We start from the raw sequence: 114256 nt of genomic DNA, 5'->3' as shown, positions 1-114256 counted from the left end.
CATAATTTTCGTCCCAGGCGACACCCGAGCGCATCGTCATCAACTGCTCGACGGTCACGCCGTCATAGGCGGAGCCGGAAAGCTCGGGGATGAAGTCGGTGACCGGCGCCTCCAGCGATGGAATGGCGCCATCCTTGAGGGCAGCGCCTGCCAAAACCGCAGTCAGGCTCTTGGCTACCGAAAAACTGACCCAGCGATCCGTCGCCGTCAGGCCTTCGCCATATCCCTCGAATCGCACCTCTCCGTCCTGCAGCACCATCAGGCCGACAAGATCATTGTCGATCATCGCTTCAGCGATCTGATCCGCGCCCGGGATCGGCGTTCCAGCCGGCAATTCTCGTGGCGATACCGGAGCCGCCGTGCGCCCCGGAAACTGCGTTTCCATCACGCGAAACCGCTCGGCCCGCAGCGGCTGCGGCCAGAACAGGACCTGTGCGCCCTTGGAAAGAAGCGCACCGCGCTCTTCCTCGCTCAGCATGCCGATAGGATCGACTTCGACGACGGGCGCTGGCGCAGTCGCGACGGGCTCGGTGGCTTGGCAGGCACCGAGCATCAGGGCGAAGGGGATCAGGAAACGCATGGGACCATCCTTGGCAGGGGCATCAAGACGCGACCCTGCCGCCAATTTTTGCAAACTACTAGCCCTTCATCGCGCGATAGGCCTCCAGCGCCCGTTCGCGCGCGGCCTTATGCTCGATGATCTTCTCCGGATAGTCGTCCGGGCGCTTGTCCGCCGGCGGGTCGTGAATGTCCGCGTCCGACAGGTCGGCAAGTTCGGGCACCCATTGCCGTATATAGTCCGCCGCATCGAACTTTTCCGACTGCGAGAGGGGCGCCATGATGCGGACGAACATGTTGCTGTCCACGCCCGTCCCGGCGACCCATTGCCAGTTGGTCCCGTTCGACCCGTAATCGGCATCGACCAACGTGTCCCAAAACCATTGCTCGCCCTCGCGCCAGTCGATCAACAAATGCTTGATGAGGAAACTGGCGACGATCATGCGTACGCGATTGTGGACCCACCCGATCGCCCAAAGCTGGCGCATACCCGCATCGACTATGGGATAGCCCGTCTTGCCCTTCTTCCATGCGTCAAACTCGTCGCGTACGGTCGATGAGCGGAAGTCGCGCCATTCGAACTTGTCCCAGCCGTCGCGATAGGGCTTGTCGGCATAATCGGGGAATTGGTCGATGACGTTCTGGCCATAGTCGCGCCAGCCCAGTTCCGACAGGAAAGTCCCAACGCTACCACCCGAATCCTTGACGCGGTTGTAGACGCGCGCCGGCGAAATCTCGCCCCAATGAAGGTGCGGGCTGAGCTTCGATGTGCCTTCGACCGACGGGCAATTGCGCTGGCCTTCATAATGCGAGGCATCGTCCTGGAAGGCTTCGAGCCGTTTGACCGCGCCCGCCTCTCCTGGCTCCCACTCCTCTTCCATCGCGCCAGCCCAATTAGGGTTGGTCGGCAGCAAATCCCACTCGTCCAGCTTCTCGCTTTCGGGCCAGTTGTCCGGCGCATCGAGCGATGAGGGTCGCGGCGAAATCTCGCTCGGCGGCATGCGCTCCTTGAGGGCTTTCCAGAAGGGCGTGAAGATCTTGTAGGGATCGCCCGATCCCGTCGTCACCGCGCCGGGCGGTTCCAAATAGTTGCCGTCATGTAGGCAAATCTCGACCTGGTCGGCGATGCGGTCCTCGGCCTCTTTCCACCACGGCTCGTAATGATGCACGCCATGCACCCGCGTGGCGCCCAATTCCTCGCACAATTGCGGAATGACATGGTCGACACGCCCCTGCCGCAGGATCAGCTTAGATCCCTTCTCCTCAAGGTCGGCGGCCAGGCTTTCGAGGCTACGATGCAGCCACCAGCGCGACGCGCCGCCAAGCTTGCGGTCCCCAGGCGTTTCATCGTCGAGGACGAACACGGGCACGACCGTCCCCTCGCGCGCGGCCGCACGAAAGGCCGGCTGGTCGGTCAGCCTGAGATCACGCCGCAACCAGACGATGCTCGTCGCATCACCGCTCATTCGGCAGGCCCCAGATCGACGGTGAAGGCGTTCGAAACGCCCTCGTCCATGAAGCGCTGGTCCTTGAGCAAGACGCGCCCGTCTTTCTCGACCACCACCGGCATGCGCGACCAGAAGAGATAGGCCTCGACATCATCGCGATCGCGCGCTGCCGCCAGCGCAGGATGGTCGAAGCTGATCGGCTCCGGCCGCCCGGTCAGCAGTGCGCCGTCGGGGAAGCCATATTCGCCCGACCCGTAGAGATAGCCGCCCCGCCAATAGATTTCGCGGCGCCAGAATTCGAAGGGCACAGGCGCGGCCACCACGCGCTCGGGAATGATCCGATACTGCTTGCCGACAATCTCGCGGCTCTGCGTTTCCGCCTGCCCGGTCAGCCAGCCATTGCCGACGATGTAAGCGGAAATGAGGATGAAGGAGAGCGCCGCGGGAAAGCCGAAACGCCGCCCGCCCCTTTTCTCGATCCCGCGCGAGAAATGGATCCCGCCGAGCAAAGCCAGCCACACCCAGATATCGATGATGAACAGGGTATCGCCCGCATACCATTCGTCGCTGAACGGCTCGAGGAAACGGATGCCGTAAACATTGAGCCAGTCTAGCGCGGGATGCGACAGGCAGCCGATGAAGGCGCAGGCCAGAATCCAGCCTGGCTTCACCGTCTCCTTGGCAGGTCGCCATTTGTCGTAGAGCAGCACCAGCCCGGTCAGGATGATCGGCAATACGACCATTGCGATCGGGCCATGGGTGATCCCGCGGCGATGGGCGAGATGCTCGTTCCCCCCGAGGATCAGAGTCAGCGCATCGATATCGGGCAGGTTGGCGGCGATGATCAGCGTCGGCATCGCGCGCGCCGTCAGCCGCTTCAATCCCATCTGTCCGAGAAGTGCCCCCGCAAGGCTGTGCGTGATATTATCCATTGCGGGGACGAACCATCCTATTCGACCCGCGGTTCCTTGGTGACCTGCCAGGTCTGCCCCTGTTCGAGCAGCGCCTGCAGGTCCGGGGTCTTGCCTTCAGACACAATACGGTTCTGTTCGATCACCGCCGTCTCGAAGGTCGGGGCCGGGTCTTCGTAGAGCACGCCAAGCGCCACCGGCATGATGTCGGCAGGCATTTCGGCGAGCAGCAGGGCGATCGCACGATTCTTCGGATCGTGCACCAGCACCTCGTCGCTATCCCCCGCGACGACCTTCAGCGTCTTGCTGTCGGTATCGAACGCGACGCCCTTCTCGCCCTTGGCGAAGAGCATTTTCTCGCCGGCTTCGAGCCAAAGCTGCTTCTCGTCGGCAACCGTGCGGTCGGTGAACGGGGCAAAGACGTCATCGTTATAAACGATGCAATTCTGGTAGATCTCGACGAACGCCGCGCCCTTGTGGCCGTGGGCGGCCTTGAGGACTTCGGGCAGCTTTTTGTTCACATCGATGCCGCGCGCCACGAAGCGCGCACCGGCGCCCAGCGCAAAGCTGGCTGGCAAGGCGGGCCGGTCGACCGACCCGAAGGGCGTCGATGGGCTGCGCGTGCCGACGCGGCTGGTCGGCGAATATTGGCCTTTGGTGAGGCCATAGATCTCGTTGTTGAACAGCATGATCTGGCAATCGAGGTTGCGGCGCAGCAGGTGCATCGTGTGATTGCCGCCGATGGAGAGCGCATCGCCATCGCCTGTGATGATCCAGACGTCGAGTTCGGGATTGGCCAGCTTCACGCCCGTCGCCACCGCGCAGGCGCGGCCATGGATCGTGTGGAAGCCGTAGCTCGCCATATAATAGGGAAAGCGGCTCGAGCAGCCGATGCCCGAAATGAACACCGTATTCTCGAGCCGGTCGGCGAGGTCCGGCATGGTCCGCTGCACGGCCTTGAGGACGGCATAATCGCCACAACCCGGGCACCAGCGCACTTCCTGGTCGCTGGCCCAATCCTTGGCGGTGAGTTTGACTTGTTCGTTCATGTGCCTGTCCTAAAACCAGCCATTCAATTTGCCGACGAGATAAATGACCACCGCCGAAATGAGCAGCAGCGGCCAAGGGTTCATCGGCTTGGGTTGTTGATCGTCGCTCATGCCAGCGCCTCCGCGATCGCCGCTTCGATCTCCGCAATCTTGAAGGGCTGGCCGGCAATCTTGTTGAGCGGCTTCGCATCGACAAGGAACTGGTCGCGCAGCATCGTCTTCAACTGGCCTGCATTCATCTCCGGCACGATGATCTTTTCATAGCCCTTGAGCAGCTCGCCGAGATTTCTCGGGAAAGGCGCGATGTGGCGCAGGTGGATATGGGCAACATCCATGCCCTTGGCCCGCGAACGACGTACCGCCTGGTGGATCGGCCCGAAGGTCGAGCCCCAGCCGACCATTGCCAGCCTGCCCGACGTCTCGCCGAGGCAGACGTCCTGGTCGGGAATGGTGTCGGCGACATTGCGCACCTTGGCGAAACGCTCTTCGGTCATCTGCGCATGGGCCTGCGGCGTATAGCTGATGTCACCCGTTTCCGGCGCCTTCTCGATCCCGCCGATGCGATGTTCGAGGCCCGGCGTGCCCGGCTTGATCCAGGGGCGGCCGCCCTTGTCGTTGCGTTCATAAGGCTTCACGTCCGACCCGGCTTCGGCAAACTTGACCGGGAACGGATCGAAGCTGCCCATATCCGGCACCTTCCAAGGCTCAGCCGCATTGGCGATATAGCCGTCGGTCAGCAGCATGACCGGGGTCATATATTCGACCGCGATCCGCACCGCCTCGATCGCGCATTCGAACGCGTCGGCAGGCGAGCGCGCGGCGATGACGGGCAGCGGCGTGTCGCCATTGCGACCATAGACAGCCTGGTAGAGATCCGACTGCTCGGTCTTGGTCGGCAGGCCCGTCGAGGGGCCGCCACGCTGCGAATTGACGATAACCAGCGGCAGCTCGGTCATCACCGCAAGGCCGATCGCCTCGGTCTTGAGGGCGATGCCCGGACCCGAGGAAGAGGTAACCCCGAGGCTGCCGGCATAGCTCGCCCCGATCGCGGCGCAGATGGCAGCAATCTCGTCTTCCGCCTGGAAGGTCGTAATGCCGTAATGCTTGAGACGCGACAAATGGTGGAGGATCGCGCTCGCCGGCGTAATCGGATAGCCACCGAAGAACATCGGCAGACCGGCCAGCTGCGCGCCTGCGACCAGCCCGGTCGACAGGCTCTCGGCACCAGTCACGGTGCGATAGAGGCCCGGTTCAGCAACAGCCTTGTCGACATGGCGCTGACGCACCTGCCCGCCAATCTCCGCCGTCTCGCCATAGGCATGGCCGGCATTCAGCGCCGCGATATTGGCCTCGGCAATTTCGGGCTTCTTGGCGAACTTGGTGTTGAGCCAGTCGACCACCGGCTTGCGGGGACGATCGAACATCCACAGCGCAAGGCCGAGCGTCCACATATTCTTGGAGCGCAGCGCTTCCTTGTTCGACAGGCCGAATTCCTTGACGGCTTCCAGCGTCAGCGCGCTGATATCGAACGCCATCACGCGATATTTGGCGAGACTGTCATTCTCCAGCGGGTTTTCCTCATACCCGGCCTTGTCGAGGTTACGCTTGCTAAAGGCCCCGGTGTCGGCGATCACCAGCCCGCCTTCCTGCAGATCGCCGACATTGGTCATCAGCGCCGCCGGGTTCATCGCGACGAGGACATCGGGCGCATCGCCCGCCGTCTCGATCGCGGCCGAACCGAAATTGATCTGGAAGGCGCTCACGCCGAACGTCGTGCCTTGCGGCGCACGAATCTCGGCCGGGAAATCCGGGAAGGTGGCAAGGTCGTTGCCGGCCAAGGCCGTGGCCAGCGTGAACTGACCCCCGGTCAGCTGCATCCCGTCACCGGAATCCCCGGCAAACCGCACCACGATGGCATCGGCACCGGCGTTCAATTTGGGATCGTCTTCGGCCAACTTCCTGGTCCTTACCTTCATTGTCTTTGCGACGTCATTGACTGTAGGGCGTCGCCTTAATTCGCGAAAGGGCGCTTATCCAGCCCCTTTACGCGCGCCGACTATGCCTGCACAAAACCCTCGAACGGGGGCACCATGATCTACAAGCGATTTGTCGCCAATCTGAGGGCGCAGAACTGGTTCGCGATTTCGGTCGAACTGGTGATCGTTGTCGTAGGTGTTTTCCTCGGCACGATGGTCGCGAACTGGAACGAGGAACAGGGAAAGAAGAGGGAGACCGCGCGGCTCTTGCAGCAGCTTCGCCCCGAACTCGAAGACCTCCTGGTCGGCTACCAGTCGATCATCGACTATTACGCCATCACACGTGCCTATGGCGATACTGCATTCGCCGCTTGGCGTGGCGAAGGCGACTATAACGATACCGAATTTGTCATCGCGGCCTTCATGGCCAGCCAGCACACCTATGTAGGCTATGACGCGAACGCGTGGTCGACGATTTTCGGCAACGAGCAGCTTCGCCGCGTCGAAAATCCGGAGCTGCGCGCATACCTGATCGTTATCATGTCCACCAAGAATGTGTCGGAGCAGGAGCTTTTCACCGACTACCGACAGAATGTTCGGCGGATCATTCCCGAAGACTTGCAAGACATGATTACCCAAGAATGCGGCGACCGGCGGATGGATAGTGCGCAAGGCTGGGTCACGATAAGCGAAGAATGCACACTAGACCTTCCCGATGACAAAACGAGGCGGGCCGCCCGGAGACTAAAGGAAAATCCGGTTCTGGCAGACGAAATGCGTTGGCACTTCGCCGCCATTGCTGCCTATCAATCGGATCTGGTCCTTTATCAACGTAACGCTCGCCGCGTGGTAGATCTGTTGAAAACGGAACTCGAATAATCGGTTTCGTCCTTTCGGGCAGCGCCCTATCAAGAGTTCATGAACGACGACAAATATCGCTTTGGCGCAGGCATCATGCTCCTCAATCAGGCGGGCCATGCCTGGGCGGGACGCCGCCTCGATAATCGCGCCGAGGCCTGGCAGATGCCGCAGGGCGGCGTCGATCCGGGCGAGGATAGCTGGCAGGGCGCGCTGCGCGAGCTGGAGGAGGAAACCGGCATCGTCCCCGACCTCGTCGAACGCGTCGGCGGCAGCCCGCGTCTAGATCTGCGCTACGAGCTACCGGACGATCTGCGCGGCAAGCTCTGGGGCGGCCGCTGGATCGGCCAGCGCCAGCATTGGTATCTGCTACGCTTCCACGGCTCGGACAGCGACGTGAACATCGAGACCGAGCATCCCGAATTCTCGCACTGGCAATGGACCGATCCCTTGCGCCTTCCCGAGCTCATCGTCCCGTTCAAGCGCGACATGTACCGATCGATCCTCGACGGGTTTGCCGACTGGCTCGGACCACGCTAGGAGGCCATCCCATGGGGGAGCTGACCACAGAAGAATCCGCACTCGTCGAGGCCGCCAAAGCGGGCCACGACCAGGCATTCGCGCGCACCCAAGATTGGGCCGCGATCAATTCTGGCAGTCGCAATCTCGACGGGCTGGCGTCGGTCGCTGGCAAGCTGGCCGACGCCTTTTCCGCGCTCCCCGGCGAGCTGGCGCTTGCCGAACCCGCGCCGGTCACCGCGATCGACGATGGCGGCAAGGAAGTGGAAGTGCCGCATGGCGAGCATCTCCATCTCACCGTCCGTCCCGATGCACCGCTGCAGCTGCTCTTCACCGGCCACATGGATACGGTCTTCGGCATCGACCACCCGTTCCAAGATCTGAAATGGCTCGATGATGGCAAGGTCCTGAATGGCCCCGGCATTACCGACATGAAAGGCGGCATCGCCGTCATGCTCGCCGCATTGGAAGCCATCGAGGCCAGCCCGCTGCGCGACAAGCTCGGCTATGAAGTCGTGATCAATTCGGACGAGGAGATCGGCTCGCCTTCATCCCAGCCGCTTCTAGTAAAATCGGCCGCAGGCAAGCGGGCCGCCTTCACCTACGAGCCCTCGGCCCTTCCCGACGGGACGCTCGCCGGCGCACGTTCGGGCAGCGGCAATTATTCGATCACGCTCCACGGAAAGTCGGCCCATGCCGGCCGCAATCCGCGCGACGGGCGCAACGCCCTCGTTGCGGCCGCCGACCTGGCGCTCCGTCTCAAGGCCGAGATGGACGACACGATGAGCGTCAATCCCGCCAAGATTGACGGCGGCGGCCCCAACAATGTCGTCCCCGACCTTGCGATCTTGCGCATCAACTTCCGCGTCGTCACGACCGAGGACCAGTCCCGCGCCGAACGGCTCGTCGCCGACACTGTCGCATCGGTCTGCGCCAAGCATGACGTCCACGCCCACGTCCATGGCGGCTTCGCCCGCCCGCCCAAGCCGATGACGCCGAAGATGCAGACCCTGTTCGAGCTGGTGCAGGCCGCCGGCCGCGACCTCGGGCAGGAAATCGGTTGGAAGGCCACAGGCGGCGTGTGCGACGGCAACAATATCGCTGCCACCGGCGTGCCCGTCGTCGACACGATGGGCGTACGCGGCGGTGCCATCCATTCCTCCGACGAATTTCTGATCGTCGACTCGATCGGCGAACGCGCCGCACTGTCGGCGCTCACCATCAAGAGACTGATCGACCAATGACCTATGTATTGCGTGCCGCCAGCATCGACGATCTCGATGCCCTTTACGACCTGTCGAAACTGACCGGCGGCGGCTTCACCAACCTGCCCGCCGACCGCAAGGTGCTCGGCGAACGGCTCGAACGATCCGATGCCAGCTTCGCCCGCGAAGGCGAAGTGCCCGACGATGATCTCTACATCTTCATGCTCGAAGATACCGAGACCGGCGCCATTCGCGGCACCTGCCAGATTTTCGGCCGCGTCGGTTCGACCCAGCCCTTCTACAGCTACCGCCTGTCCACGACGACGCAGCATAGCGCCGAGCTCGACCAGACCTTCCGCAACCAGCTGCTGTCGCTCTGCAACGACCTCGAAGGCTCGAGCGAGGTGGGCGGTCTGTTCCTCCATCCCGCGGCCCGCGCCGGCGGCCTTGGCCTCCTCTTGGCCCGCGCTCGCTATCTCTTCATCAAGCAGCATCGCCCCCGCTTCGGGGACAAGCTGCTCGCCGAGCTGCGCGGCGTGATCGACGAGGGCGGTCATTCGCATTTCTGGGACGCCATTGCCGGCCGTTTCTTCGGCATGACCTTCCCCGAAGCCGACGCCTTCAACGCCGTCCACGGCACGCAGTTCATCGCCGACCTGATGCCCAAGACGCCGATCTACGTCAGCCTGCTCCCCGAGGCCGCGCGCGCCGTCATCGGCCAGCCTCACCCTTCGGGCCGCGCCGCCATGCGCATGCTCGAAAATGAGGGGCTCAAATACGACCATTATCTCGACATTTTCGATGGCGGGCCCACAGTCGTCGGCGACACGGACGATGTGCGTACGGTCAAGGAAAGCGACTGGTACCAGCTTGACGGCACTCTCGGCGATGCCAAAGGCGAAAAAATGATTGTCGCCACCGGTCGTCTCAAGGATTTCCGCGCCTGCCACGCCATGGCCGAGATCGACGGCGACCAAATCTACATGGACGAGGCCAGCATCGCCGCGCTCGATGTCGAAAATGGCGACCGCGTACTCGCCATCGGACGCCGCCTGTGAGCGGGGGCGCGATCCGCGAGATCAATTTCGACGGCCTGATCGGGCCGAGCCACAATTATGCGGGCCTCAGTCTCGGCAACCTGGCCTCGACCCGCAATGCCGGCGACGTCTCGCAGCCGCGCGCCGCAGCGTTGCAGGGCATCGAGAAGATGCGCGCCAACCTGCGGCTGGGACTGGTGCAAGGCGTCTTCATGCCGCTCCCCCGCCCCAATCATGGATGGCTTGCACGCCTCGGTGCCGACATTAGCGAGACCAGCCATGCGCTCGCCGCCAATGCGATGAGCGCCAGCGCGATGTGGGCCGCCAATGCAGCGACGGTCAGCCCTGCGCCCGACACGGCGGACGGGCGCTGCCACCTCACCGTCGCCAATCTCAAGACCATGCCGCATCGCAGCCATGAATGGCCCGACACGCTCAAGCAATTGCGCGTCGCTTTCGGCAACGAGGCCGCCTTTGCCGTCCACGATCCCGTCCCGCCCGCCTTCGGCGACGAAGGCGCCGCCAACTTCATGCGCCTCTCGACCGGTCATGGCGACCCCGGCCTCGAGCTCTTCGTCTACGGCATCTCGGGCGGCCCCTTCCCGGCCCGCCAGCATATCGAGGCCAGCCAGGCCATCGCCCGCCTCCACCGGCTCGATGCCGACCGCACCCTTTTCATCCAGCAGTCCGAAGAAGCGATCGCTGCCGGCGCCTTCCACAATGACGTCGTCGCCGTCGCCAACGAGCGCGTCCTCTTCGCCCACGAACTCGCTTTTGCTGACCAAGCTGCGACGGTCGAACGGATCGGCGAGAAGTTCGACGATCTCCAATATGTCGAAGTCGGCGCCGACGAAGTCCCGCTGGCCGATGCCATCTCCAGCTATCTCTTCAACGCGCAGCTAGTCACGCTCCCCGACGGCAAACAGACCCTCATCGTTCCCGGCGAGTGCCGCGAGACGCCGACCGTCTGGGCCTGGCTCGAACGTCACCTTGCCGGCAACGGCCCGATCCAGCGCGTCGAAGTGGTCGATGTGCGCCAGTCCATGGCCAATGGCGGCGGCCCGGCCTGCCTGCGTCTGCGTGTCGCCTGCGATCCCGCCGACGTCGATCCGCGCTTCCTCGCCAACGAGGACAAGCTCGACGCCATGGCCGCCTGCGTCGAACGCACCTGGCCCGAGACCATCGATGCGCGCGAGCTGACCAGCGCCACCTTGCTCAAGGTGGTCGCCGATGCACGTGATGCGATGCTCGATGTCATGGATCTCGCCGAATTGCGCGAGCCCGCAAAAGTGTCGGATTAATAAACAGGTAACCATCCCGCTTAAGACCTTTTTGGCGGAACTTGGCGAATGGCACGCCGTTTGCTTAACTGTTCATGATGCTAAAACGAGTCGTCCGCCTATTCACTATCAAGACGCGCTTCGAAGCGTATCTGGTGATTTTTGCCATCGCCATGGGGGCAGTGACGCGGGGCATCGCCTATCTCGGCCAATATCCCGGCACGCTCGGCGTCGCGCTCTGCGCGGGCTGCCTCGGCGTCGTCTTCGTGGCCGGTGCCAAGTTGCTCGATGCGGTCCGTCCCGCTGAGCCGGCCATCGTCCAGGGACCCTACCAGGCCCCGACACGGCATCTGCGCAGCGCCTCGTTGCGCCGCCGCCATCGTCGCCGTTCGAGCGACCGTCGCCGCGTTGCGACCTTGAATGAGCACAGCGCCCGTCGCGGCTGATTTCATTCGATTTTCATGACAGCCGCGTGAAATGTCGGACAAACGACATAACCTATGTTGGCATCCCAGATTCCTGCCTTGCAATTTACCGTCACTTTACCATTCTCCTGCATCGTCAGGTTAGGAACCGAATCGGAGCAGGATCACAGACACGCTAATTTCCGGGGGATGGAATGCAGATTGAATCGAACGTTCGCTTTTACCAACGCCGCGCTGCTCAGGAGCGCATGCTTGCCATTAGGTCGGTGACCAAGGCAGCCCGCGAACGTCACGAGATGCTTGCCGATACCTTCGCCCAGCGTGCCGCTCAGTTCGAGACCGTGACCGCCTAAGCGACCAACCCGACATTCGAGACAAAGAAAAAGGCCGCGCGCTCCGTTGGGAGCATCGCGGCCTTCTCTTTAAGATGGCGCGCCCGGAAGGATTCGAACCTCCGACCACCTGATTCGTAGTCAGGTACTCTATCCAGCTGAGCTACGGGCGCTTGGGTTGAGGGGGTCACTAGGGGGGTTGGCGCACCCTTTCAAGACGTTTTTTTGAAAAACCTCTGGCCGATTGCCCTTCCCCCTTGCGCTGGCTAGGGACAGAGCATGCGCAGCCTCGCCATTCTCGGCCTTTTCGTCCTCGCCTCGTGCGGCACCAACGCCAACGGCCCCTCGCTGGCCGAGCGTCCTGCCGAAGCGATCGACCCGCGCCTCCCCGTCGGCAGCGCCGAACCAGATCTTGGGCAGCTGACGATCGAGGCGCAGCTGGCCGACATCAGGGCCCGCGCCAATTCCGCCATCTCGGCCTATGAGGCGCTGCTGCTCGAAACCTTCGAGCTGGTATCGGTAGCCGGCCCCCCTGGGAGCGAAAGCTGGGTCACCGCCCAAGAGGCCGTGAGCCTGCTCGAAGTGGCACGCGCGCCCCTTCCGATTGCCTTGGGCGACCTCGATCAGCTGATCACGGTACCCATCGGCGCAGAGGGCTGGTCCTCACCCGCCGACCGTGAGGCAGCGCGACGGGTCATGCAGGCCTTGCTCATGATCGATGCGCAGCAGGCCAGCACCATCGAAGAGATGAGCATTCGCCTCGCCAACTAGGCGCTGAGCGCGTCCCACTCTTCTTTAGTCATCACCCATTGCCGCGCCGGACCATATTTCGGGCTATATTCGCGGTCCTTATAGGCAAGATCGGGCCGCTCCCGCATGCCGAGCCGCAGCATCAGCCCCCAGCTCGCTTCATTCCCGCTGACGGTGACCGCCGTGACCTCGTCATAGCCGAACCGGTCGAAGGCGAGATCGAGGCAGGCCGTTGCCGCCTCGCGCGCAAAGCCCTGCCCCCAGGCGCTTTCGCGAAACCGCCACCCGATCTCGCACATGCCCTGGTTGGGCGCGTCCTCGTAATTGATCCGCTTGAGCCCGCAAAAGCCCAGCAATTCGCCGTCCGATCTGCGCTCAACCAGCCAGAACGTATGCCCGAAATCACGCGCATAACGCTGCAGGCGCTCGAACGCCGCATGCCATTTGTCGGGCGTTTCCATCACGCCGCCGAGCCAGCGCATCACGGCGGGCGTGTTCATGATCTGGTGAAAGCGGTCGCGATCCTCATCGCGCCAGTCGCGCAGGATCAGGCGCTCGGTCTCAAGCCGAAACGTCTTGGACATCGTCAGGCGTCCGGCGGGCGATGAAGTAGAGGATCGTCCCGACAGCCGCGAAGCCGCCGAGCGTGAGCCAATGCGTCTGGTTGGTCTGCATCGTCGCCCAGATGCTGAGTACGAGCCCGATCGGCGCCGCGATCATGATCGTCGGATTGAGCGCCGGTCGGCCTGCCGCCTGCCGCAGGCGCGGCAGCGCCGCGATGGACGCGATATAGGCGACGAGGCGCGCCAGCGTCGAAATGGCGGCAAGCACCACGAACGTCCCCGACAATGCGAAAGCGATGGCCCCGACCCCGAAAAAGGCGATCGAATTGGCCGGCGTGCCCCAGCGCGACACCTTGCCGAACCAGGCCGGCAGCAGCCCGTCATCAGCCAGCGCAGGCGTCATCCTGCTGGCCGAGGTGTGACCCGCGGTCATGTTCGCGAGCACGCTCATCACGATGGTCGCGGCGATCAGGATCGCGCCCGTATCGCCGCCGAACAGGCGCGCCAGCTCGACGACTGGCGCATCAGGCCCGGTGCCTGCAATCGGCGACAGGCTGTAGGCCCATTGCAACGCAAAATAGATCAGGGTGACGAGCGCCAGGCTGAGCGTCAGCGCACGCGGCATGGCGCGGCGTGGATCGCGTGTTTCGCCCGCCGGAATGGTCGCATTTTCGAAGCCGACGAACGCATAGAGCGCGGCCAGCGCGATACCCTCGATCGCGCTGAACTGCGGCAGGACCACCGGTCCCGGTGCCGCGGCGCCCGCAAGCCCGACGATAATCAGGATGACCAATGGCGCGAGCTTCAGGAAGGTCATCGTGCCGAGCACCGCCACGACCCGCTTGAGGCCCACGATGTTGAGGATGGTCATCGCACCCAATGTGACAATGATCGCTGCACTATATGCCCAGCCATCGCCGATGGCCGGCCAGATCGCCGCTGCATAGGCGATCATCACGGTGACGTTGGCCGCCTGGCTCAACATGCGCGCAGAATAGAAAGTCCAGCCGATCTGGAAGCCCGGAAAACGTCCGAATGCGTCCGCGACGAAGCGCTGCGGTCCGCCCGAGCGGTCGGTCAGCTTGGTCAGTTCGGCAAAACAGATGACGATGCTCATCACCAACGCCCCGCCAATGAGCAGCAGCCAAGGCGCGAACGAGCCGACGGCGTCATGGAGGATTTCGGGCAAGCCGAAAATCCCCGCGCCGATCAGCCCGTTGATGGTCAGGAAGGCGACGCCCAGCGTCCCCATATCGCGCTTATACTTGCCCCCGGTCATGCGCGAAGCTTACGCGCGACCTCCAGCGCATGATAGCTCAAAATGCCCGTCGCGCCGGCGCGTTTGAAGGCCGTCAGCGCTTCCATCAGCATTGTGTCGCGGTCCCCTGCCCCGGCAGCCGCGCATTCTTCGATCATCGCGAATTCCCCGCTGGTCATATAGGCAAAGACGGGCGTTTCGAACGTGTCGGCAACCCGCGCGACGATATCGAGATAGAGCATCCCCGGCTTCACCATCACGAAATCCGCGCCCTCGGATATGTCGAGCTCGACTTCCTGCAGCGCTTCCATCCCGTTGGCGGGGTCCATCTGATAACCGCGCTTGTCACCCTTGAGGCGATCGCCGGAGCCGACTGCATCGCGGAACGGGCCATAGAGCGCAGAGGCATATTTGGCCGAATAGGCCATGATCGCGGTATTCGAATGGCCGCCATCTTCCAGCGTGTCGCGGATCGCGGCGATGCGGCCGTCCATCATGTCGGAGGGCGCGACAATGTCTGCACCCGCTGCCGCCTGCACCAGCGCTTGCGCGGCGAGGATGTCGACCGTTGCGTCATTGTCGACGCTACCGTCCTCGGCGAGCAGGCCGTCGTGGCCGTGGCTGGTATAGGGATCCAACGCCACATCGGTCATCACGCCGATCTCGATACCCGCATCCTTGATGCCGCGTACGGCGCGGCAGACGAGATTGTCTGGATTGAGCGCCTCGCGCGCATCCTCGCTGCGATCCTTGTCCGCCGTATTGGGGAAGAGCGCGACAGCCGGAATACCCGCATCGGCCGCTTCCTTGGCGCGCTCGACGATGCCGTCGATCGACCAGCGCGACACGCCGCGCAGCGACGCGATCGGCTGTTCCTCGCCCTCACCTTCACAGATGAAGAGCGGCCAGATGAAGTCGCTGGGGTGGAGCCGATGCTCGCGCACCATCTCGCGCATCCACGGGGCCTGCCGGCGGCGGCGCATCCGGGTGGCGGGAAAGCTCAACCCAGCCGCTCCAGCGCTGCGCGCAGCCGCGTCGCTTCTTCCGAGCGGGCTTGATGGTCGGCCTTGGCCTTTTCAACCGCTTCGGGCTTGGCGCGTTCGACGAAATTGGGATTGTTCAATCGACCCTCGAGGCTTTTCACCTCCTTTTCGGCTGCTTCTGCCGCCTTGGCAAGCCGCGCGCGTTCGGCGTCGAGATCAATGGCATCGGCCAGCGGCACCGCATAGCTCTTGCCAGCGACCACGATCTGCGCAGAACCTGATGGCGCAGTCTTCATCTCCGCGCCCCATTCGGCCTTGCCCATGCGGTCGAGTGCCTCGGCCCCGTCGGTCGCGCCGCCATCCAGCGGATGCAGCGTCAGGCGCGAACTCCACGGAATGTTGAGTTCGGCACGCAGCGCACGCACTTCACTGATCAGCGCGATGGTCCAGTCGATGCCGGCTTTAGCCTCGGCATCCACATCAGCCTTTGGCTCCGGCCATTTGGCGACGATGAGGTCATAGTCGCGCTCACCCATCGCGCTCCACAGCTCTTCGGTGATGAAGGGCATGAAGGGATGGAGCATGACGAGGATCTGGTCGAACGCCCACGCCGCGACCGCCTTGGTCTCGTCATCGATGTCGCCCTTTATGAGTTCGAGATACCAGTCGCAGAAGGTGCCCCAGGCGAAGCGGTAGATGGCATCGGCCATCCCGTCGAAGCGCAATTCCTCGAACGCTTTTTCCAGGCGGGCCAGCGTCTCGACGACTTCGCCGATGATCCAGCGATTGACCGGCTTTGTCGCGCTCGGCGCGCTGATCGTATCGCTGCCACCGATGCCATTGGCCTGGAGGAAACGCGCGGCGTTCCAGATCTTGGTGCCGAAATTGCGATAGCCCTCGACCCGCTTGTCATCCATCTTGATGTCACGGCCCTGGCTTTCCATCGCAGCCATGAAGAAGCGCAGCGCATCGGCGCCATATTGGTCGATGAGGCCCAATGGATCGACCACATTGCCCTTCGACTTGGACATTTTCTGCCCGTCGGCGGCGCGCACGAGGCCGTGCAGATAGAGCTTCGGCCACGGATTCTCACCCGTCAGCTGGCGCCCCATCATCATCATCCGCGCGTCCCAGAAGAACAGGATGTCGAAGCCTGAGACGAGCAGGTCGTTGGGATAATGCTTTGCCAAGAGGTCGGTCTGGTTGGGCCAGCCCAATGTCGCGAAAGGCCAAAGCCCGGACGAGAACCATGTGTCGAGCACATCCTCGTCGCGCTTCAGCGCCACGCCCTCGCCCGCCTGGGCCTGCGCCTCTTCCTCGCTCATCGCGACATAGGCCTTGCCGTCGGCATCATACCAGGCCGGGATCTGGTGACCCCACCAAAGCTGCCGGCTCACGCACCAGGGCTGGATATTTTCCATCCAGTTGAAGAAGGTCTTTTCCCAGCTCTTGGGCACGATCTCGACGTCGCCATTCTTCACCGCCTCGATCGGCTGTACCGCGAGCTTTTCGGCATCCACATACCATTGATCAGTCAACCAAGGCTCAATCACAACACCACCACGATCGCCGAACGGCGTTTGGATGGTGCGCGGCTCGGCATCATGTTCCTCGCCGTCCTTGTCGACATGCGGGATGAGGAGGCCGAGCTCCTTCATCCGCGTCACAACCAATTCGCGTGCGCCGTCGACGCCATTCTTCTTGAAACGATGCAGCCCGATAAATTCATCGGGCACCAGTCCGTCCTCGGTCTGGCAGACATCGCCATTGCCATCGAGCATGTTGAGCATCTTCGCAGGCTCCATACCCGCGCGCTTGCCCACGTCGAAATCGTTGAAGTCGTGGCCCGGCGTGATCTTCACGCAGCCCGAGCCCAGTTCGGGATCGGCATGCTCGTCCGCCACGACCGGGATTTTCCGCCCCGTAATCGGGTGATCGATCATCTTGCCCACGACCGACGCAAAGCGCTCGTCTTCGGGATGCACCGCGACCGCCATGTCCGCGAGCATCGTTTCCGGACGCGTCGTCGCGACTTCCAGATAGTCCTTGCCCTCGCTGGTCTTCACCCCGTCGGCGAGCGGATATTTGAAGTGCCAGAAACCGCCCTTCATCTCGATCGTCTCGACTTCGAGGTCGGAGATGGCGGTCTTCAATTTGACGTCCCAGTTCACCAGTCGCTTGTCGCGATAGATGAGGCCGTCATTGTATAGGTCGACGAAGACCTTGAGCACGGCCTTGGAAAAATGCGGGTCCATCGTGAACTGCTCGCGGCTCCAGTCCATCGAGCAGCCGAGGCGCCGCAGCTGGCCGGTAATCGTACCGCCGCTCTCTTCCTTCCACTCCCAGACCTTCTTGATGAAGTCCTCGCGCGAATAGTTGGTGCGCTTGTCCTGTTTGGCTTCCATCTGCCGCTCGACCACCATCTGGGTGGCGATGCCGGCATGGTCGACGCCCACGACCCACAGCGCGTCCTTGCCGCGCAACCGCTCGTAGCGGATCATGATGTCTTGCAGCGTATTGTCGAGCGCGTGCCCGATATGCAGGCTGCCCGTCACGTTGGGCGGCGGGTTGACGATCGTATAGGCCTGCGCGTCGGGGCGCTCGGGGCGAAACAGGCCGCCCTTTTCCCAATGCTGGTACCATTTTGCCTCGATCGGGCCGGGTTCGAAAGTCTTGGCGAGTTCGGTCATAGGGCAGAGCGACTATAGAGAGCCGCCCTCCCCTTCAAGAGATTCCCGCTATTCGCCGTCCTCGGCGGTCCAGCGGTCCATCCATTCCTCGACCTCATTGTGCCAGCGGATCGAGTTCTCGCCGTTAAGCACCCAGTGATTTTCGTCGGGGAAGACGAGCAGCTTGGAGGGAATGTCGCGCTCCTGCAGCGCGGTGAAGGCACCGAGGCCCTGCGTATAGGGCACGCGATAATCCTTGAGGCCCAGCACGACCAGCATCGGCGTCTGCCAATTGTCGACATGGTTCACGGGATTCCAGCGCTCATACATTTCCGGATTTTCGGCATAGGAGCCGCCCATGTCCCAGCGCGGGAACCACAATTCCTCGGTCGAGTAATAGAAGGCCCGCATGTCGAACAAGCCGTTATGGTTGATGAGGCAGTCGAACCGGTCGGACCAATTACCCGCAATCCAGTTCATCATATAGCCGCCATAGCTGGCGCCCAGCGCGCAGATGCGGTCGCCGTCGAGTTGCTCGTCCATCTCCAGCGCGTGGGCGAGGCCCAGCTGGAGGTCCTCCAACGGCTTGCCGCCCCAATCCTGGTTGATGCTGTCGGTGAAGTCCTGCCCGTATCCGGTGGAGCCGTGGAAATCGATCGAGACGACCGCATATTTCCCGAACGTCAGCGCGCGCGGGTTCCAGCGGGTCGACCAGCTATTGCCAAAGCTACCCTGCGGACCGCCATGGACGACGAAGGCGACCGGCAGGTCCTCCTCGGCATCGGCGGGCTTGAGGCGGAAGCCCCAGACCGTGTCGCCATTGGCGCCGATGAAGTTGAACTTCTCATATTCCATCGGGTCGAGCTCGGCGAGCTTGTCGGCATTGAAGAAAGTGCGCTGCTCGATCTCGCCATCGTCGAGCAGGTAGATTTCGGTCGGCGCCATCATGCTGTTCATCGTGAAGACGACATCGCCATTGAGCAGAGGCACGGCATTGCCCGCATTGCCGTCCTGCGTGAGCCGCTCGCGCGCGCCAGAGGCGACATTGATGCGATAGAGCGGGTGCTCCATCGTTTCGCCGACACCGACGATCAAACTGGTGCCGTCGGCCGTCCACGTGATCGATCCGGCCGAAAGATAGCCATCGGCGGTCAAGGCGCGCGTTTCGCCGGTGGCGAGATCGCGGATCATGACTGTGAACTTGTCGCTCTCATAGCCGGGCCGCTCCATCGCGACATAGGCCAGCGTGCGGCCATCGGGCGAAATGGTCGGCAGATTGTCGTGCGCCTCATTGTCGGGCGTCAGGTTGATCGCAGGCGCTCGCCCGTCGATCGGGGCGACATAGATATCGAGGTCGGTCGAGGTGGGTTCGCTCGACCCGCCTTCGCGCAGTGCGAAGAAGACCGCGCCATTATTCGCGACACTGATTTCCTCGCTGCCACCAAAGGGGCGCGAGGGCGTGTTGCCGCCAAGATCGCGGCTGAGCGGTGCGCCGGTGCCGATGGCACGACCATCGACGACCTCGAAACCGTAAAGCTGCGACTTCACGCCGGGTTCGACCCATGTATCCCACTGCCGCACGAAGATTTCGTCATATTCGAGCGCATTGCCGACCTCGACCTCCATGGCCGCTTCGACATCCACATTGGCGCAGACAAAATCTTCGCATTTAAGGTCGCGTGTGGCGATCAGCACGAGCTTGCTGGCATCGGTCGACAGGACGAAATCGTCGATCGCGCCGGCGGCGAGGTTGGTGACCTGCTCGGGCTCCTGGAAACGCTCCATGCGATAGACCTGGTCCGATCCCGAACGGTCTGACACGAACCAGATCGCTCCGTCGCCGCCGAACCGCGCGCCGCCGAAGCTCCAGTTGCCATTGGCGAGGACATGATCGTCTTCCGACCCGTCGAGCGAATGGAGATGATAGCTGGTGGTGCGCCCCGAAAGGTCGTCTTTCGCGCTGGAGACGGAGAACAAGGCCCATTTGCCATCGGGCGATACGGACGGCGCACCGACGCGGTCAAAGCCGACCAGGTCCTCGGGGGTGAGCGGCCGCGCTTCGGCGGCTTGGGTGGCGACGAGGGCGGCGGCGAGCGCGGTCAGCGCGAGAGTCGTTTTCATGGCGCGAACGCTACTCCTCGCGCGCCATTTCGCAAGCAAAACCGCTTAGAGCTTGCGTGCTGTCATTTGCGCCGCTGCGCTAAAGCTTACGTCCGGTGATCCGCTTGATTTCGGCGCGCACATGCTCGTCGACGATGCCGGGCAGGCGCTCGTCGAGCCACTGCTTGAGCATCGGGCGCAGCATTTCACGAACAAGGTCCTCGAGCGGGTTGGCCGCGGCCTGCTCGGGCGCATCGCGCGCGATCGAGGCAAGCTGTTCGAGGCTGGAGCGTGCGCCCGAGGTCGCTTCCTCGGCCATCAGGCTTGCGACCTTGGCCGGCGGCGTTTCGGGGTCATGCCCCGCACCATCTTCGGGATCGGCCATGCTCTCGTCGAGGTCGAGCACGTCCTCATTGGCCGCCTCGGCGGTCTGTTCTTCGGCCTTGTCCTCGACCACAGGGCGCGCAGGCGCATCGATCCCGTCCTCCGCGATCACTTTCTTGATCGAGGCGAGAATGTCTTCCATCGAGGGCTCGTTCGGGCCAGCCATACCGCCTTAATAGGGATTATTGCGCGTCTGTCACGCCTTGAGGACGTTCCGCGTCGGTGACGGTGCTGGTCGCGTCGACTTCGGAGCGCGGATTGCCCGCCCAGTCGTTCCAGCGCTGCGCCACGCGGCGGTAATTGCCGAGCGGATCGTAAAGCGCGCCGCCGTCGAGGTTGAGATCCTCGGCCTCGGCCTGCCCCATCGCATTGAGCAGGCGGAAGCCTGCCACATAGGCATCACGGCGCGCGGTCACGAGATCGACCTGCGCATTGAGCAATTCCTGCTCGGCATCGAGCACGAACAGCACCGAGCGCGAACCGATCGAATTTTCGAGGCGCGCCCCTTCGAGTGCAAGCTCGTTGGCTTCGACCGCAACGATATTGGCCTCGATCGACAACAGGGCCGCTTCGTAATTGGCAAAGGCGGTGCGCACATCGGCAACCACCGCACGCTCGGTGCCGACACGCTGCTCCAGCGTCTGGCCTTCGCGTGCCCGCGCCTGCGCGATGCGCGCCGAGGGCAGCCCACCCTGGTAGATCGGCACGCGCGAAGAGATGCCAATGCTGGTCACCGACCCGCTATTGGGCAGCGCACTGCCCGTGCCATCGACCCCGGCATTGCCGAGCGCATTCACATATTGCCCGGTGCCGACGACCGAAAGGGTCGGCGTCCGGCTGGCCCGCGCGACGCGCACGTCATAGGCGGCAGCGCGGGTATTGAGATCGGCTGCAAGCAAATCGGGATTGTCGACCAGCGCGATGCGCACCGCTTCGTCGGCGGTTTCCGGCAGCGGCGGCAGCGGCGGCGGCGAGGCCAGCTCGCCCGGCATCACGCCAATGACTTCGCGATAGGTCTCGACGGCACCGGCCAAGCGGCCCTCCGCAGCGGCAAGCCGCGAGGCGGCAAGCTGCAGGCGGGCTTGGCTCTGCGCGACGTCGGTCCGCGTCAGGTCGCCAATCTCGAAACGGTCCTGCGAAGCCTGGAAGTTGGTATCCAGCACGCGCACCTGATTGCGGTTCAATTCGACGATCGCGCGGTTGAGGATCACATCCATATAAGCGCTGACCGCGAGCACGAAGACATCGCCCTCGACGGCTCGCAGCGTTGCGCGAGCGGATTCGACCCGCACCTGCGCGGCGCGAACGTCATTTTTCACGGCACCGCCACGATAGACGGGAATGGTAAGGTTGGCGGTAGCGCCAAGGCTCGGATCAAGGCTGCCGCCAAAATCGAGGCTGCCCTGCCGCGTCAAATCGCGATCGACACCGACCGTCGCGCTCAGCGTCGGACGACCGCCCGCACGGGCAATCGCCACAGCGGCATCATTGATACCCAGCGATTCGCGCTGCGCCGTCAGCGTAGGGTTGGTCCAATAGGCCTCGACCAGGGCTTCGGTGAGCGTATCCACCTCGCCGTTCTGTTCCTGCGCGTAAGCAGGCACCGCGCCGGCCAGGCATGTCGCTGCCCCAAGGATTGCGTAACTCAACCGCATGTTATCGCCTCCCCTCGAGCCGAAAAAATCTAGAATTGGAACCCGCGCACCTTGGCGAATTCTCCCAACGGCGCGACCTGAGCATCCGCAAAGGTGCGGAAGGCCACGCCCTCGCCCGACCGACGTCCGATCGCCAGTCGCGTCACACCATCGCTGAGGATGGCCGCTGCGACACGCCCCTTTTCGGCAAGCTGGCCCGTCAGTTCTTCGGAAAGCTGTTCGATCGCTCCCACGATCAGGATGGCATCGAACGGCGCTTCGTCGGCAACGCCCTTGTCGAGCGGCCCGGTGGCAATCGCCATCCGCTCCATGTCCGGGCCGGTCGCAGCCGCGCTGTCGAGCGCGACGACGTCGACACCCAGCCGGGCCAGCACTGCGCCGGCATAGGCGGCAAGCGGACCGGCAACGAGGATCTTCTCGCCCGCCTGCGGGGCAAGGCGGTCGACCAGCTTGAACAAGGGCGTCGGCGCCATGGCGAATCGACCTTCGCTTAGATCGAGGCTGCGATCGCGATAGGCGACGGCGCGGCGTGCTTCGGGCAGGAAGGCTTCGCGACCGACCGCATCGATGGCGGCAATGAGCTGCCCGTCATTGACGCCCGAGGGGCGCAACTGACTGTCGATCATGGCGCGGCGTGCGCGCGAAAAGGTCTCGCTTTCGTCGGTCTTGGTCATGACGTCGCTCACTGTGTGATCACCCTAATACAGCTTAGTCTTTCCTGCTCTCTAATGCCTGAGGCGCGATAGGCCAAGGACAAGCTACTGCTTTTCGTCGAAAGTTGGCGTTGACAAGTCGATGGCGAAAGCTGCAAACGGCGCGCTCACCATGTCGCGAGGTCCGATGGCGGAGTGGTGACGCAGCGGACTGCAAATCCGTGTACGCCGGTTCGATTCCGGCTCGGACCTCCATTTTCCCTCTCAAAAAGCCCGTCTTTTGTCGGTAACAGCGCTTCGGTAGCTGTCGTGACGACGTGGACGGCGTGTGATGGGGATTAGATGTGATGGACAAGAAACAGGCATTCCGGCTCGAACTGTCGCGCCGCCATGCGCTCAAGAGCTTCGGGGTGGCGGCAATTGCCGGTCTCGCCATCGCCAGCCCGTCGCGCATCCTCGCCAAGCCGGTCTTCCGCCAATATCCCTTCACGCTGGGCATCGCCTCGGGCGACCCCTCGCCCGACGGTTTCGTCATCTGGACGCGCCTTGCGCCCGATCCGTTCGCGCTCGACTATGGGATGCCCATGGCGGCGGTCGAGGTCGGCTATGAGGTCGCCACCGATCGCGGTTTTCGCGATGTCGTGCGCAAGGGCATGACGCTTGCTCGCCCCGAGCTCGGCCATAGCGTCCATGTCGAATTGAGCGGCCTCGATGCCGACCGCGATTATTATTACCGCTTCACCTCAGGCGATGAGCGCACCTATCGCGGCCGTGCCCGCACCACCCCGGCCATCGGCGCGAGCGTCGACCGGCTCCGCTTCGCCGTCGCCGGCTGCCAGAATTACGAGGAAGGCTATTACACCGCCTACCGCCACCTCGCCGAAGAAAATCCCGACTTCGTCTATTGCTATGGCGATTATATCTACGAATATCGCGACGCGCCGGTGCGCCATTGGGCCGGCCCCGTCGCCAGCGTCCGCCGCCATTTCGAGGGCGAAGTGCAATCGATCGGCGACTATCGGCGCCGTTATGCCCAGTACAAAATGGATATCGACCTCCAGCGCGCCCACGCCGCCGCGCCGTGGCTGACCGTCTGGGACGATCACGAGATCGACAATAATTGGGTCAGCCATCTCGATCAGGACGGCACTCCGCCCGAACTCTTCCGCCTCCGCCAGCAAATGGCAATGCAGGCCTATTACGAGCATATGCCGCTGCGTGCCGCCTCGCTCCCGGTCGGCGCCTCGATGCAGATCTATCGCCACATGCCGTGGGGTAACTTGGCCGACATCAACCTGCTCGATACCCGCCAGTTCAGGAGCGACCAGCCCTGCAACGACAGCTGGGGCGCCGATTGCGACGATGTGCGCAGCCGCGATGCCGACGTGCTCGGCCAGCGACAGCTTGACTGGCTGCTCGGCAATATGGGCCGCTCCGAGGCGACCTGGCAGGTGCTCGCGCAGCAGATCATGATGATGGACCTCGACCGCATGCCCGACCAGGAAGGGCTGCAGGTCAATCCTGACAGCTGGGGCGGCTATCAGGTCCCGCGGGCGCGGCTACTCGAAGAATTGTCGCGCCGCGGCCATGACAGCACCATCGTATTGACCGGCGACGAGCATCAGCATTTCGCCGGCAATCTCTACGAGGACGGCACCGACCGCGCCGGCAGCCCGATCGCCACCGAGTTCGTCACCACCTCGATCACGTCGGGCGGCGATGGCGAACTCCAACGCGCCGACATGCGCGAGATACAGGCTGCCAACCCGCAACTCGTCTACAACAATTACCAGCGCGGCTACGCCATCTGCGACGTCACCCGCGACCAATGGACCACCCATCACCGCGTCGTCGAAAAAGTGTCCGAGCGCGGCGCGCCCATCTCCACCGCCGCCAGCTTCGCGGTCGCGCCGGGCAGCCCGGGGGTCCAGCGCGCCTGATCGATATGGTCATTTGGCCGATTGAGGCGCGCGCGGCTTGCTGCTAGTCGCGCCGCCATGATCAGGATTGCTCTTCTCGCTCTCGCCGCCCTGGGCCTGTCCGCCTGCATGGACAGCGATGCCTATTGCGACACCGCCTTGCCAACACCGGGCGAGGCCTGGGCCCGCGCCACCGCCGAAGGCCAGCCGATGGGCGCGGTCTACATGACTATCGCCAACAATGGCGATTGCGACGTCGAGGTCCTGCGCGTCACCTCGGGCGCCAGCGAGGGCGCCAGCATCCACGAAACCACCTTCGACAATGGGATGGCCAGCATGTCGCCGATCGATACGCTGGAGATCGCGGGCAACAGCCGTATCACGCTCGAACCCGGCGGGACGCACATCATGCTCGAAGGGCTCAAGGCCCCGCTCGAGGCCGGCAGCACCTTCAAGCTCACTCTCTGGTACGGCACCGGTGCGCAGCAGGTCGTCGATGTCGCGGTGGTAGAGGCCAGCGCACGATGATGTCCCGCATTCGCATCGTCCTGTGGGCCGCAATTGCCGCGCTCCTCATTGGCGTCGGGGTGTTTTTCCTGACCCAGGATCGCGAAACGCCCACCAGCGACATGGTTGAATTCGGTGGCCCCTTCACATTGGTCGGCAGCGATGGCGAACTCTTCTCCAGCAGCGTGTTGGACGGTCGTCCGCACGCCATCTTCTTCGGCTTCACCAATTGCCCCGACGTCTGCCCGACGACCCTGTCCACGCTCGTACGCCTGCGTGACCAGGTAGGCGGCGCGGAGGCGTTCGACATCGTCTTCATCACCGTCGACCCCGAGCGTGACGGCCCCGAAGAAGTCGGCCGCTATGCCGACCTCTTTTCGACGCCGATCATCGGCCTTACCGGCAGCTCGGAGCAGATCGAGCAGGTGATGCGCCAATATGGCGTCGCTGCGATCCGGGACGGCGAGACTGCGCCGGGCAACTACAATGTCAATCACACGGCCAGCGTCTTCCTCGTCGACGAGGGCGGCAAGTTCGTCTCGACGATCAGCCCCGAGGAGCCCGAGGAAATCGCGCTCCAGAAGCTGGAGCGTATCGCGCTCTAGTCGAAGCGTTCGTCGGGGATGCGCGCGATCAGGCGACGCAAGGCCTCGATCGATTCGGGTTCATCGAAGCTCGGCGCATGGCCGACATCGGGCACGGTGACGAGCTCGGCATCGGGCAGTTCGCGCATCATCCGTTCCGCCGTCCCTGGCGCGAACAGGTCGCTCAGCGCGCCGCGCAGGATCGTGACAGGCTTGCGCTTCAATCCTTCGAGCAGGTGCCAGGCATCCATCGGTTCCTCTTCGGCACCCGCGACGACATTTTCGGCGATGCGCAGATCGTAATTGGAGCGCACCCGCCCGCCATCTTCCTTCAGCAACCGCCGCGCAAAGCGTTCGAATTCGGCTTCCGACCAATTGGGATAAATGCCCGCCATGCCGGCCTTCAGCTCGCGCGCGGCGTGGGCGTAATCGTCGAATTCCAGCCCATCGCCGACATAGGTGCGGATGCGGTCGATCCCGTCCTCGATCAGCTCGGGCCCGATATCGTTGAGCAGCGCCCCGGCAATCCGCTCGGGTTCGATCGCGGCCATCAACATGGTCACGATCCCGCCGAGCGACGTGCCGACGAAGATCGCGTCGGCAATACCCAGCTGGTCGAGAAACTTGATCAGGTCCTGGACGTAGATTTCGGGCTTGTAGCGCGACGGGTCGGGATCATGCTCCGACAGGCCGCGGCCGCGAAAATCGACCGACAACATCCGGTGCTGGCCCGCAAAAGCCTCGGCGACCGGATCGAAATCGGCGGCGTTGCGCGTCAGCCCGTGCAGGCACAGCAAAGGCGGCCCGTCGCGCGGCCCGTCATAATCGCGATAGTGCAGCTTGAGCCCCTCGGGGCTATTCCAATATCGCGACTTATACTCTGCCATGCTGGCGCTTTCCCCTGCGGTGCGGTTCCTCTATCGCCTAAGACATGGCGGAAAACCAACCCTATCGTCCCGATCCGGCCATTTTGGCATTGGGCGACCAGTTTTACGACACGGTCGAACCGGCCGACTTTCCCGAGACGAAGCTGCGTTTCGCCAACGAACGCTCGGCCGAGAAAATCGGGCTCGGCGGTAAGGACGAACAATGGTGGACCGACCATTTCGGCCGCTTTTCGCCGCTGCCCGACAATCTCAAGGCGCCGCTGGCGCTGCGCTATCACGGCCACCAGTTCCGCCACTACAACCCCGATATCGGTGATGGTCGCGGCTTTCTCTTTGCCCAGATGCGCGATGGTGAGGATCGCCTGCTCGACCTCGGCACCAAGGGCTCGGGCCAAACACCCTATAGCCGCCAGGGCGATGGCCGTCTGACGCTCAAAGGTGGATCCAGAGAAGTCCTCGCCACCGAGATGCTCGAGGCATTGGGCGTCTACACCTCCAAGACCTTCGCGCTCGTCGAGACCGGCGAATCCCTGTGGCGCTCGGATGAGCCCTCGCCGACCCGCTCGTCGGTCCTCACTCGGCTCGGGCACGGCCATATCCGCATCGGCACATTCCAGCGCTACGCCTTCGAACGCGACCATGAAGCGATCGAGCGGCTTGTCGCCTACTGCCTGCTCAATCTCTACGGCGAGAATGCCTCGGGCGACGCTGTCGAAGATGCGGTTCGCCTGTTCGATCTGGTCGGCACCGCCACCGCACGCCTCGCCGCCTCCTACATGGCGGCGGGCTTCGTCCACGGCGTTCTCAACAGCGACAATATCGCCATTAGCGGCGAGAGCTTCGACTATGGCCCGTGGCGCTTCACGCCGTTTTGGGACGAGACCTTCACCGCCGCCTACTTCGACAGCGAAGGCCTCTACAGTTTCGGCCGCCAGCCCGAAGCGATCCATTGGGATTTCGCGCAGCTCGGCGGCTGCCTCTCGCTGCTCGCGAGCGAGGACCGCCTCAACCCCATTCTCGCCGATTGGGTCGAACGTTTCGATGCCGCCTTGATCGAGGCCATGCTGAAACGTCTGGGTATCACCAAGGTCAACGCGAAGGCCGATGGCGACATTGTTCGCGCGATGGTCATGGCGCTCGCGCAGCAAAGCGTGAAGATCGACCGCTTCTTCTTCGACTGGCGCGGCGGGATCGATCCTGGCGGGGAGGCCTATGCATCCTCCGAATGGCGCGCCCTCGCCGATCTGCTCGCGGAGCGCACCAATCCCGATGCCCGCAGCCACGAATATTGGTCGGACGAGGCGCCCTGCTCGATGCATATCGAGGAGTTGGAAGCCCGCTGGGACGCAATTGCCGACAAGGATGATTGGGCACCCGTCGAGGCCAAGGTCGCCGCCATCCGGCGCATGGGCGAAGCGATGCAGGACGGGACAGCCGCCGACCAAGACGCTTGACCCGGCGGTTCGCACCTGCGAGCCAACCGCCATGAGTTTGAAAAGCTTTGCGCCCGCTAGCGGCGAGGAAATCTGGACCGGCGAAGCGGGCGATCCCGCAGCCGAAATCGCCATTGCCCGCAAGGCCTGGCCCGACTGGGCGAGCCAGAGCTTCACCCAGCGCGCCGAGGCGCTGCGCCGCTTCGCCAATGTCGTGCGCGCCCGCGAAGACGAAATGGCCGAGCTCATTTCCAAGGAGACCGGCAAGCCGCATTGGGAGGCCCGCACCGAAGTCGGCGCCGTCATCGGCAAGGTCGACATCTCGGTCACCGCCTTTTCCGAGCGCACGCCCAACCGCCGCGCCGAAGCCGCGATGGGCAACAAGGTTGCGGTCCGTCACAAGCCGCATGGCGTAATGGGCGTGCTCGGCCCCTACAATTTCCCTGCCCACCTGCCCAACGGACACATCGTCCCGGCGCTGCTGGCGGGCAATGCCATCGTTTTCAAACCGTCCGAAAAAACGCCCGCCGTCGGCGAACTGCTGGTCGATTGCTTCCACGAAGCGGGCATCCCGGCAGGTGTCGTGCGCTGCGTCCAGGGCGGCCCCGATGTTGGCAAGGCGCTGGCTGAGAATGACGGCATCGATGGCCTGCTCTTCACCGGCTCCGCCCGCGCCGGCCGCTTCATCCATCGCGCCTTCGCGGACAAACCGCACAAGATCCTCGCCATCGAAGCTGGCGGCAACAATCCGCTGGTCGCCTGGGACGTGAAGGACCTGCAGGCCGCGGCCGCAATCATCGTCCAATCGGCCTTCCTCTCGGCGGGCCAGCGCTGCACCTGCGCGCGCCGCCTGATCGTGCCCGAGGATGATCACGAGGCGCTGATGGGCGAGGTCTTCAAACTGACCGACCGGATCATTGTCGACGAGCCCTTCGCCAAGCCCGAACCCTTCATGGGGCCGGTCATCGACAATGATGCCGCCGACCATGTGCAGGATCGCTATCTCGAATTGCTCGCCAAGGGCGGCAAGCCGCTGCGCCAGATGCATCGCCCGGACGAAAATCTGCCGATGCTGACCCCGGCCATCGTCGACATGACCGATGCGACCGAACGGCTCGACGAGGAAATTTTCGGCCCCGTCCTGCAGCTCATCCGCGTCGACAGCTTCGAAAATGCAGTGCGCGAGGCGAACAATACGCGTTTCGGGCTGGCCGCCAGCATCCTCACCAAGGACCCGCAGAAGTACGACTTCTTCTGGGCCAATGCGCGCGCCGGCGTCATCAACTGGAACAAGCCCACCAATGGTGCGCCCTCGACCGCGCCCTTCGGCGGCATCGGCATTTCGGGCAACCACCGCCCCAGCGCCTTCTACGCCGCCGATTATTGCGCCTATCCGGTGACCAGTGTCGAGGCAGAACTCTGCCGCGCGACGATCGGCCAAGGCCTTCGCGACCCGGTGATGCTGGAGGATTAGGGGCGGCGCCCAAGCACCGCCCCATCAATCTCTACTCGCCGCTATCCTCGTCCATCAGCTGCTGCATCAGGTAGGTGTAGCGCAGCGCCAACAGTTTGGCCTGCTGTTCGGGATCGTTGCCGCCCGAATGGCCGCCGACCATGTCCTCATAGTAATAATAAGGCTGGCCGTTCGCCGCCATGCGCGCCGCAGCCTTGCGGCCATGGCTCGGATGGGTGCGGTCATCCGCGGTCGAGGTGACGTAGAGCACCTTGGGGAATTCGGCTCCCGGCACCAGCTTCTGGTAGGGCGAATAGGATTGGATCCATGCGCGCTGTTCGGGAATACGCGGATCGCCATATTCGCCGATCCACGAGGCGCCGCGGCCGATCTCGTGATAGCGCAGCATGTCGAATAGCGGGATCGCCACGATCGCCGCGTTGAACAAATCGGGCCGCTGCGTGAACGCAGTGCCGACCAGCAGGCCACCCTGGCTCCCGCCCTCGATGCCGAGATGCTCCGGCGACGTGAGGCCGGTATCGACAAGGTCCTGTGCGATGGCGATGAAATCGTCCCACGTGCGCTGCTTGTTCTCGCGGATCGCGGTCTGGTGCCATTCCGGCCCGAACTCGCCGCCACCGCGCATGTTTCCGAGCACATAGGCGCCGCCATTTTCGAGCCACAGCTTGCCGGTGGTGCCGAGATAGGAAGGCACGCGGCTCACCTGGAAGCCGCCATAGCCTCCGAGCAAGGTCGGCGTTGAGCCGTCCATCACGGTGTCCTTATGGCGCACCACGAAATAGGGGATCATCACGCCGTCCGCCGACGCGACCTCGCGCTGTTCGATCACGAAATCGGAGCCATCGAAGCGCGCCGGGCTCTGCTTGAGCACCTCGAGATCGCCCGTCTCGCCATTGAAGAAATAGGTGGTGCTGGGCGTCAGGAAGTCGGTCGAATAAAGCAGGATCTCGTCCGTATCGTCCGCCGCCGAGCCGATCGACAAGGTCGCATTGTCGGGCAGCGGGACGAGGCTCGTCACCCACTCCCCGTCGACATAATTATATTTGAAGACCCGGCCGCGGACATTATCGAGCACGCCCAGGTACATCGACCCGCCCGACGTGTTGAAGCCGCGCCGCGTCTGGCGCTCGCCCGGTGTCCAGACCGGCTCCCAGGTCACGCCGTTGGGATCGGCTTTGAACGCGTCGAGATCGGCTGAGAGCAGCGAATCCGCTGGATAGGTGACCCCGCTTGTAGTCCACTCCTCGCGCAGGCTCATCAGCATGCGCCCGTCGACGATGCCCGAGGGCGAGACCTTGGTGGGAATGTCGAGCTTCACCCACTCGCCATCCTTCTCCCAATAATATTCGCGCTCGTGGAAGTTGAGGCCGCGCGAGGCGAGCCGTCCGTGGATGACATAGTCGCCATCGCGCACGACACTGGCGCCGGCCGAAACGTCGGTCGGCTCGCCGCGATAGATTTCGACCGCTTCGTCGAGCGTCTGGCCGCGCTTCAGCACCTTGGTGATGAAGGGATATTCGCTCTCGGTCATCGTGCCTTCGCCAAAGTCGCGCGAAACGAGAAGCGTGTCTTCATCGACCCATTGCACGCCGCCAAGGCTCTCTTCGAAGAAGAAGCCGCCTTCGACGAAGGTGCGCGTCTCAAGGTCGAACTCGCGGATTTCGTTAGCATCCTTGCCGCCATCGGACAGAATGACGAGGCAATGTTTCCGCTCGGGTCCGAGGCAGTTCATGCCGCGATAGACCCATTCGCGCCCTTCCTCGGCGGCAAGCTGGTCGATGTCGAGCACGACGTCCCATTCGGGATTGTCGGTGCGATAGCTCTCCATGCTGGTGAAGCGGACAATGCCCTTGGGATTGGCTTCGTCCTGCCAGAAGTTCATCAGGCCCTGCGGCCAGATCGAGACACCCGGCACGCGGTCGTCGGCCTGCAGGATGGCCAGCGCGTCGCTCTTCAACGCCTCGAATTTCGGGTCGGTGAAGATGACGCCTTCGGTCTTTTCATTCTCCGCCTCGACCCAGGCCAGCGCTTCGTCCGAGCGCGCTTCCTCGAGCCAGATGAAAGGATCGTCGATTTGGACCTCCTGGGCGATGGCAGGGCTGCCGATCGCGAACGTCGCGGCGGCGGCAAGAAAGATGGATTTTTTCATGAAGGACTCCCCACGCTGATTGGTTGCATGGGAAGCTGCCAAAGCCAGCGCCCGCCGCCAAGGGCGGATTCGACGAACGGTGCCTAGCCGCGCCGCTCCGGCGCGAAGGCATCGTCGATCGGCGCGTCCGAGAAGCGCGTCGTCTTGGCGTCGAACAGCATCTTCACGCGGCCGGTCGAACCGTGACGCTGTTTGGCGACGATCAGCTCGGCCGTGCCGTAGACCCGCTCCATTTCTTCCTGCCACATCGCGAAGTCGGGATGATCCTCGCTCGGCTGGCGCATCGCGACATAATAATCCGGGCGATAGACGAACCAGACCATGTCCGCGTCCTGCTCGATCGAGCCCGATTCGCGAAGATCGGAGAGCAGCGGACGCTTGTCCTCGCGCTGTTCGACCGCACGGCTCAATTGCGACAGCGCGATCACCGGCACGTCCAATTCCTTGGCGAGCTGTTTGAGGCCACGCGAAATCTCCGAGATTTCCTGCACGCGGTTGGATTCCGAAGACCGGCCCGAGCCGGACAACAGCTGGAGGTAATCGACGATGACCATGCCGATATCCTTTTGCCGCTTGAGACGACGCGCGCGCGTTCGCAGTGCTGCGATCGTCAGCGCAGGCGTATCGTCGATATAAAGCGGCAGGTTGGACAATTCGGCCGAAGCGCGCGCCAAATCCTTGAATTCGGCCTTGGAAATCTTGCCCATGCGCAAATTCTCGGCGCTCACGCCCGATTGTTCGGCCAGCACACGCGTCGCCAGCTGGTCGGCCGACATTTCCAGGCTGAAGAAGGCGGTCGGCGCACCGACGCGCTTTTCCTTGGGAATCCCATCGCGCTCGTCCTGCGCCCCGCGCTGCGCGGTGGCAAACGCGATGTTCATGGCGAGCGACGACTTACCCATGCCGGGACGTCCGGCGAGGATGATGAGGTCCGAATTGTGAAGACCGCCGACCTTGGCGTTGATCCCCTCGATACCGGTGGTCAGGCCCGATACATGGCCGCCCGACTGCAGCGCCTTTTCCGCCTGCAGGATCGCCGCCTTCGAGGCATCGCCGAAGCTCTTGGCGCGGCCTTCCGCCCCGCCCTCTTCGGCGACGCGATAGAGCGCGGTTTCGGCCTGCTCGACCTGGTCCAGCGGCGCGACATCGTCCGACGTGTCGAGCGCGCCTTCGACCATCTCGCGACCCACGCCGACGAGCGCGCGCAGCAAGGCCAGGTCGTAAATTTGCGTCGCGAAGTCGCGCGCGCCGATGACGCTTGCGCCCGAGCCGGTCAGCTTGGCGAGATAGGCAGGTCCCCCGACCTCCTTCATCGCCTCGTCGCCCTCGAACATCGGTTTCAGCGTGACCGGGTTGGCGACCATATTCTTGTCGGTCATGCGCAGGATCGCATCGTAGATACGCCCATGTAGCGGCTCGAAGAAATGTTCGGCGCGCAGCTTCAGCTGCACGTCCTCGACCAGCCGGTTGTCGATCATCAGCGCGCCGATCAGCGCCGCTTCCGCCTCGACGTTCGCCGGCAATTTCTTCTGTTCGTCGGGGCCCCCGCCCTCGCTCAACTTCACTACTTCAGCCATGATCACGGGGTAGCAAATCGCGGCCCGACTGACGAGATCGAAAACTCACATTGCGCGCAAATAGCTCTGGATCGCATGTGGATAAGTCGAACGATTGCGCGGCCCGGCTTTTCGCGTCACACATGCTGCATGAGCATTCTTTCCGACAAGTGGATTCGCGAGCAGTCCCAGCAGCACGGCATGATCGAACCCTTCGTCGAGGCGCAGCGCCGCGAGGGCAATATCAGCTACGGCCTGTCGAGCTTCGGCTATGACGCGCGCGTCGCCGACGAGTTCAAGATCTTCACGAACATCGACAGCGCCGTCGTCGATCCCAAGGATTTCGCCGCCAACAGCTTCGTCGACAAGCAGACCGATTGCTGCATCATCCCGCCCAACAGCTTCGCGCTCGCCCGCACGGTCGAATATTTTAGGATCCCCGAGGACGTGCTCGTCATCTGCCTCGGCAAATCCACCTATGCGCGCTGCGGCATCATCGTGAACGTGACCCCGCTGGAGCCCGGCTGGGAGGGCCATGTCACGCTGGAGTTTTCCAACACGACGCCCTTGCCCGCCAAGATCTACGCCAATGAAGGCGCCTGCCAGTTCCTGTTCCTGCAGGGCAATGAGCGGCCCGAAGTCACCTATGCCGACCGCGCCGGCAAATATATGGGCCAGCGCGGCGTGACCTTGCCAAAGCTTTAGACGACGGTCCCGCGCGGCGGGTAATCTTTATCCTTCACGAAATCGAGCGCGCCCAGCAGCTCCTTAAAGCTCGGCCGGGTGAACGGCATTGTCTGCAGCGTCATCGCGTAAAGCGTGCGATCGGGATGGACGAGGAACATGCCGGGCTCGGCAAAGCGATCCGGCTCCTCAGACCCTTCGCGCTTGTGGCTGATATAGAGGCCATAGGAACGCGCCTGACCCTCGCTCAGCCCGTAGGCGATCGGAACCTTGTCGATATTCCATTCATCGCGCGACACCTGCGCGCGCTCTTGGCCGTCCATCGTCACCGCAACGACCTTGATGCCGCGCTCCGCATAGTCATCCATCAAGCCATTCAGTTCCTGCAGCCAGTTGCGGCAGAGCGGGCAATGCTTGCCGCGATAAAAGGCCAGGATCGTGAGATAGTCGGCCCCCGAACCCGACAAGCTGAATTGTCCGCCATCGATCAATGGCAGGTCGAGATCAGGGACGGTCTGGGTCGGGATCAGGCGGGTCATGTGAGTTTCCTTTCACAACCCATACGCGCCAGCGCCCGAAAAGTTACGTGCTGGCGCAGGGCAAGCGCGTCGCCACCAACAGGATCGGCGTCACGCCCTCGCCATTGGGGTTTGGCTGCATATGGATGCGGCCCCAGCGATTGTCGTTGATGCGCACGAAGACGGCCTCGAAGCCGGGGCGTTCGGGATATTCCTGCACCATGCGCAGCCAGCCATCCTCTCCCTCGCTGGCGGTCAGCGACTGCACACCATAGCCGGGCGAAGCAATCCAGCTCATCGCCCAGTCGCCATCGGGTTTGACCATACGGATATTGATGCCGCGATTGGTGTCGGGGTCGGTACCGGGATCGGTGGTGAACCACTCATCGAAGATCGCCGTGCCGCCGAGGCCGTAATAGCCATTCCAGCGCGACGGCTGCGCGCCCGGCCTCGGCGGCGACCAGCCGGAGCCCTGCCAGATATGACCGGTCACCGCATAATCGCCGATGAGGAAATCATAGGCCGCCAGCGCCGCGCGCTGTTCTTCGCTGGCCTCGCCATCGTCGCAGCGCGGCGGCGCAACGTCATAGCTGGTGAAATCGGGTGGCGGCGGCGGCGCGGTCAGTGCCGCATCGATGAGGTCAGACGGCACTTCCTGGAGCGCCAGCATCGCGATCAAGGCCCACATGAAAAACCTCCCCGTTCCTGCATGAGGAACGAGGAGGCCTTATTCACGTCGTTCCGGCCAGCCCTTTTCGACCAACCGGGGAAGCGCTTCTAGCTTTCGTCGACCGTATCGGCGCCCGGGCCATTCTTCTGGATCGACTCGATCGCATTCTTGGCGCTCGACTTCGAGCTGTAGCCCTCGGTCCAGAAAATCTTTTCGCCATTATATTCGAACGACACGCGGAACTCGCCGGCCTTGTCTTTACGAATGAAGAATTTGTGCGCCATGAAACGGCCTCCCTGCTGAAAATGGACCTGCAACCTGTCAGTCGGCTGGCCGACGGTCAACAGGGCTTATTTGCCGCGTTTGCCGCCGCGATCCTTCTTTCGCCGTCGCGAGCCGGTCCGACGGTCATCGCGCTGGCGCCGTCGCGGGCCATCATGCGCATCGCCGCCATAGCTGCCCTCGGGCAGTTCGAAGCGCAGCGCGCCCGATACCGGATCGGCCTCGACCAGCTTCAATTTGAGCCGCATGCCCGAGCGATATTCATCGCCGCTATCGTCGCCAATCAACGACTGGCGCTTTTCGTCATAGCGGAAATATTCGCGGCCCAGCGACTTGGCGAGCACCAGCCCGTCGCCACCGAGGTCGCTCACCGTGGCGAAGAAACCGAACGGCTGGACGCCGGTGATGCGCGCATCGACCAATTGCCCAACCTGTTCGGACAGGTAGGCGGCGACATAGCGGTCGACCGTTTCGCGCTCGGCCTCCATCGCGCGTCGCTCGAGCGAAGAGATAAGCTCGCCGACGCGGCCGAAATCAGCAGCATCGTCCTTGGCAAGCTCACCCGGTCCGAGGCGATACGCGCTCACCAATGCGCGGTGCACCAGCAGGTCGGCATAGCGGCGGATGGGCGAGGTGAAGTGCGCATAACTGCCAAGCGCCAGGCCGAAATGGCCAAGCGGTTCGGGCCCGTAGCGCGCCTGCATCTGACTGCGCAGAATCTGCTCGGTAATCTCGATGCGATTGTCGTGATCGTCGCCAAGCTTTTCAAGGATGGCGTTGAAGGTCTTGGGGCGAACCACCTGGCCCAGCGCGAACGGGATGTCGAAGGTCGCCAGATAGTCTTTCAGCGTGACCAGCTTGTCGCGATCCGGCGTCTCGTGGATGCGGTACATGACCGGGCTCTTCTTGCGCTCCAGCGCCTTGGCCGCCGCCACGTTGGCGATGATCATGAAATCCTCGACCAGCCGGTGCGCGTCGAGCCGTTCGCGCGGCGCGACCGACATGATGCGGCCCTTTTCATCGAGCTGCACGCGGCGTTCGGGCAGGTCGAGCTCCAACGGCTCGCGCCCGTCGCGCGCCGCCTTGAGCACCGCCCAGCATTGCCACAGCGGTTTGAGCGCGCTCCCTACGATATCGGGGTCGACCCGGTCCTTTTCGCCATCGATCGCGGCCTGCGCATCTTCATAGGCAATGTTGGCGGCGATCCGCACCTTGGCGCGGGCGAAGCGGAAATCCTTGAGATTGCCACCGCTGTCGAGCCGCAAATGCGCGACCATTGCGGCGCGGTCGGCACCTTCCTTCAAGGAACAGATGCCGGCGGACAATTCCTCCGGCAGCATCGGCACGACGCGATCGGGGAAATAGACACTGTTGCCACGCTTGCGCGCCTCGCGGTCCAATTCGCTGCCGGGGCGTACATAATAGCTTACGTCGGCAATCGCGACGACGGCCTTGTAGCCGCCCGGATTGTCATCGGCGTCGTCGGGCTCGGCCCAGATCGCGTCGTCATGATCGCGCGCATCTTCGGGATCGATGGCGACGATCGGCAGGTGGGTCAGGTCCTCACGCTGCCCGAGATCCTGCTTCGCGACCTTTTCGGCTTCCTTGACGACTTCCCCCGGGAAGATGTTGCGGATGCCAAACTTGTGGATCGCGATCATGCTGAAGCTCTTAGGAGCGAAAGGATCGCCCAGCACCGCATCAACCTTTGCCTTCTTCATCCGGCCCTTGCCGGTCGGTTCGGCGAGGACGAGATCGCCCACTTCCGCTTCGCCCAGATCGACCAGTTCGAACACCGTCCGGACCTTCTTGTCGATCGGCGCAAGGAAATGGCGCGAGCCTTCGCGGCGCACCACGCCCATCAGCATTTCTGCCGAACGCGCGAGCTTCTTCATCACATGGGCGACATGGCCTTTTCCGCGCTCTTCGGTACGGGCAAGGATGCGGTCGTTAAGCGCCAGCGAGGAGCGGCGTCCGCGTTCGATGACGCGAAGTCGGGGTTTGCGCGTCTCGGCATGCCATTCCTCGGGCTCGGCCCACACTTCGCCATCCTCGGTCGAAACGACGCGCAGCACGGTCACCCGAGGCACGCCGCCCATCTTGTGGAAGGCGCGACCCGGCGAATGATCGATCAGGCCCTCGTCGGCCATATCCTTGAGAAGTGCCTTCAGCGCGATCTTGTCGGGACCACGAAGCTTGAATTCTTTCGCGATCTCTCGCTTGCCGACGGTCGATTCCGAGCCTTCGATGAATTTCAATATGTCTTGCTTACTAGGGAGCCCCTGCGGCGTTTTGCGGCGGGGCTTGGCTTTGCTTTTGTCATTATTTGCCATTGGCCCAAGACATGGGGACGCTTTGCCCAAAAAGAAAGGGCCGCCCGTTCGACCGGGCAGCCCTTCCCTCTTGCGGCGAACCGCTAGGATCCGTCCCTAGCGCACGCCAAGCTGTTCGACCTTGCCGTCACCCGACGTGTCAGTGATCGCACCGCCATTCGAGATCGTGCCTTGGGTCATCAGAATGCCAGCCGCATGCGGGGCCGCCATCGAGGTGCCCGACAGGCGCGCATAGCCGCCATCCTTGTAGGTCGAGGCAATGCCGACGCCCGGCTCGGCATAATCGACGACCGAACCATAGTTGGAGAAGCTGGCAAGGCGATTGTTCGAATCGACCGCGCTGATGGTGAAGATGTTGGGGCCTTCGGCGCGCGCCGGGCTGCTGGTGCCCGCATCGCGCGATTCGTTACCGGCGGCGAGGACCATCTTGATGCCCTTGGCCGCAGCAGCCTTCACCGCATCGTCGAGGCTGGTCGAGATGCCGCCGCCAAGGCTCATATTGGCAACGTCGCCGGGCGAGGCATTGGCCGCGACCCAGTTGACGCCGGCAATCACGCCCGAGGTCGAACCCGAACCGCGACGGTCGAGCACGCGCACCGCAACGATCGGCGCGCCGGGGGCGACGCCCTTGAAGCCGATAGCATTGTCGACGGCACCGATCGTGCCTGCGACGTGCGTGCCATGGCCGTTCTGGTCGTCAGCGTTGCGGCCTACCGAGTAGAAGCCAGCGCCAACAACGTTGAGGTCCGGGTGGTCAAGGTCGACACCGCTGTCGATGACATACGCAGTACGGCCCGAGATAGGCGCGCCGGAGCCGACGACTTGAACGCCCCAATCGACGTCCTGCGCCGGATCGCTACCGCCACCCTTGGGACCCTTGCCCGTCGGCGGTGCGACGTTGAGCGTGATTTCGAGGTCCTGTTCGCACGAGGCGATGTTGGCGTTGTTGGCGCGCAGGTTGGCGATGTCAGCGCGCACGCTGGCGCCGGCCGGCATCTTGACCGCAAAGCCACGAATGGAGTCCGCATAAGTGAAGAGCAATTTGCCGCCCGACGGGTTGGCCGCACGTGCAGCTTCCGCACGCACATTGCCCGGCGCAACCGATGCATCGAACTGGCAGACATACTGACCCGCAATCGGCTGGGTCTTGGGCGCGGCATGGGCCGCACTGGCCATCGAGACTGCCGAAACGGCGGCAGCCAAATACGCAATTTTCTTCAAGTTCCGTCCTCCGAAAAGAGTTGGAGGCGGAACCCCACGTACCGCCCCCGGAGACGGCAGCCTTTAGGCGGTATCGGCGAACGTCAAGTCGCCGGGCTGACATATGAGTCAATAATCGCAATGAGTTGGCGGCTGTGACAAATTAGCTGCAATTTCGGTTACGTTGCGGATACGAAGCGTATCTTAATGGGACGGCGGCGAAACGACCCGTCCCGCAATTGCATCGCATCGGGCGCTGGCCCCCGCCGGTCGATGCGCCACTTTCCAAGTCGGCATGCGGGCGCTAACCAGCGGCCAACCATTCGTCAGGAGCGAACCATCATCATGCGCAGCGTCGATCATTTCATCAACGGCAGCCACGTTTCCGCAGGCAGCCGCAAGCACCCCATCTTCAATCCCAGCGAAGGCAAGCAGCAGGCCGAGGTCGGCCTCGCCGGCATGGCCGAGCTGAACAAGGCCGTCGAAGCTGCCAAGGCCGCCCAGCCAGCCTGGGCCGCGACCAACCCGCAGAAGCGCGCCCGCGTCATGTTCAAATATAAGGAACTGGTCGAAGCGCATATGGACGAGCTCGCCGAGCTCCTCTCAAGCGAGCATGGCAAGGTCATCGCCGACGCCAAGGGCGACGTGCAGCGCGGTCTCGACGTCATCGAATTTTGCTGCGGTATCCCGCATCTCCTCAAGGGCGACTACACGCAGGGCGCAGGCCCCGGCATCGACGTCTATTCGATGCGCCAGCCACTCGGCATTGGCGCGGGCATCACGCCGTTCAACTTCCCGGCCATGATCCCGATGTGGATGTTCGGCCCCGCCATCGCGGTCGGCAACGCTTTCATCCTCAAGCCCAGCGAAAAAGACCCCAGCGTCCCCATGCGCCTTGCCGAACTGATGAAGGAAGCGGGGCTGCCCGACGGCATCCTCAATGTCGTCCATGGCGACAAGGAAATGGTCGATGCCATCATTGAGCATCCCGACATCAAGGGCATCAGCTTCGTCGGCTCGAGCCCAATCGCCCAGTACATCTATTCGGGCGGCACCGCGAATGGAAAGCGCGTCCAGGCCTTCGGCGGCGCCAAGAACCATGGCGTGGTCCTGCCTGACGCCGATCTCGATCAGGTGGTGAACGATCTCACCGGCGCAGCCTTCGGCTCGGCTGGCGAGCGCTGCATGGCGCTGCCGGTCGTCGTCCCCGTCGGCGAAGACACGGCCGAGCGCCTGCGCGAAAAGCTCATCCCCGCCATCAAGGGCCTGCGCGTCGGCGTCTCGACCGACCCCGATGCTCATTACGGCCCGGTCGTGACCGAGCAGCACAAGCAGTCGGTCGAGAACTGGATCGCCAAATGCGCCGATGAAGGTGCCGAGCTGGTCGTCGACGGCCGCGGGCTCGAACTGCAGGGCACCGACGGCTGGTTCGTCGGCCCCACCCTGTTCGACCATGTGAAGCCCGAAATGGAGAGCTACAAGGAAGAGATTTTCGGCCCTGTCCTCCAGATGGTCCGCGCCGACAGTTTCGAGGAGGCCGTGCGCCTGCCGAGCGACCATCAATATGGCAACGGCGTCGCCATCTTTACCCGCAACGGCCACGCCGCGCGTGAATTCGCGGCGCGGGTCAATGTCGGCATGGTCGGCGTCAACGTGCCAATCCCGGTCCCGGTCAGCTACCACACGTTCGGCGGCTGGAAGCGCTCGGGCTTCGGCGACATCGACCAGCACGGCCCCGACGGCATCAAGTTCTGGACCAAGGGCAAGAAGGTCACCCAGCGCTGGCCCGACGGCACGGCTGCGGGCGATCACAAGGAAGCCTTCGTCATTCCCACGATGGGCTGAGCTGTATCGCACATGCGACCAGTCAATCCCAGGGTCGCTAGACAGGCTTTGACATGATCCATAGCGTCTCCCGAATGAGGGGGACGCTATGATCTTTTCGCTTATTGCCGCGATGACGCTCGCGGACATCGAGCCCAAACGCGTTGCCTTCAGCTTCGATGATACGCCGCGGCATGCCGGCGCCTTCTTCACGCCCGAAGAGCGCACGCAACGGCTGATCGCGGCGATGGACGAGGCAGGCGTCGAGCAGGCCGTCTTTTTCGTCAATCCGGGCCGCATCGAAAATGCCCCCGACGGCGAAGCGCGTATCGACGCCTTCGTCGCGGCAGGCCACGTCATCGCCAATCATAGCTGGTCGCACCAATGGCTGCACCGCACCGACACGACCGACTATATCGCCGATATCGACAAGGCCGCGGACTGGTTGCGCGGACGCGAAGGCTATCGTCCCTGGTATCGCTATCCATTCCTCGACCATGGCCGCCGCGACCTTGAGAAACGCGACGCCGTGCGCGCGGCGCTCGCCGAGCGCGAGTTGCGCGTCGGCTATGTCACCATCGACAATTACGACTGGTCATTGGACAGCCTTGCCAATGCCGCCAAGCGCGAAGGGCGTAGCATCGACATGGCAGCCTTGTGCGATCTCTATGCCGAAACGCTGGTCATGACCTCCGAGCATTTCGATACTATCGCGCAGGAGCAAATGGGCCGCTCGCCCGCGCACATGTTGCTGCTTCACGAGACCGACATTGCCGCCAACTGCCTCGGCACGCTGGTCGACCAATATCGCGAGGCGGGGTGGGAAATCGTCACTGCTGACGAGGCCTATGCCGACCCGTTGTTCGATTTCGAGCCCGACACCTGGTTTTTGGGCTCGGGCCGCGTTGCCGCCATCGCGCATGTGAACGGCGCGAGCCCGCGCATTCTCGTGCATGAGCGTACTGACGAAAAAGTACTCGAGCGGCTGTTCGAAGAAAGGGTGATCCGCCATGACGATTGAGCGCGCATCCGGCACCTCGCCCTACGAAGCTCTATACGGCTTCAGCCGCGCAGTCCGCAAAGGCAACCGCATCCTCGTCGCCGGCACCGGCCCGGTCGAGGAAGACGGCACCTCCACACCAGGCGGCGCTGCCGAACAGACGCGCCGCTGCTTCACGATCGCGCAAAGGGCCATCGAGGAACTGGGCGGCACGATCGCCGACACGGTCCGCACCCGAATGTACATCACCGACACGGCCGACGCCGACTCCATCGGTAAGGTCCACGCGGAATTTTTCGGCGAGGTCCGCCCTGCCGCCACGATGGTCGTCGTGGCTGCCTTGCTCCGCGAGGAATGGCGCGTAGAAATAGAGGTTGAAGCGCAAGTAGGGGACTAAGTCATGCTCGTATCGATGGCCGCTGCACTGGCTGCGGCACAGCCGCTCCCCATCATCGATATCCACCTCCATGCCTCGGACCCTACCGGCATTCCGCCCTTCGCGACGGTCTGTACAAATGCCGGGCCGCTGGAATATCCGGGGCTAGATCCGGCGGACGGGATGACGTTGCAGAAGGCGGCGACATGTCCCGATCCGGTAGCGCCGGCCACAGACCTTGCCGCCACCATCTCGGCGCATCGTGCCTATTTCGAACAATATAATCTCTGGGGCGTGCTCGACATCACGCAAGGCGACGTCGAAAGCAGCCTGGCCATGGCCGAAGCATGGCAGGCCGCAATGGGCGAGCGCCTCTGGATCGCCATCGACTTTCACGACCTCGCGCGCGCCGATTGGGACGATGAAACCCTGATCGCCAAGTTGGAGGCTCTGGCCGAGGCCGACACTGTTCAGCTCTTTGCCGAGGTCGATCCGCAATATGAGCAAATCCTCGCGACGGACGAGCGGCTCGACAAATATTTCGCCCTCGCCGCGCGGCTCGACATTCCGGTCGGAATCCATTTGGGCGAAACCGCGCCGGGCGCGACGCACACCATCCCGGAACCGCTCTACAGCCCGGCCTTCGGTAATCCGCTCGACCTCGACCCGCTGCTGCGCAAATATCCGAGCCTGCGCGTCTACGTCATGCATGCTGGCCTACCGATGCTCGACGAGATGATGGCCATGCTCAAGGCGCATCCTCAACTCTATGTCGATATAGCCGCCCAGAACTGGATGACACCGCGCGCGGAATTCCATTTCCAGCTGAAGCGCCTTGTCGATGCCGGGTTCGGCAAGCGCATCATGTATGGGTCGGACTCGCTCTGGTACCCCGACGTGATCCCCGTCGCCATCGAGACCATCGAAAAGGCGGACTTTTTGACCGAAGCGCAAAAACGCGACATCTTCTACAACAATGCCGCGCGTTTCCTGCGGCTCAGCGAAGAGGACATTGCCCGTCATCATGGCCGCTAGTTGGACCGCCCTGCCTTTGTTGCTCTGCCTTGCCGCCTGCCAGGAATTGCCGGGCGAGGATGAAGGCGGGACGATCGGCTATGACGGCACCGTCGCCATCGTCATGGACGACAGCATCAACGATCTATCGGACCGATCCGCTCTCGCCGCCTACGAAGGCCGCTATGGCGTAAGCGCCGCCGATTGCGATCCCGACAATCGCTACATGACCGAATATATCGAGGTTGCGGATGTCGGCATCGCCTATCGCGGCGAGCTGAAAACACTGTCCGAAATCGTCGACGACACCACCTTCACCTTCTCCGCGTCCGACCAGTCGCTGGAAACGATCCGCTTCGATGGCGACGCGCTCATTCGCTGGCCCGATGATCGATCCATGCGCACCGTCTATCGACGCTGCGCCTAAAGGCCTTGGCCGCCTCGGCTCTACGGTGCTAGGGGCAGCGCCATGAGCCAGTATGACCTGACAGACGATCAGCGCCAGATCTTCGAAATGGCGCAGAAATTCACTGCCGACGAGATCACGCCCCATGCGGGCAAGTGGGATGAAGAGCATATCTTCCCCAAGGACACGATCCGGCAGGCCGCCGAACTCGGTTTCGGCTCCATCTACGTGTCCGAGGAGAGCGGCGGCATCGGCCTTGGCCGTCTAGAGGCGGCATTGATCATGGAAGCCATGGCCTATGGCTGCCCGTCGACCAGCGCCTTTATCTCGATCCACAACATGGCCGCCTGGATGATCGACCGTTTCGGCGACCAGGCTTTGAAGGACAAATATCTGCCCGACCTCATCCCGATGGAGCGGATGGCGAGCTATTGCCTCACCGAACCGTCGAGCGGGTCGGACGCTGCGGCGCTCAAGACCAAGGCGGTTCTCGACGGCGACCATTATGTCGTCTCGGGCAGCAAGGCCTTCATTTCGGGCGCGGGCGAAAACGAAGTCTATGTCGTCATGACCCGCACCGGCGAGCCGGGTCCCAAGGGCATCACCGCCCTGGTCATCGAAAAGGACATGGAAGGCGTCAGTTTCGGCGCCAACGAGAAGAAATTGGGCTGGCATTCGCAGCCGACGCGGCAGGTCAATTTCGACGGCGTGCGCGTACCCGTCTCCAACCGTCTTGGCGGCGAAGGCGAAGGCTTCCGCATCGCCATGATGGGACTCGACGGCGGGCGCCTCAATATCGGTGCCTGTTCGCTCGGCGGGGCGCAGCGCTGCCTCGACGAAGCGATCGCCTACACCAAGGAACGTTCGCAATTCGGCAAGGCCATCGCCGATTTCCAGAACACCCAGTTCATGCTGGCCGACATGGAAACCGAGCTTCAGGCTGCACGCGTGCTGCTCTACACCGCCGCGGTGAAGGTCACCGAAAATGCGCCCGACAAGACCAAGTTCGCGGCAATGGCCAAGCGCCTTGCCACCGATACCGGCTCCAGCGTCGTCGACCGCGCGCTGCAGCTGCATGGCGGCTATGGCTATCTCCAGGACTATCCCATCGAGCGTTTCTGGCGCGACCTTCGCGTCCACTCGATCCTCGAGGGCACCAACCAGATCATGCGGCTGATCGTCAGCCGCGACATGCTGCGCCAGTGACCGAGCAGTGGGTCGGCGACATACTGGACGGGGTTTCCGTCATCGTCGTCCTGCTCCTCATCCTGACCATCTCGACCATCTATTTCGGGCGTAAGATCGTAAGGCTCCTCGAACGCATGAGCCCGCCCGACGACAAGGACATCTGAGTGACCGACCAAGTCATTATCGAGCGCGAGGGCCGGCTCGGCCGATTGCGTCTCAACCGCCCCAAGGCGATCCATGCGCTGACCCACGAAATGTGCGTCGCGATGAGCGGCGCTTTGCTCGAGTGGATGGCCGACGACGATATCGACGCCGTCATGATCGACCATGCCGAAGGGCGCGGCTTCTGCGCAGGCGGCGACGTCATCGCGCTTTATGAAAGCGGCAAGACCGACGGCAAGGCGGCCGCGGCTTTCTTCCATGCCGAATATCGCCTCAACCATTTGCTGTTCACCTATCCCAAGCCGGTCGTGGCCTTCATGGACGGCATCACGATGGGCGGCGGCGTCGGCATCTCGATGCCCTGCACCTATCGCGTCGCGACCGAGAATACGCGCCTTGCCATGCCCGAGACCGGGATCGGCCTGTTCCCCGATGTCGGCGGTGGTCGCTATCTCTCGCGCCTGCCCGGCAGCGTCGGCGAATTCATGGCGCTGACCGGCGCCCGCCTCGACGGCGCGGAATGCCATTATCTCGGCCTTGCCACGCACTATGTGGCGACTGCGGACCTTGAAGAGTTGAAAGAGCGCATCGTCGCGCAACCGGCCCGCCTCCAGGGCGCGCTCGGCAACGCCTCCTCGACCCCGCCCGAAGCGCGGATCGAGGAAAACCTGCTGCGCATTGCCAAGCATTTCCAGCATGGCACCGTCGAGGAAATCTGCGAGAGCCTCGAAAATGGCGAAAGCGAATGGTCGGATGCCGAGCGCGATACGATCGGCACCAAGTCGCCCTTGAGCCTCAAAGTATCGCTCCGCCTCGTTCGCGAAGGTGCGGAGCGCGAGGACTTCGCCGACGAGATGCGCCACGAATATGCGCTGGCCTGCAATGTCGTGAAGACACACGACTTCATCGAGGGCGTGCGCGCCCTGCTCGTCGACAAGGATAACGAGCCCAAGTTCGACCCCGCCACGCCGCAGGGCGTCAGCGACGAGATGGTCGATGCCCTATTCGCCCCGCTGCCCGATAGCGAGGCCTGGACCCCCTTCCCGGAGACCCAATCATGAGCGAATTCGAAACGATCCTGGTCGAGCAGAAAGGCGCGGTGACGCTGGTCACCTTGAATCGCCCCAAGGCCCTCAACGCCTTGAACAGCCAGGTCCTCGGCGAATTGCAGCAGGCCTTCGCGGCCTACGACGCCGATGACAGCCAGCGCTGCCTCGTCCTCACCGGGTCGGATAAAGCCTTCGCGGCTGGTGCCGACATCAAGGAGATGCAGGACCAGAGCTTCGCCGACATGTACCGCTCCAACTTCTTTGCGGGTTGGGAGCAGGTCACCGCGACCCGCAAGCCATGGATCGCTGCGGTCGCCGGCTATGCGCTGGGCGGTGGCTGCGAAGTCGCGATGATGGCCGATTTCATAATTGCCGCGGACAGCGCCAAGTTTGGCCAGCCCGAAATCAAGCTTGGCGTCACGCCGGGCATGGGCGGTTCGCAGCGCCTCACTCACGCCATCGGCAAGGCCAAGGCCATGCATATGTGCCTGACCGGCGAGATGATGGGTGCTGAGGAGGCGCTCAGCTCAGGCCTCGTCGCCAAGGTCGTCCCTGCCGACACCATGCTCGAAGAAGCGCTGAAGACCGCCGAGACGATCGCCGGCATGGCCCCGCTCGCCGCGATGGCGAACAAGGAAATGGTCAATGCGGCCTATGAAATGACGCTCGCCGAAGGCATCAATTTTGAACGCCGCCTGTTCCACGGCCTGTTCGGGACGCACGACCAGAAAGAAGGCATGACCGCCTTCGTCGAGAAACGCCCGGGCAACTGGACCGGCAAGTAATCAACGCTTTGGGAGAGGCATGATGGCAAAAGTCGCATTCATTGGGCTCGGAAACATGGGCGGCGGGATGGCCGCGAACCTCGTGAAGGCGGGGCATGAAGTCATGGCCTTCGACCTTAGCGAAGACGCGCTTGCCCGCGCCCGCGACAATGGCTGCACCACTGTCGACGATGCGGTTGCCGCCGTCACCGGCGCCGAAGCCATCGTTACCATGCTCCCGGCGGGCAAGCATGTCGCTGCCGTCTACGCCGAGAGCGTCATTCCCAATGCCGACAAGTCGGCCATCCTGATCGACTGTTCGACCATCGACGTTGCGACCGCGCGCGATGTCGCCGCCAAGGCTGCCGACGCCGGTCTCACCATGGTCGATGCGCCGGTGTCGGGCGGCATCGCCGCGGCCGATGGCGGCACGCTGACTTTCATGGTCGGCGGCACCGAAGATGGTTTCAAGCGCGCCGAAGTGATCCTCGATGCCATGGGCAAGGCCGTCATCCATGCCGGCGATGCCGGCGCGGGCCAGGCCGCCAAGATCTGCAACAACATGCTGCTCGGCGCGACCATGGTCGCCACTTGCGAGACCTTCGCGCTCGCCAAGGCATTGGGCCTCGACCTCCAGAAATTCTACGACATCTCATCGCAGGCTTCGGGCCAGAGCTGGTCGATGACCAGCTATTGCCCCGTCCCCGGCGTCGGCCCCGAAACGCCCGCCGATCGCGACTATCAGGGCGGCTTTGCGAGCGCGCTCATGCTTAAGGACCTGAAGCTTGCCATGGAGGCGGCGCGCAACAACGACGCCTACACCCCCATGGGCGGTGAAGCCGAAGAGCTTTACCAGCGCTTCGTCGACCTTGGCGGCGGCGGGGTCGATTTCTCTGGCATCATCCAGATGATCGAGGATAGCTGGGAAGCCAAAAAGGGTTGAATCGGTCGGATTTAAGGCCCACATCGCGCCCATGCTGATCCAGACCGAAAAAACGCCGAATCCCTCGACCCGCAAATTCCTCCCGGGCCGTACTGTCATGGAAAGCGGCGGACGCGACTTCCCGACGCCCGAAAGCGCCGAGGCGAGCCCGCTAGCCGAAGCGATCTTCAACACTGGCATGGTGGACGGCGTCTATTTCGGCCGTGACTTCGTGTCCGTGAGCGCTGCGCCGAGCGTCGAATGGACTCAGTTGGAGCCCGAAGTCCTGCAGATCCTCATGGATCACTTCCTCACCGAGACCCCGCTGTTCAAACCGGGCAGCGCGGCGGATATCGATGTCGCCCCCGACAGCGACGTCCAGTTCGAGGATGATCCGGCCGATGCCGACATTATCGACCAGATCAAGGAGCTGATCGAGACCCGCGTTCGCCCCGCCGTGGCGCAGGATGGCGGCGACATCGTCTATCGCGGCTACAAGGAAGGCCATGTCTTCCTCCAGCTGCAGGGTGCCTGCTCGGGCTGCCCCTCTTCGACCATCACGCTGAAGAACGGCATTGAGGGACTCATCAAGCATTACGTCCCCGAAGTGGTCAGCGTCGAAGCCGTCTGACTTTTTCTTCCCTTAGGCGGGACCCGCTGAGGGTTGCGCTTTTCCGCGAAAAATGTCCCCATGCCGACTCGGGGCGGGGCCGAAACGAAAGGCTTGGCGATGATCCTTGCGATCGAGACGTCGACGGCCATGTGTAGCGCTGCATTGTTCGCCAATGGCGACATCGTCGACGCACGCGCGGTCAAGATTGGTCGCGGCCATGCCGAACGCCTCGTTCCCATCATCGAGGAACTATTGGGCGATCACGTCCCCACCGAAATTCTCGTCTCGGTCGGCCCGGGCAGTTTCACCGGAATCCGCGTCGGCATCGCGGCCGCGCAGGGCCTTGCGATCGGCTGGCACGTTCCGGTGCACGGTTTCTCCTCGATGACGTTGATGGCCGCTGCTGCGCGGCGCGATGCCAAGACGGCCGGCGACATCACCGTCGCCATGCAAGGCGGCCATGGCGAATTGTTCGTGCAGGGTTTCGAAGGACGCCATCCGCATCCGATTGGCGATGCCGAAAGCCTGCCGCCCGCCGACGCCGCCAGCAAACATGCCCGACCGATCATCACTGGCCCGGCCGCAGCCGCTTTGGCCGACGCCGGATGCCAGGGCAGCGAAGTCATTGTCTCCGACCCCGTCGCCGCCGATGCGATCCTGCTCACCCAAGAACTTCGCCGCCTGCCCCCCGCGCCGCTTTACGTGCGCCCGCCAGACGCCAAACCCAAGGCCGCCTGACCATGGCCACCCACCCAACTCCGCGCGAGACGATCATCGAAAGCGGCGGCTTCGACAATCTCGATGCGGTGATGGAGGTGATGACGTCGGCTTTCGACCCGCATTTCGGCGAAGCCTGGACTCGCTCGCAATGTGCCGGGATCATGCCGATGCGCGGCGTGTCGCTGGCGCTCGCCCATTCGGGCGATGACGATACCGTTCAGGGCTTTGCGCTGTGGCGCACCATCCTCGAGGATAGCGAACTCCTCCTCCTTGCCGTGCATCCGGACGCGCAGGGGCTCGGCATCGGCCATGCCCTGCTCGATCATTTCATTGCCCGGAGCATCGCCGACAAAGCACAGCGACTGCATCTCGAAGTGCGCGACGGCAATAGTGCGACGTTCCTCTACGAACATGCCGGTTTCCACGTCGCCGGAAGACGCCGCGACTATTATTCGGGCATCGAAGGCGAACGTCACGACGCACTAACCTATGTTCTTATGGCAAATAGCGCCCAATAACCGCCCCTTGCCGACTGGTTATCATGCGAGTAACCCCGACTCGTTACTTGCATAGAATTAGAACATTGCTCGGAAAGACTCGGAAATGGATGACAATCAACTTCGTGATGAAACCCTCATCACGCTGACCGCTGACATCGTCGCGGCGCATCTCAGCAACAATGTCGTCGCCGTCGGCGACGTCCCCCAACTGATCGAGAATGTGCACGGTTCGCTCGCCAAGCTGCATGGCTCGGCCTCGAAGGAGGAAGAGAAGCCGGTACCGGCGGTGCCGATCCGCTCGTCGATCAAGCCCGACTTCATCGTCTGCCTCGAAGACGGGAAGAAGCTGAAGATGCTCAAGCGTCACCTCATGACACACTACAACATGACGCCTGACGACTATCGCCAGAAATGGGGCCTCTCGCCTGATTACCCGATGGTGGCGCCCAATTATGCCGAACAGCGCCGCAAGCTCGCCAAGAAGATCGGGCTCGGCACCAAGGCAAAGCGCGGCAAGCGCAAGTAGTGGATTGTTTAGATTGGGGTGACGCGCCTTTTTCGTGCGCGTCGCCCTTTTCTTTGGCGCGCCTTGTCGCTACCTGACCAACATGTCCCGCAAGATCGATATCGAAGCCATTTGCGCCGAAAAAGGGCTGCGCATTACCGAGCAGCGCCGCATCATCGCCAAGGTCCTCAGCGAAAGCGACGACCATCCCGATGTGGAAATGCTGCACGAGCGCGCCTCGGCCATCGATGCCAATATCTCGATCGCGACCGTCTACCGGACGGTCCGCCTGTTCGAGGAAGCGGGCATTCTGGAGCGCCACGAATTCGGTGACGGCCGCTCGCGCTACGAAGCCGCTTCGGACGCGCATCACGACCATCTGATCGACGTAGAATCCGGCGAGGTTGTCGAATTCGTCGATGACGAGCTGGAAGAATTGCAGCGCCGTATCGCCGAGAAACTGGGCTACCGCCTCGTCGACCATCGCATGGAATTGTACGGCGTCGCGCTCAATCGCGACAAATAGGCGATGATCCTCGCGGTCCTCCGCCTCGTCCTGATGGCGCTGGCACTGGCCATCTGCGCGCCGATCCACATCATCTGGAAAGCCGTGTCCGGGAGCGGTGCGATCGCGCGCCTCTTCCTGACCATCGTCGGCTACATTCTCGGATTGCGCGTCCGGCGCGACGGGCCTGCCCCGCCGCGACGTACGCTTCTGCTGCCCAACCATGTCAGCTGGCTCGATATCGTCGTCATGGCCTCGGCGACCGGCTGTGCTTTCGTGTCGAAAGCCGAAGTGCGCGGCCATCCCTTGATCAAGTGGCTCGCCGACCAGCGCGACACGATCTACGTGGAGCGCGAGAACAAGCGTAGCATCGACAAGCAGGTCGCCGCCGTCCGCGCATCATTCAACCATCCGCTGCCGCTCGCCATCTTCCCCGAGGGCACGACCAATGACGGCACAGCGCTCAAGCCCTTTCGCTCGGCGCTCCTGAAGGCAGTCGATCCCGCACCTGACGATTTCTGGGTCATTCCTGTCGCCATCGATTATGGCCGCGATGCGCCGCTCATCGCCTGGTATGATGGCGAGCCCGGGGTCGACAATGCCAGGAAGATACTGACGCGCCGGAAACCCATTCGCGTCACCGTCCACATGCTCGAGCCGCTTCCAGCCGGCATGAACCGCAAGCAGATGGCCGAAACCACGCAGGCGCGCATTGCCGACAAATTGGGCTTGGGACCGGCCGCCTCCTCCCCTATGAGAGCCGCGCAATGACGGACACGAAAACCTATCGAATCAAAAGCTTCGGCTGCCAGATGAACGTCTATGACGGTGAGCGTATGGGCGAGCTGCTGGGCGAAAAGGGCATGCGCGCGGCAAAGGATGGCGAGGACGCCGACCTGGTCGTGCTAAACACCTGCCACATCCGCGAGAAGGCTGCCGAAAAAGCCTATTCCGACGTCGGCCGCCTCGCCAAGAACGAGAAAAAGCCGATGGTCGCGCTGGCCGGTTGCGTCGCGCAGGCCGAAGGCGGCGAAGCGCAGCGCCGCAGCGAGCATATCGACATCGTCGTCGGCCCGCAGGCCTATCACCGCCTCCCCGAACTGGTCGAACAGGCCGCCAAGGGCGCGCGCCCGGTCGATACCGACATGCCGGCGATTTCGAAGTTCGACGCCATGCCCAAGCGTCGCCGCAGCGGGCCGAGCGCCTTCCTGACGGTGGCCGAGGGTTGCGACAAATTCTGCACCTATTGCGTGGTTCCCTATACGCGCGGCACTGAGATCAGCCGCCCTTGGAGCGATATCGTCGACGAAGCGCTGGCGCTGGTCGATGGCGGGGCAAAGGAAATCACCCTGCTGGGCCAGAATGTCTCGGCCTGGTCGGGCGAGAATGAAAAGGGCCAGCAAGGCGGCCTCGAACTGCTCGTCCGCCGCCTCGCCCGGATCGATGGGCTGGAGCGCATTCGCTACACCACCAGCCACCCCGCCGACATGGATGAGGGCCTGATCGCCGCGCATGGCGAGGAGCCCAAGCTCATGCCTTACCTTCACCTCCCCGTGCAGGCCGGCAGCGACCGCATCCTCAAGGCGATGAACCGCCATCATACGGTTGACAGCTATCTGAAGCTTATCGAGCGCTTCCGCGCCGCCCGCCCCGATCTGGCCATTTCGGGCGATTTCATCGTCGGTTTCCCCGGCGAGACCGACGCCGAGTTCGAGGAAACGCTGCAGGTCGTGCGCGATGCTGACTATGCCAGCGCCTACAGCTTCAAATATTCGCCCCGCCCCGGCACGCCGGCGGCAGATATGGATGGCCAGGTTGCTCCGCAAGTCATGGACGAGCGCTTGCAGCGTCTTCAGGCGCTTCTGTCCGAGCAGAGCCTCGCCTTCAATCGCTCCAAGATCGGCACCCAGATGGACATCCTGATCGACCGCGTCGGCAAGCGCGAAGGCCAGATGATCGGCAAGTCCCCATGGCTCCAGTCGGTGTTCGTCGCGACCGATGCGGACATTGGTGATATTTTGACGGTCGACATTGCGGATGCTTTGCCCAATAGTCTCCATGGAATCACCAGCCCCAAGGAGGCCGCCGCTTAATGGCAAAACGCGACGCTGTCGCCGCTGTCCCGCAGGATCGAGCCCGGCTCGAGATCGACTTCGACCAGCCGTTCCTGCTCGGCCCCCTCTTTGGCGAATATGATCGCCATCTCGTCATCATCGAAGATCGCCTGGGCGTGAACATCGCCGCTCGTGGCAACAAGGTCATGATCGAGGGCGATGCCGACGAAGCCAATCGCGCTCGCGAAGTCCTGCTTGGTCTCTACGAAAGGCTGGATCGCGGCGAGGATGTCGACGCCGAAGCGGTCGAGGCCGTCATCGGCATGGCTGCCCAGCCGCAATTGGACGGCATCGTCCACGAGGAAGTGAAGGACCCGCCGCGCGTCCTCATCCGTACCCGCAAGAAAACGATCGCGCCGCGCTCGGCGACGCAGACCGAATATATGCATGCGCTGGCCAAGAGCGACATGATCTTCGCGCTGGGCCCTGCCGGTACCGGCAAGACCTATCTCGCGGTTGCGCAGGCCGTTTCCATGCTGATCACCGGCGCGGTCGAGCGCCTCATCCTCTCGCGCCCCGCAGTCGAGGCAGGCGAGCGCCTGGGCTTCCTGCCGGGCGACATGAAGGAAAAGGTCGATCCTTACCTGCGCCCGCTCTACGACGCGCTTTATGACATGCTCCCTGCCGAGCAGGTCGAGCGACGCATTGCTTCTGGCGAGATCGAGATCGCGCCGATTGCCTTCATGCGCGGCCGCACGCTCAACGACGCCTTCATCATCCTCGATGAAGCGCAGAATACCACGCCCGCGCAGATGAAGATGTTCCTCACCCGCTTCGGCATGCGCAGTCGTATGGTGGTGTGCGGCGATCCGATGCAGGTCGACCTTCCCGATGCGGGCGGGTCGGGCCTCGCCGATGCAGTCGGCAAGCTGGAAGGCGTCGAGGGCATTTCGATGGTCCGCTTCACCGCCGCCGATGTGGTCAGGCATCCTCTGGTCGGTCGGATCGTTGACGCCTATGAGGGCCCGCAATGATCGAGATAGCATTGGACAGCGACGGAGAATGGGACAGTAGCGGCGCTCCCTGGGCGGAGCTTGCGGATACCAGCCTCAATGCAGCAGTCGCCGAGAGCGACGCGCCCTTCCTCGCCAGCAGCGATCGCACCTTCGAAGTCTCGCTCGCCTTGCTCGAGGATGACGACGTCCACACGCTGAACCGCGAATGGCGCGGCAAGGACAAGCCGACCAACGTGCTGAGCTTTCCCATGCTCGGCCCCGAGGACATCAACGAACGCGACGGCCCGCCGGCACTGCTCGGCGACATCGCGCTGGCCTATGGCGTCTGCGCCCGCGAGGCCGACGAAAAGAACATCCCGCTCGTGGATCATGCCCGTCATTTGATGGTGCATGGCATGCTCCACTTGCTCGGTTACGATCACCAGGACGATGACCAAGCCGCCGACATGGAGGCGCGCGAAACGCGAGCGTTGGCGCGGCTCGGCATCGCAAATCCCTATGAGGAAAAGGAATAATGGCGACCAAGCCCGACGAAGGGTCTAGGATTTGGAAGGGCATGCGCGCGCTCTTTTTCGGCGACGATGCCGACCAGAGCCTGCGCGACCAGATCGAGGAAGCGATCGACGAGGCGGATAACGAGCCCGTCAAGGTCGGCGACCTTTCGCAGCATGAGCGCACGATGCTGCGCAACCTTCTGCATTTCGCCGATCGCACTGCCGGCGATATCTGCGTTCCCCGCTCCGATATCATCGCCGTTTCGCAGGATAGCGCGTTCGAGGACCTCGTCGCGCAATTCGCCGATGCCGAGCATAGCCGCCTCCCGGTGATCGGCGAGGGGCTCGATGAAGTCGTCGGGATGATCCACATCAAGGACATTTTCGCCGCCGAAGTCGGCACCAAATCGAAGCGCGTCGAAGATCTCATGCGCGAGCCCCTGTTCGTGCCGACCAGCATGGGCGTCATCGACATTCTCGCCTCGATGCGCACCCAGCGCGTCCACATGGCGGTCGTCGTCGACGAATTTGGCGGCACCGAGGGCCTCGTCACCATCGAAGACGTGGTCGAAGAGATTATCGGCGAGATTGAGGACGAGCATGACGAGGCGCCGACGGTAAGCCTGATGATGCTCGATGAAGGCGTCTGGGAAGCCGATGCGCGTGTCGAGATGGAAGAGGTGATCGAGCGCATCGACCCTGCACTCGCCTGGGAAGAAGACGAGGTTTCCACGATTGGCGGCCTCGCCTTCCTGCTCGCGGGTCGCATTCTCGAACCGGGCCAGTCGGTCGAGCATCCTTCGGGCTGGCGCATCGAATGTATCGAGGCCGAGCCCAAGCGCATGACCCGCCTGCGCATCCATGCGCCGGAGCCGTCCGAGCCCGATCCGGAACAATAGGATGGCGGCCCTGAGCGAGCGCCTTGGCAGCCACCGTGCCGCGCTTTGGCTGGCGCTGATGGCTGGTTTCGTCTCCGCGACTGGCTTCGCGCCATGGTCGCTCTGGCCCTTCATGCTGCTCGCCATGGCCGCGCTCACCGCTTTGGTCGCCAACGCTCCAAGCCTGAAGCGAGCGCTGCTGCTCGGCTGGATGTTCGGGCTTGGCCAGTTCGTACTCGGGCTCAACTGGATCGCGACAGCCTTCACCTTTCAGGCCAAGATGCCGGCCTGGCTTGGCTGGATCGCGGTCGTGCTGCTGTCCATCTACCTTGCCGTCTATCCCGCCCTAGCCGCCGCCACGGGCTGGAAACTGGGGCGCAAGAAACCGATCGCCTTGGTCCTGCTGCTCGCAGGCGCATGGGGCATCGCCGAATTCCTCCGCGCCTTCATTTTCACTGGTTTCGCTTGGAATCCGGTTGCGGTCAGCATGGTCGACCTGCCGCTCGCCAACCTGTCGCGGCTTGTCGGCACTTACGGCATTTCCGCAGCCACGGTCGCGTTAGGCGGGGCCATCTGGCTCCTCTTCAAGCGCACCTATTTTCCCGCGGGGCTGATCGCCGCCTTGCTCATCGGCATGAGCATCGGGGCGCGCCCGCCAGCGACCGTTCCCTCCGACACGCAAGTGCGCATCGTCCAGCCCAATATCGGGCAGGCCGACAAGTGGAAGCCCGGCTTCGATAGCGAGGCGGCTGCCCGCCTCTACAACCTCTCGATTCAGCCGCGTGACGAGCGCCCCCTGCTGATCCTCTGGCCCGAGGCGGCCGTGGTCGATCCGATGCAGGATGAACGCCTGCGCGGTGAAGGCGCGGCGCGTTTCGAACGGCTACGCGCGGTGCGGGCGCTACGCCCCGGCGACACGCTGCTGAGCGGCGGGCTTGCGGTTCAGTCGCCCGACGGTGTGCGTATCGGCGGCGCGACCAACAGCATCTTTGCGCTCGATCTCGATGGCGAGATCCAGGGGCGCTACGACAAGGCGCATCTCGTGCCCTATGGCGAATATCTGCCGATGCGTGGCATTCTCGAGCCGATCGGCCTGTCCCGCCTCGCGCCCGGCGCCTTCGACTTCAGCGCCGGTCCTGGCCCGCAGACGCTTGCCATCCCCGGCCTCGACCCGATCGGCATGCAGATCTGCTACGAGATCATCTTCTCGGGACAGGTGGTCGACCGCGACAACCGACCCGCCTTCATTTTCAATCCCTCGAACGATGCCTGGTTCGGCGCATGGGGCCCGCCCCAGCATCTCGCGCAGGCCCGGCTCCGCGCCATCGAGGAAGGCCTCCCCGTCATGCGCTCGACGCCAACCGGCATCAGCGCGCTCATCGCCCCCAATGGCGAGATAATCGCGAGCATTCCGATGGGCGAAGCAGACATTATCGATGCCCCGCTGCCGATCGCTGGCGGCCCGACGCCCTTTGCCAATTTGGGCAATTTGCTGGCGATGGCTTTCTGCCTCCTCCTCGGCCTGCTCGGCATTGCCCTTGCCCGCCGCGCTCGTTAGACCTTGAGGCCAACCCGAGCCAGCCGGCACGAACCAACAGGATTTCCATGCGAGACAATTATCTCTTCACTTCGGAAAGCGTTTCCGAAGGCCATCCCGACAAGGTTTCGGACCAGATCAGCGACGCCATCGTCGACTTGATGCTGGCCAAGGATCCGGAGGCGCGTGTTGCCTGCGAGACCATGACGACGACCCAGCGCGTCATCCTGTCGGGCGAGATCCGTTGCGCTCCGATGTACGACAAGAACAATCCCGACTGGGCCGACAATGGCGGCTGGGCGCCGGGCGCCAAGGACGAGATCGAACAGGCGGTCCGCCGCACCGTTCGCGAGATCGGCTACGAACAGGACGGCTTCCATTGGCAGTCGCTCGAGTTCGAAAACCACCTGCACGGCCAGTCCTCGGAAATCGCACAGGGCGTGGATGCCAGCGGCAACAAGGATGAAGGCGCTGGCGACCAGGGCATCATGTTCGGATTCGCCTGCGACGAGACGCCAGATCTCATGCCGGCCACGTTGGACTATAGCCACAAGATCCTCGAGCGGCTCGCCGCCGATCGCAAGTCGGGCGCCGCGCCCTTCCTCGAGCCCGATGCCAAGAGCCAGCTGACGCTGCGTTACGAAGGCGGCCGCCCGGTCGAATGCACCGCGGTCGTGGTCTCGACCCAGCATGCCAAGGGCTATCATACAGGTGACAAGGAAGCCGAGCTCAAGGCCTACGTGAAAAAGGTCGTCGCCGACATCCTGCCCGATGGTTGGCTCAGCGACGATACGGCCTGGCACATCAACCCGACGGGCGCTTTCGAAATTGGCGGCCCCGACGGCGACGCCGGTCTTACCGGCCGCAAGATCATCGTCGACACCTATGGCGGCGCAGCCCCGCATGGCGGCGGCGCGTTCAGTGGCAAGGACCCGACCAAGGTCGACCGTTCGGCTGCCTATATAGCGCGCTACCTTGCCAAGAATATCGTTGCCGCCGGCCTCGCCAAGCGCTGCACGATCCAGCTGTCGTACGCCATCGGCGTGAGCCAGCCGCTTTCGCTCTATGTCGACACGGCCGGCACCGGCACCGTCCCCGACGATGCGCTCGAAGCCGCCATCTTTTCGATCAAGGGCTTGGGCGGCCTCACCCCGCGCGGTATCCGTACCCATCTCGGTCTCAACAAGCCCATCTATCGCAAGAGCGCAGCCTACGGCCATTTCGGTCGCACTGCCGAAGGCGACAACTTCCCGTGGGAACGCACAGACCTGGTCGAAGATTTGAAGGCCGCAGTCGCGGGCTAGGCGGATTTGCCTTCGATAGCCGTATCGTCCTGAGCGTCGCGCTCGTCCGCGCTGCGCACCTGACCACGCCCGCCTGCTTTACCGGCATAGACGGCCTGGTCGGCGCGCCGGATGGCCTCTTCGATCGCCATGTCCGGTTCGCGTATCGCGTAGCCTACGCAGGCGCTGATCCGGCATTGCGACAAGGGTCCGTCGAACCGTAGCGATTCGATCGCCGCCAGCGAACGGGCTGCCAGCGAGGCCATTTGTCCGGCATGCTCTTTAGGCAGCAGGATGATGAATTCCTCCCCGCCGATGCGACAGATGCGCTGCCCACGGAAGACAAACTTCAGCGCATCGGCGACCGCCATCAGCACGCGGTCGCCGCCACCATGCCCGAAGCGGTCGTTGACATGCTTGAAATGGTCGAGATCGATCGCGACCACGCCGCCGCAATGCCACTTGCCCGCTTCGTCCGAGCTGATCGCCCAGTTGAAACGGCGACGATTCCCGAGGCCGGTGAGCGGATCGATGGCGCTCTCGCGGTTTTCGCGTCGCACCGCGTCACTGCCAAGCGCGACCAGCAGGACTAGTCCCAGCGCGAACCCGATTACTGCCGTCGTGAAGTGGAAGATGAGATTGTAGGTGCTCGCGAAGAAATCGGACGCCTCGCCCACGACCGGATTGGAAAGGAAAAGGACACCACGCGCGAAATAGGACATGGCCGCTAGCGCAAGCGCCCAGAAAACCATCGTCCCGATCGCGCGCCCGTCGCGCCACTGCCGCACCAGCGACAGGACCGGGATGATCATCGCCAGCGCCACGAACTGCACCAGGACGAGCCGTGTCTCGGCCGATGGTGCCAGCACGAATCCCGGCGTGAACCAGAGGCTGGCCACGACCCCGGCAGCAATACTGAATTTGGGCAGGTTAGCATCGCGGCGCGCCGTGAATGACTGGAGCAGCAGGCCTACCGCTGCGAAATGGACCACCAACGCAATATGGCGCGGCCATTCGGCGCCGGGATCGCGCAGCGCATCGAGCAGGATTCCTGCACCGCCGATGAAGAAAGCGAGCGCACCCCAACGGGCCGCCCGAAGCGAGCGGTCCGCAATTGCCAGCGCCACGAGAAAACTTCCGAAAAGGAAGAACATCCCCGGCACCAGAAAAAAGTAGAGACGCGCGTCGGTCAATTCCCGACACTCTCCTTTCCGTACACCCCTGTTAACAAGCGCGTTGAACTAGCCCGATGAACGTCAGATGAAAAGCATGTTGTTCGGAGCGCCGTTCGGGTCCCTTTGCACCCCACCCGGCCTTTACCTCGCACCGCACCTCGCCTAAGCGGCGGCCCCATGACGGCGTACAAGAAAGGCGACCCTACTACTATCAACCGGCTTTATGGCCGGTCGACGGGCAAGAGGTTGCGCAAGACCCAACAGGACTTGGTCGACAATCTGCTTCCGCAGCTCGAAGTGCCCGAAGAGGGCGAGCTGACTGCAGAGCGCCTGTTCGGCGAAGATCGGCCGATGCATTTCGAAATCGGTTTCGGTGGCGGCGAACATCTCGCCTATCGGGCCGACTTGCTGCCCGATCATGGCTTCATCGGCTGCGAGCCCTTCGTCAACGGCGTCGCGCAGGCACTGACCCATATCCGCGACGGCATGCTCGCCAATATCCGGCTGCATATGGGCGATGCACTGCACGTGCTGCGCCGCGTGCCAGACGGCTCATTGAGCTTCGTCTACCTGCTGCACCCCGACCCCTGGCCCAAGGCGCGCCATTCCAAGCGGCGCATGATGAATGACGGACCGATTGACCTCATCGCGTCCAAGCTGAAGCCCGGCGGGGAGTTTCGCGTTGCGACCGACCATCCCATCTATCTCAGCTGGAGCCTGATGGTGATGCAGCGCGAGAAGCACCGCGCCAACTTCGAATGGCTCTGCGACGATGCCAGCGGCTTTCTCGAAAAGCCCGGCGGGTGGATCGACACGCGCTATGCCGCGAAGGCGCGCCGTGAGGGCCGGCGACCCTATTACCTGCGCTATCGCCGCCGCTAGTTCGGCTCGCAGCGCATCGGGATGACAATCCCGTCGCGCTCCAGCTTGCCCTCGTAGGACCAGTCGCCGGTGCTCTTCGCCGTGAGCAAGCCGGCACGGCTAACGCCGTCATCGGCAACGAACATCACCCGGATGACCTCATCGTCGATCCAACGCATGCCGACGTCTAGCCGCAGCCAGTCCTCGCCGACCCTTTCGTTGGCCCACCAAGTCGGCGCCGGGATCGTCCCCGACCCCAGCGAGATCACGACGCCGCTATCGTCGGTGGCGCTGCAGGCGATGCCCTGCGTGGCATAGGCCGGGGTCGCGAGCGCGAGAAGCGGCAAAAGAAAGAAAGCGTTGCGTTTCATGAGCTTGAGTATGAAGCGGGGCGGCTGAACAGCGCCTTACCCTTCACGGACAAGCGCCGCGCCCCTAGATCATGGCCATGACCATCCGCGATAATGTCCTCGACGCCATCGGCAACACGCCGCTCATCAAGCTCCAGCGCGCTTCGGAAGAAACGGGCTGTACGATCCTCGGCAAGGCCGAATGGATGAATCCCGGCCAGTCGGTGAAGGACCGCGCGGCCAAATTCCTCGTGATGGACGCCATGGAAAAGGGCCGCATCGCCAAGGGCGGCACGATCGTCGATGGGACGGCAGGCAATACCGGCATCGGTCTCACCATGGTCGGCAATGCGCTCGGCATGGAGACGGTCATCGTCATTCCCGAGACGCAGACCAAGGAAAAGAAGGACACACTCCGCATGCTCGGCGCGCAACTCGTCGAAGTGCCGGCAGTGCCCTATCGCAATCCCAACAATTACGTGAAGATTGCCGGCCGCATCGCCGAAAGCCTTGCCAAGACGAAGCCCGGCGGCGCGATGTTTGCGGACCAGTTCGACAATCAGGCCAACCGCCGCGCCCATATTGAGACGACCGGCCCCGAAGTCTGGGAGCAGACGGGTGGCAAGGTCGACGGCTTCATCTGCGCGGTCGGTACCGGCGGGACGCTGGCCGGCATGGCGCAGGCATTGCGCGAACGCAAAAGCGATATCCAGATCGGTATCGTCGATCCGCCCGGCGCCGCGCTCTACAGCTATTTCACTACCGGCGAACTGGCCGCCGAAGGCAGCTCGATCACCGAAGGGATCGGACAGGGCCGCATCACCGGCAATCTCGAGGGCCTTGAGGTCGATCACGCCTTCCGTGTCGAGGACCAGGAAAGCCTCGACATCAATTTCGGCCTGCTCGAGGAAGAAGGGCTCAATCTCGGCCTGTCCTCGGGCATCAATGTCGCCGGCGCGATCCGGCTCGCCAAGGAAATGGGCCCTGGTCACACCATTGTGACGATCCTCTGCGATCCCGGCACCCGCTACCAATCGCGCCTCTTCAACCCCGAATTCCTGCGCGAAAAGGGCTTTCGCGTGCCCGATTTCCTGACGCGCAAGGTCGATATCGACGTGCCCTACGAACCTTTCGAGGAATAGGGCTTGCGGTTTCCCGCGCGCGCCCCATCTGGAAAGCGAACACGCCAAAAAGGGAGACCCACTCATGACGCTTTCGATCGGCAGCACTGCCCCCGATTTCACCGCAAATACGACGCAGGGCGAAATCAGCTTCCACGACTGGATCGGCGACAATTACGCCATCCTCTTCTCGCACCCCAAGGCATTCACGCCGGTCTGCACCACCGAACTCGGCTACATGGCCGGTCTCGGCGGCGAATTTGCCAAGCGTGATACCAAGATCCTCGCGCTGTCGGTCGACAGTGTTGAAGACAATGCCAATTGGTCGCCTGACATCGAAGAAGTGTCGGGCAACAAGGTCGACTATCCGATCATCGGCGACAGCGACCTCAACGTTGCCAAGCTCTACAACATGCTCCCGGCCGACGAGAGCGGCAGCGCCGAAGGCCGCACCGCCGCCAACAATGCGACCGTGCGCACCGTCTACATTATCGGTCCGGACAAGAAGATCCGCGCCATGCTGCTCTACCCGATGAGCTCGGGCCGCAACTTCGACGAGGTGCTGCGCCTCCTCGACTCGATCCGCCTCACCGAGAGCAAGGGCGTGGTGACGCCGGTCAACTGGCAGGAAGGCGACGATGTCATCATCCCGCCGACCGTCTCGGACGAGGATGCGAAAGCGAAATATCCGAGCGGCTGGAAGACCGTGAAACCCTATCTCCGCAAGATCCCGCAGCCGGTCTAAGCCCGGTTCAGGATACAAGAAGGGCGGCGTCGGACATCCCCGACGCCGCCTTTTTCGTGCCTTAATTCTTGGGCGTCAGCTTGAGCAACGTACCATCGCTGTCGCCGCGATCATCCTCGAGAATGTAAAGTGCGCCATCGGGTCCCTGCACGACTTCGCGCAGCCGCGCGCCGAAATCATATTGCGTGCGCGTCACTGCGCGGTCGCCGTCGAGATCGATCCAGTTCAATTCCTGTCCCGACAGGCCAGGCACCAGCGCATCGCCATTCCATGCTGCGAACAGGTCGCCCGAGTAGATGAGCAGGCTCGCCGGGCTGGTCGCCGGATCCCAATAGGAAGCCGGCTGCGCATAACCGTCATCCGGCTCGTGATCGGGGATCGGCACGCCGTTATAATTGTCGCCATAGCTGCGCTCGGGCCACCCGTAATTCAGCCCGCGCTCGACGAGGTTGAGCTCGTCGCCATGCGCCGGGCCCATTTCGATTTCCCACAGGCGGCCATCAGGCGCGAAGTCGAGGCCGAGCAGGTTGCGATGGCCGTAGGACCAGATTTCCGCAGTGCTGCCGCCGGCATCATACATCGGATTGCCCTCGGCGGCGCTGCCGTCGAGGTTAAGACGCAGGACCGCGCCGAGATTGTTCGACGTGTCCTGCGCAGGATCCTGTTCCTGCCGGTCGCCGCTGGTGACGAACAGATATTGGCCGTCGGGCGAGAAATGGATGCGATGCGAATAGTGGCCGCGCCCTTCGGTCTTATCCTGGCGCCACAGCACTTCGAGGCCCGTCAGCCTGCAACTGTCGGTGCTCTGGCACAACAGCTTGCCCTTGCCGACGACGGCGCCGCGGCTGTTGCCCGGACCCGCTTCGACCCAGCTCAGGTATAGGTCGCCGCCCTGCCCCATCGGCTCTTCCCAGCCGGGACCGAAGGCGATGTCGCCCATGCCGCCCTGGCCGCCATAGTCGACCTCAGGCAGCCCGTCGGTGATCGACCCGCGTTCGCCGGTCGCCACGTTGATGAAGGATACCGGTCCCCGCTTGCTGGTGATGAACAGGAGGTCGGTGCCGGGCATGAACTCGGCGCCCCATGGTTCATCGAAATTACCCATCTCCTCGACGGTGAATGGCGCATCGGCCAGCGCGACCTTGCTGCCCTCGCTGACCGGCACTTGGCGGGCCGCTTGCGTCGGCGCGTCATCGCCGGCGACGGGGTCGCTGTCGGCCATGCTGTTGTCGGTCGTGCCGTTGGCCGAACAGGCGGCCAGGCTGGCGGCGGCGATGGCGAGGATGCTGGTACGCATGGGTGGATGTCTCCCGCTTGATGGATAGGTTCTGGTGTCGCAACGATTGAGCGCAAGCTTAGTCGCATCTGTCCTTGCGCCAAGGGGGCTCTCGCCCTATATGCGCAATCACTCCTCTACATCGCGAGATGCTGAGGCCGCCCCGGGGTCCGGGCGCGGCACCAAGAGGATATGGAATTTTGATAGGATAGAATTTGGCGGACACGCAAAAGATCAGCGAGATTGTCGAACCGGTCGTCGAGGCGATGGGGTTCAAGCTCGTGCGCGTGAAGATGATGGGCGGCGAGGACGAACCCACGCTGCAGATCATGGCCGAACGTCCCGACACGCGCCAGCTGACGATCGAGGATTGCGCCGACATTTCGCGCGCGCTCGACGAGCCGCTGGAGGCCGCTGACCCGATCGATCATGCCTACCGGCTGGAAGTGTCGTCGCCCGGCATCGACCGGCCGCTGACGCGCCTTACGGATTATACCGACTGGCAGGGTCATCTTGCCCGCATCACGCTCGAAGAGAAGCTCGACGGACGCAAGAAGTTCAAGGGCGACCTTGCCGGCGTGAATGGCGAGAATGTCCTGATCGACATTGACGAGACGGTCTTCGAACTGCCCTTCGCGGCCATCGAAGACGCCAAACTATTGTTCACCGACAAACTGCTCCAGGAAACGCAGCCGCTCTCCACCGAGGGCGCAGAAGATATCGAGGAAGACACCAATGGCTAGCACGCCTCCTCCCGCAGCAACCGCCAACAAGGCCGAACTGCTCGCGATTGCCGACGCCGTCGCGCGCGAAAAGCTGATCGACAAGGCCATCGTCATCGAGGCGATGGAAGACGCGATCCAGCGCGCCGCGCGCGCCCGCTACGGCCAGGAAAACGACATTCGCGCCAAGCTGGACGGCAATACGGGCGATCTTCGCCTGTGGCGTGTCCTCGAAGTCGTCGAAGAGGTCGAGGACCAGTTCAAGCAGATCGACGTCAAGGGCGCGCAGAAGCTGCAGGACGGCGCCGTCGTCGGCGACTTCATCGTCGACCCGCTGCCCCCGATCGAATTCGGCCGCATTGCCGCGCAGGCTGCCAAGCAGGTCATCTTCCAGAAGGTCCGCGACGCCGAGCGCGAGCGTCAGTTTGAAGAGTTCAAGGATCGTGGCGGCGAAGTTATCACCGGCGTCGTCAAGCGCGTCGAATTCGGCCACGTCGTCGTCGACCTCGGCCGTGCCGAAGGCGTCATTCGCCGCGACCAGCAGATCCCGCGCGAAATGGTCCGCGTCGGCGACCGTATCCGTTCGCTGATCATGCGTGTCAGCCGCGAGACCCGCGGCCCGCAAATCTTCCTCAGCCGCGCCCATCCCGACTTCATGCGCAAGCTGTTCGCGCAGGAAGTGCCGGAAATCTACGACGGCATCATCGAAATCAAGGCCGCTGCCCGCGACCCGGGTTCGCGCGCCAAGATCGGCGTCATCAGCTATGACAGCTCGATCGACCCGGTCGGCGCCTGCGTTGGCATGAAGGGCAGCCGCGTCCAGGCCGTCGTGCAGGAATTGCAGGGCGAGAAGATCGACATCATCCCCTGGTCGGAAGACCTCGCGACCTTTGTCGTCAACGCGCTCCAGCCCGCGACCGTCAGCCGCGTTGTCATCGACGAGGAAGAAGGCCGCATCGAAGTCGTCGTTCCCGATGACCAGCTGAGCCTCGCCATCGGTCGTCGCGGCCAGAATGTCCGTCTCGCCAGCCAGCTGACCGACAGCCAGATCGACATCCTCACCGAGGCCGATGCCAGCGAGAAGCGCCAGAAGGAATTCACCGAGCGCACCGAGATGTTCCAGAACGAACTGGACGTCGACGAGACGCTGGCCCAGCTGCTGGTCGCCGAAGGCTTCACCAGCCTCGAGGAAGTCGCCTATGTCCCGCAAGAAGAGCTTTCGACCATCGAAGGTCTCGACGAGGAAATCGCCGAGGAACTGCAGAACCGCGCCAAGGAAGCGCTCGAGCGCGCCGAGGACGCCGCGCGCGAGAAGCGCCGCGAGCTTGGCGTCGAGGACGATGTCGCCGCGCTGCCGCACATGACCGAAGTCATGGCGGTGACGCTCGGCGAAGCCGGCCTCAAGACGCTCGACGATGTTGCCGACCTCGCCACCGACGAGCTCATCCAGAAGAAGAGCTCGGGCCCGCGTCGCCGAAACGACAGCCGCCGTTCGGACGACAATAAAGGCGGCGTGCTCGGCGAGTACAATCTGACCGAAGAGCAGGGCAACGAGATGATCATGGCTGCCCGCGCCCACTGGTTCGAAGATGAAGACGAAGCTCCGGCCCCCGCCGAAGCTGCATCCGAGGAGGACGCGGCTGCGGATGGGGACCAATGAGCATCAGCTAGCGCATAAGGACGCCCCCGAGCGGACCTGCATCCTGACCCGGCGAGCGGCTCCCAAGCCCTCGCTGGTCAGGCTGGCTTTGGGTCCGGACGGCGATGTCTTGCCCGATGTGCGCGCCAAGGCCCCCGGCCGCGGCGCCTATATCGGTGTGAGCCGGGCCGAGCTCGACGCGGCGCAAGCCAATGGCAAATTGAAGGGCGCGCTCTCGCGGGCCTTCAAGACCGGCAATATCCGCCTGCCCGAAGATCTCGGCCAATTGGTCGAGGCCGCGCTGACCCGCGCCGCGCTCGACCGTCTTGGTCTCGAGGCACGCGGCGGCATGCTGATCACCGGGGCCGAAAAAGTCGAGACGGCCTGCCGCAAGGGCGAAGTCCGCCGCCTCTTCCATGCCGCCGATGCCGGCGAAGACGGTGTGCGCAGCCTTGCCCAGGCCTGGCGCATGGGCGGCTCTGAAGAATTCGGATTGGACCGAGGGGTTGTTCTCCCCTTCGATCGCACCACATTGTCAGTAGCGCTCGGCCGTTCCAACGCCGTCCACATCGCGCTGACCGATGCGGGTGCCGCAAAACGGGTCGATGCCGCACTTTTGCGGCTCAAAACTTTTCTTGATGGAGATGCTGGGGTAAACGGCGACAACTCGCCGGATCCCACGCCCTCCGCCGATGACATGAAGACGAAGGAATTTAAGTGAGCGACGATAAGAAAAAGCTTGGGACCCGTGCACCGCTTGGCGTCAAGAAGACGGTCGAGGCGGGCAAGGTCAAGCAGAGCTTCAGTCATGGGCGATCGAACACCGTGGTGGTCGAGGTCAAGAAGCGGCGCATCCTGAAACCGGGTGACGCCAAGCCCGAGGCTGCGCCCAAGGAAGAGGCACCTGCGAAGGAAGAGGCCAAGAAGGCCGCACCGGCTCCGAAGAAGGAAGCCGCCAAGAAGCCTGCGCCCAAAAAAGAAATGACCGCCGCGGAACGCCGCGAGCAGGTCAAGGAACTCGAGCGCCAAGCCGAACAGGATCGCATGCGCCGTGAGGCCGAAGCCCGCGAACGCGAGGAAAAGGCGAAGAGCCAGAAGGCGCAGGACGAAGAGCGCCGCGCCGAGGAGAATCGCAAGGCCGAGGAAGAAGCTGCCAAGAAGGCAGAAGAAGACGCCCGCAAGGCCGAAGAGGAAGCCAAGCGCCAGGCCGATGCCGAAAAGCAGGCGGCGGCCAAGCCCGCCCCGCGCGGCAAGGCGGCCCCGGCCTCCAAGCCCGCACCGAAGAAAAGCGGCAAGCCCGCCGGTCGTCCGGCACCCGATCGCCAGCGTGGCAAGCTCACCGTCAACCGCGCGCTGCGTGGCGACGGCGGCGGCCGCGCCCGCAGCCTCGCCGCACTGAAACGCGCACGCGAAAAGGAAAAGCGTGCCCAGCAGGGCCAGTCGGGTCCGCGCGAAAAGCAGGTCCGCGACGTTCAGGTGCCCGAGAGCATCACGGTCGCCGAACTCGCCAAGCGTATGGGTGAAAAGGCCGCCGACCTGGTGAAGAGCCTGTTCAACATGGGCATGATGGTCACCGTCAACCAGAACGTCGACCAGGACACCGCCGAGCTGCTCGTCACCGAATTCGGTCACAATGTGCAGCGCGTCAGCGATGCCGACGTCGATATCGACACGTCCGAAGATGTGGATCCGGAAGACACGCTCAAGGCACGTCCGCCGGTCGTCACCATCATGGGCCATGTCGACCACGGCAAGACCTCGCTGCTCGACGCCATTCGCGGCGCCGATGTCGCGGCAGGCGAAGCCGGCGGCATTACCCAGCATATCGGCGCCTACCAGGTCACGCCGAAGAAGGGCGACCCCGTCACGTTCCTCGACACGCCGGGCCACGAAGCCTTTACCGAGATGCGCGCACGCGGTGCCAACATCACCGATATCGCCATCCTGGTGGTCGCGGCCGATGACGGCCTGAAGCCGCAGACGGTGGAAGCCATCAACCATATCAAGGCCGCCGAGGTCCCGATGATCGTCGCGATCAACAAGATCGATACGGCGGGCGCCAACGCGCAGAAGGTCCGCGAGGAACTGCTGCAGCACGAAATCATCGTCGAAGCGATGAGCGGCGACGTCCAGGACGTCGAAGTGTCGGCCAAGGAAAAGACCAACATCGACAAGCTGTTGGAAGCCATCAACCTCCAGGCCGAACTGCTCGAACTCAAGGCCAACCCCGATCGCGATGCCGACGGGACTGTCATCGAGGCCAAGCTCGACAAGGGCCGCGGCCCGGTTGCGACCGTGCTAATCAAGCGCGGCACGCTCAAAGTGGGCGACACGTTCGTTGCAGGCCCCGCGGCCGGCAAGGTGCGCGCCCTGATCGACGATCATGGCCGCCGCGTGAAGGAAGCCGGCCCCGCTTTCCCGGTCGAAGTGCTCGGCCTGGGCGGCGTGCCCAGCGCCGGTGACCAGTTCACCGTCGTCGAAAACGAGGCCCGCGCCCGCGAAGTCGCCGAATATCGCCAGAGCGTCCTCGACAAGAAGCGGACCACCGCTGCGCCGATGAGCCTTGAAAGCATGTTCGACAAGAAGGGCTCAGAGACGATCACCTTCCCGCTCATCATTAAGGCCGACGTGCAGGGCACTGCCGAAGCCGTGGTCAATGCGGTCAACAAGATCTCGAACGAGGATATCGAGGTGCGCGTCATCCATTCGGGTGTCGGCGCCATCACCGAGAGCGATGTGACGCTAGCGGCCAGTTCGGGCGCGCCGATCATCGGCTTCAACGTGCGTCCCAACGCCAAGGCCAAGGAAATCGCTAAGCGCGACCAGGTCGAGTTCCGCTATTACGACGTCATCTACCACCTCACCGATTGGGTGAAGCAGGCTATGGCCGGCGAACTGGGTCCGGAAATTATCGAACATGTCGTCGGCAAGGCCGAGGTCAAGGCGGTCTTCAAGTCGGGCAAGAAGGACAAGGCCGCCGGTCTGCTGGTCCTCGACGGCGTCATCAAGAAGGGCCTCCATGCCCGTCTTACCCGCGACGATGTCATCGTCTCGAAGACGACCATCGCTTCGCTGCGCCGCTTCAAGGACGATGTCGACCAGGTCGAAGCCGGGACCGAATGCGGTGCCGTGCTCGAGGACACCAATGATATTGCCGAAGGCGATATGCTCGAAATCTTCGAGGTCGAAGAGAAGGAACGCGTTCTCTAGTGCCCAAGCGCGCTACAGCCACCGAGCCCTCGGTCCGGATGCTCCGGGTCGGGGAGCAGGTGCGCCATGCCCTCTCTGAAGTCCTAAGCCGCGGCGACGTGCATGACGAGGCGCTATCCTCGACGCCCATTTCGGTCACCGAAGTGCGCATGTCGCCCGACCTTCGCCACGCTACGGTGTTCGTGAAGCCGTTGCTGGGCGGCGATGAGGAAGCGATCCTGACCGCGTTGAAGCGCAATGTTCGCTACCTGCGCGGCGAGGTGTCGCGGCGGGTGAACATGAAATATTCGGCCAGCCTCAAATTCCGCGCCGACGAGAGCTTTGACGAGGGCGGGCATATCGACAGCCTGCTGCGCACCGCCAAGGTCGCGCGCGACCTGGAAGGCCGCGAGGAAGACTAAACTTCCGGCTGCATCAGGGCTTCGATCCTGATCTTCACCGTCCGACCCACAACCCCGCCATAATCGTCCATGCCGAAGTCGGTGCGGTCGATTTCGGTCTCGGCCTCGATCGTGATCGGGCCGGTCCCGTTGATCGCCTCGATCGGACGGTCGAACGTCACGTCGAGATCAACGGAGCGGGTGACGCCGCGCGCGGTAATCCTGCCGGACAGATAGCCGTTGCGGCTGTCCTCCATCATCAGGTCCGACCCGCGAAACTCGATCAGCGGGTGCCTATCGACCCAGAAGAAACTCTCGCCCTTCAACCGGTCGCGCGTCAGCGTGTCGCTGGCGCGCAAGTGACGCGCATCGAGCGTGACTGAAAGCCGCATGTCACGCGTATCGCTGCGGTCGATCGAGACAGTGCCGCGCATCGACGGGAAGGTTGCCGTCTTGCTCGCCAGGCCGAGAAATCTCACCTTGGCCGAGATTTCCGAACTGTTCTGGACCAAAGTGAAGCGTTCGACATTGCTCGACGCATCCGCCGCTGTGCCGAGCGCCAGCGCCGCCCCAACCTTCAGGCCAAGGGCGGCCCCGCGCATCAGTTGGCAGCCCCGTCTTCGATGATGCCATAGGCTGCCGGGTCCGCAAAGACTTCAGCCCCCGGCCCCAGCGGCAGGTCGAGACCGACCCAGGCCATCACCAGGACAAGCCCGGCGATCATCAAGCCGATCGAATAGGGGATCATCATCGCCATCAGGCTGCCCAGCCCGAAGTCTTTCTGCCAGCGCTGGCAGAAGATGAGGATGAGCGGGAAATAGACCATCAGCGGCGTGATGATGTTGGTGGCGCTATCGCCGACACGGTAGGCCGCCGTAGTCGTTTCCGGGCTGACCCCCAGCAGGATCAGCATCGGTACCAGCACCGGCGCCATCAACGCCCATTTGGCGCTGGCCGAGCCGACGAACAGGTTGAGGAAGCCTGCGAAGATCACGATTGCGCCAAGCAGCACGGGCATCGGCAGGTCGAGCGCCTGCAGCCCGGCTGCGCCGTGCACGGCGAGGATGAGGCCGAGGTTCGACCAGGCGAACATCGCCACGAAGTGCGCCGCCGCAAAGGCGAGCACGAGATAGTAGGCCAAATCTTCCATCGCCCCCGACATCATCTTCACGACATCGCGGTGGCCCTTGATCGAGCCGGTGGCCGAACCATAGGCCCAGGCGGTGGCAAGGAAGAGGATGAAGAAGCCGGCAACGAGGCTCTTGTAGAAGGGATTGAGCCGGGCTTCGGGATTGGCCGCCTCATCGATGAGCGGTGTGCCCGGTCCGACCGTCATGAAGACCCACAGCGCGATGACCGCCAGCGCGGCAAGGCCGGCACGCTTCAGGCCCTTCGATTCCTCGTTGGTCAGCGGACGATCCGAATCTTCAGGGTCGGCCGGCGCGTCTTCGCCAGCGACATATTTGCCGAGCTTGGGCTCGAGCTGCTTGTCGGTGACGTACCAGATGACCGGCAGGAAGACGAAAGTCATGGCGAGGATGAAGAACCAGTTGCCGGCAATATTGGCCGACCAGTCGCCGAACACGGTCTCGACCGACGCTTCGGTGATACCGAACAGGAGCGCATCGAGCTGACCCGGCAACAGGTTGGCCGAAAAACCGCCCGACACGCCGGCAAAGGCTGCTGCGATCCCGGCAATGGGGTGACGCCCCGCGGCGGCAAAGATCACGCCTGCCAGCGGGATGAGCACGACATAGGCGGCATCGGCGGCAAGGTTGCCGATCATCGCGACCAGCACGACCACCGGCGTCAGCAGCGCCTTGGGCGCGTTGCGAACGCCTGCGCGCATCGCCGTCCCGAACAGGCCGGCCCGCTCCGCGACTCCTGCCCCCAGCATCACGACGAGCACGTAGCCAAGCGGATGGAAGTGGGTGAATGTGGTCGGCATATCGACCCAGAGACGCTGGATATTGGCCGGGGACAGCAGGCTTTCGGCCTGGATCAGCACCCGCTCGCCGGTCTCCGGATCGACCTCCGCCGGATGCAGCGCCGACGCGCCGCTCAGCGAGGCAATCACGGAAATCGCGATCAGGCCCGCGATCAGATAGAAAAAGATGAAGACCGGATCGGGCAGCTTGTTGCCCGTTTTCTCGACCCAGCCCAGAAACCCCTTTTGCGTCGTCATGGTCGCTTCGGCCATCGCGGCGCTCTCCCCATCAAAACTTGAAATCGGCCCGCACTATGGCGAGCGATGCGGCAGCCTGTCCATCCCCACCTTGCGGGCAGCTGAACTTTGCGCCACCCATGGGTCATGGCGAAGCTCTACTTCTATTATGCCGCGATGAATGCGGGGAAATCGACCACCCTCCTGCAGGCCGACTTCAACTATCGCGAACGCGGCATGGAGACGATGCTGTGGACCAGCGCGATGGATACGCGCGAGGGGCATGGCCGCATCGGGTCGCGCATCGGGCTGGAGGCCAAGGCCTTCGCCTTCTCCGACGATGCCTCGATCCTCGCCACGGTCATGCGCGAGCGCCTGACCCGCAAGATCGACTGCTTGCTGGTCGACGAAGCGCAATTCCTGACGCAGCGCCATGTCCTCGAGCTGGTCGAGATCGTCGACAGCCTCGACATTCCGGTTCTCTGCTACGGCCTGCGCAGTGACTTCCAAGGCCGCCTCTTTCCCGGCTCGGCAGGCCTGTTGGCGCTGGCCGACAAGCTCGTTGAACTGAAGGCCGTCTGCGAATGCGGGGCCAAGGCGACCATGAACCTGCGCATCACCGAAGACGGGCGCGCCGTCCAGGACGGTCCGCAGGCCGAGGTCGGCGGCAATGACCGCTACGTCGCGCTCTGCCGCAAGCATTTCTTCGAGCGCCTGCGCGAGGCCAATGCAGAGCAACTCGGCTTCGCCATCCCGCGCAAATAGCCTTCAGGCAGCGTTCAGGCCCGCCCCTTCACGCTTCGTGACGAAGCGGGCGGAGACGAAGGAGAAATCCAATGATGATCACCCTGATGGCCCTTGCGATCGCCCATCCGGCGGAGACGGCAAGCCTGCCCGGTATCGCCGACGAGGAAACCCAGATCGGCGTCACTCAGCGCCAGCTGCGCAACGTCGTGCGCGGCAATGGCGATGTCCTGTTCGTGCAGGATCGCACCAATCGCTGGTATCGCGTCGCACTCAACGAGGGCTGCACCGACAATGTCATCGACCCGCGCCCGACCGTGAAGTTCGGCGCGCGCGCCACGACCATCGACCAGGGCAGCAATGTCTATATCGGCGATTTCGGGTCGGTCTGTAAGGTGACCAGCGTGCGACGCAGCGAGACGCCGCCGCAATATGACAGCGACAGCATCGTCACCCTCGACTAACCGCGCCCCGGTCGCTAGCCAGCGGCCCCATGCACGGATGGATCATCCTCGATAAGCCGGTCGGCATCGGCTCGACCCCTTGCGTCGGAAAGGTGAAACGCGCGCTGCGTGAATTGGGCATCAAGAAGCCCAAGGTCGGCCATGGCGGCACACTCGATCCGCTGGCGAGCGGCGTGCTGCCCATCGCCATCGGCGAGGCCACCAAATTGGCTGGCCGCATGCTTGATGCGACCAAGGCCTATGACTTCACCGTCGCCTTCGGCGCTGAGACCGACACGCTCGACGCCGAGGGCGAAGTCGTCGCCACCAGCGACAAGCGTCCGACCCGCCAGGAAATCGAGGACATCATGCCCGGCTATATGGGCACGATCGAGCAGATGCCGCCCGCTTTTTCGGCGCTCAAGGTCGACGGCAAGCGCGCCTACGACCTCGCGCGCGAAGGCAAAGCGGTCGATCTCCAGAGCCGAACCGTCACCATCCATGAGCTTCGTCTGGTCGAGGCCAGCCCCGAACAGGCGACCTTTTCGGCAACGGTCTCCAAGGGCACGTACATCCGCTCGCTTGCACGGGATATCGCACGCGCCGTTGAAAGCGTCGGGCATGTCACCATGTTGCGACGTACACGCGCCGGGCCCTTCGGCCTCGATGCAGCGATTTCGCTGGACATTCTGGAGGAATCCACTAAGGCGCGCACCCTATACGACAAGGTTCTCCCGCTCACAGCGGGGCTGGACGACATCCCGGCCCTTGTCGTGTCGCCCGAAGAAGCCGCCAGGCTCCGTCACGGACAGCGTCTTTCAGGGCATCCCGCACCGCCGGGCCAGCATCTCGCGATGGAAGGGGAAACCCCTGTCGCGCTGGTCGAGGTGGAGGATGGCGAGGTCGCCGTCCTGCGCGGGTTCAATCTTTGATCCCACCTTTGCGGGAGGATCAGCAACGAATAGTTTTTGAAAGGAATGAACCGATGTCGATTACTGTCGAACGCAAGGCCGAACTGGTCAAGAAATATGGTCGCGGTGAAGGCGATACGGGTTCGCCCGAAGTGCAGGTCGCGATCCTGACCGACCGCATCAACACGCTCACCGAACATTTCAAGGGCCACAAGAAGGACAACCATTCGCGTCGTGGCCTGCTCATGATGGTCAACAAGCGTCGCTCGCTTCTCGACTATCTGAAGCGCAAGGATCATGAGCGTTATGCCGAGCTGATCAAAAGCCTCGGCCTGCGTAAGTAACGAGTTTCTTTGGCAAGGGCGTCCAATCGGGCGCCCTTCGCTTATTGAATTCCCGCAATCCGGCGGGAGACGATGGGGGCATCCGAAAACAAAGCCCCAAACCGCGCGGACCGGTCAGTCCGCTAATCAGAGGCCCCGAGGGCATCCGGCCCCGGGTGACATAAAATATGTTCGATGTGAAAACTGTAGAAATCGATCTTGGCGGGAAGACCCTCAAGCTCGAAACGGGCAAGATTGCCCGACAAGCCGATGGCGCCGTGCTGGCGACCCTCGGCGAAACCGTGGTGCTGTGCGCCGTCACTGCCGCCAAGTCGGTGAAGGAAGGGCAGGATTTCTTCCCGCTCACCGTCCACTACCAGGAAAAATATTCCGCTGCCGGCCGTATTCCCGGTGGCTTTTTCAAGCGTGAAGCCCGCGCCACGGAAAAGGAAACGCTGACCAGCCGTCTGATCGACCGCCCGGTCCGCCCCCTCTTCCCTGAGGGTTTCTACAACGAGATCAACGTCATCTGCCAGGTGCTGAGCTATGACGGCGAGAACGAGCCCGACATCGTCGCGATGATCGCCGCTTCCGCCGCGCTCACCATTTCGGGCGTGCCGTTTATGGGCCCGATCGGCGCCGCGCGCGTCGGTTACAAGGATGGCGACTACATCCTCAATCCGTCGACCAAGGACATCTTCGAAGATGGCGGCCAGCTCGACCTCGTCGTCGCGGCCACTCGCGATGCCGTGATGATGGTCGAATCCGAAGCCAAGGAGCTTTCGGAAGAAATCATGCTCGGCGCCGTCATGTTTGCGCACGACGCCTCCAAGAAGGTCGTCGACGCGATCATCTCGCTCGCCGAACAGGCTGCCAAGGAGCCTTGGGAACTCGACGTCCAGGAAGACAAGTCGGCAAAGCTCGAAGAGCTGCGCGGCGTGATCGGTGCGGATGTCGAAGCCGCCTACAAGATCACCGACAAGTCGGCCCGCCAGGACGCGATCAACGCGGCCCGTGAAAAGGCCCGCGAGCATTATGCCGACCTGCAGGAAAGTGATCCGCAGGAATATCTCGGCATGCTCAAGCTGGTGAAGAAGCTGGAGAGCGAGATCGTTCGCGGCTCGATCATCAAGGACGGCACCCGTATCGACGGCCGCAAGCTTGACCAGGTTCGCCCGATCGAGGCGATGGTCGGCCTGCTGCCCCGTACCCACGGTTCGGCACTGTTCACGCGCGGTGAGACGCAGGCCATCTGCACCACCACGCTGGGCACCAAGGATGCCGAGCAGATGATCGATGGCCTGGAAGGGCTGCACTACAGCCACTTCATGCTGCACTATAACTTCCCGCCCTATTCGGTCGGTGAAGTGGGTCGCTTCGGCTTTACCGGTCGTCGTGAAATCGGTCATGGCAAGCTGGCCTGGCAAGCGCTGCACCCGGTCCTGCCCGACCATGAGGACTTCCCCTACACGATCCGCGTTCTCTCGGACATCACCGAGTCGAACGGTTCCTCGTCGATGGCCACCGTCTGCGGCGGCTGCCTGTCGATGATGGACGCCGGCGTTCCGATCGAACGTCCGGTCTCGGGCATCGCCATGGGCCTCATCCTCGAAGGCGACGACTTCGCGGTCCTGTCCGACATCCTGGGTGACGAAGATCACCTCGGTGACATGGACTTCAAGGTCGCGGGTTCGGAAGCCGGCATCACCTCGCTCCAGATGGACATCAAGGTTGCCGGTATCACCAAGGAAATCATGGAAAAGGCGCTCGAGCAGGCCAAGGCCGGCCGGACGCACATCCTCGGTGAAATGGCCAAGGCGCTCGACCATAGCCGTGACACGGTTTCCGAGCATGCCCCGCGCATCGAGACCATGCAGATCGCCAAGGACAAGATCCGCGACGTCATCGGCACGGGCGGCAAGGTTATCCGCGAAATCGTCGCGGAAACCGGCGCCAAGGTCGACATTGACGACGAAGGCATCATCAAGATTTCGAGCTCGAACACTGACGAGATCAACGCTGCCAAGGCGTGGATCGAAGGCATCGTGGCCGAGCCCGAAGTCGGCAAGATCTACGTCGGCAAGGTTGCCAACATCGTCGACTTCGGCGCGTTCGTGACCTTCATGCCCGGCAAGGACGGCCTCGTGCACGTCTCCGAGATCAAGAATGAGCGCGTCGAGAAGGTGACCGACGAACTGTCCGAAGGGCAGGAAGTGAAGGTCAAGCTGCTCGAGATCGACAATCGCGGCAAGGTCCGCCTGTCGATGCGCGTTGTCGACCAGGAAACCGGCGAAGAGCTGGAAGACACTCGTCCGCCCCGTGAAAAGGGTCCGCGCCGTGATGGCGGCGGTCGTGATGGTGGTCGTGGTCGTGGTCCGCGTGGCGGTGGCCGCGATGGCGGTGGCCGCGGTCGTGGTCCGCGCCGTGATCGCAACGACAATGGCGGCGAAGACAAGGGCGGCAAGGACGGTGGCGATGACGGCCACATGCCTGCCTTCCTGACCGACGACGAATAATCGTCGCGGATTAGACGGCTAGCCCGTCAGGAGAAGAAGCCCCCGGCGTCGGTGAGCGACGTCGGGGGTTTTCTTTTGCCTTTCATGTACTTCGCGATAATGTGCGCGGCGAACATTTCGGAGATATTCGATGCGCAAGTCATTGCTCGCCCTCGCCCTCGCTTTCTCGGCCACCGCCGCACAGGCCGCCGATATCGTCATGCACCGCAGCGAAGGGTGCGGCTGCTGCCTCAAATGGGTCGAGCGCCTGCAATCGGCCGGCCATGAGGTGAAGGTCGTCAACGAGGCCGACATGCGCGCCTTCAAGGTCGCCAACAATGTCCCGATGCGACTGTCGAGCTGCCACACTGCGCTGGTCGAAGGCTATGTCATCGAGGGCCATGTGCCGGCCGCCGATATCGAACGCCTGCTGGCCGAACGTCCCGACGCCATCGGCCTGGCCGTCCCCGGCATGCCCATGGGCTCGCCCGGCATGGAGCATGGCGACATGGTCGAGGCCTACAACACCTACCTCCTCAAGAAGGATGGGACCTTCGAGGTCTGGGCCGAACACGGCCGCAGCTAAGACGCACGCATCACGGACGATTGACCTTCGTCCATCGTCCGTTCATGTAACATCATCACATTGACCCGAGTGACTGTAGGGGACGGTTGGATGATGCGTTGGCTGCTGGCGGTATTGGCATTCCTCCTCATGGCGCCTGGTGCCGCTTCGGTGGCGCAGGACGATCCGCTCCCGACCCCTCGATTGACCGCGCTCGAACAAGGCATCGATGCCGAGGGCTTTGAACGCCCCCTCGAACTTGCCGACTATGCCGCGATCCTGCGCGTCGAGGGCGCCAGCGTCGAAGTCGAACAGACCATGTCCTTCCGCAGCGAGGGACGCACCGAGGGACGCCTCTCCATCAACCTCCCGCAGGGCGCGGTCGTCACCGGCTATGCGCTCGATATCGAAGGCACGCTCATCGAAGGCTCGCTGGTCGACCAGAGCCAGGCGCGTGAGGCGTTCAATTCACAGGTGCGCGTGCGCATCGACCCCGGCCTGGCCGAAGTCAGCCGCGACAATGTCTTTTCCACGCGCGTCTTCCCGGTCACCCCCGAAGGCCGGACCATCCGCCTCACCTATGTCGCTCCGATCGGCGCCGATTTCGCGATCCCGCTGCGGCTCGGCGAGGATAGCGGCGACTGGTCGGTCCGCGTCGAAGGCGCAGGCGAGCGAGCCCGCCTGGTGCGCGGTTCGTTCGACGCTCGTGGCGAGGCGCTCGTCGCGAGCGGACGCGGCGCCCTCGATACACGCATCGAGATCGCGGCCTACGAAAGCGATGAACCGACCGCGCTGATCACGACCCACCCCGACACGGGCGAGACCTATTGGCAGGTCTCGGGTCAAGAAATGATCGCCACGCGTCCTGGCCGCATGGGCCTTCGCGTCTTTTGGGACCGCTCGCGCTCGCGCCTCGGCGATGATCACGACGCCGCGCTCGACACGATCCGCCGCGCTGCTGACCAGCTTTTTTCCGGCTGGATCCAGCTGGTCGCCTTCGACGCCAGCGGCAGCGACCAGCAGCAATATCGCGACTTTGCCGACTTTGAGGCCGCCGTCGGCGCGCTCGCCTATCGCGGGGCCAGCAGTTTCGACGGGCTGGGCGCGGCAGGCAGCGCCAGCCACTGCATTCTCGTCAGCGACGGCCAGGCTACCTTGGGCGAGCTCGAAAATATCGTCCCGTCTTGCCCCACCCTCGTCATCGCCAGCCGCGAGGGCGCGGACCGTGCCATCCTCGGCCTCATCGCCGACGCGTCGGGCGGCGCTCTGGTCGACGCCGGCGATGCGCCCGATCTGTCGCTGCCCGCACAAATCAATGTGAATGGCCAGCGGGCCGAAATGCTGACCCTCTCCAAACAAGGCTATAGCTTTTCGGCGCTGATCAAGGCGCCGGCAGACGCCTCCGTGACCGTCTATGGCCAGCCTGTCAGCATAGCTGGACGTTCCGCGTCGCTAGCCGATGCGCAGCTGTTCGAGGCACGCCGCAACGCCCTGCTTGCTCAAGGTGTCGATCGCGAGGCCTTTGTCGCGCACAGCCGCACCTATTCGATCGCCAGCTCTACCCTGCCCTTCCTCGTCCTCGAGACGATCGACGATTATATCCGCTTCGACGTCACGCCGCAGGACGATCATCCGCAATTTACGCGCTGGAAGATGCTTCGCGAGGAGGCCGACCGTCTCGAAAGCGAAGAGCGCGAGGACCGCTTCGCGCAATTGCTGGGCCGCTGGGAAGACGAAATCGAATGGTGGGAACGCAGTTTCGACCTCGACGCCCGCGCCGGCGACGGCGGTCGCAAGGGTGGCGATGGCGTGCCCCCGCCTCCGCCGCCGCCCGTGGCCATGGTTGCGCCGCCGGGCGAACCCGTTCCCGAGGAGACGATGGAAGCTGCGGCCGATGAGATCGTGACGACTGCCAGCCGACGCGAAACGGCGCAGTTCGATTATGAGAGCACCACACAGGGCCTGAACGTCGATGTGGATGAACTGACCACTCGGGTCCCGCTCCCACGCAATCTCACCGAGGTCGTCAACCTCGCTCCCGGTACCACCGAAGCGCAGGACGTCGAGGGCGTCGACATCGCCGTCGCCGCCAGGCGGCCCGACCGCGACTATCTCGACGCTTTCGATGCCGCGCCGGAGGAATTCGACCGGCTCTTCGCGGAGTGGGAAGAGACTGCCGGCGATGCCCCGATCTACTATCTCGACACCGCCGACTGGCTCTGGCGCAACGAACGCAAGGAGGAAGCACTGCGCATCCTCTTGTCCGCGCTTGACCTACCCAATGCCGACGCGGCCACCATGGCGATGGTCGCCATGCGGCTCGAAAATTGGAACCAGCTCGACCTCGCCATCACCTTGCGCGAGCGGCTGGCCGCGATGATCACCCATCGTCCCCATCCCGACCGCCTGCTCGCACTTGCGCTCGCGCGCCGGGCCAAGCAAGGCGGTGACACTGCGCGTGCGGATTACGAACGCGCCGTTTCGCTACTTGGCGATGTCGCGCTGCGCCCGCTCGACCTGCGCTTCGAGGGGATCGATGTCATCGCGCTGCGCGAGGCCAATGCCCTGATCCCGCGCCTCGAAGCATTGGGTGGCACGCATGACCTCGACCCGCGCCTCGTGCGCAACCTTGATGCAGACATCCGTGTCGTCATCGAATGGACCGCCGATGCCGTCGATCTCGACCTGCATGTCATCGAACCCAATGGCGAAGACGTGCATTACGCCAATGACAGGAGCGCGATCGGCGGTCGCTATACCGAGGATATGCTCGATGGCTTCGGGCCCGAAGAATATTGGCTCCGCCGCGCGCCCGGTGGGCGGTTCGAGATCCAGTCCAACCTGTTCGCCTCAGACAGCATCGACCCCAATGGCCCCTCGCGCCTGCGGGCTCGCCTGATCCGCGACTTCGGACGCGGCAATGAGGCTGAGGAAGTCGTCGATATCCTGATGGTCGAAGACGAAGGCCGGATGCGGACGCTGGGTTATATCCGGCTGGGCGCGGCCGACTAGATCAGGCCAAGTTCGCTACCGCTCTGCCACAGCATGTAGAGCGCGACGATGACGATGATCCCGGCGAACGCCTTGGTCAGCGCGCCCTTGTCGGACAGCGTTTTGGCCATGCGCGTGCCGCCGAAGCTGCCGACGAACCCTCCGACCACGAATAGGCCTGCAATCCACCAGTCGACCAGGCCCGACAGCGCATAATTGCCTGCAGTGGTAAAGCCGAACGCGGTCACCGCGACGAGGCTGGTCCCGACGGCCGAGAGCATCGAGATGCTGCTTGCGGCGATCAAAGCGGGCACGATGATAAAGCCGCCACCAATGCCGAAAAAGCCTGCGACCATCCCCGCGACCAGTCCGAAGACGAACAGGCGCATGGCCGAGAATGGACGGTCCGATGCAGGCCGGTCGCCACGCTTCAGCATCAGGGCGGCGATCACGATCATCAGGATGGCGAACAGGAAGAGCAGCCCCTGCCCGTTGAACGCCTTGCCCGCACTGGACCCCGCAGCTGCACCTAGCACACCGGCCAGTGCGAAGATGAGACCCTCGCGCCAGCGCACGTTGCCCGCGCGGGCATGCCCCGCCAGCCCGATTGCGGCATTGGCCGCCACCGCCAGCGCGGACGTGCCGATCGCCTTGTGCGGCTGGTCCATCCCGACGAGGTAGAGCAATAGCGGCACGGCCAGGATCGAACCGCCGCCGCCAATCAACCCGAGACTGAATCCCACAAGCCCGCCGGAAAAGAGCGCCAGCGCGGTTTCGATAAGATCGGGCATGTCGGTTAGGGTCCCCTGCGTGCGGGAAAGGGCGCGATGGTGGAGCTAGGGGGATTCGAACCCCCGACCTCTGCAGTGCGATTGCAGCGCTCTCCCAACTGAGCTACAGCCCCGTGCACCATCGGCGAAGCGCTTCACTAGCGCCGCTTTTCACGCAATGCAACGCCTTAGCGAGGCTCGGCCACGCCTCAGCGAACCGTGGGTCCGAAACCGGAACGATACGCCACCAAAACCCGTTTTAATACAAAGGCTTGAAGGCAAGAGGCCTCGCCTATTCAAACGAGTAAAGGGAGTATCATCCATTATGATTTATGATCGTTATGATCGCATGAGGACCAGGCCGACGGGTCGCTTCGAAGGCCGTAACTATGGCCGCCGCCCGCAGCAAATGCGTGGCGACTATGGCTACGAGCGCAGCGAACGCGACTTCTTCGATCGTGCCGGTGACGAAGTGTTGAGCTGGTTCGGTGACGACGAAGCTGCACGCCGTCGTGAACTGGACGAGCGCTATGGTTATACCGGTGACGGCTACAAGAACCAGCATTTCGAATTCGAAAACGGCCGCAATGTCTCGGAAGGCTATCGCCGCCCGTATGACAGCGAAGACCGTTTCTCGCGTTCGAATAGCGAGATGAACGAGCGCGGTTACGACCGTGTCGACGCTTATGATTATGATCGCGGCTATACCCAGAATCGCTGGGGTCGTCCGCAGACGCAGAGCGAGTTCACTACCGACGAAAACTATTCGCAGTGGCGTGCCCGCCAGATCGATGCGCTTGATCGCGACTATCGCGAGTGGCGCCTCGAAAATCAGGAGCGCTTCAACGACGAATTCGCCTCGTGGCGCGAGAGCCGCGAAAATATGCGCGTCAGGCTGAACCAGCTCGATGACAATGCGACGCTCGTCGCATCGGATGGCGAAACGATCGGCAATATCGACACCGTGATCGGTGACCGCATCGTCGTGAAGAATGACAGTGACAACGACCAGCGCGGCATGTTCTCGCTGCGCAATGTCGAGACGATCGAACAGGGTCAGGTGAAGCTGAACCTCGATAGCGAACTTGCGAAGAGCCGCCTCTTCGACAAGCGCGAATTCGATCGCAATACCATGCGCGAACAGCGCATCTCGAATAACTACTAATCGAGACTGAGAAGTTAGCGGCACCCTTTAGTGTCGCGACGCGAGGGGAGAAGGCCCGGCCATTGCGGTCGGGCCTTTCCTTATGTCCGGCCAAGGCGTAGGTCCGTGGCAAATCGCGACCCAACAGGAGAAACGGATCATGGCCAAAGCCTGGCACCTTATGCAGCGCCCGCAGGGCAAACCCACCCACGACGACGTGGCGCTCAAGGACTATGACATGCCTGCGCTCGAGGACGGCATGATCCATGTCCGCAACGACTGGATCTCGGTCGACCCCTATATGCGCGTGCGCATGGATGACCAGGAAAGCTATTTCGAAAGCTTCAAGCTCGATCGTCCGATGGATGGCGGCGCCGTCGGCACGGTCGTCGCATCGAAGGCTGACGGTTTCGAGGAAGGCGACAAAGTCTTCCATTTTGCCGGCTGGCGCGACGAAGCGGTGATCTCCACGCAGGGCATCTTCAAGCTGCCCGAACTGGGCGTCGAACCTTTCCACTTCCTCAGCACGCTGGGCCTGACGGGTGGCACGGCCTGGTTCGGTCTGATGGACATTGCCGCGGCCAAGGAAGGCGACGTGGTCTTCGTCTCGGCCGCCGCGGGCGCGGTTGGTTCGATGGTCGTGCAGATCGCCAAGGCTAAGGGCATGACGGTCATCGGCTCGGCGGGCGGGCCGGAGAAATGCGCCTGGGTCGAGAGCCTCGGTGCGGACAAATGCATAGACTACAAAGCCGGGCCGATCATCAAGGGCCTGTACAAGGCGCTCAAGGAAATCGGCGCCAAGGGCATCGATGTCTATTTCGACAATGTCGGCCGCGACCACCTCGATGCGGCCATTGCACACGCCAACAACAATGCGCGTGTCGCCATGTGCGGCTTCATCGACGGCATCAATGGCGAGGCCGCCTACGAATTCAAATATCTTGCACTGGCGATCGGCAAGCGCATCCGCATGGAAGGCTTCATCTTCACCGATTTCCAGGACCAGATGATGGATTTTTACGGGCAGATGGTACCGATGCTGCACTCCGGACAGATCAAGACGCGCGAGACCGTGCATGAAGGCCTCGACAAGACGTTCGACGCTTTCCTCGGCCTGTTCGAGGGCGCGAATACCGGCAAGATGCTGGTGAAGCTCTAGGAGCGCCGTAGCGCCGCAATATCTTCGGTATCGCCGATAATCGACAGACGGTCACCGTCGCGCAATTCGATCCCCGGCTTGGCGATGACCAGCTGGGCGCCGCGTTCGATCATGACGATCAGCGCGCTGCCCGGCAGGTCAATCTCGCCAACGCGACGGCCGACCTGTCCGGCAAGTGCCGGAAATTCGCTGACATAGCCGTGCAGAAAATGCTCGTCGCGTACGAGCAGGGCGTTGAGCTCAGCCTCGCCCGACGCGTCCAGCCATCTTTGCTCGAAGCCGGGCGCGCGCATGATCTCCGACAGGTGTCCCGTTATCCTGAGATCGAGCCCCACCGGGTCCTCGGGCACCAACAGGATCAGCACCGTATGCAGGTCATATTCGGTGCCGAACGAAAATTGGGCATCGTCGCATAGCCGGAATACAAAGAGCGCCGGCGATGCCAATTTCATGACCGAGCGATGCAGGACCATCGCGCGCGAATGCAGGCGATGGCGCTCATAGGGATTGCGATCCATGTCGCCACTCAGCACTTCCGCATCGATCCCGTAACGCGCCTCGCCCTCGGCTAGTGCGCGTTCGAGCAGAATCTCGAAATCATAGTGACCCGATTTGAGGTCGATCATGACCGACTGGGCAATGACTTCCTCATAAGCGAGATTTTGCTCGGTCGTTCGGTCGTGAACGATGCCCATCAACTCGGTCTCGATCCCGTCATAGCGGCTCTTCGCCATCTGCTCGCCGACATGATAGATCGCCCCGCGCCGCTCGACGCGGTCACCGGCATAATGCTGGTACCAAAGCCCCGACAGGATCGCGATCAGGAAGGTGAAGCCGATCGCCATCAGCCCCATCTCGAAGATCAGCCAGAGCGCGATGAAGATACCGGCGAGCGGTACCCACGGATAGAGCGGCGTGCGGAATCCCGGCCGATAGCCCGGTATCTTGCTCTCGCGCATCACGATGACGGCGAGGCAGACGAGACCGAAGAGCAGAAGCTGGAAGGCGCTGGCCAGCTTGGCGACCGATTCCACATCCAGTGTCGCCAACACGAAGATCATCGCGGCGACCGTCAGCAGGATAGCGAAGGTCGGCGTCTCGAACTTCGATAGCCGCGAGAGCGGCGCCGGCATCAACTTGTCCTTGGCCATCGCGAATGGATAGCGCGAGGCCGACATGATCCCGGCATTGCCGGTCGACGCGAAGGCGGCAATCGCACTGACGACGATGGCGAAAACCAAAATGTCGCTTGGCAGGAAGCTACCGATGGCGGCGGCACCGTCGGCCATCGGCGTGAGGCTTCCGAACAGCTCATCGGGGGTGAGCAACTTCACCAGGATGAAGGTGCCGAGTGTATAGATTGCGGTTGCTGTCAGCAGCGCAAGTGTCATGCCGAGCGGGATGTTGCGGTCGGGATTCTCGACCTCCTCCGCCACACTCGCCACCTTTGTAAGTCCGGCATAGGAGACGAAAACGAGACCGACGGTGGCGATGAATCCGACGAAACCGCTGTTGAAGAAGGCGCCATAGCTGGGCTCCGGCGCGAAGATCCGGTCCACACCCGCATCGGCGAGCCCGAGGATCACGAACATGCCGAGGATCACGACAAGGATGGTGACGAGGATGCGCTGCAGCATCGTCGTTTCCTTGGCACCGAAAAAGTTGATCAGCCCGAAGCCGATGGTCAGCACGATGGCCGTCAGCGTGATCGGGACGTCGAAATAGAGTCCGAGATAGGCACCCATCCCCACCAGCGCGAACGCACTTTTGAACACGACTGCGATCCACGACCCCAGCCCGCCAATCGTACCCATCAGCGGCCCCATGGCGCGATCGAGGAAGAAGTAGGTGCCGCCGGATTTGGGCATCGCGGTCGACAATTCGGCCATGCAGTACATGGCCGGCAGGATCAGGAAGCCCGCTGCAAAATAGGCCAGATACACAGAGCTGCCTGTCGTCGCCGCGGCAATGCCGGGCAGCAGAAACAGCCCGGAGGAGAACATCGCCCCCGTGGCCATTGCATAGACATCGAAGAGTTTTAGGCTCTTGGTCAGCTTCTTCGCGTCGGCCATCGGCTACGCGGCGCCTCGCCTATCCCGCATAGTTGCACATGCGCGGGTCGCCTCGGCTGAGACCGCGGCGGAGCGCTTCCATGCGCTGGGCCGAGGTGCCGTGGGTGAAGCTTTCGGGGCGGACTGCCTGTCCGGCCTGGCGTTGCAAGGTGTCATCGCCAATGGCTTCTGCAGCGCGCAGGCCTTCTTCGAGGTCGCCCGGCTCCATCGCGCCGGTGCGTGCGGCCCAGACGCCCGCATAGCAATCTGCCTGCAATTCGACGCCGACCTGCAGCTGGTTGCCCTGCGTCTGGCTGACGCGCTGCTGTTGGCGCTGAACGTCGGCGAGCGTGCCTTCGAGGTTCTGAATGTGATGCCCCACCTCATGCGCGATGACATAGCGTGCAGCGAAATCGCCGGGCGCGCCAAAGCGGCTCGACAATTCGTTGAAGAAATCGGGATCGATATAGATGCGGCTATCGCCTGGGCAGTAAAATGGCCCCATCACTTCTTGGCCATAGCCGCACGCCGTCTGCGTGCCGCCCTCATAGGCGACCAATTCGGGCTCGCGGTAACTCGCACCGGCCTGTGCGAAAATCTCGGTCCAGACATCGTCGGTGCTTTCCAGGGTCCCGCGCAGCAAAGCGAGTTCGCTTTCGGTCAGCGTCGATTGCCCGCTGCTGGCGCCCTGCGGCGATCCGCCGGTGAGGCCGCCAAGCCCGCCCGACAGCGCGCAATAGCCAAGGCCGAGAATCAGGATGCCGACGATCCCGAACTTGTTGAAGACGAAGCGCGCGAGCAGCAGGAAAATGCCGCTCGACATGCCGCCCATGCCGCCACCGCCGCCGCGCTGGCCGGTTCGGTCGATGAAATTGTCACTGTCGCGATCGCCAAGGCGCATGGATTCGTCTCCCTCTTGTCACCCCCAAACGGCTCGGAGGGCTTGGCGGTTGCATCGCCCCGCCCCTCGCGCCATTGCTGGGCCAAAGGGAGACAGTAGATGACACTCGAAGGCAAGCGCGCACTCGTTACCGGATCGACCAGCGGCATCGGCCTCGCCATTGCGCAGCGCCTCGCCGATGCGGGTGCCTCGGTCATGATCAACGGGTTCGGCGATCCGCAAGAGATCGAGGCGATCCGCGCCGACCTCGAGCAGCGCTCGGGCGCCAAGGCCATCTATTCGGATGCCGACCTCACCGATGTCGCCGCCATCGACAAGATGGTGGGCGATTGCACCAGCGAGATCGGCAGCCCGCACATCCTCGTCAACAATGCCGGCATGCAGCATGTCGCCCCGGTCGCGGACTTTCCCGTCGACAAGTGGGACAAGATTATCGCGCTCAACCTGTCGGCGGTCTTTCACACGACGCGCCTTGTCCTCCCGGCCATGCGGCACAAGGGCTTCGGCCGCGTCATCAACACGGCCAGCGCGCACAGCCTCGTCGCCTCGCCCAACAAGTCGGCCTATGTCGCCGCCAAGCATGGCGTTGCCGGCTTCACCAAAACGGTCGCGCTCGAGACCGCAGAGGACGGCATCACCATCAACTGCATTTCGCCCGGCTATGTCTGGACACCGCTGGTGGAAAAACAGATCCCCGACACCATGAAAGCCAGAGGGCTAACGCGCGAAGAAGTGATGAACGACGTGCTTCTGAAAGCGCAGCCCACCAAGCGCTTCGTCACGGTCGAAGAGGTCGCCGCCTGCGCCTTTTTCCTCGCGTCCGACGAAGCCGCCAGCATAACCGGCGCGAATATCAGCATGGACGGCGGCTGGACGGCACAATAGGCTGCGCGGCCATGAGATTGTCGCTTATCCTCGCATCGCTCCTGCTGGCCAGCTGTTCGACGCTGCCCGGCGATCCCACGATCGACACGCTCGAAACGCGCAACTGGCGCCAGATCGTGACCGAGGATGATGGCGACCGGCTGCGCGACTGGCGAGCCACCTTCAACGCGGCGATCCGCGAAGCGCGCGCCAAGGGCTATGGCGACGAGGTCGAAGCATTGGGCGCGCTCGGCGATCCCGACGCCGCGATGATCCTCGGCGACGTGCCCAACGGCCTCTATCGCTGCCGCACCATCAAGCTTGGCACCATGAGCGGCGCGTCGACGCTGGCCTATGTCGACTATCCCTATTTCCAGTGCCGCATCCGGCCCGAAGAGGATCTGCACGGTTTTGCCAAGCTGACCGGATCGCAGCGCCCCGTCGGCCTTCTCTTTCCCGACGATCAATATCGCCAGGTCTTTCTCGGCACCTTGGTGCTGGGCGACGAAGACCGCGCCATGCGCTACGGCGCCGACCCGCAGCGCGACATGGTCGCCGCCTTGCAGCGCGTCGGCGAGAATCGCTTCCGCCTCCTCATCCCGAGCCCGCGTTTCGAAAGCAAACTCGACATCATCGAACTCATCCCGGAGGAATAGATGCGCCTCGCCCTAGCCGCCTTCGCTCTCGCCATCGCCCCTGCCCCACTCATCGCGCAGCCCGCCGATCTTGGCGCGTCGATCGATGCCGACATGGACGAACTGATGGCGCATTACCGCCACCTCCACGCCAACCCCGAACTGTCGGGCATGGAGGTTGAGACTGCGGCTTACATGGCCGCCATCGCGCGCGAACTGGGCTTCGAGGTGACCGAGCAGGTTGGCGGCACCGGCGTCGTCGCGATCATGGAGAACGGCCCCGGCCCCGTCGTCATGCTGCGCGCGGACATGGATGGCCTGCCGGTAATCGAAGATACCGGCCTGCCCTACGCCTCGACCGTGACCGCCGTCGCGCCCCAGTCGGGCGTCGAGACCGGCGTGATGCATGCCTGCGGCCACGACACGCACATGACCACCTGGATCGGCACCGCCATGCAACTCATCGAGCGACGCGACGAATGGTCTGGCACGTTGATGATGATCCTGCAGCCTGCAGAGGAAACCGGCGAAGGTGCGCGCGCGATGATCGAGGACGGACTGTTCGAGCGCTTCCCGATGCCCGCTTATGCCGTCGCCTTCCATGACAGCGCGCGCGGCCGCGCCGGCGATATCGGCATCGCGCCTGGCTATGCGCTCGCCAATGTCGACAGCGTCGATGTCACCATTCGCGGCGTCGGCGGGCACGGCGCCTATCCGCACACGACCAAGGACCCGATCGTCATCGCCAGCCGCTTCGTGACCGCGCTCCAGACCATTGTCGCGCGCGAGCTCGACCCGCTCGATCCGGCAGTTGTCACGGTCGGCAGCTTCCATGCCGGGGCCAAGCACAACATCATTTCCGACGAGGCCGAATTGCTCCTCACGGTGCGCAGCTATTCGGACGAGACCCGCGCGCAATTGCTGGCCGCCATCGAGCGGATCGCCATGGGCGAAGCGATGGCCGCCGGCGTGCCCGAGGACCGGATGCCGATCGTCACCGTGCGCGAGAGCGAGTTCACGCCGTCGACCTACAACACGCCCGAACTGGCTTCGCGGGCGATGGCGCTGTTCCAAGATCGCTGGGGCACAGACATGGTCAGCGAGATCCCGCCGGTCATGGGCGGGGAGGATTTCGGCCGCTACCGCCGCGAGGACCCCGACATGCAGAGCCTCATCTTCTGGGTCGGCGGCCAACCCGCGGACAAGTGGGACGAGACCGGCGGGGATGCGACCAAGTTGCCCAGCCTCCACAGCCCCTTCTGGGCCCCCGATGCCGAAATCGTGATCAATCGCGCCACCGAAGCGATGACGCTGCTGGCGCTGGATCTTTTTGAAGGAAACTGATGCTTACCATCCTGTTGGCCGCGTATCTGGCCCAGCCTGCACCGCCGCCCGCAAAGCCGCTGCAGGTCCCCAATCCCAGCCCCTACGACTTTGTCGGCATGCCCGTCCCGGAAGACGCCACCAACGTCTTCGACGAGGCCGCGCTGGATGACGACACAATCTGGTCGCTGGCGAAAGATCTCGACGTTGTGCGCGGCTACGACCTCTATCTCGCGCTCATGCCTTCGGGAGATCATGTCGAGGAAGCCGAAGACGCCATTCGCCGCCTCGATCCGCTGCGCCTGAGGATCAGCGAGGACGAACAGGCCGCTTGCGATGCCGCCACGGCCCCAATGGCTACCGACGAGGCTGCCAACGCCTACCGATCCGCCTTTCAGTGGGACAGCAAGGATCGCATGGAAGCCGCCACGCTCGATTTCCCTCATCATGACTGTACCAAAGTCGCGCGAACGTTGCTGGCCGAGCGCGATCGTCGCGTGAGACTTACATATTCGCTGGCCGGCTTCGGGCCGATGCCGCACAAATTGCTCTCGTCGCCCATCTTCATCCGCGATGGCGACTATCCCGCGCGCGCACTGCGTGCCGAACTGACCGGCCGGGTGACCATCAGCTGGACGGTCGGGACGACCGGACGCGTCAACAATTGCGAGATCCACGAAAGCAGCGGGTCGTCCATTCTCGACGAAGCATCATGCCGACTGGCTGAGCGGCGCCTGCGCTATATCCCGGCTCGCAACGAAGCGGGCGAGACAATCGAGAGCCGAGGCTGGACCTCGATCCTATTCCAGATTCCCTAGCTAGCGCTGGCTTCGTTCAGCCGCTCGATCTGTTCGTCGCTCAATTCCAGCGTCAGGCTTTCGACCAGTTCTGACAGCTGTTTGAGGCTCGTCGCACTGGCGATGGGTGCGGTGATGGTTGGTTGGGCCGCGAGCCAGGCTAGCGAGATGGTCGCGAGCGGGGCGCCGGTCTCGCTGCTAATGTCGTCGAGCACCTCGAGCACCTTCGCCCCCTTGCCCTCCAGATAGCCGACATTGCGCAGGCCGCGCGGGCTCTGGTCGAGATCGTCCATCGAGCGATATTTGCCGGTGAGGAAGCCGTTGGCGATCGAATAATAGGTGAAGACGCCAAGGCCGGCCTCGGCGACCGCGTCGCGCAATTCGTCTTCGTAACGCTCGCGCTCGACCAGATTGTACCAGGGTTGCAGCGCGACCGGCTTGGCGAGGCCATTTTCCTCGGCCACCTGCATTGCCTCGCGCACGCGCTCCGCCGTGAAATTGCTGAGGCCGATGGCGCGGATCTTGCCCGCCTTCACCAGCTCGTCGAACGCGCCCAAGCTGTCGGCCAGCGGCACCTTCTCGTCATCCTTGTGCATATAATACAGGTCGATGCGGTCGGTCCCCAGCCGCTTCAACGAGGCTTCGCAGGCATTGCGCACGATGACGGGGTCGAGCCCGGCGAGGAAGCCGACCTTGGATGCGATCACGACATCCTCGCGCTTGCCGCTCTTCTTGAGCCAGTCGCCGATGACCCGCTCGCTCTCGCCGCCGGTATGGCCTTCGACCCACATCGAATAGACGTCGGCCGTGTCGATCATGCTGCCGCCGACATCGACGAAACCGTCCATGATGCGAAAGCTGGTCGCTATGTCCGCCGTCCAGTCGAACACATTACCGCCAAGGGCCAGCGGCGCGACGTGCATGTCGCTCGATCCGATCGCGCGTTTTTCCACCTCAATCCCCCTCTTCTTCACCATATATTTGTAAATTTATCCGACACTCCGGACCTGTCGGTGATGCTTACACCGATTTGGCAGGTGTGGACATGAACGAAGCGGCACAGTTTTGGAGCCATATCGTGGCAGCGTCGCTGTTCGCGCTGCTCGTGCTGTGGCAGCTGTTCAGCGGTCCGCGCTCGCAGGGTCAGCGCACATTGGTCGCTGCCATGGCGCTCACCAGCCTCTGGGCCTGGCTCGAGGCGATGGCCACCGACACGCTGCTCACTTATCTCGCCGAGACGACCCGCAATCTCGTCTGGGTCGGCCTGCTACACCAGCTCGCCATGAATGCCGATCCCGAGCGGCGCCAGAAGGGCCTGAAGCTCGTCTATGGCGCCGTCGCTGCCGTGCTAGGCCTTTCAATCGTCGTCTCGCTCACCCATACGATGATCGATCCCGAGCCCGCCCAGCAGCAGGCGCTAATCGCCACCGCCTTGCTCCTGCGTATCCTTGCCGCAGCGGGCGGCCTGATCCTCGTCCACAATATTTACGGGCAGGCCGCACCCGGTAGCCGCACGGCGATCCGCTTCGCGATGCTGGCGCTGGCCGGCCTGTGGTTCATCGATCTCAACACCTACACCATCGCCTATCTGTCGGCCGATGCCGGCGATGTCATGCTCGCCTGGCGCGGCGCGGCGGTTGCCCTGCTCGCCCCGCTTTTTGCCCTCGGCGCGCGCACCGACGAGGGATGGCGCATCAAGCTTTCGCGCGCCGCCACCTTCCAGTCGCTCTCCCTGCTCGGCATTTGTGCCTATTTCGCGGTCATGGCCGTCCTCGCCACGATCCTGCGCGGCAGCGGCGACGATTGGGCCGGCGGCATCGCCGTTACCCTGCTTTCCATCCTCGTCGTCGGTGCGATGGTCATCATGCCGAGCCCGCGGGCACGCAGTTGGGCCAAGGTGAAGATCGCCAAGCATTTCTTCGAACATCGCTACGATTATCGCACCGAGTGGCTGCGCTTCACCGACACGATCGGCGGCGACGGCAGCAGCAAGGACCCGCTGGGCCGCCGCATCGTGCGCGCCTTTGCCGAAATGCTCGATGCGCCGGGCGGCTGCCTCCTGGTGCGCGACGAGCATGACGGGCTCAAGATCGCCGGCGAGTGGGAATGGCCGGGCGAGCCCTTCACGCCCCCTGCCCGCCTATTCGACGATGCCCGCGAAGAAGTCTTCTGGACCCATGTCGTCGAGGATAGCCGCATCCTTGAACTGACCGGCCTTCGCGAAGGCTGGAGCGACACGCGCGACATGGATGCGGGCCCGCCGCACTGGCTGCTGCGCAACGAACATGGCTGGGTCGGCATTCCGCTGGTCCACGACCGCCAGCTCGCCGGCATCGTCATCCTCGCCCAGCCCGATTTCATGCGTGCTCTCGATTGGGAAGATTTCGACCTTTTGCGCACGGCAGGCCGCCAGGCCGCCAGCGCATTGGCCGAAGCCGTCAGCCAGGACGCGCTCGCCAAGGCGCAGCGATTCGAGGAATTCAACCGCCGCTTCGCCTTCATCATGCACGACATAAAGAATCTCGTGAGCCAATTGTCGCTCCTGTCGCGCAATGCCGAGCGCCATGCCGACAATGCCGATTTCCGCGCCGACATGGTCGCGACACTGAAAAGCTCGGTCGAAAAGATGAACGACCTGCTCGCCCGCCTCGCCCCGCAATCGGAGCGCAAGGACAAGAAGGCCGTCCCGATCGCGCTCGACGACATCCTCTCCTTTGCCATCGCAGCCAAGCGTAGCCAGCACGATGTCACGCTGATGGGCGAGACGGGCCTGTGGGCCGTGGCCGATGCGCCCGGGCTGGAACAAGCCGTCAGCCACCTCGTCCAGAACGCTATCGACGCCAGCCCCAAGGACGCGCCCGTCCTCGTCCGGGTCGATGGCAACGCCGACAATGTCGCCATCACCATCGCCGACAACGGCATCGGAATGGACCCCGAATTCGTCCGTTCGCGCCTGTTCGAGCCCTTTGCCAGCACCAAGGATGGCGGCTTCGGCATCGGCGCTTTCGAGGCGCGTGCACTCGTCATCGGCATGGGCGGGCGTCTCGATGTCCGGTCGACACCAGGCGAAGGCACCACATTCACCATCCACCTTGCACCGGCCGACGCGCCAACAATGAGGAAGAGTGCATGAGCAAGTCCGACCTCCCTATCCTGCTCGTCGTCGAGGACGATGAGGGCCTGCAGCGCCAGTTGAAATGGGCCTACGAGGATTATCAGGTCGTCGCCGCGACCGACCGCAAGCAGGCGATCGAATTGCTGCGCTTGCACGAGCCCGCCGTCGTGACACTCGACCTCGGCCTGCCACCCGATCCCGACGGCACGACCGAAGGGTTCGCCACGCTCGCGGAGATCCAGGCGCTCAAGCCCGACACCAAGATCATCGTCGCCTCGGGCCATGGCGCCCGCGAAAGCGCGCTCAAGGCTGTCGCCCTCGGCGCCTATGATTTCTACCGTAAGCCGGTCGACATCGACGAGCTCGGACATATCGTGAAGCGCGCCTTCCAGTTGCATGAAATAGAGGCCGAAAACCGCCGTCTCGAAAACGAAGCGGGCGAGAGCAAGACCGTGCTGGGTTCGATCGTTTCGGCCAGCCCCGAAATGCTCAAGGTCGCCCACACCATCGAACGCGTCGCCTCGGCAGATGTATCGGTGATGTTGCTCGGCGCCAGCGGGACCGGCAAGGAATTGCTCGCCCGCGCGGTACACGACCAGAGCCCGCGAAAGGATGGCGAATTCGTCGCGCTCAATTGCGCCGCCATCCCCGAAAACCTGCTCGAGGCCGAACTGTTCGGTTATGAGCGCGGCGCCTTTACCGGCGCGGTGAAAACGACCCCCGGCAAGATCGAGATGGCGCAGGGCGGTACGCTATTCCTCGACGAGGTCGGCGACATTCCGTTGCCGCTCCAGGTCAAGTTGCTTCGTTTCCTCCAGGAACGCGTCATCGAACGCATTGGCGGTCGCAAGGCGATCGACGTCGACACGCGCATCGTCTGCGCCACGCACCGTGATCTCGACGCCATGTGCGCCGAAGGCAGCTTCCGCGAGGACCTCTACTACCGCCTCGCCGAGATCGTCGTCCCGATCCCGCCCCTGAGCCAGCGCACCGGCGATGCCGTCCTCTTGGCCCGCTATTTCGTCAGCAAATATGCCAAGGAACTGGGCCGCAACCTCACCGGACTCGCACCCGATGCGGTCGAGGCGATCGACGAATATCCCTGGCCCGGCAATGTCCGCGAGCTGGAAAACCGCGTGAAGCGCGCGGTCATCATGTCGGACGCCAAATTGGTGAGCGCGGGTGATCTCGACTTGCAAGCGGGCGTGGACAGCGAGGGCGAGGCCTCGCCCATCAACCTGCGCGCCGCCCGCGAAATCGCCGACCGCCGTGCGATCAAGCAGGCGCTCACCCGCACCGAAAACAACATCTCCGGCGCGGCCAAGCTCCTGGGGATCAGCCGCCCGACCCTCTACGACCTGATCAAGCAGTACAAGATGAGTGCGTAATCACCCTGTAGTTGACGGAGACTTGCAATGAAGTTCATTCCCCTACCCTCGCGCGGGGGCAAATATCTCGTTGCAACCGCGAACATCACCTATTTGCGCACCCATGAGAACAACCAGGTGAAGATCGGACTGGTCGGCGGCGAATCCATCCAGGTCGATGGCAACCTCGATGAGGTCTCGGCGCTGCTGCGTCAGTAGGCGAGGCCGAGCGAGCCGGGCCTAGCTGGCTTCCAATTCTTCGATCTTGGCGCGTGTCTCCTTGAGGCTAGGATCGAGCATTACGGCTTTTCCGTAGGCCTGCAACGCGCCGTCGCTGTCGCCCTGCGCCCGCAGCCCGTCGCCAACGCTGTCCCACAGCCCCGCGTCGTCCGGGTTGCGTTCGATGTTGCGCGCAAACAGGAGTATGGCGGCATCTATACGACCCTCCCTCAGCAACCCGTATCCAAGCTGGTTGAGCAGGCGCTTGGCCTGATCGGCGTCGTACAGGTCGCTTTCGAGCGCCGAGCGAAGCGCGCGATCGACATCCTCGAGGCCGGCATTGGAGAGCGCGTCGAGCAAGGCGACCTTGAGCGTGGGTTCGGGCAAGTTTCCGGCAAGCAGATAGTCCATCATCACCGGGCCCAAGTCCTGATGAAAGGCATTGTTGGTACGATCGTCGGTACAGATCATCGCGCCGGCACCCACTGCGGGGGCATAACGAAAGTTCGAACGCCCCCCACCCTGATGACCGATGCTGCGCGCTTCACCCTCTCCTTCGAGAATGAGGCCGATGCTGTAGCCGTCGATGACATGTTCGGGATCGTGCGCCATCGCGTCCCATTCCGACAGGTCGCCAAGCGCTCCGTCACGCAGCGCCGTCAACAACCTCGCCATGTCGCGCGCACTGGTCCGCGTGCCACCAGCCGATTGGATGAGGAAGGACTCGTTCGCGCCCCAATTGTGTCCGGTGACGGTGAGATCGGCCGGATCATAGACTAGCCGCTCCATGATGCTGTTCCAGTCCTCACCCAGCTTTGCGGTGATCAGCATCTCGGCGAGCGCATAGCCGCTCTGGCGATAGCGTGAGGCGCTTCCCGTCGGATAATCGAGCGGCGCGTCGCGGATAAGGTCTACAACGTCCGCGTTGCGCGCCTCGGAATCCTCACTGAGCGCCGCAAATTCCTCGCGATTGACCACCATCGGCAGCCCGCTTGAATGATTGAGAAGCGTATAGAAGGGTATGTCGTGCCAGGCTTGGGGCAAGTTCGCATCATAGCTCGAAAGGGTGGCGTCGAGATCGATCACGCCCGCCTCGTGCAGCTTGATGAAAGCGATGCTGCTCAGCGCCTTGCTTGCCGAGAAGAGCCCACAAACTGTATCCGCTGTAAAAGGCTTCCCTTCCTGATCGGTGCCATAGGTAACGAGCATTGGCTCGCCTTCCGCAGGGACGAGCGTGGCGGCGAAACCATCTACGCCATAGCTCTGCGCGAGCGATTTGAGGCGGTCATCAATGCCAGGTTGCGGGGTCAGCGCCAGCGAGGCGGCGAGGATCGTGGATATCATGGTCGGCAGCTCCGATTACGTTTGTAATCGTTCGGTGAAGAGATATTCGTCGCTTCGCCATCCAGCCTCGACCAACGACACGCCTTGCACGGCGAATGACCCGATTTGCTAGCCGAGTCCCTCGGCCTTCTCCGCGACTTCAAGCCAGCGTTCCTCGGCCGCTTCCTTCTCTGCGCGCTTGTCCTCGAGGGCCTGCGTCAGTGCAGCGAAGCGGTCGGGGTCGTTGGTGAACAGATCGGGGTCGGCAAGCGCAGTCTCGGCCTCGCTCATTTCCTTCTCCAGCCGTTCGATCTCGCCGGGCAATCGGTCGAAGTCGCGCTGGTCCTTGTAGGATAATTTGGTCGGCTTGGTGCTCGGCGCTTCCTGTTTGGCAGCCTCGGGCTTGGCTTTCTTTGACGCGGTACGTCGATCTTTACGCTTGCGCGACCAGTCCTCGTAGCCGCCAGCTACGATATCCACCTCGCCCGACCCGTCGAGGCCCAATGTCACGGTGACCGTGCGGTCGAGAAAGTCGCGATCGTGGCTCACCAGCAGGACGGTGCCCTGATAGTCGGCGATGACTTCTTGGAGGAGGTCCAGCGTCTCCATGTCGAGATCGTTGGTCGGCTCGTCGAGCACGAGCAAGTTGGATTCCCGGGCAAATTCGCGCGCCAGCAGCAGGCGGTGCCGCTCGCCGCCCGACAGCGTCCCGATCAGGGCTTCCGACAGGCCGGGGTCGAAGAGGAATTCCTTCAGATAGCCCTTGATATGCTTCTTGTTGCCACGAACCTCGATCCAGTCGCCGCCTTCGGCGAGGATGTCGCGCACCTTTTTCTTCGGGTCGAGCAGCTTGCGCTGCTGGTCGACAACGATGCCGGACAAGGTCTTGGCCAGCGTCACCTTGCCCTCGTCGGGCTCCAGTTCGCCGGTCAGCATCCTGAGCAAGGTCGTCTTGCCCGCCCCATTGGCGCCGACAATCCCGATCCGGTCTCCGCGCTGAATGCGCAGCGTGAAGTCCTTGATGATGGTCCGATCGCCATAGGATTTGGTAACCCGGTCGGCATCGATCGCGGTCTTGGTCTTTACGTCATCCTTGGCGAGGCCCAGCGCCGAGGTGCCTTGCATCCCAATCATCGCTGCCCGCTGCGCGCGCAGCTCGAACAAGGCGCGCAGGCGACCCTGGTTGCGTTTGCGCCGGGCGGTCACGCCCTTGTGCAGCCACTCGGTCTCCTGCCGCAGTTTCTCGTCCAGTTTCTCGAGGCGGCGGCGGTCTTCCTCCAGAACCTCCTCGGTCCATTTGTCGAACCCGCCATAGCCAATCTCGGCACGGCGCAGCGTCCGGCGGTCAAGCCAGATGCAGCTGGTCGTCAGGCGCTTCAAAAAGGCGCGGTCGTGGCTGATGACGATGAAGGCGCCCGAATAGCGTCCCAGCCAATCCTCGAGCCACTCGATCGCGCCAAGATCGAGATGGTTGGTCGGCTCGTCGAGCAACAGCAGATCCGGCTCACTCGCCAGCGCGCGGCTCAGCGCGGCGCGGCGACGCTCGCCGCCACTCGCCGTCTTGGCCTCGCGATCGAGGTCGATCCCCATCTGGTCGGCGATCGCCTCGATGGCATGCTGGGGCGGCGCTTTCTCGCCGCCAACCGCCCAGTCGAGCAGGGTCTCGTGACCCGACATATCGGGATCCTGTTCGAGCCAGACGATATTGATTCCCGGCATGACCGTGCGCGAGCCTGCATCCAGCTCGACATCGCCCATGATCGTGCGGAACAAGGTGGTCTTGCCAGCCCCGTTGCGCCCGATCAGCGCGAGCCGGTCCCTGGGGCCGACATGGAGCGTCAGGTCCTGGAACAGGATGCCATCGCCATGGTGGAGGCGGACGTCTTCGAGGCTGAGTATCGGTGGTGCCATATTGTCACAGCCCCTAGCTATTCGCGACGGCTACGTCACCATTCTTCCTGAACCGCGCTATGCTCGCTCATTCATGGGCTATTCAATGCGCCATGCCTATCAGGGGCCTCATAAGAGAGACACAGTCATGCGTATCGAGAAAACCCTTCTAGCCGCCATCGGTGCGGCCCTGATGACGGCGAGCCCTGCGGCAGCGTCGAGCGTCGACCTGTACCCGCAAGAAGTGCAGGACCGCGACCAGGATCGCGCCTACAACAGCGCCCGCAATGGCGAAGCGATGCCGCTTCCCGAACTCAAGCAGCGCGTCATTCCGCGTATGCCTGGTTATAAGTATCTCAACGTTGAATTGCGCGGCGATTTGTATCGCTTCAAGTTCGTGCGCGACGGTCGTCTCGTGTGGGTCGACGTCGACCCTCGAACGGGCCGCATCGTCGGATCGTCGGGACGCTAGTACCGCGATCCGATCCTAAACCGATCGCCCGCCACGGCGCCTTTCACGGGCGCCGTTTTCGTATGCGCCGAGCACTTATGCGAATGAAAGTTCGCAAATGTTGACATGATCATGCTGGAATGCGAATAATTAATCGCATTTTCAACGGAGCTGACCCATGTTCGCTGATCTCTTCCCCCTCTATTTTATGCTCGCCTTTTCGGTCGCGATGCTCACGTTGGGCACTTGGCGCGAGCGGGTGCACTTGCGACGACTGCGCGAGCAAGGCCCCGATTATCGCATGCGCATTTATCGTGATTTCCTCGTCACGATCTGGCCGGCGGCCTTGCTGGGCATCGCCGTATGGTTGGCGAGCGGGCGCGATCTTGCAGCCATCGGTTTCAGCCTCGGCGAAGGCCTGGGTGCCGGCATTGCATGGGGCGCGGCGCTGGGCGGCGCGTCCTACAATTTTTACCTCGCACGCGGCGTGCGCGTGTCGCAGGAGATGCGCGATGCCATTGCCGCGCAATTGATGCGCGGTGGCGCGCTGGAACTGCTCGATCCCGCCGACGCACGGCAGGCAAACCGCTTCCAGGCCGTCGCGGTCACCGCCGGTATTACCGAGGAAATCCTGTTTCGTGGCCTGCTCATCGGCAGCCTCGCCCTCGTCATGCCGATCTGGGCAGCCGGCGTCATCGGCCTCGCCATCTTCATCCTCGCCCATGCCTATCAGGGCGCGCGCGGCATGCTGTCCATTGTCCCGATCAGCACGATCCTCACCCTGATGTTCGTCCTATCTGACAGCATCATGCCGGGCATCATCCTGCACATCGCAGTCGACATGGCCGCTGGCGTCATGCTGTGGAATACGACGCGCGAGCGCGCCGCGTTGGCCGCTAATCCCGCTTAAGCGTGAGGTAGCCCGTCGCAAAATCGGCCATCTGTTCGGCAAGCCCTTCCCCCTGGAGCGGCTTGGCGAATGGAGGGCCGACATCGGGATAGAGCCCGCCCTCGATCAATGACGTGCTGAGGAAATAAGCGAGCGCCTCGATCGCTGCCTCGCGATCCTCGACCTGCACTTCATCGGGGAACAGGTCGATCAGGGTGGCGACACCGGCCCGCGAACTTTCGATCACCGGCTCCCATTCCTTGCCGATCAATTCGGGATGCTGGTGCGAATAGAGATGCACCGCGCGCAGCAAATGGCCATGCTCGACCAAGGCGCGCCAGCTCTCGCGCATCAAATCGCGCATGGTCGCGCGCAGCCCCGCGCTCGTATCCGGCTCGAACGAGAAATTGGAGCCGATCTTCTCGCGATAGAGATCGAGCACGACCGGGATCAGCGCTTCCTTATTCTCGAAGCGGCGATAGACCGCACCGACCGACACACCGGCCTCATTGGCCAGCTCCGCAACGCTGATCGAGTCGAACGACTGGTCCTTGAGCAGCCGGTCGAGCGCGGCGACGATCTTGTCGCGCGTTTCCTTGGATCGCTTCTGCAGGGCCGGCTTTGCTCGCATGGTCGCGACTTAGTGCGCGAACAAGCCTTGGCGTCAAGCAACCGTTCATGCCATGAGCGGTTGTGTCAGTGAAACGACCGCGGAAAATCGAGGAATATATGCGCATTCTGATCGTCGAGGACGAACCCAGCCTGGGGCGCCAGCTCCGATCCACCCTTGAGGGTGCGGGCTACGCCGTCGACCTGGCAACCGACGGGGTGGACGGCCACTTCCTCGGCGAAACCGAGAGCTACGATGCCGTCGTGCTCGACCTTGGCCTGCCTGAAATGGACGGCCTCACCATTCTCAACAAATGGCGCAAGCAGGACCGCGACATGCCGGTCCTCGTGCTCACCGCCCGCGACAGCTGGTCGGACAAGGTGGCCGGTCTCGATGCCGGTGCCGACGACTATCTCGCCAAGCCGTTCCAGACCGAAGAACTGATTGCTCGCCTGCGCGCCCTCATCCGTCGCAGTGCCGGTCATGCCAGTTCGGTGCTCGAGGCCGGCGAGATCCGCCTCGACACGCGTTCGGGCAAGGTCACGCGCGATGGCGAGCCGGTGAAGCTCACCGCGCAGGAATACAAGCTCCTCTCCTACCTCATGCACCATAAGGGCAAGGTGGTGAGCCGGACCGAGCTGATCGAACATATTTACGATCAGGACTTCGACCGCGATTCGAACACGATCGAAGTGTTCGTGACCCGCATCCGCAAGAAACTCGGTGCCGAGACGATCACGACCATTCGTGGCCTTGGCTACAGCCTCGAGGATCCGGAGGAACGTGTCGGCGACTGAGGCCCCTTCGCTCGCCGCGGACAAGGTCGAACAGGCCAATCGGCGCGAATCGCTGACCCGCCGCATGATCGGCATCGCCGCGCTCTGGATCGCGGTGCTGCTGCTGGCGGGCGGCTATGCGCTCGATCGCATTCTCACCAACACCGTCGTCCAGAATTTCGACGAGCAGTTGGAGAATGTCCTCAACGCCATGATCGCCTCTTCGGAGATCGGGCCGGAGGGTGAAGTCCGCTTCATCCGCCCGCCCGCCGACCAGCGATTCCTGGAAATCTATTCGGGCCGCTATTTCCAGATTTCGGGCGACGGCCAGATCGCCTTCCCGTCACGTTCGCTGTGGGACCGTCGTCTCGACCCCGGCGTCCAGCATGACGATCTCGACGTCCATTTCCGCAACAGCTTCGAATTTGAAGGCGAGCCACTGCGCCTCGTCGAACGCGACATCATCCTGCCCGACAGCGAGGTTGTCTGGCGCTACCAGGTCGCCGAGAGCCGCGAGGACCTGGACAGTCAGATTGCCGAATTGCGCACCACGCTGGTGCAGAGTTTCGCCGTCCTCGGCATCGGCCTCCTCATCATGGCCGCGATCCAGACGGTCTACGGCCTCTGGCCATTGCGCAGGGTCCGGCAGGAAGTCGTCGCCATCCGTACCGCCGCGCAGGAGCGGATCGACGAGGACTTCCCGCGTGAAATCACGCCATTGGTCGATGAGATCAACGAACTGCTCGCACATAGCGAGGCGCAGGCCGAGGAAGCGCGGCGTCATGCCGGCAATCTCGCCCATGCGCTCAAGACGCCGCTGACCGTCATCACCAATGCCGCGACCGCGCGAGATTCAAATCTCGACGACATTGTCTGCCGCGAGGCGACCGTGATGCGTCGGCAGGTCGACCATCATCTCGCCCGCGCCCGCGCCATCGGACGCCGCGCCAGTGCGCAGGCGCGCGCCAACGTCGCCGAAAGCCTGTCGACCATCGAGCGCGCGATTACCCGGCTCCACGAAGGCGTGACCGTCGATGTGACCGGCGACAAGTCCGCCAATGTTCGCGTCGAACGTCAGGACCTCGACGAATTGCTAGGCAACGTCGTCGAGAATGCTGCCAAATATGGCGGCGGCCGTGTCTTCGTGACGATCGAACAAGGCGAGGAGATGGTCGATATCATCGTCGAGGATGACGGCACCGGCATTCCCGAGAGCGAGCGCCAGGCCATTTTCGACCGCGGCGCGCGCCTCGACACCGGCAAGCCCGGCACCGGGCTCGGCCTCGCCATCGTGCGCGATGTCGCGCAAATCTATCGCGGCTCGGTGAGCCTGGGCGAAAGCGAGGATCTGGGCGGCCTGATGGTGCGCCTCTCCCTTCCCGCCGCGCTCGATAACGTCTAGGGGGTCCGACCATGAGCATCACGCCGATTACGCGACGCGCCGAACCCTCGCTTCAGCCGATGATGAATCTCGTCGCGGACGAGATGAATTCGGTCAACGCGATCATCCTCGATCGCATGCAGTCCAAGGTCGCGATGATCCCGGAACTGGCGGGGCATCTCATCGCCGGTGGCGGCAAACGCCTTCGCCCGATGCTGACGCTCGCCGGCGCGAGCCTGCTCGATTATCCCGGCACGCGGCACCACAAGCTGGCCGCTGCGGTCGAGTTCATCCACACCGCCACCCTGCTCCACGACGATGTCGTCGATGGCAGCGAGATGCGCCGCGGCAAGCGCGCCGCCAACCTCATCTGGGGCAATCCGGCAACCGTCCTCGTCGGCGATTTCCTGTTCAGCCGTGCCTTCGAACTGATGGTCGAGGATGGCAGCCTCAAGGTCCTCAAGGTGCTGAGCCACGCCAGCGCGGTGATCGCCGAGGGTGAAGTCGACCAGCTGACCGCCCAGCGCCGCATCGAGACCAGCGAAGAAGAATATCTGCGCATCATCGGTGCCAAGACCGCCGCGCTCTTTGCCGCGGCCTGCCAGGTCAGCCCGATCGTCGCCGAAGCCGGCGAGGAAGCCGAAGAAGCGCTCGAATCCTACGGTCGCAATCTCGGCATTGCCTTCCAGCTCATCGACGATGCCATCGACTATGCCTCGGACGAAGAGACGATGGGCAAGGGATTGGGCGATGATTTCCGCGACGGGAAGATGACGCTGCCCGTCATTCTCGCCCATGCCCGCGGGAATGAGGAAGACCGCGCCTTCTGGAAAGCGGCGATGCAGGGCGAACGCGTTTCGGACGAGGATCTCGCCCACGCCATTCGCCTGATGCGCGATACGGCAGCGCTCGATGACACGATGGAAAGTGCGCGCAGCTATGCCCGCCGCGCCATCGATGCGCTCAGCATCTTCCCCGACACCAAGGCGCACCGCGCCATGATCGAGGCGGCCGAATTCGCGGTCGCGCGCGCTTACTAGCCAGCCCATAAAGAAAGGGCCGGCGGTTGCTCGTCGCCGACCCTTTCCGCAAGGAACGTCTGAACAGACGCTACGACGCGCGGCTTGCCGTCCAGCGCACCACGCTATCGTCCCTTGGATCGGTGTTGACGCCGACCAGATTGCCGTCGGCATCGAGCGACAATTCGGTCACGCCGACCACTTCGCCATCGCTCGAAATATAGGTCTCGCGATAGCCATTGTCGGTCGCTTCGACGCGCACCGAATCGCCCGCATCATTATCGGGAATGACGACGGCATCGCCGCCGACCGTTGCGGTCCATCCCTCGCCATTGCCGCGCGAGGAATATTGGTCGCCATCGATCGAGATGGAGAAGCTGAGCCCCGCATCATCGATGTCACCCCAACCGGCAAGCTCCCAGCCGCCGGAAATGGCGTGGGCGCCATCGGGCGCGTCGCCGACACGATTATAGTTGGTCGTACCACTGATCGCCTCTTCGCCGCGCAGGTTGTTCCAGGCGATCGACATGCTCGATCCGTCTTCAGAGACGGTCCAGACCGAATTGCCGGTTTCCTCGCCTTCGAACATGCCCATCGTGCGCACGCTATTATCGTCCACGACTTCCATCATGACGGCATCGAGGCCGGGCCGGTCGACTTCATGGACTTCGCCATCGGCCGCATAGCTGAAGGGTGGATTGCAGCTTTCGCAGGTATATTGGCCATCGACCAGCAGATAGCTTTCGACGGCATTTTCCGCCGATGCGGTGTCGAGATTGACGACCCAGTCGCCAGCAATGGTGGCGGCTGCGGCTTCTGCACCGGCGGCCGCTTCTTCGTCTGCGCGACTATTGCAAGCCGACAGTGCGAGCGCTGCTGCGCCCGTGATGAGAACGAGTTTTTTCAAGATATTCCCCCTAGTTCGGCTGCCTCGAATACGCCGGGCGGCGCGTCCAAAAACCGACTTCATCGCTGCGAGTCGCAGGTCACTGGGAGTCAACTTGGGTTAACATCTCCGATTGCCCCTGCATAGATGCTGGCGGTTTTGCGCCATTTCATGCCAAGACCACAGTCACGATGCTGCCGATCGACGACGTCCTTTCCCAATTGCTCGACGCGCTGGACCGCCAGTCCCGCGCGTTGCTGGTGGCGCCGCCGGGCGCGGGCAAAACAACGCGCGTCGCGCCCGCGATGATCGATCGCGGCTGGTGCGACGGCGAGATTTTGGTGCTCGTGCCCCGGCGACTGGCGGCGCGGGCTGCGGGCGACTTCATGGCGCGTGAGCGTGGCGAGCGAACCGGCGAGACAATCGGCTATGCCACCCGTCTCGACAGCAAGCCCGGCAAGCGCGTGACCGTCATGACGCACGGCATTTTCCTCGCCCGCATCCAGGCCGATCCATCGCTCGACGGCGTCAGCGCCGTGCTGTTCGACGAGGTGCATGAGCGCAGCCTCGACAACGATCTCGCTTTGGCCTTCGCTTTGGAAAGCCAGGCGGCGCTGCGCGAAGACCTGCGCCTCCTGCTCATGTCGGCGACGCTTGATGTCGACGCCTTCAAGCCCTTGCTTGGCGACGCGCCGCTAATCGAAAGCGAGGGCAAGTCCTATCTGCTCGATGTCCACTATGTCGGGCGCGATGCGAATGCCCATGTCGAGCCGCAAATGGCCTCGGCTATACGCGCCGCATTGGCCGAGCATGACGGCTCGTTGCTCGCTTTCCTGCCTGGTGTGCGCGAGATCGAACGGACCGCCGACGCTTTGGGCAAGCTGCCCGACAATGTGATCCTCCATCGCCTGCATGGTCAGGTCGATCCGTCGGCGCAGCGCGCTGCGCTCTCCCCTCCACCCGAGGGCAAACGCAAGTTGATCCTGTCCAGCGCGATCGCGGAAACCAGCGTCACCGTGAACGATGTGCGCATCGTCGTCGACAGCGGCCTTGCCCGCCGCCCGCGCCATGATGTCGGTGCCGGCCTCACGCGGCTGGTCACCGAACGCGCCAGCCGCGCCGCCGTCACACAGCGCGCCGGGCGCGCCGGGCGCCAAGGGCCAGGCGTGGCCATCCGCTTATGGGAGGAGGCGGCCACCGCATCGCTCCCCGCGCACGACCCGCCCGAAATCGTCGATGCTGACCTAGCGCCCCTGCTCCTGTCCAGCCTACTCTGGGGCGAGGCCGATCCCACGCGGCTGCCCATGCCGACCCAGCCACCCGCCGCAGCGCTCGAGGCTGCGCGCAACCTTCTTGAAGAGCTTGGAGCGACCGATGCGGCTGACGCGCTCACCGAGCATGGCCGCGCCATGGCGAAATTGCCCTTGGAGCCCCGCCTCGCGCACATGTTGATCGCAGCAAGCGACGCAGGCTTTGGCGCCACGGCCGCGATTGCGGCGCTGCTCCTCGGTGAGCGCGGACTTGGTGGCCGCAGCGATGATTTGGAGGCGCGCGCGCGGCGCTTTCTCGGCGATCACGGCCCGCGCGCCAAGAAAGCGATGGGTCTCGCCAAGGGCTGGATGAAACGCGTCGATGCGAGGGACCGTCCGAACGCCGCCCGCATCCCTGAGGCCATCGCCCTCGCCTTCCCCGCCCGCCTGTCGCGCCGCCGCGATGCATCGGGAGAGCGCTGGCAATCGGTCGGCGGTCGCGGCTTCACGCTCGACCCCGCCAGCCCGCTCGCCCGCAGCGAATGGCTCGCGGTCGCGGAAGTGGCCGGCGCGGCAGCCGGCGCGCGCATCCTGTCCGCAGCCCCCATCGAAGCGGAAGCAGTCGAGCGCCTCATGGCAAAACGCATCGAACGCTTTGCCGAACTGGACTATGATGCGGCCAAGGGCGCCGTCCGCGCCAAGCTCGGCCGCAAGCTCGGCAGTATCCGGCTCACCAGTGCGTCCGACCCCGACCCCGATCCGGACGCGGTGGCGCAAGCGCTGCTCGACGGAATCGCCAAACATGGCCTCGAGCCCGTCCCCTTCGGAGAAGCCACCCGTCACCTTCGCCAGCGCACCGGCTATGCCCGCAGCCGTGACCCGGACCTTCCGGATTTGTCCGACGCCGCCTTGATCGAGCGGCGCGAGGAGTGGCTCGCCCCCTTGCTCGGCGGCAGCCGGAAGTTCGGCGACCTCAACAAGTCCGACCTCCATCATGCGGTGGCGGGCCTGATGGACTATACCCAGCAGCAAGCGGTCGAGCGCATCGCGCCGCGCAAATTCCAAAGCCCCGCAGGCACCAGTCACGACATCGACTATGACGCGCCCGCCGGGCCTGCGGTTCAAGTCCGCGTCCAGGCTTTGTTCGGCCTGTCCGACCACCCCATGGTAGGGACCACGCCGCTCGTGCTCGAACTCACCAGCCCTGCGGGCCGCCCGATCCAGACCACCACCGACCTTCCCGCCTTCTGGTCCGGCAGCTGGGCCGACGTCGCCAAGGAGATGCGTGGGCGCTATCCCAAGCATCGCTGGCCCGACGATCCGGCCAACGAGAAGCCCAGCCTCAAGACCAAGCGCGCATTGGGCTCTTGACCGACGCGCCGCTTCGCGTCATTTCGCCCGGCATGACCACCGCGCGCATCATCGAGGAAGTTCGCAAGACCACCCAGTCGGGCAAGGCCCAGGCCGGGCGCTGGCTGCTCATGTTCGAACGCGAGGAAAAGATGGTCGCCGACCCGCTGACGGGTTGGGCCGGCTCGGGCGACACGGATACGCAGATCCGCATGACCTTCCCGACCCTCGAGGATGCGCAGCGTTACTGCGACGAAAACGGCATCGGCTACCATGTCGTGAAGGCCGCGCCGCACCGGCTCAAGATCCAGGCCTACGCCGACAACTTCAAGTAAGTGGCCCGAAAGCCACAGCTTTCTCCCCGATTGTTGCAGTCGCACATTTAGGACTCGCTTCTGCGGGTCGCTTCTGTTTTGTTTCGAGCATGATCAATCGCTCGTTCGGTTTTGAATTTAGCGGCCGGTACACCCTGGTGTGCCGGACCAAAGCTGATTCCACGAAACTGAACTAAGCGCTTGGCCTCCCGCGGTCGGCGCGGACGAGGCCAAGATGATCCACTCTCTCCGACAATTGCGTGCCAACGGCACCGACCCTGCCATCGTGCATCTTCGCGAGAAGATCGACGCGATCGACACCGAACTCCTCTCCTTGCTCGAGCGCCGCTTCGCGCTGACCGACATGATCGGGCAGGAAAAGCAGATCGAGGGCAAGCTCGCGCTGTGCCCCGACCGCGAAACGGCGTTGCTCGATCGCCTGTCCGAGCGCCGCATCGGCCTCGACAGCAACGAGATCGAAGCGCTGTGGCGCACCATCTTCGCGTTGTCGACGCATCGTCAGAAGGCACACGACCTCATCCTCTGGGCCGAGGAACCGCAACGCGTTGCCCTCACCGAATTGGCCCGCCGCCGCTTCGGTCCGCGCGCGACGATCGTCTGGGCGCATAGCGCGGCCCATGCGATCGGCCTTGCGGCCGAGCAGGAAGCCGTCCTGCTCATGCCGCTCTATACCGACCTCGAATTGCCTGCGGGCCTCGACCTCGTGGCGCAGCTGGACCTCGACGATGCCGACGTGGCGGCAGCCGTCGCCTTGGCCCCGCTCGCCCCCTCGCCCGACCAGCAGCAGGCCGACTGGCGTAAGCGGGCACGGCGTCAGCAGGCGACCTATGGCATGGCCGACCAGCCGCGCCTCAAAGCCAACTTGAAGGCGCTCGCCAAGGCCGACGATGTCGTCGCACCCCGCGACAGCGCCACCCTGCGCCGTTCGCTTGCCGATTTGCGCCAGAATGGCGGCCTCATCATCCAAATGGGCGACTGCGCCGAGCCGATCGACCTTGACGAAAAGGCCATCGAGGCCCGCCTCGGCGCCATCGACCTCATGCGCGAGCGTCTCGCCGCAACCACGGGACAACGGGTCGTCGCGCTCGCCCGCCTTGGCGGACAATGGGCCAAGCCACGCAGCTGCCCGGTCGAATATGTCGATGGCGAGGCCCTGCCCGTCTATCGCGGCGATCTCGTCAATGGCATCGGCTCGAACAAGACTGCTCGCCGGCCCGATCCCGATCGCCTGGTCGCCGGCCACCAGCAGGCCCTGCGCGTGTCGCAACAGTCCGCCCAATATCCCGAAGTGCATCTCAGCCACGAAGCGCTGCACCTCGACTATGAATGCGCGCTCACCCGCGACACGTCCGAAGGCCGCATGGCGACCAGCGCGCACAGCCTCTGGCTCGGTGCCCGTACCGGTAACCCGGACGAGGCGCACGCCGCTTATCTCGCAGGCATCGGCAATGCGATCGGCATCAAGGTCGGCGCGGACATGGAGCCAGAACGCCTCGTCCGCTTGCTCGACATGCTCGACCCCGATCATGAAGCGGGCCGGATCATGCTCGTTTGCCGCATGGGCGCGCGCAACGTCATGAAGACCTTGCCGCGGATCGCCGATGCGGTTTGTCGCAGCGGGCATCCGGTGTTGTGGCTGTGCGATCCGATGCACGGCAATACGCGCAAGTCGGGCGGGCTAAAGACCCGCGCGATGAGCGACATGCTCGCCGAGATCCAGGATTGCGCCGAGATCCTGCGCGCCACCAGCATGCGCCTCGACGGGCTCCATCTCGAGACGACGCCCGAGCAGGTCGACGAATGTGTCGAGACCCCCTCGGGCCGCCCGGGCCTGGTCGGCTATACGAGCCTCTGTGATCCGCGCCTCAACCTCGACCAAACGCGCCGCTGCATCGACCTCATGGCAAGCCTCGCCGAATGAACGAGACCGTCCTCCATCTCGGCGACGAGACGAGCTATTCAGCGATTGCCGCCAAACGGCTCGCCCCGACGATGCGCCCTCGTCCGATCGCCAGTTTCGAGGCGATGCAGGAGGCGTTCGAAAAAGGTGCGGCTGACTTTGCCGTCATCCCGCTGCGCAACAGCCTGATCGGCGACGTACCCGATGCCGAACGCTGGACGACACGCGGCCTGCGCAAGCTCGACGAGGCCGCCATTCCCATTGCCCATGTCTTGGCGGGCTGTGGCGAGATCGGCGACATTGCCCATGTGCTCAGCCACCAGGCCGCGCTCGGCCAGTGCAGCGCCTTCATTACCCAGCATGGCTGGACCAGCGTGCCGGTCGACAGCACCTCGAAGGCCGCCCAATTGGTACGCGCCGCTCATCATCCGGCCATGGCCGCCATCTGCTCGGCGGGCGCTGCTGCCCATTACGGTCTTGCCATCATCCACGAGGATATCGCCGACAGCAGCGACAACGAGACGCTCTTCGCACTGTTCGCGCGCTAGCTTGCGCAACGCTCGTTACGAAGCCATAACGGGCAGGCCGAGCTAGGGGGCCTCCTGCAACATCCCATTATCGATCTCGTCATCGGGACACGTCCCGAGGCGATCAAGCTCGCCTCCGTCGCCCAGGCGCTGGCCCAGCGAGGATGCTCGCTTCGCGCAATCTGCACCGGGCAGCATCCGGGCCTGCAGCTGATCGACTTCGACTTCCCGCCAATTCCCCGCATCGATCTGAGATGCGTCGCCGAGACCGACCCCTTCGACCATGCCGGTCGGATCGCCGCGGCCTTCGAACGGCACATGACACCGCCGCCGGCGCTCGTGATCTGCCAGGGTGATACGGCAAGCGCGTTCGGCGGCGCCATCGCCGCACGCAAATTCAGCCTGCCTCTGGCACATGTCGAGGCTGGCCTGCGCAGTTTCGATCGCCATCACCCATGGCCCGAGGAAGATTTCCGTGTCGCCATCGACCGGCACGCGCAATTGCTCTTTGCCCCGACCGAGGAAGCCGCCACCAACCTTCGCACACAAGGCGTGAAGGGCTCGGTCCATGTCACCGGCAATAGCGGCGTGGACATGCTCAAGCGCCGCATCGCGCAACTAGCCCCGGTCCAACAATCACAGGACAAGGCGCTCCACCTACTGGTTACGTGCCACCGCCGCGAAAATTGGGGCCGGCCGCTGGACCAGGTCATGGCAGCCTTGTCACGATTGGCCATGCTCGGGACATACCGGATCGATGTGGTGATGCATCCCAATCCCGCCATCCGCTGCAAATGGACCAAGGCCTTGGGCGATCATGACAATATCGTCCTCCACCGCGCATTGCGGCATGCCGAAATGTTGCGCGCAATGCGTGATGCCGACCTCATCCTCTCGGATTCCGGCGGCATGCAGGAAGAAGCCCCCTATCTCGGTACGCCGCTTTTCATCCTCCGCCAGCGAACCGAGCGCCCGGAGGGGATCGAGACGGGCCAGCTGCGCCTGATCGGCACCGATACCGACCGGATCATCGAAGAAGTGGAGCAGCTCTTTGCCAGCCCTGCCCGGCTAGCCGCCATGCGCGCAAAAGCCGAACCCTATGGCGATGGCAAAGCCGGACAACGCATCGCCCGCATCATCGCCGACCATTTTGCACGATCGAGTGTCAGGCCAGCCGCCGCGGGCTCCGTCCGCTAAGCAAGGCCATCAAGACGCCGCTGCGCGAATTGACCCGCAGCCGGTCCAGCACCGCCTCGCAATGCCGCCGCGCCGTATTGGGACTGATGCCGAGCGTGCGCGCAATTTCCTTGTCGGAATGACCCATGGCGATCTGCTCGGCGACCTCGCTCTGCCGCTCGGACAGGCCCGCCTTGCGCCCTAGATGATTGAGATCCGCATCGCTGTCGGACAAGTCGATGGCGAGCTGTGTCCCGCGCAAATCCGGCAGGTTCGGGCCTTGCAGGACGAATACGCGCGGTTCGTCCTTCGACACCATGCCCTCCCAATCCGTGCCCTTGGCACCAGGGCTGGTCGCACAAATCTCGCCGTCATTGGCCTTCAGGATCGCGGGATAGGGAAAGATGTCGATCAGCCCGAGGAACGTGTCCCGGTCGAAACTCATCTCGTACAGGCGCTCGAAGGCAGCCACGAAGGCCGGGTGGATGAGCTTGAATTTCGCGACCGTCCGCTCGTTGCGATAATTGGGATCGTCCTTGCTTGCATAGGTGAAGACCATGATCGCTTCGCCGACCGGCAGGCGCGCGGTCATGCCGATCACCCATTCCGCCCCGGCTGGCACGAAAATGGACGTGAACCAGTCTTCGCTGCGTACCGAGTCCGGATAGACCTCCCAGTCGGGCGCGACATTGCTACCCATCTCGCGCCGCATCCGGTTAGTCGCTTCATAATCCGGGTCTTTCATGAGGAAGAAGCCCTCCTCGTCGATGCCCAGATAATTGTCGAGAATCTGCTGCTCGATCTGTGGTCCGATATTGAGCGGCACGAAAACCAGCTGGCCATCGAACCAGTTGCCCGACCAGCCTCCTTTGGCCCCGACAAATTCGGCAATGCGCTCGAGAATTTCGCGGATCGCACCCATCGAACGATCGCGCGGCAATTCGAGCAATCGGCGTTGGATTTCGGCGACTTGCTCTACTTCTGCGCTGGACAATTCCATCGCAATTTCCCCCTCAAACTTAATCTAGGGCATATGCCCTATTTTCCGCGAAACCGCCAATTTCCACAATGCAGATGGCCAAATGCAATGGCGCAGATGGCTTCATCACAGGGGAAATTGACGATGAAAAAGGCTCATCTTCTGATCGCGATGGCGAGCGCAATCCTGCTGCCGGCCGGCAGGGCGTTGCGCGTTATCGCTTCTTCAACGCGCCCGACGCCGCCTTCACCAACTTCTTCGGTCGCGAAGAGGATGATACCTATCGGATGCACAGCATCTCGGTCGGTGTGCAGGTCTCGCTCTAGAGAATCTCCGAAAGGGCTGATCACCTGTTCGTCGGTCAGCCCTTGTCGGGCATCGTCTTGATGTAGACGTCGCGCTGCGGGAAGGGGATTTCGATATTCTCTTCCTTGAAGCGCCACCAGATTGCTTTGAGCACCGCCGAACGGACATTCCCGACACCGCTTTCGGGGTCCATGATCCAGGCCTGAATCTCGAAATTGACGCTATTGTCGCCAAATTCCTTGAGCCAGACATTGGGCTTCGGGCTCTTGAGCACGCGGTCGCAAGCGGTCGTGCATTCGATCAATATCTGTTCGACCAGTTCAAGGTCGCTCGAATAGCTCACCCCCACCGGGATCTGCACGCGCACGTTGCGCGAGGAATAGGACCAGTTCTCGACCGGCTCGGTCATCAGGAGCTCGTTCGGGATGAGATGCTCCTTGCCGTCGCGCGTAATGACGCTGACGGCGCGGGTGCCGATCTTGCTGATCGCCCCGAACGTGTCGCCAACGACGATGACATCGCCCGGCTTTACCGAGCGGTCCATCAGCAGGATGATGCCGGCGATGAGGTTACCGAATGTCTTCTGGAGCCCGAAACCGACCGCGAGGCCCAGCGCGCCCGAGAAGACGGCCAAAGTCGAGAGGTCGAAGCCGACCAGATCGATACCGATGAAGAAGGCGACCGCGATGACCGCGATAGTCGCGAGTTTTTCCGCCAGCAGGCTTTGCGCAGGATCGAACCTCTTGGCGCGGCGGATGAGCCTTTTGATCCCCCACAGCGCCATGCGCGCCACCACGAACAGAATGATGACGGTGACGAGGATCGTCAGGATATCGAGCAGGCTCAGCCGATAGCTGCCAACCGCAATCGCGATCTGGTCGAGATCCTCGAACAGGCGCACCGTCGTGTCGACGGCGCCCTCGGCAATCTGTTCGGCTTGCTGTTGTGCCATAGAGCGGCACTAAAGCGGGATTTTCCGCGCGCGGCTAGAGGATATATTTCATCTTCACGCGCTGGGTCGAATGACCGGCGGGCAGGTCGAAGCGCACATCCTCGGCGCGCGGCGGCCCCATGCGGATCGCCGGATTGCCCGAAAAGCCGAAACCTTCCTTGGGAATGCCAAGCGCTTTCGACATCTTGCCATTGGCATTTTCGTCATGAAGCAGCAGCGCCACCCACGTCCCCGCGGTCAATTCCGGAACCTCGATGACGCCTTCGTCGCGAAAGGCCGGAACCTGCACCTTCACCGCACCCGGATCGTCGCGGCAGTCGAGGAAATTCTCGACGTCCTGCGTCATGCAGATGCGGATCTCGCCCTTGTCGTTGCGCACATTGTAGACCTCGACCGTCAGGCTGGCCGAGGCCGCGCTGCTAGCTACGCTCGCGGGCGAGACCGACGATGCCGGGGCCGCTGCCGTCAGCGACAGCGCGATCGCGGCGAGGCCGACGGGGCGTTTGAAATTCGCCAAGCCCGCGGTCCGTCCCGCAGACCCGGTCCCAGAAACGGAAGTAAAGTCCATAATTGCACCGATATTTCTGATGGTGAAGCTCGTGATGGCTGGCAGTTATCAGGTGGCGACCTAACCGCCCATGAACCAGCCATTTGGGAAACAATTCCCAACCCATATGATTGGTGACCCCCATCAACGTCATGATGAAGAGCACGGCGAACAGCACGCCGATATGGATCGGGATGACGAAGACCAGCACCGGGATAACGATGGCGCCGGTGAGCGATTCCCAGGGGTGGAAGCTCATCGCGGCCCAGGCCGTCGGCGGGCGACTGGCATGGTGGACCGCATGCATCTTTTTGAACAAAGGCGGCCAGTGCATCGCGCGGTGGGTCCAGTAGAACCAGGTATCGTGGAGGAAGAGGTAAAGGAACAGGCTCACCGGCATCCACCACAGCGGATAGGCGTCCGCGTCAGTGTAGACGAGGGTCCAGCCCTGCGTGTCCCAGCCCCAGGCGATGATTCCCGCAGGAATGCCGTAAATGGCAGCGCTCAATAGCGAATAGAAGATCTCCATGCGAACTTGGCGGCCCTGCTCGGCCATGCGCCCAGGAAAACGCTTCGCCGTCCACGCCGCGAACAGGCCGCTGGTCGCGAAATAGCGCAGCGCCACGATGATGCTCATCGCGATTGCGGACAGGATGATGGCGGTAACCATGGTCGAACTCATGCCATGACCCCTAGCAGCAGACAATGAAGTCTTGATTGACGAAGCGGCGTGGCGAGCCGATGGTGCGGCTTATGGGGGAGCGACCCGATCTGATCATCGTCGGCGGCGGGCTGGCAGGCGGCCTTGCGGCGCTCGCCGTCGTGCGTGCGCATCCCGATCTCGATGTCCGGCTGGTCGAGCGCGACGGCAGCCTTGGCGGCAATCATGTCTGGTCCTTCTTCGACAGCGATCTTGGCGAAGAGGAACTGGCGCTGGTGCGGCCGATGGTCGTCCAGAGCTGGGAGTGCAATTCGGTGCGCTTCCCGAAATATCGACGCGTCTTCGACCAGCGCTACAATTCGATCACCTCAGATCGCTTCGATGAGGAGCTGCGGAAAAAGCTCGGCGATCGGATCATGCATGCCGATGTCTGCGAAATCGGCCCCACTCACATCAAGCTGTCGGATGGCACCAAGATGCAGGCGGGCGCCACGCTCGATGCCCGGGGCATCAATTGCCGTCCCGAGGCGCTACGCTGCGGCTTCCAGAAATTCGTCGGCCAGATGCTCGAAGTCGAGGGCGGCCACGGCCTCAGCCACCCGATCATCATGGACGCCACCGTCGACCAGGCCGATGGTTATCGCTTCGTCTATTGCCTGCCCTTCGACGAGAACCGCGTCTTCGTCGAGGACACCTATTACCAGCTCGAGCCGCAACTCGACCGCCGCATGCTGGCGCAGCGCATCGGCGCTTATGCTGCCGAACAAGGCTGGGCCAACCACCGCGTCCTCCACGAGGAAGACGGCGTCCTGCCCGTCGTGATGGACGGCGAATGGGAGAAACTTTGGCCTAAGGACTCGCCGGTTGCGCGTGCCGGAGTGCGAGGCGGCTTCTTCCATTACCTGACCAGCTATTCGCTACCCCATGCGGCGAGCTTCGCGACCTGGCTCGCAGCGGAAATGCCGATGG

109 protein-coding genes and 3 tRNA genes (2 of these 112 running past the window's edge) are annotated in these 114256 nt (G+C 63.3%); 72 read left to right on the top strand and 40 right to left on the bottom strand.

All coding sequences use genetic code 11. From position 1 onward, the window contains the following. From NDO55_RS00800 to NDO55_RS00780, 5 genes are all read right to left on the bottom strand, one after another. On the bottom strand, positions 1-580 hold the 5' end (the start) of the coding sequence (locus NDO55_RS00800) for a serine hydrolase domain-containing protein (RefSeq protein WP_252111483.1). The gene continues 608 nt to the left of window position 1, outside the view; 580 of the gene's 1188 nt are visible here — the first part of the coding sequence; its start codon is at positions 578-580; its stop codon lies beyond the left edge, outside the window. Positions 581-638: 58 nt separating this feature from the next. Then, positions 639-2024, bottom strand: a complete 1386-nt coding sequence (locus NDO55_RS00795) for a cryptochrome/photolyase family protein (protein WP_252111481.1) — start codon at positions 2022-2024, stop codon at positions 639-641. Then, positions 2021-2938: a metal-dependent hydrolase gene (locus NDO55_RS00790; protein ID WP_252111478.1), complete on the bottom strand. Its 918-nt coding sequence runs from the start codon at positions 2936-2938 to the stop codon at positions 2021-2023. Before NDO55_RS00790 ends, NDO55_RS00795 begins: the two co-directional genes overlap by 4 nt. Before the next feature lie 17 nt (positions 2939-2955). Continuing rightward, entirely contained in the window at positions 2956-3966 is a 1011-nt protein-coding gene (locus NDO55_RS00785; RefSeq protein ID WP_252111475.1) for a 2-oxoacid:ferredoxin oxidoreductase subunit beta, read from the bottom strand. 107 nt (positions 3967-4073) lie between these two features. Further along, positions 4074-5921 carry a 2-oxoacid:acceptor oxidoreductase subunit alpha gene (locus NDO55_RS00780; RefSeq protein ID WP_252111473.1) on the bottom strand — a complete coding sequence of 616 codons (1848 nt, stop codon included), beginning with the start codon at positions 5919-5921 and terminating at the stop codon, positions 4074-4076. Between the two features lie 135 nt (positions 5922-6056). Between NDO55_RS00780 and NDO55_RS00775 the strand changes: the two genes are divergently transcribed. From NDO55_RS00775 to NDO55_RS12035, 6 genes are all read left to right on the top strand, one after another. Continuing rightward, complete coding sequence (locus NDO55_RS00775) at positions 6057-6821, top strand: hypothetical protein (RefSeq protein WP_252111471.1); 765 nt, start codon at positions 6057-6059, stop codon at positions 6819-6821. A 39-nt stretch (positions 6822-6860) separates the two neighbouring features. Further along, positions 6861-7340 (top strand): RNA pyrophosphohydrolase, encoded by a 480-nt coding sequence (locus NDO55_RS00770; protein WP_252111470.1) that lies wholly within the window; start codon positions 6861-6863, stop codon positions 7338-7340. Between the two features lie 11 nt (positions 7341-7351). Then, positions 7352-8563: a hydrolase gene (locus NDO55_RS00765; RefSeq protein WP_252111468.1), complete on the top strand. Its 1212-nt coding sequence runs from the start codon at positions 7352-7354 to the stop codon at positions 8561-8563. Further along, positions 8560-9582, top strand: coding sequence for an arginine N-succinyltransferase (locus NDO55_RS00760; protein ID WP_252111466.1), 1023 nt, complete (start codon positions 8560-8562; stop codon positions 9580-9582). The genes NDO55_RS00765 and NDO55_RS00760 overlap by 4 nt, the downstream gene beginning before the upstream one ends. Then, positions 9579-10862, top strand: a complete 1284-nt coding sequence (locus NDO55_RS00755) for an N-succinylarginine dihydrolase (RefSeq protein ID WP_252111464.1) — start codon at positions 9579-9581, stop codon at positions 10860-10862. The genes NDO55_RS00760 and NDO55_RS00755 overlap by 4 nt, the downstream gene beginning before the upstream one ends. A gap of 74 nt (positions 10863-10936) precedes the next feature. After that, positions 10937-11287, top strand: a complete 351-nt coding sequence (locus NDO55_RS12035; RefSeq protein WP_341869956.1) for a hypothetical protein — start codon at positions 10937-10939, stop codon at positions 11285-11287. A gap of 407 nt (positions 11288-11694) precedes the next feature. On the opposite strand, the gene NDO55_RS00745 is transcribed toward NDO55_RS12035, so the two are convergent. Continuing rightward, positions 11695-11771, bottom strand: a tRNA-Arg gene (locus NDO55_RS00745). Between the two features lie 106 nt (positions 11772-11877). On the opposite strand from NDO55_RS00745, the gene NDO55_RS00740 reads away from it, so the two are divergent. Beyond that, on the top strand, positions 11878-12369 hold the full coding sequence (locus tag NDO55_RS00740) for a hypothetical protein (protein ID WP_252111461.1): 492 nt from the start codon (positions 11878-11880) through the stop codon (positions 12367-12369). Here NDO55_RS00740 and NDO55_RS00735 read toward each other — a convergent pair. From NDO55_RS00735 to NDO55_RS00700, 8 genes are all read right to left on the bottom strand, one after another. Next, complete coding sequence (locus NDO55_RS00735; RefSeq protein ID WP_252111459.1) at positions 12366-12932, bottom strand: GNAT family N-acetyltransferase; 567 nt, start codon at positions 12930-12932, stop codon at positions 12366-12368. The two genes, NDO55_RS00740 and NDO55_RS00735, sit on opposite strands and share 4 nt — an antisense overlap. Beyond that, positions 12910-14190 (bottom strand): APC family permease, encoded by a 1281-nt coding sequence (locus NDO55_RS00730; protein ID WP_252111457.1) that lies wholly within the window; start codon positions 14188-14190, stop codon positions 12910-12912. Before NDO55_RS00730 ends, NDO55_RS00735 begins: the two co-directional genes overlap by 23 nt. After that, complete coding sequence (gene hemB / locus NDO55_RS00725; RefSeq protein ID WP_279639071.1) at positions 14187-15173, bottom strand: porphobilinogen synthase; 987 nt, start codon at positions 15171-15173, stop codon at positions 14187-14189. Before hemB ends, NDO55_RS00730 begins: the two co-directional genes overlap by 4 nt. Further along, complete coding sequence (locus NDO55_RS00720; protein ID WP_252111453.1) at positions 15170-17842, bottom strand: valine--tRNA ligase; 2673 nt, start codon at positions 17840-17842, stop codon at positions 15170-15172. The genes hemB and NDO55_RS00720 overlap by 4 nt, the downstream gene beginning before the upstream one ends. Positions 17843-17890: 48 nt before the next feature. Continuing rightward, positions 17891-19942 carry a S9 family peptidase gene (locus tag NDO55_RS00715; protein WP_252111451.1) on the bottom strand — a complete coding sequence of 684 codons (2052 nt, stop codon included), beginning with the start codon at positions 19940-19942 and terminating at the stop codon, positions 17891-17893. Positions 19943-20021: 79 nt separating this feature from the next. Continuing rightward, a complete protein-coding gene (locus NDO55_RS00710) occupies positions 20022-20471 on the bottom strand; it encodes a DUF2497 domain-containing protein (RefSeq protein WP_252111449.1) in 450 nt (149 codons plus the stop codon). A gap of 16 nt (positions 20472-20487) precedes the next feature. Beyond that, positions 20488-21960 (bottom strand): TolC family outer membrane protein, encoded by a 1473-nt coding sequence (locus tag NDO55_RS00705; protein ID WP_252111447.1) that lies wholly within the window; start codon positions 21958-21960, stop codon positions 20488-20490. Between the two features lie 29 nt (positions 21961-21989). Further along, positions 21990-22646 (bottom strand): protein-L-isoaspartate O-methyltransferase family protein, encoded by a 657-nt coding sequence (locus tag NDO55_RS00700; protein WP_252111445.1) that lies wholly within the window; start codon positions 22644-22646, stop codon positions 21990-21992. A 148-nt stretch (positions 22647-22794) separates the two neighbouring features. Between NDO55_RS00700 and NDO55_RS00695 the strand changes: the two genes are divergently transcribed. The 4 genes from NDO55_RS00695 to NDO55_RS00680 all read left to right on the top strand — a co-directional run bounded on the left by NDO55_RS00695 (position 22795) and on the right by NDO55_RS00680 (position 25644). Next, positions 22795-22868: transfer RNA gene (locus tag NDO55_RS00695), tRNA-Cys, on the top strand. Between the two features lie 92 nt (positions 22869-22960). Beyond that, positions 22961-24553: an alkaline phosphatase D family protein gene (locus tag NDO55_RS00690; protein ID WP_252111443.1), complete on the top strand. Its 1593-nt coding sequence runs from the start codon at positions 22961-22963 to the stop codon at positions 24551-24553. Between the two features lie 57 nt (positions 24554-24610). Further along, positions 24611-25060: a copper chaperone PCu(A)C gene (locus NDO55_RS00685; protein WP_252111441.1), complete on the top strand. Its 450-nt coding sequence runs from the start codon at positions 24611-24613 to the stop codon at positions 25058-25060. Beyond that, positions 25057-25644 (top strand): SCO family protein, encoded by a 588-nt coding sequence (locus NDO55_RS00680; RefSeq protein WP_252111439.1) that lies wholly within the window; start codon positions 25057-25059, stop codon positions 25642-25644. The genes NDO55_RS00685 and NDO55_RS00680 overlap by 4 nt, the downstream gene beginning before the upstream one ends. On the opposite strand, the gene NDO55_RS00675 is transcribed toward NDO55_RS00680, so the two are convergent. Further along, positions 25641-26510, bottom strand: coding sequence for an alpha/beta fold hydrolase (locus tag NDO55_RS00675; RefSeq protein WP_252111437.1), 870 nt, complete (start codon positions 26508-26510; stop codon positions 25641-25643). The two genes, NDO55_RS00680 and NDO55_RS00675, sit on opposite strands and share 4 nt — an antisense overlap. Before the next feature lie 44 nt (positions 26511-26554). On the opposite strand from NDO55_RS00675, the gene NDO55_RS00670 reads away from it, so the two are divergent. Further along, positions 26555-27964: a protein adenylyltransferase SelO family protein gene (locus tag NDO55_RS00670; RefSeq protein WP_252111435.1), complete on the top strand. Its 1410-nt coding sequence runs from the start codon at positions 26555-26557 to the stop codon at positions 27962-27964. A 31-nt stretch (positions 27965-27995) separates the two neighbouring features. Continuing rightward, the gene (gene astD / locus NDO55_RS00665) at positions 27996-29417 is read left to right on the top strand and encodes a succinylglutamate-semialdehyde dehydrogenase (protein WP_252111432.1); all 1422 of its coding nucleotides are present in this window, start codon (positions 27996-27998) and stop codon (positions 29415-29417) included. A gap of 31 nt (positions 29418-29448) precedes the next feature. Here astD and NDO55_RS00660 read toward each other — a convergent pair whose 3' ends face one another. Beyond that, positions 29449-31566, bottom strand: coding sequence for a prolyl oligopeptidase family serine peptidase (locus NDO55_RS00660; RefSeq protein WP_252111430.1), 2118 nt, complete (start codon positions 31564-31566; stop codon positions 29449-29451). Positions 31567-31649: 83 nt separating this feature from the next. Further along, complete coding sequence (locus NDO55_RS00655; RefSeq protein WP_252111428.1) at positions 31650-33143, bottom strand: replicative DNA helicase; 1494 nt, start codon at positions 33141-33143, stop codon at positions 31650-31652. 129 nt (positions 33144-33272) lie between these two features. On the opposite strand from NDO55_RS00655, the gene dcd reads away from it, so the two are divergent. Continuing rightward, positions 33273-33827 carry a dCTP deaminase gene (dcd, locus tag NDO55_RS00650; protein WP_252111427.1) on the top strand — a complete coding sequence of 185 codons (555 nt, stop codon included), beginning with the start codon at positions 33273-33275 and terminating at the stop codon, positions 33825-33827. Here the strand turns inward: dcd and NDO55_RS00645 are convergent. The 5 genes from NDO55_RS00645 to NDO55_RS00625 form a co-directional block, all read right to left on the bottom strand. Next, a complete protein-coding gene (locus tag NDO55_RS00645; protein WP_252111425.1) occupies positions 33824-34345 on the bottom strand; it encodes a peroxiredoxin-like family protein in 522 nt (173 codons plus the stop codon). The genes dcd and NDO55_RS00645 overlap by 4 nt on opposite strands. A 43-nt stretch (positions 34346-34388) precedes the next feature. Continuing rightward, the gene (locus NDO55_RS00640) at positions 34389-35012 is read right to left on the bottom strand and encodes a hypothetical protein (RefSeq protein ID WP_252111423.1); all 624 of its coding nucleotides are present in this window, start codon (positions 35010-35012) and stop codon (positions 34389-34391) included. 89 nt (positions 35013-35101) lie between these two features. Next, positions 35102-35278 (bottom strand): YegP family protein, encoded by a 177-nt coding sequence (locus NDO55_RS00635; RefSeq protein ID WP_252111421.1) that lies wholly within the window; start codon positions 35276-35278, stop codon positions 35102-35104. Positions 35279-35344: 66 nt separating this feature from the next. Next, complete coding sequence (rnr, locus tag NDO55_RS00630; protein ID WP_252111419.1) at positions 35345-37609, bottom strand: ribonuclease R; 2265 nt, start codon at positions 37607-37609, stop codon at positions 35345-35347. Positions 37610-37705: 96 nt separating this feature from the next. Further along, complete coding sequence (locus tag NDO55_RS00625) at positions 37706-38785, bottom strand: S8 family serine peptidase (protein ID WP_252111417.1); 1080 nt, start codon at positions 38783-38785, stop codon at positions 37706-37708. 369 nt (positions 38786-39154) lie between these two features. On the opposite strand from NDO55_RS00625, the gene NDO55_RS00620 reads away from it, so the two are divergent. The 22 genes from NDO55_RS00620 (at position 39155) to metK (ending at position 57640) form a co-directional block, all read left to right on the top strand. Beyond that, positions 39155-40654, top strand: a complete 1500-nt coding sequence (locus tag NDO55_RS00620; RefSeq protein WP_252111415.1) for a CoA-acylating methylmalonate-semialdehyde dehydrogenase — start codon at positions 39155-39157, stop codon at positions 40652-40654. Between the two features lie 88 nt (positions 40655-40742). Next, a complete protein-coding gene (locus NDO55_RS00615) occupies positions 40743-41654 on the top strand; it encodes a polysaccharide deacetylase family protein (RefSeq protein WP_252111413.1) in 912 nt (303 codons plus the stop codon). Continuing rightward, the gene (locus tag NDO55_RS00610) at positions 41644-42030 is read left to right on the top strand and encodes a RidA family protein (RefSeq protein ID WP_252111411.1); all 387 of its coding nucleotides are present in this window, start codon (positions 41644-41646) and stop codon (positions 42028-42030) included. Before NDO55_RS00615 ends, NDO55_RS00610 begins: the two co-directional genes overlap by 11 nt. Positions 42031-42033: 3 nt before the next feature. Then, the gene (locus tag NDO55_RS00605) at positions 42034-43044 is read left to right on the top strand and encodes an amidohydrolase family protein (RefSeq protein WP_252111409.1); all 1011 of its coding nucleotides are present in this window, start codon (positions 42034-42036) and stop codon (positions 43042-43044) included. Then, positions 43034-43450 carry a hypothetical protein gene (locus NDO55_RS00600; protein ID WP_252111407.1) on the top strand — a complete coding sequence of 139 codons (417 nt, stop codon included), beginning with the start codon at positions 43034-43036 and terminating at the stop codon, positions 43448-43450. The genes NDO55_RS00605 and NDO55_RS00600 overlap by 11 nt, the downstream gene beginning before the upstream one ends. A 42-nt stretch (positions 43451-43492) precedes the next feature. After that, positions 43493-44635: an acyl-CoA dehydrogenase family protein gene (locus tag NDO55_RS00595; RefSeq protein ID WP_252111405.1), complete on the top strand. Its 1143-nt coding sequence runs from the start codon at positions 43493-43495 to the stop codon at positions 44633-44635. Further along, positions 44632-44781 (top strand): hypothetical protein, encoded by a 150-nt coding sequence (locus NDO55_RS00590; protein WP_252111404.1) that lies wholly within the window; start codon positions 44632-44634, stop codon positions 44779-44781. The genes NDO55_RS00595 and NDO55_RS00590 overlap by 4 nt, the downstream gene beginning before the upstream one ends. Then, positions 44782-45840, top strand: coding sequence for an enoyl-CoA hydratase/isomerase family protein (locus NDO55_RS00585; RefSeq protein WP_252111402.1), 1059 nt, complete (start codon positions 44782-44784; stop codon positions 45838-45840). Next, complete coding sequence (locus NDO55_RS00580; RefSeq protein WP_252111400.1) at positions 45837-46613, top strand: enoyl-CoA hydratase; 777 nt, start codon at positions 45837-45839, stop codon at positions 46611-46613. The genes NDO55_RS00585 and NDO55_RS00580 overlap by 4 nt, the downstream gene beginning before the upstream one ends. Before the next feature lie 22 nt (positions 46614-46635). Further along, positions 46636-47535 (top strand): 3-hydroxyisobutyrate dehydrogenase, encoded by a 900-nt coding sequence (mmsB, locus tag NDO55_RS00575; protein ID WP_252115486.1) that lies wholly within the window; start codon positions 46636-46638, stop codon positions 47533-47535. A gap of 31 nt (positions 47536-47566) precedes the next feature. Continuing rightward, positions 47567-48145, top strand: coding sequence for a NifU family protein (locus tag NDO55_RS00570; RefSeq protein WP_252111398.1), 579 nt, complete (start codon positions 47567-47569; stop codon positions 48143-48145). A 99-nt stretch (positions 48146-48244) separates the two neighbouring features. Beyond that, positions 48245-48865, top strand: coding sequence for a tRNA (adenosine(37)-N6)-threonylcarbamoyltransferase complex dimerization subunit type 1 TsaB (tsaB, locus tag NDO55_RS00565; RefSeq protein WP_252111396.1), 621 nt, complete (start codon positions 48245-48247; stop codon positions 48863-48865). 2 nt (positions 48866-48867) lie between these two features. Beyond that, a complete protein-coding gene (locus NDO55_RS00560; protein WP_252111392.1) occupies positions 48868-49365 on the top strand; it encodes a GNAT family N-acetyltransferase in 498 nt (165 codons plus the stop codon). A gap of 85 nt (positions 49366-49450) precedes the next feature. Continuing rightward, positions 49451-49873: a Ros/MucR family transcriptional regulator gene (locus NDO55_RS00555; RefSeq protein ID WP_252111389.1), complete on the top strand. Its 423-nt coding sequence runs from the start codon at positions 49451-49453 to the stop codon at positions 49871-49873. A gap of 82 nt (positions 49874-49955) precedes the next feature. Next, positions 49956-50378: a Fur family transcriptional regulator gene (locus NDO55_RS00550; protein WP_252111387.1), complete on the top strand. Its 423-nt coding sequence runs from the start codon at positions 49956-49958 to the stop codon at positions 50376-50378. A 3-nt stretch (positions 50379-50381) separates the two neighbouring features. Further along, positions 50382-51128, top strand: a complete 747-nt coding sequence (locus tag NDO55_RS00545) for a lysophospholipid acyltransferase family protein (RefSeq protein WP_252111385.1) — start codon at positions 50382-50384, stop codon at positions 51126-51128. Next, positions 51080-52450, top strand: a complete 1371-nt coding sequence (gene miaB, locus NDO55_RS00540) for a tRNA (N6-isopentenyl adenosine(37)-C2)-methylthiotransferase MiaB (RefSeq protein WP_425276894.1) — start codon at positions 51080-51082, stop codon at positions 52448-52450. The genes NDO55_RS00545 and miaB overlap by 49 nt, the downstream gene beginning before the upstream one ends. Next, positions 52450-53445 (top strand): PhoH family protein, encoded by a 996-nt coding sequence (locus NDO55_RS00535; protein ID WP_252111381.1) that lies wholly within the window; start codon positions 52450-52452, stop codon positions 53443-53445. Before miaB ends, NDO55_RS00535 begins: the two co-directional genes overlap by 1 nt. Further along, entirely contained in the window at positions 53442-53942 is a 501-nt protein-coding gene (gene ybeY / locus NDO55_RS00530) for an rRNA maturation RNase YbeY (protein ID WP_252111379.1), read from the top strand. Before NDO55_RS00535 ends, ybeY begins: the two co-directional genes overlap by 4 nt. Next, on the top strand, positions 53942-54820 hold the full coding sequence (locus tag NDO55_RS00525) for a hemolysin family protein (RefSeq protein ID WP_252111377.1): 879 nt from the start codon (positions 53942-53944) through the stop codon (positions 54818-54820). The genes ybeY and NDO55_RS00525 overlap by 1 nt, the downstream gene beginning before the upstream one ends. A gap of 1 nt (position 54821) precedes the next feature. Next, entirely contained in the window at positions 54822-56357 is a 1536-nt protein-coding gene (lnt, locus tag NDO55_RS00520; RefSeq protein ID WP_252111375.1) for an apolipoprotein N-acyltransferase, read from the top strand. Between the two features lie 47 nt (positions 56358-56404). Beyond that, positions 56405-57640: a methionine adenosyltransferase gene (metK, locus tag NDO55_RS00515; protein ID WP_252111373.1), complete on the top strand. Its 1236-nt coding sequence runs from the start codon at positions 56405-56407 to the stop codon at positions 57638-57640. Here the strand turns inward: metK and NDO55_RS00510 are convergent. Beyond that, complete coding sequence (locus tag NDO55_RS00510; RefSeq protein WP_252111371.1) at positions 57637-58773, bottom strand: GGDEF domain-containing protein; 1137 nt, start codon at positions 58771-58773, stop codon at positions 57637-57639. The two genes, metK and NDO55_RS00510, sit on opposite strands and share 4 nt — an antisense overlap. A gap of 198 nt (positions 58774-58971) precedes the next feature. Here NDO55_RS00510 and trmB point away from each other — a divergent pair, with 198 nt between their 5' ends. Further along, on the top strand, positions 58972-59676 hold the full coding sequence (gene trmB, locus NDO55_RS00505; RefSeq protein ID WP_252111369.1) for a tRNA (guanine(46)-N(7))-methyltransferase TrmB: 705 nt from the start codon (positions 58972-58974) through the stop codon (positions 59674-59676). On the opposite strand, the gene NDO55_RS00500 is transcribed toward trmB, so the two are convergent. Next, positions 59673-60026, bottom strand: coding sequence for a hypothetical protein (locus tag NDO55_RS00500; RefSeq protein ID WP_252111367.1), 354 nt, complete (start codon positions 60024-60026; stop codon positions 59673-59675). The genes trmB and NDO55_RS00500 overlap by 4 nt on opposite strands. A gap of 77 nt (positions 60027-60103) precedes the next feature. Between NDO55_RS00500 and NDO55_RS00495 the strand changes: the two genes are divergently transcribed. Both NDO55_RS00495 and NDO55_RS00490 read left to right on the top strand, forming a co-directional pair. After that, positions 60104-61147, top strand: coding sequence for a cysteine synthase A (locus NDO55_RS00495; RefSeq protein ID WP_252115484.1), 1044 nt, complete (start codon positions 60104-60106; stop codon positions 61145-61147). Between the two features lie 64 nt (positions 61148-61211). After that, positions 61212-61871 (top strand): peroxiredoxin, encoded by a 660-nt coding sequence (locus tag NDO55_RS00490; protein WP_252111365.1) that lies wholly within the window; start codon positions 61212-61214, stop codon positions 61869-61871. Between the two features lie 61 nt (positions 61872-61932). Here NDO55_RS00490 and NDO55_RS00485 read toward each other — a convergent pair whose 3' ends face one another. Further along, positions 61933-63168 (bottom strand): PQQ-dependent sugar dehydrogenase, encoded by a 1236-nt coding sequence (locus tag NDO55_RS00485; RefSeq protein ID WP_252111363.1) that lies wholly within the window; start codon positions 63166-63168, stop codon positions 61933-61935. 194 nt (positions 63169-63362) lie between these two features. On the opposite strand from NDO55_RS00485, the gene rimP reads away from it, so the two are divergent. The 5 genes from rimP to rbfA are packed head-to-tail and all read left to right on the top strand — an operon-like array spanning position 63363 to position 69119. Continuing rightward, positions 63363-63890 (top strand): ribosome maturation protein RimP, encoded by a 528-nt coding sequence (gene rimP, locus NDO55_RS00480; RefSeq protein ID WP_252111361.1) that lies wholly within the window; start codon positions 63363-63365, stop codon positions 63888-63890. Then, a complete protein-coding gene (gene nusA, locus NDO55_RS00475; RefSeq protein WP_252111359.1) occupies positions 63883-65529 on the top strand; it encodes a transcription termination factor NusA in 1647 nt (548 codons plus the stop codon). The genes rimP and nusA overlap by 8 nt, the downstream gene beginning before the upstream one ends. Next, entirely contained in the window at positions 65516-66229 is a 714-nt protein-coding gene (locus NDO55_RS00470; RefSeq protein WP_252111357.1) for a DUF448 domain-containing protein, read from the top strand. Before nusA ends, NDO55_RS00470 begins: the two co-directional genes overlap by 14 nt. Further along, on the top strand, positions 66226-68718 hold the full coding sequence (infB, locus tag NDO55_RS00465) for a translation initiation factor IF-2 (RefSeq protein ID WP_252111355.1): 2493 nt from the start codon (positions 66226-66228) through the stop codon (positions 68716-68718). The genes NDO55_RS00470 and infB overlap by 4 nt, the downstream gene beginning before the upstream one ends. Continuing rightward, on the top strand, positions 68718-69119 hold the full coding sequence (gene rbfA / locus NDO55_RS00460) for a 30S ribosome-binding factor RbfA (protein WP_341869955.1): 402 nt from the start codon (positions 68718-68720) through the stop codon (positions 69117-69119). Before infB ends, rbfA begins: the two co-directional genes overlap by 1 nt. On the opposite strand, the gene NDO55_RS00455 is transcribed toward rbfA, so the two are convergent. Together NDO55_RS00455 and NDO55_RS00450 are read right to left on the bottom strand one after the other, a co-directional pair. Next, positions 69116-69700, bottom strand: a complete 585-nt coding sequence (locus NDO55_RS00455; protein ID WP_252111354.1) for a YceI family protein — start codon at positions 69698-69700, stop codon at positions 69116-69118. The two genes, rbfA and NDO55_RS00455, sit on opposite strands and share 4 nt — an antisense overlap. Then, entirely contained in the window at positions 69700-71298 is a 1599-nt protein-coding gene (locus NDO55_RS00450) for an AbgT family transporter (protein ID WP_252111352.1), read from the bottom strand. The genes NDO55_RS00455 and NDO55_RS00450 overlap by 1 nt, the downstream gene beginning before the upstream one ends. A 111-nt stretch (positions 71299-71409) precedes the next feature. Here NDO55_RS00450 and NDO55_RS00445 point away from each other — a divergent pair, with 111 nt between their 5' ends. The 7 genes from NDO55_RS00445 to NDO55_RS00415 all read left to right on the top strand — a co-directional run bounded on the left by NDO55_RS00445 (position 71410) and on the right by NDO55_RS00415 (position 79755). Next, positions 71410-72027 (top strand): thymidine kinase, encoded by a 618-nt coding sequence (locus NDO55_RS00445; RefSeq protein WP_252111350.1) that lies wholly within the window; start codon positions 71410-71412, stop codon positions 72025-72027. 71 nt (positions 72028-72098) lie between these two features. Next, positions 72099-72470, top strand: a complete 372-nt coding sequence (locus NDO55_RS00440) for a hypothetical protein (RefSeq protein WP_252111348.1) — start codon at positions 72099-72101, stop codon at positions 72468-72470. 29 nt (positions 72471-72499) lie between these two features. After that, the gene (truB, locus tag NDO55_RS00435; protein ID WP_252111347.1) at positions 72500-73381 is read left to right on the top strand and encodes a tRNA pseudouridine(55) synthase TruB; all 882 of its coding nucleotides are present in this window, start codon (positions 72500-72502) and stop codon (positions 73379-73381) included. A gap of 53 nt (positions 73382-73434) precedes the next feature. After that, on the top strand, positions 73435-73704 hold the full coding sequence (gene rpsO / locus NDO55_RS00430) for a 30S ribosomal protein S15 (protein ID WP_252111345.1): 270 nt from the start codon (positions 73435-73437) through the stop codon (positions 73702-73704). A 167-nt stretch (positions 73705-73871) separates the two neighbouring features. Next, positions 73872-76199: a polyribonucleotide nucleotidyltransferase gene (pnp, locus tag NDO55_RS00425; RefSeq protein ID WP_252111343.1), complete on the top strand. Its 2328-nt coding sequence runs from the start codon at positions 73872-73874 to the stop codon at positions 76197-76199. Between the two features lie 130 nt (positions 76200-76329). After that, on the top strand, positions 76330-76764 hold the full coding sequence (locus NDO55_RS00420; RefSeq protein WP_252111342.1) for a DUF411 domain-containing protein: 435 nt from the start codon (positions 76330-76332) through the stop codon (positions 76762-76764). Between the two features lie 90 nt (positions 76765-76854). After that, positions 76855-79755, top strand: a complete 2901-nt coding sequence (locus NDO55_RS00415) for a VIT domain-containing protein (RefSeq protein WP_252111340.1) — start codon at positions 76855-76857, stop codon at positions 79753-79755. On the opposite strand, the gene NDO55_RS00410 is transcribed toward NDO55_RS00415, so the two are convergent. Both NDO55_RS00410 and NDO55_RS00405 read right to left on the bottom strand, forming a co-directional pair. Continuing rightward, entirely contained in the window at positions 79752-80525 is a 774-nt protein-coding gene (locus NDO55_RS00410; RefSeq protein ID WP_252111338.1) for a sulfite exporter TauE/SafE family protein, read from the bottom strand. The genes NDO55_RS00415 and NDO55_RS00410 overlap by 4 nt on opposite strands. Positions 80526-80562: 37 nt before the next feature. Further along, a tRNA-Ala gene (locus NDO55_RS00405) sits at positions 80563-80638 on the bottom strand. A 215-nt stretch (positions 80639-80853) separates the two neighbouring features. Here NDO55_RS00405 and NDO55_RS00400 point away from each other — a divergent pair. Both NDO55_RS00400 and NDO55_RS00395 read left to right on the top strand, forming a co-directional pair. Beyond that, positions 80854-81669, top strand: coding sequence for an SWFGD domain-containing protein (locus NDO55_RS00400; RefSeq protein ID WP_252111336.1), 816 nt, complete (start codon positions 80854-80856; stop codon positions 81667-81669). A gap of 139 nt (positions 81670-81808) precedes the next feature. Next, positions 81809-82807, top strand: coding sequence for an NADP-dependent oxidoreductase (locus NDO55_RS00395; protein WP_252111334.1), 999 nt, complete (start codon positions 81809-81811; stop codon positions 82805-82807). Here the strand turns inward: NDO55_RS00395 and NDO55_RS00390 are convergent. Both NDO55_RS00390 and ypfJ read right to left on the bottom strand, forming a co-directional pair. Continuing rightward, entirely contained in the window at positions 82804-84879 is a 2076-nt protein-coding gene (locus tag NDO55_RS00390) for an amino acid permease (protein WP_252111332.1), read from the bottom strand. The genes NDO55_RS00395 and NDO55_RS00390 overlap by 4 nt on opposite strands. A 19-nt stretch (positions 84880-84898) precedes the next feature. After that, positions 84899-85759, bottom strand: a complete 861-nt coding sequence (gene ypfJ, locus NDO55_RS00385) for a KPN_02809 family neutral zinc metallopeptidase (RefSeq protein ID WP_252111330.1) — start codon at positions 85757-85759, stop codon at positions 84899-84901. A gap of 99 nt (positions 85760-85858) precedes the next feature. Between ypfJ and NDO55_RS00380 the strand changes: the two genes are divergently transcribed. The 4 genes from NDO55_RS00380 to NDO55_RS00365 are packed head-to-tail and all read left to right on the top strand — an operon-like array spanning position 85859 to position 89399. Then, positions 85859-86644 carry a 3-hydroxybutyrate dehydrogenase gene (locus tag NDO55_RS00380; protein ID WP_252111328.1) on the top strand — a complete coding sequence of 262 codons (786 nt, stop codon included), beginning with the start codon at positions 85859-85861 and terminating at the stop codon, positions 86642-86644. Between the two features lie 11 nt (positions 86645-86655). Beyond that, the gene (locus NDO55_RS00375) at positions 86656-87279 is read left to right on the top strand and encodes a DUF4893 domain-containing protein (protein WP_252111326.1); all 624 of its coding nucleotides are present in this window, start codon (positions 86656-86658) and stop codon (positions 87277-87279) included. Beyond that, positions 87280-88602 (top strand): M20 metallopeptidase family protein, encoded by a 1323-nt coding sequence (locus NDO55_RS00370; RefSeq protein WP_252111324.1) that lies wholly within the window; start codon positions 87280-87282, stop codon positions 88600-88602. It abuts the gene before it with no gap. Then, the gene (locus tag NDO55_RS00365; protein WP_252111322.1) at positions 88602-89399 is read left to right on the top strand and encodes an energy transducer TonB; all 798 of its coding nucleotides are present in this window, start codon (positions 88602-88604) and stop codon (positions 89397-89399) included. The genes NDO55_RS00370 and NDO55_RS00365 overlap by 1 nt, the downstream gene beginning before the upstream one ends. Here NDO55_RS00365 and NDO55_RS00360 read toward each other — a convergent pair. Further along, entirely contained in the window at positions 89396-90331 is a 936-nt protein-coding gene (locus NDO55_RS00360) for an aldo/keto reductase (protein ID WP_341869954.1), read from the bottom strand. The genes NDO55_RS00365 and NDO55_RS00360 overlap by 4 nt on opposite strands. 92 nt (positions 90332-90423) lie before the next feature. On the opposite strand from NDO55_RS00360, the gene prsK reads away from it, so the two are divergent. From prsK to NDO55_RS00345, 3 genes are read left to right on the top strand one after another with little or no spacing between them, the layout of a single operon-like run. After that, positions 90424-92511, top strand: coding sequence for an XrtA/PEP-CTERM system histidine kinase PrsK (prsK, locus tag NDO55_RS00355; protein WP_252111318.1), 2088 nt, complete (start codon positions 90424-90426; stop codon positions 92509-92511). After that, positions 92508-93881, top strand: coding sequence for a PEP-CTERM-box response regulator transcription factor (gene prsR, locus NDO55_RS00350; protein ID WP_252111316.1), 1374 nt, complete (start codon positions 92508-92510; stop codon positions 93879-93881). Before prsK ends, prsR begins: the two co-directional genes overlap by 4 nt. Before the next feature lie 27 nt (positions 93882-93908). Further along, on the top strand, positions 93909-94079 hold the full coding sequence (locus NDO55_RS00345; protein WP_252111314.1) for a hypothetical protein: 171 nt from the start codon (positions 93909-93911) through the stop codon (positions 94077-94079). Between the two features lie 21 nt (positions 94080-94100). Here the strand turns inward: NDO55_RS00345 and NDO55_RS00340 are convergent, their stop codons facing one another. Together NDO55_RS00340 and NDO55_RS00335 are read right to left on the bottom strand one after the other, a co-directional pair. Beyond that, the gene (locus NDO55_RS00340) at positions 94101-95423 is read right to left on the bottom strand and encodes a serine hydrolase domain-containing protein (protein ID WP_252111312.1); all 1323 of its coding nucleotides are present in this window, start codon (positions 95421-95423) and stop codon (positions 94101-94103) included. Between the two features lie 108 nt (positions 95424-95531). Further along, positions 95532-97313, bottom strand: coding sequence for an ABC-F family ATP-binding cassette domain-containing protein (locus NDO55_RS00335; protein ID WP_252111310.1), 1782 nt, complete (start codon positions 97311-97313; stop codon positions 95532-95534). Positions 97314-97440: 127 nt separating this feature from the next. Between NDO55_RS00335 and NDO55_RS00330 the strand changes: the two genes are divergently transcribed. Next, the gene (locus NDO55_RS00330; protein WP_252111308.1) at positions 97441-97764 is read left to right on the top strand and encodes a PepSY domain-containing protein; all 324 of its coding nucleotides are present in this window, start codon (positions 97441-97443) and stop codon (positions 97762-97764) included. A 157-nt stretch (positions 97765-97921) separates the two neighbouring features. Further along, the gene (locus NDO55_RS00325; RefSeq protein ID WP_252111306.1) at positions 97922-98653 is read left to right on the top strand and encodes a CPBP family intramembrane glutamic endopeptidase; all 732 of its coding nucleotides are present in this window, start codon (positions 97922-97924) and stop codon (positions 98651-98653) included. On the opposite strand, the gene NDO55_RS00320 is transcribed toward NDO55_RS00325, so the two are convergent. Then, entirely contained in the window at positions 98640-99263 is a 624-nt protein-coding gene (locus NDO55_RS00320) for a TetR/AcrR family transcriptional regulator (protein ID WP_252111304.1), read from the bottom strand. The two genes, NDO55_RS00325 and NDO55_RS00320, sit on opposite strands and share 14 nt — an antisense overlap. A 98-nt stretch (positions 99264-99361) precedes the next feature. Between NDO55_RS00320 and NDO55_RS00315 the strand changes: the two genes are divergently transcribed. The 3 genes from NDO55_RS00315 (at position 99362) to NDO55_RS00305 (ending at position 102439) form a co-directional block, all read left to right on the top strand. Beyond that, positions 99362-100039 (top strand): response regulator, encoded by a 678-nt coding sequence (locus NDO55_RS00315; protein ID WP_252111302.1) that lies wholly within the window; start codon positions 99362-99364, stop codon positions 100037-100039. Between the two features lie 64 nt (positions 100040-100103). Continuing rightward, positions 100104-101420, top strand: coding sequence for an ATP-binding protein (locus NDO55_RS00310; RefSeq protein ID WP_252115480.1), 1317 nt, complete (start codon positions 100104-100106; stop codon positions 101418-101420). A gap of 11 nt (positions 101421-101431) precedes the next feature. Beyond that, positions 101432-102439, top strand: coding sequence for a polyprenyl synthetase family protein (locus NDO55_RS00305; protein WP_252111300.1), 1008 nt, complete (start codon positions 101432-101434; stop codon positions 102437-102439). A 70-nt stretch (positions 102440-102509) separates the two neighbouring features. On the opposite strand, the gene NDO55_RS00300 is transcribed toward NDO55_RS00305, so the two are convergent. Then, on the bottom strand, positions 102510-103325 hold the full coding sequence (locus tag NDO55_RS00300; protein WP_252111298.1) for a hypothetical protein: 816 nt from the start codon (positions 103323-103325) through the stop codon (positions 102510-102512). Between the two features lie 170 nt (positions 103326-103495). Here NDO55_RS00300 and hrpB point away from each other — a divergent pair, with 170 nt between their 5' ends. From hrpB to wecB, 5 genes are all read left to right on the top strand, one after another. Further along, positions 103496-105925 (top strand): ATP-dependent helicase HrpB, encoded by a 2430-nt coding sequence (hrpB, locus tag NDO55_RS00295; RefSeq protein WP_252111296.1) that lies wholly within the window; start codon positions 103496-103498, stop codon positions 105923-105925. Positions 105926-105957: 32 nt separating this feature from the next. After that, on the top strand, positions 105958-106239 hold the full coding sequence (locus tag NDO55_RS00290; RefSeq protein ID WP_252111293.1) for an NADH dehydrogenase ubiquinone Fe-S protein 4: 282 nt from the start codon (positions 105958-105960) through the stop codon (positions 106237-106239). 214 nt (positions 106240-106453) lie between these two features. Then, positions 106454-108160: a 3-deoxy-7-phosphoheptulonate synthase gene (locus tag NDO55_RS00285; RefSeq protein ID WP_252111291.1), complete on the top strand. Its 1707-nt coding sequence runs from the start codon at positions 106454-106456 to the stop codon at positions 108158-108160. Continuing rightward, complete coding sequence (locus NDO55_RS00280) at positions 108157-108687, top strand: prephenate dehydratase domain-containing protein (RefSeq protein ID WP_252111289.1); 531 nt, start codon at positions 108157-108159, stop codon at positions 108685-108687. Before NDO55_RS00285 ends, NDO55_RS00280 begins: the two co-directional genes overlap by 4 nt. Positions 108688-108741: 54 nt before the next feature. Then, complete coding sequence (gene wecB, locus NDO55_RS00275) at positions 108742-109863, top strand: non-hydrolyzing UDP-N-acetylglucosamine 2-epimerase (protein WP_341869978.1); 1122 nt, start codon at positions 108742-108744, stop codon at positions 109861-109863. Here wecB and NDO55_RS00270 read toward each other — a convergent pair. Continuing rightward, positions 109832-110842 (bottom strand): response regulator transcription factor, encoded by a 1011-nt coding sequence (locus NDO55_RS00270; RefSeq protein WP_252111287.1) that lies wholly within the window; start codon positions 110840-110842, stop codon positions 109832-109834. The genes wecB and NDO55_RS00270 overlap by 32 nt on opposite strands. Before the next feature lie 74 nt (positions 110843-110916). Between NDO55_RS00270 and NDO55_RS00265 the strand changes: the two genes are divergently transcribed. Next, positions 110917-111147, top strand: a complete 231-nt coding sequence (locus tag NDO55_RS00265; protein ID WP_252111285.1) for a hypothetical protein — start codon at positions 110917-110919, stop codon at positions 111145-111147. A 35-nt stretch (positions 111148-111182) separates the two neighbouring features. On the opposite strand, the gene NDO55_RS00260 is transcribed toward NDO55_RS00265, so the two are convergent. The 3 genes from NDO55_RS00260 to NDO55_RS00250 are packed head-to-tail and all read right to left on the bottom strand — an operon-like array spanning position 111183 to position 113296. Further along, positions 111183-112079 carry a mechanosensitive ion channel family protein gene (locus tag NDO55_RS00260; RefSeq protein WP_252111283.1) on the bottom strand — a complete coding sequence of 299 codons (897 nt, stop codon included), beginning with the start codon at positions 112077-112079 and terminating at the stop codon, positions 111183-111185. A 34-nt stretch (positions 112080-112113) separates the two neighbouring features. Next, positions 112114-112596, bottom strand: a complete 483-nt coding sequence (locus NDO55_RS00255; RefSeq protein WP_252111281.1) for a DUF2141 domain-containing protein — start codon at positions 112594-112596, stop codon at positions 112114-112116. Continuing rightward, a complete protein-coding gene (locus NDO55_RS00250; protein ID WP_252115476.1) occupies positions 112499-113296 on the bottom strand; it encodes a sterol desaturase family protein in 798 nt (265 codons plus the stop codon). Before NDO55_RS00250 ends, NDO55_RS00255 begins: the two co-directional genes overlap by 98 nt. 83 nt (positions 113297-113379) lie before the next feature. Between NDO55_RS00250 and crtY the strand changes: the two genes are divergently transcribed. Beyond that, a protein-coding gene (gene crtY, locus NDO55_RS00245; protein ID WP_252111279.1) for a lycopene beta-cyclase CrtY crosses the window boundary here: on the top strand, positions 113380-114256 show its 5' portion. Its footprint extends 266 nt past the window's final position; only the first 877 of its 1143 coding nucleotides appear in the window; it begins with the start codon at positions 113380-113382; its stop codon lies off the right edge, out of view.

This window comes from Sphingomicrobium sediminis (assembly GCF_023805295.1).
GTDB classification, from domain to species: Bacteria; Pseudomonadota; Alphaproteobacteria; order Sphingomonadales; family Sphingomonadaceae; genus Sphingomicrobium; species Sphingomicrobium sediminis.
This window is presented reverse-complemented; position numbering and strand designations above follow the sequence as displayed.

Excerpts from the sequence above, each read along its gene's own strand:
- trmB (WP_252111369.1), top strand. The coding sequence starts at position 58,972 with ATGACGGCGTACAAGAAAGGCGACCCTACTACTATCAACCGGCTTTAT.
- NDO55_RS00680 (WP_252111439.1), top strand. The coding sequence starts at position 25,057 with ATGATGTCCCGCATTCGCATCGTCCTGTGGGCCGCAATTGCCGCGCTC.
- NDO55_RS00345 (WP_252111314.1), top strand. The coding sequence starts at position 93,909 with ATGAAGTTCATTCCCCTACCCTCGCGCGGGGGCAAATATCTCGTTGCA.
- NDO55_RS00760 (WP_252111466.1), top strand. The coding sequence starts at position 8,560 with ATGACCTATGTATTGCGTGCCGCCAGCATCGACGATCTCGATGCCCTT.
- NDO55_RS00770 (WP_252111470.1), top strand. The coding sequence starts at position 6,861 with ATGAACGACGACAAATATCGCTTTGGCGCAGGCATCATGCTCCTCAAT.
- NDO55_RS00555 (WP_252111389.1), top strand. The coding sequence starts at position 49,451 with ATGGATGACAATCAACTTCGTGATGAAACCCTCATCACGCTGACCGCT.
- rnr (WP_252111419.1), bottom strand. The coding sequence starts at position 37,609 with ATGGCAAATAATGACAAAAGCAAAGCCAAGCCCCGCCGCAAAACGCCG.
- NDO55_RS00365 (WP_252111322.1), top strand. The coding sequence starts at position 88,602 with ATGCTTACCATCCTGTTGGCCGCGTATCTGGCCCAGCCTGCACCGCCG.
- NDO55_RS00420 (WP_252111342.1), top strand. The coding sequence starts at position 76,330 with ATGCGCAAGTCATTGCTCGCCCTCGCCCTCGCTTTCTCGGCCACCGCC.
- NDO55_RS00490 (WP_252111365.1), top strand. The coding sequence starts at position 61,212 with ATGACGCTTTCGATCGGCAGCACTGCCCCCGATTTCACCGCAAATACG.
- NDO55_RS00510 (WP_252111371.1), bottom strand. The coding sequence starts at position 58,773 with ATGTTCTTCCTTTTCGGAAGTTTTCTCGTGGCGCTGGCAATTGCGGAC.
- NDO55_RS00285 (WP_252111291.1), top strand. The coding sequence starts at position 106,454 with ATGATCCACTCTCTCCGACAATTGCGTGCCAACGGCACCGACCCTGCC.
- NDO55_RS00525 (WP_252111377.1), top strand. The coding sequence starts at position 53,942 with ATGGCGACCAAGCCCGACGAAGGGTCTAGGATTTGGAAGGGCATGCGC.
- NDO55_RS00470 (WP_252111357.1), top strand. The coding sequence starts at position 65,516 with ATGGGGACCAATGAGCATCAGCTAGCGCATAAGGACGCCCCCGAGCGG.
- NDO55_RS00445 (WP_252111350.1), top strand. The coding sequence starts at position 71,410 with ATGGCGAAGCTCTACTTCTATTATGCCGCGATGAATGCGGGGAAATCG.
- NDO55_RS00765 (WP_252111468.1), top strand. The coding sequence starts at position 7,352 with ATGGGGGAGCTGACCACAGAAGAATCCGCACTCGTCGAGGCCGCCAAA.
- mmsB (WP_252115486.1), top strand. The coding sequence starts at position 46,636 with ATGGCAAAAGTCGCATTCATTGGGCTCGGAAACATGGGCGGCGGGATG.
- NDO55_RS00310 (WP_252115480.1), top strand. The coding sequence starts at position 100,104 with ATGATCGGCATCGCCGCGCTCTGGATCGCGGTGCTGCTGCTGGCGGGC.
- NDO55_RS00440 (WP_252111348.1), top strand. The coding sequence starts at position 72,099 with ATGATGATCACCCTGATGGCCCTTGCGATCGCCCATCCGGCGGAGACG.
- NDO55_RS00305 (WP_252111300.1), top strand. The coding sequence starts at position 101,432 with ATGAGCATCACGCCGATTACGCGACGCGCCGAACCCTCGCTTCAGCCG.
- NDO55_RS00690 (WP_252111443.1), top strand. The coding sequence starts at position 22,961 with ATGGACAAGAAACAGGCATTCCGGCTCGAACTGTCGCGCCGCCATGCG.
- NDO55_RS00720 (WP_252111453.1), bottom strand. The coding sequence starts at position 17,842 with ATGACCGAACTCGCCAAGACTTTCGAACCCGGCCCGATCGAGGCAAAA.
- NDO55_RS00395 (WP_252111334.1), top strand. The coding sequence starts at position 81,809 with ATGGCCAAAGCCTGGCACCTTATGCAGCGCCCGCAGGGCAAACCCACC.
- NDO55_RS12035 (WP_341869956.1), top strand. The coding sequence starts at position 10,937 with ATGATGCTAAAACGAGTCGTCCGCCTATTCACTATCAAGACGCGCTTC.
- NDO55_RS00250 (WP_252115476.1), bottom strand. The coding sequence starts at position 113,296 with ATGGTTACCGCCATCATCCTGTCCGCAATCGCGATGAGCATCATCGTG.
- hrpB (WP_252111296.1), top strand. The coding sequence starts at position 103,496 with ATGCTGCCGATCGACGACGTCCTTTCCCAATTGCTCGACGCGCTGGAC.
- NDO55_RS00340 (WP_252111312.1), bottom strand. The coding sequence starts at position 95,423 with ATGATATCCACGATCCTCGCCGCCTCGCTGGCGCTGACCCCGCAACCT.
- astD (WP_252111432.1), top strand. The coding sequence starts at position 27,996 with ATGAGTTTGAAAAGCTTTGCGCCCGCTAGCGGCGAGGAAATCTGGACC.
- NDO55_RS00450 (WP_252111352.1), bottom strand. The coding sequence starts at position 71,298 with ATGGCCGAAGCGACCATGACGACGCAAAAGGGGTTTCTGGGCTGGGTC.
- dcd (WP_252111427.1), top strand. The coding sequence starts at position 33,273 with ATGAGCATTCTTTCCGACAAGTGGATTCGCGAGCAGTCCCAGCAGCAC.
- NDO55_RS00280 (WP_252111289.1), top strand. The coding sequence starts at position 108,157 with ATGAACGAGACCGTCCTCCATCTCGGCGACGAGACGAGCTATTCAGCG.
- NDO55_RS00265 (WP_252111285.1), top strand. The coding sequence starts at position 110,917 with ATGGCCAAATGCAATGGCGCAGATGGCTTCATCACAGGGGAAATTGAC.
- NDO55_RS00645 (WP_252111425.1), bottom strand. The coding sequence starts at position 34,345 with ATGACCCGCCTGATCCCGACCCAGACCGTCCCTGATCTCGACCTGCCA.
- NDO55_RS00410 (WP_252111338.1), bottom strand. The coding sequence starts at position 80,525 with ATGCCCGATCTTATCGAAACCGCGCTGGCGCTCTTTTCCGGCGGGCTT.
- NDO55_RS00545 (WP_252111385.1), top strand. The coding sequence starts at position 50,382 with ATGATCCTCGCGGTCCTCCGCCTCGTCCTGATGGCGCTGGCACTGGCC.
- ypfJ (WP_252111330.1), bottom strand. The coding sequence starts at position 85,759 with ATGCGCCTTGGCGATCGCGACAGTGACAATTTCATCGACCGAACCGGC.
- prsR (WP_252111316.1), top strand. The coding sequence starts at position 92,508 with ATGAGCAAGTCCGACCTCCCTATCCTGCTCGTCGTCGAGGACGATGAG.
- NDO55_RS00335 (WP_252111310.1), bottom strand. The coding sequence starts at position 97,313 with ATGGCACCACCGATACTCAGCCTCGAAGACGTCCGCCTCCACCATGGC.
- NDO55_RS00330 (WP_252111308.1), top strand. The coding sequence starts at position 97,441 with ATGCGTATCGAGAAAACCCTTCTAGCCGCCATCGGTGCGGCCCTGATG.
- NDO55_RS00715 (WP_252111451.1), bottom strand. The coding sequence starts at position 19,942 with ATGAAAACGACTCTCGCGCTGACCGCGCTCGCCGCCGCCCTCGTCGCC.
- truB (WP_252111347.1), top strand. The coding sequence starts at position 72,500 with ATGCACGGATGGATCATCCTCGATAAGCCGGTCGGCATCGGCTCGACC.
- NDO55_RS00375 (WP_252111326.1), top strand. The coding sequence starts at position 86,656 with ATGAGATTGTCGCTTATCCTCGCATCGCTCCTGCTGGCCAGCTGTTCG.
- pnp (WP_252111343.1), top strand. The coding sequence starts at position 73,872 with ATGTTCGATGTGAAAACTGTAGAAATCGATCTTGGCGGGAAGACCCTC.
- NDO55_RS00670 (WP_252111435.1), top strand. The coding sequence starts at position 26,555 with ATGGCGGAAAACCAACCCTATCGTCCCGATCCGGCCATTTTGGCATTG.
- NDO55_RS00790 (WP_252111478.1), bottom strand. The coding sequence starts at position 2,938 with ATGGATAATATCACGCACAGCCTTGCGGGGGCACTTCTCGGACAGATG.
- NDO55_RS00390 (WP_252111332.1), bottom strand. The coding sequence starts at position 84,879 with ATGGCCGACGCGAAGAAGCTGACCAAGAGCCTAAAACTCTTCGATGTC.
- NDO55_RS00735 (WP_252111459.1), bottom strand. The coding sequence starts at position 12,932 with ATGTCCAAGACGTTTCGGCTTGAGACCGAGCGCCTGATCCTGCGCGAC.
- NDO55_RS00685 (WP_252111441.1), top strand. The coding sequence starts at position 24,611 with ATGATCAGGATTGCTCTTCTCGCTCTCGCCGCCCTGGGCCTGTCCGCC.
- NDO55_RS00620 (WP_252111415.1), top strand. The coding sequence starts at position 39,155 with ATGCGCAGCGTCGATCATTTCATCAACGGCAGCCACGTTTCCGCAGGC.
- NDO55_RS00290 (WP_252111293.1), top strand. The coding sequence starts at position 105,958 with ATGACCACCGCGCGCATCATCGAGGAAGTTCGCAAGACCACCCAGTCG.
- NDO55_RS00660 (WP_252111430.1), bottom strand. The coding sequence starts at position 31,566 with ATGAAAAAATCCATCTTTCTTGCCGCCGCCGCGACGTTCGCGATCGGC.
- NDO55_RS00600 (WP_252111407.1), top strand. The coding sequence starts at position 43,034 with ATGGCCGCTAGTTGGACCGCCCTGCCTTTGTTGCTCTGCCTTGCCGCC.
- NDO55_RS00370 (WP_252111324.1), top strand. The coding sequence starts at position 87,280 with ATGCGCCTCGCCCTAGCCGCCTTCGCTCTCGCCATCGCCCCTGCCCCA.
- NDO55_RS00320 (WP_252111304.1), bottom strand. The coding sequence starts at position 99,263 with ATGCGAGCAAAGCCGGCCCTGCAGAAGCGATCCAAGGAAACGCGCGAC.
- NDO55_RS00400 (WP_252111336.1), top strand. The coding sequence starts at position 80,854 with ATGAGGACCAGGCCGACGGGTCGCTTCGAAGGCCGTAACTATGGCCGC.
- ybeY (WP_252111379.1), top strand. The coding sequence starts at position 53,442 with ATGATCGAGATAGCATTGGACAGCGACGGAGAATGGGACAGTAGCGGC.
- NDO55_RS00455 (WP_252111354.1), bottom strand. The coding sequence starts at position 69,700 with ATGCGCGGGGCCGCCCTTGGCCTGAAGGTTGGGGCGGCGCTGGCGCTC.
- NDO55_RS00380 (WP_252111328.1), top strand. The coding sequence starts at position 85,859 with ATGACACTCGAAGGCAAGCGCGCACTCGTTACCGGATCGACCAGCGGC.
- NDO55_RS00635 (WP_252111421.1), bottom strand. The coding sequence starts at position 35,278 with ATGGCGCACAAATTCTTCATTCGTAAAGACAAGGCCGGCGAGTTCCGC.
- NDO55_RS00615 (WP_252111413.1), top strand. The coding sequence starts at position 40,743 with ATGATCTTTTCGCTTATTGCCGCGATGACGCTCGCGGACATCGAGCCC.
- NDO55_RS00740 (WP_252111461.1), top strand. The coding sequence starts at position 11,878 with ATGCGCAGCCTCGCCATTCTCGGCCTTTTCGTCCTCGCCTCGTGCGGC.
- prsK (WP_252111318.1), top strand. The coding sequence starts at position 90,424 with ATGAACGAAGCGGCACAGTTTTGGAGCCATATCGTGGCAGCGTCGCTG.
- NDO55_RS00315 (WP_252111302.1), top strand. The coding sequence starts at position 99,362 with ATGCGCATTCTGATCGTCGAGGACGAACCCAGCCTGGGGCGCCAGCTC.
- NDO55_RS00795 (WP_252111481.1), bottom strand. The coding sequence starts at position 2,024 with ATGAGCGGTGATGCGACGAGCATCGTCTGGTTGCGGCGTGATCTCAGG.
- NDO55_RS00730 (WP_252111457.1), bottom strand. The coding sequence starts at position 14,190 with ATGACCGGGGGCAAGTATAAGCGCGATATGGGGACGCTGGGCGTCGCC.
- NDO55_RS00705 (WP_252111447.1), bottom strand. The coding sequence starts at position 21,960 with ATGCGGTTGAGTTACGCAATCCTTGGGGCAGCGACATGCCTGGCCGGC.
- NDO55_RS00605 (WP_252111409.1), top strand. The coding sequence starts at position 42,034 with ATGCTCGTATCGATGGCCGCTGCACTGGCTGCGGCACAGCCGCTCCCC.
- NDO55_RS00655 (WP_252111428.1), bottom strand. The coding sequence starts at position 33,143 with ATGGCTGAAGTAGTGAAGTTGAGCGAGGGCGGGGGCCCCGACGAACAG.
- NDO55_RS00785 (WP_252111475.1), bottom strand. The coding sequence starts at position 3,966 with ATGAACGAACAAGTCAAACTCACCGCCAAGGATTGGGCCAGCGACCAG.
- lnt (WP_252111375.1), top strand. The coding sequence starts at position 54,822 with ATGGCGGCCCTGAGCGAGCGCCTTGGCAGCCACCGTGCCGCGCTTTGG.
- NDO55_RS00535 (WP_252111381.1), top strand. The coding sequence starts at position 52,450 with ATGGCAAAACGCGACGCTGTCGCCGCTGTCCCGCAGGATCGAGCCCGG.
- NDO55_RS00570 (WP_252111398.1), top strand. The coding sequence starts at position 47,567 with ATGCTGATCCAGACCGAAAAAACGCCGAATCCCTCGACCCGCAAATTC.
- NDO55_RS00500 (WP_252111367.1), bottom strand. The coding sequence starts at position 60,026 with ATGAAACGCAACGCTTTCTTTCTTTTGCCGCTTCTCGCGCTCGCGACC.
- NDO55_RS00595 (WP_252111405.1), top strand. The coding sequence starts at position 43,493 with ATGAGCCAGTATGACCTGACAGACGATCAGCGCCAGATCTTCGAAATG.
- NDO55_RS00270 (WP_252111287.1), bottom strand. The coding sequence starts at position 110,842 with ATGGAATTGTCCAGCGCAGAAGTAGAGCAAGTCGCCGAAATCCAACGC.
- NDO55_RS00260 (WP_252111283.1), bottom strand. The coding sequence starts at position 112,079 with ATGGCACAACAGCAAGCCGAACAGATTGCCGAGGGCGCCGTCGACACG.
- NDO55_RS00625 (WP_252111417.1), bottom strand. The coding sequence starts at position 38,785 with ATGGCCAGTGCGGCCCATGCCGCGCCCAAGACCCAGCCGATTGCGGGT.
- NDO55_RS00415 (WP_252111340.1), top strand. The coding sequence starts at position 76,855 with ATGATGCGTTGGCTGCTGGCGGTATTGGCATTCCTCCTCATGGCGCCT.
- NDO55_RS00485 (WP_252111363.1), bottom strand. The coding sequence starts at position 63,168 with ATGCGTACCAGCATCCTCGCCATCGCCGCCGCCAGCCTGGCCGCCTGT.
- NDO55_RS00580 (WP_252111400.1), top strand. The coding sequence starts at position 45,837 with ATGAGCGAATTCGAAACGATCCTGGTCGAGCAGAAAGGCGCGGTGACG.
- NDO55_RS00325 (WP_252111306.1), top strand. The coding sequence starts at position 97,922 with ATGTTCGCTGATCTCTTCCCCCTCTATTTTATGCTCGCCTTTTCGGTC.
- metK (WP_252111373.1), top strand. The coding sequence starts at position 56,405 with ATGCGAGACAATTATCTCTTCACTTCGGAAAGCGTTTCCGAAGGCCAT.
- NDO55_RS00775 (WP_252111471.1), top strand. The coding sequence starts at position 6,057 with ATGATCTACAAGCGATTTGTCGCCAATCTGAGGGCGCAGAACTGGTTC.
- nusA (WP_252111359.1), top strand. The coding sequence starts at position 63,883 with ATGGCTAGCACGCCTCCTCCCGCAGCAACCGCCAACAAGGCCGAACTG.
- NDO55_RS00550 (WP_252111387.1), top strand. The coding sequence starts at position 49,956 with ATGTCCCGCAAGATCGATATCGAAGCCATTTGCGCCGAAAAAGGGCTG.
- rpsO (WP_252111345.1), top strand. The coding sequence starts at position 73,435 with ATGTCGATTACTGTCGAACGCAAGGCCGAACTGGTCAAGAAATATGGT.
- NDO55_RS00495 (WP_252115484.1), top strand. The coding sequence starts at position 60,104 with ATGACCATCCGCGATAATGTCCTCGACGCCATCGGCAACACGCCGCTC.
- tsaB (WP_252111396.1), top strand. The coding sequence starts at position 48,245 with ATGATCCTTGCGATCGAGACGTCGACGGCCATGTGTAGCGCTGCATTG.
- NDO55_RS00675 (WP_252111437.1), bottom strand. The coding sequence starts at position 26,510 with ATGGCAGAGTATAAGTCGCGATATTGGAATAGCCCCGAGGGGCTCAAG.
- NDO55_RS00640 (WP_252111423.1), bottom strand. The coding sequence starts at position 35,012 with ATGTGGGCCTTGATCGCGATGCTGGCGCTCCAGGAAGTGCCGTCTGAC.
- NDO55_RS00610 (WP_252111411.1), top strand. The coding sequence starts at position 41,644 with ATGACGATTGAGCGCGCATCCGGCACCTCGCCCTACGAAGCTCTATAC.
- NDO55_RS00710 (WP_252111449.1), bottom strand. The coding sequence starts at position 20,471 with ATGGCTGGCCCGAACGAGCCCTCGATGGAAGACATTCTCGCCTCGATC.
- NDO55_RS00560 (WP_252111392.1), top strand. The coding sequence starts at position 48,868 with ATGGCCACCCACCCAACTCCGCGCGAGACGATCATCGAAAGCGGCGGC.